This window comes from Vibrio sp. Vb0598 (assembly GCF_033338935.1).
Taxonomy (GTDB): domain Bacteria; phylum Pseudomonadota; class Gammaproteobacteria; order Enterobacterales; family Vibrionaceae; genus Vibrio; species Vibrio alginolyticus.
The window spans coordinates 57,319-172,661 of the sequence record NZ_JAWOTP010000004.1 but is presented as its reverse complement, the minus strand read 5'-3'; the positions used below and the strand labels follow the sequence as shown (position 1 = coordinate 172,661).

The following is a 115,343-nucleotide window of genomic DNA, read 5'->3' as shown; positions in this document are numbered from 1 at the left end:
ATGCTCGAAGTGTATTGGATGTCTGTTGTGGTTCCGGCATTGTCACGATTCCAGTCTCTGAGCAACTCAACGACGCCATTGGCATTGATATTTCTGAAGGGATGCTCAAACACGCAAAGGACAAAGCCAAAAGCAGGAGTAACTTGCGTTTTCTTCATCTCGACGCAACCCAGTTTTCGTTAGGTAAGAAGTTTGACCTAGCCATAATGACAGGGAATGCATTCCAAGCCTTTTTAAGTGATGAGATGCTAGCAGGTGCACTGAGCTCAATATCAAGACACCTCGAAAAAGGTAAGCGATTTGTTTTCGATACGCGGTTACCAACGCCAGAAAATCTAGAATTGGATAATGAGATGGCACTGTGGCAAACCTATGTTTCTCCAACTTATGGTGAAGTGAATTATTTCGGTATGAAGGTCGAGTATGACTTGCAAACATCCATCATGTATTTGAAGAAAGAGCGCCATTTTGAAGGTGGAATGATTGAGCATTCCAGCATTGATTTAAAATATCGTCCGCTGGAAGACATAGACGTTTTCCTTGAACAAGCGGGATTCAGAATCATAGAGAAGTACCAGTCTTGGTCAGCGCAAGCATTTGAGGCGAATGCCAACTCGCTTGTCTGTGTGGCTGAGAAAATATAAATCAATGTTGGGGGATACAATGCAAGGGTTTCGAATTACCACGTCGTTAGATGACATGGATTTAGACGTTATCTACCAGTTCATTTCAAACAGTTATTGGGGAAAGGGCATTCCAAGAGAACGCCTGGAGAAATCATTGCGCCATTCGTTCTGTTTTGCGGTTTTGGATGACGAAAATCAACTCGTTGCTTTTGCTCGGTTAATTACCGATCGTACCACGTTTGCGTACCTAGCCGATGTGTTTGTTGTGGAGGTACACCGTGGTAAAGGCATCAGTAAGTGGTTGATCTCAGAAATTATTGCTCATCCAGAACTACAAGGCTTACGCCGTATGATGCTTGCAACCCGCGATGCTCATGGGTTGTACGAACAGTTTGGGTTCACTCCTATTGCTCCAGTAGAAAACTTCATGCAAATCTGGAAACCGAATGTTTATCAGAGCTAAATCATGATGAGAGTTGAATCTCAACAAGTGGCAATCAGACACCTCAAAACAACAGACGCTGCTCCCCTGTTTGAAAACTATTTAGGCGATGAGCAAGCATGCCGCTTCCTCAATCGCCAAGTCCACCAAAATGTTAATCAAACCCTTGAAGCTATCGAAAGATGGCGTGCTCAATATGATCAAAAGTCTCCCAATCTCTTAGTCTTCGCTATTGAAGAACTCACTTCTCAAACTCCTATTGGTTGTCTGGTGCTGATACCTGAGCAAGACAGCAGTGAAATCCATTTTGGTATTTCTGCTCGCTATCGGGGAAAAGGCTATGCAACCCAAGCCTGCAAACTTGGCGTTGTCTGCCTGCAAAGCTTGGGTATAACGCGCATTCGCACTGCCCCGCATATTGGCAACCACACGAGTATCCGTGTGTTGGAGAAATGCGGCTTTATCAGCCAAGGCATTTTAAAAGCGCATGCAGTTTTTCCTGCTCTAGGACGTGAGGCGCAAGACTGTATGGATATGCAATTGGAGGATATCGAACTGCGCCATTTTGCACATTGTTCAGAATGAAATTGATAGCGGTTGAAACGAGCGGTTACAGAGCATGTTAGTCGCCATCGTAGACAGCGTCTTTGCTGAATGATTCCTCGAGATTTTTTTAGTCTTTGATTGTCAGAGGTGACTGACAAAACCATACCAACTGTGACAACCAAACCTCTATTAAAGCAGGATATTATTCCTTCAACTTTGTGTTTTAGGAGTAGTCATTAGACTACCCAATAATTGTTGGAATAAATAATGACGAAACGTTGGCTTGTCTCCGCTGTGAGCATTGCGCTGCTCGGCGGTGGTACGTATTTCTATCTCCAATCTGCTGCTCAACCAGAATTACTGCCTACATTGATTGTGGAAAAAGGCACAATTGAAAAACAAGCGGTGGCTGTTGGTAAAATTGTCCCTGCACACTCTGTGTCTATCAAGTCACAAATTGACGGTATCGTCGGTGAAATTTACGCGAAAGTTGGTGAAAAGGTGAAGCAAGGCCAGCCGCTGATCAAAGTGCGTCCAAACCCAACACCCCAAGCATTAACGGATGCATCGGCAGAACTCATGCGTAGCGAAGCCGATCTGGAATCCGCCAAACAAAAACTGTCCAACTTAGAAAGCTTGGTCAAGCAGGACATTATTCCAAGTAACTACGACGAATACGTAAGTGCGCGCTCGGCAGTCAAATCTGCGCAAGCGGACGTATTGCAAAAGCGCCAGAATCTCGAACTCATCCGCAGTGGTGAGGCGTCTATCGGTGATGCGCGTTTAACGTCGACGATCTACGCGCCAATTGATGGCACGGTACTCAACCAGAAAGTAGAGGTCGGAGAGCCGATCATCTCGACTCAATCAAGCCAAGCCGCGACTGAAATGATTTCATTGGCCGACATGAACAGTCTGATTTTTAAAGGTAGCGTCAGTGAGCATGATGCTGCGCAGTTGTCTCCGGGAATGCCCGTTATGTTGACGGTTGCGCCTTATCCTGATGTGGCGATTTCTGGTGTGCTAACCAAAGTGGCGATTCAATCTGAGAACCTTAACTCACCAGAGGGCAATGCTTCGGCAAAAAGTTTTGATAACGGTTTTGAGGTTGAAGTGGGAGAACTCAAGATCCCACAAGATGTGTTGCTTCGTTCTGGTTTTTCATCGACGGCTCAAATCATTCTGAAGAAGTCTGAAAACGTGCTCACTCTACCGGAGCGCGCTCTGCAATTTGATGGTGACGCACCGAATGTTCTGATCCCCGATAGCTCAGAACAAGGGTTTCATAAACAACCTGTGAAACTCGGTCTGTCAGATGGCATCAATGTCGAAGTGCTTGACGGCGTGGAGCTTGATGAAGAGGTTATCGACAACAGTATGATGGGAGCGGCGCATGGTTAAGCTGCAACGACCAACAATCGCCTTTGTATTGTTGGCTACCACGCTCAGTTTGCCTACCTATGCAATTTCTATTGAACAAGCTTGGCAACAAGCAAAGCAGAACGATCCAAATTACGAAAAAGCGAAAATCGGCGTCCAGCTTGGCGAGGTTGGCGTACAGAGCAGCCGCAGTGCGTTATTGCCGGGTTTAAGTGCCAGTGCGTCAGCGGATTGGAATGAGTCCTCAAGCCATTCGAACAGTTACGGCGCTACCTTAACTCAAACTATTTGGGATAGTAGTTTGTGGTCGGAACTGGATCAAGCGAATGCCAATTATCTCAAAGTACAGTTAGAGTTATCTCAAGCGCATAACGAGCTTGCGCAAAAGTTGCTCACCGCTTACCTAGATGTGGCAAGCGCACAGGGCGACCTCAAATTGGCGCAGTCCAAGCTGGAGGAGGGGAAAGAACTTCTCAACATCATTGAGAAACGCTATCGAGCAGGCAAAGTGAAGTCGGTTGATGTCGAAGAGATGAGAGCGAATCAAGTCTCTGAGCAAGCAAGTATCCTCAATGCAAAAGCCGATCTCGAAGTGAAAAAAGCAGAGCTTGCGGCGTTAATCAATCAAATGCCGGAGAGTGTCGACCAAATTCGAACGGATTCTTTGATTCAGCCGCCGATGCTGGTGGACTCTCAGGAGCAATGGCTAAAGCTGGCTAAAGACAGCAGTCCAGAGCTGTTGGTGGCGGCGCAGATGGTGAAAGCGAGCGAGTTCGCGAAAGATTCAGCTAAAGGTGGATACTACCCAACCGTCAAAGGCAGTGTGGGCTACAGCGATGGTGACAATCGTTCAAACGGCGAGTTTAACGCTGGGATTAGTTTGAGTTTGCCGATTGACCTCAATGGTGCAGTGCGAGCGAAAGTGGACGAAGCATCGTTGAACATTTTAAGCGCCAAGCAAGATATGCGTAGAGTGGAAATTGATATTCAGAAACGAGTTATTCAGCAGTTTACGCAGGTCGATATCAACTGGAATCAAGTTTTGATAGCGAACGAGCTAGTTGAGTCGCGCGCCAGAGTGTTGCAAAGCAAAGAGAAACTTTACGACGCTGGTCTGCTTGAAGTGTCGGAAGTTATCAGCGCACACAACAGCTTGTTTGAGGCGAAAAACAGTCTGCAAACCAACTTGTACAGCTACTGGCGTAAGAGAATCGGCTTACTGCAAACCGCAGGGAAACTCGATGACGATACCATGGCGTTGATCTCTCGGGCTTTTCATTCATGAGCAGCCTGTTGCAGCAAACTTGGCAAACGTTGATGGCGCATCGCATGAAGAGCGTGCTAGCCATTATCGCGATTGCTTGGGGCGTGATCTCTGTGGTGGTGTTAATCGCACTTGGCGAAGGCTTTTATCGCCATCAGACTCAGTCGTTTTCATTTATGATCAACAATGTGCAAGTGGTGTTTCCGTCGAGTACCAGTAAACCGTGGCAAGGGTTACCTTCAAGACGCCAAATTGATATACCACAAGAAAAAGTCGACATGATCAAACAGTCGGGCTTCGTGCAACAGGCGTCAAGCGTTTACGCCAAATGGGATGCGAATATCACCAATCTCAAAGGACAGAATTTATCGAGTACGGTCAGCGGTATTGATACGTCTTACTTTCCTTTAATGCAACGCAAGCTGCAATCCGGTTCGAGAAACCTGTCACCAAGTGATATGGACAACCACACTCGCGTGGCGGTGTTAGGCGATCAAATTGCGCAAATGGGCGGAATCCAAATCGGGGATAGGCTCAAAGTCAACGGCATTCCGTTTTTGGTGATTGGGATAACCGTTGGTGAGGACACTGGCATTTCATTCGGCGATAGCCGCACGGTTTTCATTCCTCAAACAACGTACCGCGATTTGTGGGATGCGAAACCTTGGATGGTATTGATGAAGCCGAGGGAAGGGATGGATGCACCGTCGTTTCGACAAAATATCGTGAACTTTTTCGCCAAGCAGCTTCATTTTGACCCAAGTGATAAAGATGCGGTCGAATTACCCGATTTTAGTGAAGGTGCGGCGGTCATCAGTGGAATTTTGCGTGGCATTCAGATTTTTCTTGGAGCGAGCGGCGCGATGACCATGGCGGTCGGTGCGCTTGGCGTTGCCAACATCATGTTTTTATCTGTCACGGAGCGCACGCGTGAAATCGGTGTGCGTTTGGCGATCGGGGCGACTCAAAAATCCATACTCAGTCAGTTTATTCTTGAAGGGCTTATTTTGGTAGCCGTGGGCACGGCATTAGGTCTGATGTTTTCGTATGCCGTGGTATCTGTCTTAAGCAGCATGGCATTACCGGAATGGATTGGTTTGCCTGTGATCACGCCAGATTCCATTGCTTGGTCTTTACTTGTGACGCTTATCTTGGCATTGATGGCATCGTATTTCCCAGCAAGGCGAGCATCGCGTCTCACGCCAGTCATTGCTTTGAGTGCGAGGGCCTAGTCATGTTGTTACCGATGAGACAAATTTTCCAAGAAATGGCTGCAGAAAAGCTGAGATTGGGTTTGACCATTCTGGCTGTAGCGTGGGCGACCCTCTGTATCGCTGCTATGTTGGCGGTAGGTGAGGGTATTCGTCAGGGCGTATTGAAAACCGCACAAAATGGTAACGGCAACTTGATTTATTTGACCGGAGGGATGGCCACCGTCGACCACGGTGCTTTTCACCAAGGTAAATTTCTGACATTAAAAATGGACGATTCAGAGGTCGTTCGAGCGTTACCCGATGTAAAAAGTGTTGCGCCAACTGCGAAGTGGAAAGAGCGCATCACCGTTGGTGATAGAAACTCGTGGCAAGAGCCGTTAGCGGTCACGAGCGAGTTTCAATCCATGACCAATTTGGTGCCGATGGCGGGGGGGCGATGGTTAAATCCACTCGATCAAAAAGAGACGCGCAAAGTCGTTGTACTGGGTTATGAACTGGCAGCCGACTTATTCAACCCGAATGAGGACTTTAGTTGGTTTGCGACAGTCACATTGCAAGTCAACCCTGTGGGGAAAAAGGTAAAAATCGGCAATGAGCAGTTCACCGTTGTGGGCGTATTGGAGAAAAACAGCGCCCAAATAGAACTGGGGGATCTTATCAACTATTCCAGCTTTGTGCCGTTAGCGACGTGGAAGCGATTTCATGTCAACGGTGAAATTGGTGGCATCAATGTGCAACCACAAGCCGATGTAGACCGAGAAGCCTTAGCAAAGACGATCAGGCAAGTGATTGCCCGTAAGCACGGGGCAAGTGTCAGTGATGAACAGGTCGTCCAAGTCGATGATATGTTCCTTAAACAAAAGAGTATGCAGCAGTTTCTGATAGGTTTGCAGAGTTTTCTTGGCATTATCGGCTTCGTGACGTTAGCTGTTGCTGGCGTTGGCATCGCCAATGTGATGTATGCCACTGTAAAGCGATCTACGCGTGATATTGGCGTGCGCATGGCAGTCGGTGCAACCCCAACGGCCATTCGCATGCACTATTTAGTGCAGTCTTTATTGACAATGATGATGGGGGGCGCGCTTGGCTTAGGCGTGACGTACGCGCTGGTGTCTGCCATCAGTTCCATTCCTTTAGAGGGCAATGCCTTTTATGAACAACTGGGTAAACCTGTCCCTGAGTTGTCGTGGGTCGTTGTCGCGATTGTCATCCTCACCTTAGTGATAATTGGTGTGGCATCTGCATGGTTACCTGCAAACCGAGCCGCAAAAGTCAGCCCATTGGAGGCGCTACAAAGTGAATAACAACAATAACTCTGGAGAGAACATGTCGAACAAGCCGCTTGTTGAGCTGACCAACATCTGTAAATACTACTCAAGCGGGGAGGCGGAAGTTCGCGCGCTAGACGGCGTTGACTTAACCATTAATCAAGGCGAGTTTCTTTCGATTCTTGGCCCGTCCGGTTCAGGCAAATCAACGTTGATGAACATGCTCGGTTGTTTAGATAAGCCCACCGATGGCAAGTACCAACTTGGCGGCCAAAACGTCGCAAGTTTAAGTGCGAATGAGCTGGCTGGCATTCGTAACCAAAAGATCGGATTTGTCTTCCAAAGCTTTAACTTATTGGAATACGCGACGGCGCTTGATAACGTGGCACTGCCGTTGGTTTACTCTGGTATCAAAGCCAAAGAACGTCGCCAGCGCGCAGCTAAATTGCTAGAGCAAGTCGGGCTAGGGGATCGTTTAGACCATAAACCAAACCAGCTTTCTGGTGGTCAAAAACAGAGGGTCGCGATTGCAAGAGCCTTGGTCAACGATCCGCAAATCATCTTAGCAGATGAACCAACGGGTGCATTGGATTCAAAATCCGGCGCAGAGATTGAAGCCTTGTTCAACCAACTCCACGCCGAAGGTAGAACGCTGATCATCGTGACGCACGATAACGCTCTGGCAGAGCGCACTAAACGCATCATCACCATCAAAGACGGCAAGGTGATTTCGGATAGGGTGCCGGTAAGGTAAGTAGGGAGAAATGAGCTTTTCTTAATTGAGAACTGAGTTTTAAGGGAAATAGCGATACAGAGGCTATCTCCCTTTACTTTTATTCGCGATGTTCGTTTTGTCTCTCTTTTATCAAGTCATGCTTTTGTTCTTTAAGTAGAGTGATTGCGAGCTTAGTGTCCTCAATCAATTTACTGTTATCGTTGAGATCTTTGCTCTTCAAAGGCAAAACTAGATAATGAATGCTGCCATCTGCATTCTGTACTCCGGTAGCGATGATGACATCACCTTCAGACGCCGTACCAAAATACTCTGATACGACTTTGGTTTCGCTGACACCGTAGCTATCCAAATAGGATGACTCCGTATTGTCAAACAAGATAGGAACCCCTTGCTTAGCTAATGTTCGCAATTGTTTTTGCTTTTTCTCGTCGAATGGATAGTCGTTCGTACTGATGTAACTTACCTGTTCAGCTTCAATAAAATCGTACAGTTCATTGCTCAGTTCATTTAATGGGGCAGATATCCAAGGTGTAGCTGGAATGACGTCGGAAGTATCATCATTGCGACTTAGTGGTGTTGGAGCGGTAACAACCTCTTGAGCAGCATCGCTCTCAGGAGGCGTTACACTTATTGTCGCAGCGTCTTCTGTCTTGATTTGCTCATCAAGGCTTGCAACAGGTTCGGTCTTGGCATTCTTGTTATTTGAATTAATTAGAAATATGGCGAGTACTGCACCAAGTGCTAGCGCCGATCCAGTCAAGAGTTTTTTGTTACTTGTCATGTGTCATGTCTTACCGTTTATTTCATTAGTAAATATAGCGGCCACTTATTTATTCCGTGGCCGCAGGCTAATAAGTTAGTGGTAGAGATCGTCATTCCAAGAGATAGTTACGGCTCGGCTAGTCTCTGTCCATTGACTGCTATCACGATTTTTCTTCCAGGTATTTTCTGGAGTGGTATACCAGCTACACCAGTCGCGACCAAAGTAGTAATTGGTTTTTCGCCAACCAGCAACCAGCTTGACCTCTGATGTATCTAGGCCATCTTGAATGTCATTTTTTCTATATACGACGCCGACTTGTGGTTTAAAGTCTGAACGCATAACGACAGGTAACTCATTGTAATCAATCAAATTACCCATGTCACAACTGGTCCAACGATACAATAACCAGTCTTTAGCTGGCGTATTATGGCGGATAGTCTTGTTTTCAATTAACCAATTAATGCTTTCGTTAGCTTGGTTAAAATCGGCAACCGTTTGAAACTCCGGCTGGTCGTACGTTACACGGTTGCTCCAGGAGATTCCCCCACTAATATTTGGAGAAGTAGAAGCACTGAATCCAAGGTTAAAATCTAGCGACTCACTGACAGATGCCGTTGCAATGGTGTTTTCTGGAGCATGGCTCATGTGGCGTAAAGGGGCGCCATTTAAATAGCTCAGTGCCAGCTTAAAAGCCGTTGGAACGGTGTAACGGTAATCTCCCCCAGTAGCAAAACCATAGATTTGTTCTTTGTTTGGAACATTAGTCATGTCGAAGCCAGAACCGCCATTTAGGATCAACTTGGCTTCTTTAGCGCCATTTGGTAGCAAAGATTGGTTCCAGACATTTTCTAAAGAATAAATTAAGCGGATTTTTTTCGAGCGAGCATCACCATCATCAAGCTGAAGCAACGTCGAAGTGTAAGATTTCAATGTATCTTCAGCATGTGCTGGTGCTAAAGAACCAAGTAAAGCGAGTGCGATAATACTCGCAGAAAGATGCTGTTTTTCCATTATTTTTTCCTATTAGTCAGCCCATAAAGACTTTTGTTTTAAACCATCTTGATGGGCACTTTATAATTATGGACAGGTTATAAATTCAAGCTCAATAAATGAGCGGTGAAATAGTGCATCTTGTTTTTTATTAAAAAAAGAAAAAGGATAGATTCGTGGGATTAATGTCTCATAGTTTTTAAATTCACCACTCAACTATAATAAATAAGAATTTGGTTATTAAGTATTGTCTTTTTAAGTTATTGCTTAATTTTAATTTTCTAATGTTGTGTTGAGGTTTTCTATTGATAAAAGTGAATTTTATAAATGTTAGCCATGTTATTTTTAGGGTTTTTGTTATACCAAATTAAGTAAAGTATCGTTATGTGGTTATCTCGGGTTTATGGATTTAATTCAAATTAAAACAGTGGTTTATGTTTTTTGTTATTATTTTTTTAGAGCTTAATGTAATAGTTGAGTGATAAAGTCCGTCAATGAAGTTGCCATGTTCGTGTATGAAGTTATATGTGCTTTTACAGCAGGAAATTAAACTTTACGTTTAAGATGGTAAAGATAGAAAAAGAAATAAATAAGATTATTAAATAATCATGTTTCGAGAATATAAAATGTAACGTACTTCTAATTAAACGAATGCTTGAATAAACGATGGAGTGTGAAAAGTGCTATTTAAGTTACGCTGTCCTATATTCCAGTTGGCGTATTGTTTATACAATGCGTTTTCTCGGCTTAAAACTGGTTTACGTACTGCTAATCTCTTATCCGTTTCTTAATTACACATATTGGCAATATGCTCGCCAAGTTACGTGTATTGGTGTCAATGAAAAACAGTATCTACGATAGCTCTCTCAGGGTTGGAACTCCCACTATGAATTTCCTTCATGTTCAATGTGAAACAATACCAATATTACTCAACTCGTGAAGCAAGTATAAAAAAGGACTGCTCTGGTGTTAGGCACTGCGACGGTCATTTTTGTACGAACCGTTCGTCGTAAGTGCTGTGCAACCTAACGATTGGGAAAACCAAAAAACAAAAAATGTCCCCATGCACAGAGTTAGGAAAAGTCTGCTTTATCTAAGGAAATAGGATACCAACTCACGATGAATAACGATTTCACATTTGCTATCAAAAGCATTCGCTTTGATGAGAATTACCAACCATCAGACAACACGCGAATCACTACCAACTTTGCTAATCTGGCTCGCGGAAACTACCGCCGAGAGAATCTGCGCAATGCGCTCCGAATGATCGACAATCGTTTTAATGCGTTGGCATATTGGGATAACGCGCAAGGTGACCGCTACTCCGTTGAACTTGAAATCATCTCCGTTGATATGGATATCCAAGGTAGTGGAGAAGCCTTCCCATCGATTGAAGTGCTCAAAACCAACATTGTTGACCACAACACTAACGAGCGCATTGAAGGCATAGTGGGCAACAACTTCTCTTCATACGTGCGTGATTACGACTTTAGCGTTTTGCTGTTGGACCACAACAAAAACCAGCCACAGTTCAGCATCCCAGCGAACTTCGGTGATTTGCATGGCAAACTGTTCAAAGCTTTCGTTAATTCTGAGTCTTACAAACAGCATTTCAAAAAGCTGCCGGTGATTTGTCTGAGTGTATCGGACAACAAGGTATACCGACGCACCGAAAACCAACATCCTGTTTTGGGCTTTGAATATCAGCCGAACGAATCTTCGTTGACGGAGCAGTACTTCAAGAAGATGGGCTTACAGGTGCGCTACTTTATGCCGCCAAACAGCGTTGCACCGTTGGCATTCTACTTCTTCGGTGACTTGTTGAACGATTATTCAAACCTAGAGCTTATCAGCACGATTAGCACGATGGAGACATTCCAGAAGATTTACCGACCTGAGATTTACAATGCCAACGCGGTTGCCGGTAATTGCTACCAGCCAAACCTAAAAAACCTAGACCACTCGCTAACTCAAATCGTTTACGACCGAGAAGAGCGCAGCCAACTGGCGATTGAACAAGGAAAATTTGCCGAGGAGCATTTCATCAAACCTTATCAATCTGTGCTTGAACAATGGTCTGCAAACTACGCGTAATCGACAACGAGAATCTAGAAAGGAATGACGATGAAAACACTATTACCGACTTCAACGGCTGGCAGTTTACCGAAACCTTCTTGGCTGGCCGAACCAGAAAAACTTTGGTCACCGTGGAAACTGCAAGGTGAAGAACTGATTGATGGCAAACGTGATGCGCTACGCGTCGCTTTGCAAGAGCAAGAATTGGCAGGCGTTGATATCGTCAGTGATGGAGAGCAAACTCGGCAACATTTTGTGACGACCTTTATTGAGCATTTAAGCGGCGTAGATTTTGAAAACCGTAAAACGGTGACCATTCGCAACCGTTATGAAGCAAGTGTTCCGACGGTGGTTGGCCCAGTAAGCCGCACAAAGCCCGTGTTTGTTGAAGATGCCAAGTTCTTGCGTCAGCAAACTAAGCAACCTATCAAGTGGGCGCTGCCAGGCCCTATGACGATGATCGACACACTTTATGATGATCATTACGGTAGCCGTGAAAAGCTGGCTTGGGAATTTGCAAAGATCCTCAACCAAGAAGCGAAAGAGCTTGAAGCGGCGGGTGTCGACATTATTCAATTCGATGAACCTGCGTTCAATGTGTTTTTCGATGATGTGAACGAATGGGGCATTGCGTGTTTAGAGCGTGCGATTGAAGGGCTGAAATGTGAAACTGCAGTGCACATCTGCTATGGCTACGGCATCAAAGCGAACACGGATTGGAAGCAAACGCTAGGCACTGAATGGCGACAATACGAAGAAGTATTCCCTAAATTGCAGCAGTCAAATATCGATATTATCTCGCTTGAGTGTCATAACTCACGAGTGCCTATTGAGTTACTTGAGTTGATTCGCGGTAAGAAGGTGATGGTTGGTGCGATTGACGTCGCTACCAACGAAATTGAAACGCCAGAAGAAGTGGCGAACACACTGCGAGAGGCGTTGAAGTACGTTGATGCCGACAAGCTTTACCCATGTACCAACTGCGGTATGGCGCCTTTGTCTCGTGAAGTATCGACCGCTAAGCTCAATGCGTTAAGTGCGGGTGCGGAGATCATTCGTAAAGAGTTGGTGGGTTGATATTAATACTTAGGCTCCGCACCATGAACTAAAGTTAGAGTCATTCTAGCGAGTTTAAATGAGACTAGGAATCGGTTTACTGCTCGCTAGGAAATAGCGATAACTTCCGCACTTCAAAGCTCTCGGTGGGGAGCTCCTGAATCACGCTCGTCCCTCGCTGTTCAGGATGACGGATGTTGGAAGATATATTGCTCGCCACAACCCTAGGTATTGGAGCAGCTTCAAGATAGGGTCTTTCCGGCGAGTTAAAACGAGACTAGGAATCGGGTTACAGCTCGCTAGGAAATGACGATAACTTTCGCACTTCAAAGCACTCGGTGGGTAGATCCTGAATCACGCTCGTCCCTCGTTGTTCAGGATGACGGATGTTGGAAGATACATTGCTCGCCACAACCCTAGGTATTGGAGCAGTTCCAAGATAGGGTCATTCCAGCGAGTCTAGACGAGAATAGGAATCGGATTATAGCTCGCTAGGAAATAGCGATAACTTTCGCACTTCAAAGCTCTCGGTGGGTAGATCCTGAATCACGCTCGTCCCTCGCTGTTCAGGATGACGGATGTTGGAAGATACATTGCTCGCCATCCCTCAGGTATTAGAGCAGCTCTAAGGTAGGGTCATTCCAGCGAGTCTAGACGAGACTAGGAATCTGATTACAGCACGCTAGGAAATAGCGATAACTTTCGCACTTCAAAGCACTCGGTGGGTAGATCCTGAATCACGTTCGTCCTTCGCTGTTCAGGATGACGGATGTTAAGAGATACGTTACTCACCTACCCAACTATTTGGCTTGTATTCAAATTTGGGTCATTCCAGCGAGTCTAGACGAGACTAGGAATCTACTAACAACTCACTGGAAAATGGCGATAACCTCAGAACCTCACAGCACTCGGTGAGTCGATCCTGAACCACGCTCGTTCCTCGATGTTCAGGGTGACCGTTTTAAATAAAAATGCCGCTCACAGTAAAGTGAGCGGCATACATTTCCCGTTTCCAGCCTCGGCCAGATTTAATTCAACTCTACGTTCTTAATCTCAGGATGCTTTAGCAACATCACACGAATCCAGTGATGCACCACCCACATCACCATCGCGGTGAGCAGAACCGCAACGAAAATCGAGCTGAAACGGTACAAGATCGAAAAGAACGCGTCTTTTTGTTCTGGCACCAACGAGGTCGTCAGCGGAACCGATAGGGCAGACATGGCAGAAAACGCGATAGCCGCTTTAATTTGCCCCTTGGTGAGCCACAAGCAGAATGGCCCCATTGCAATGGTAAAGGCGAGCCAAAAGAGTAGCCCATGCCCATACCAACTGCCCAATATCAGCTGAACAGCCATCCCTGCGATGCAGCCTAGTGCGGTGCCGATGATGCGAATTTTTGCCATGGCGAGCGAGCCCGCTAAAGTCATTGGGGTTAGGATGATCAAAATGGAAGCTTGTGCGGATAACGAGTCATATAAGTCCGCTACTTGGAATACGATAAACGCCGCCATCGCCACTACCCAACCCATGGCAACTTGGCTGATGTAGTCAATATCGCTTTTCACTGGGGTCGACATCTCAATGTGCTCGGTGGGGGACTTTGGCTCAGGGAACAACCAATACGCGAATGCGCAAACAAAAATATTGCTGAACGCCATCACCCACATGTTGACATTGAACTCTTCAATATCCATGAAGTTATAGCTGGCAAAATTCAACACAATTGAACCCACTAACAGCCCCATGTAACCAAACAAATAGGTTTTCTGGTTCATCATTGCAATGCACTTGAACAGCATCATGATTCCGACGGCTACGATCATTAATGTTGGATGAAACTGCAAGTATTCCAGCAAAAATGTGGCTTGTATGGTTGTCCACACCGCAGAGAAAAACACGATCAATAAAGCCGAAAGATTAAAGTTGTCCATTCTGCCCAATATAAACAGCGGCATCATGATGGCAAAAAATCCGTAAGACCAACCGAAGATCATGCTTAGCGCGAGCCCTAAAGAGCAGCCGAACCAAATTCGTAAGGTTTTCATTGTCGCCGCCTAGTAAATGAAGTGGAACCAGCTTGCGAGGTGAATCTGTGCTTGCGCCATCCACTGCCAGAAAATGCTGTTGTCTGGGTATAAAACAATGGTAGCGCGAGAGCCGACAAACAGTGCTGGTGGTAACTCTTCACTGCTGGTTAGGTTCACTCGTGTACGCTGTGCATCACGTACCCAGCGGTTGTTCACTTCTACTTTGGTTAGTGCGCCATTAGGCGTTTGTTGTGCGGCTGCTACACCGTAATCGCGGCTAGCTAAATCAAAGTCGTACACTGAACCTGGGTTGGCATCAAATGTGACCAAGGCGTGGAAAGTCTTGTCTACGTTCGCGACGGATTTTTCACGAAAATCAGCGGCTACCCAAAGTGATCCTGTTGGTACAAATGTCAGCAATGGCATGTTGGTGTTTGCCATCGTGCCAACTTCTAGTTGCAGGTTGGTCACGACACCATCACTGGGAGCGAGTACCGCGGTATTTGCCAAATCAAGTTGCGCCTTTTCGATGCCATTTTTGGCAATTCGAACGGCGGTGCTTTGACCTTTTTGATCGCCTAATTGCGCCTCAATGACTTTTAAGTTTTGTCGTTCCGCTTTAAGCGCTGCACGTGATACCTGATTTTGGGCAAAGGCATTATCGAGTGTCGATTGAGAGATGACTTTCTGCTTCGATAGTGTCAGTAAGCGGTTGTACTCGCGGTGTGCATTATCAAATGTCGCTCGTGCGCGGGCAATATTGGCAAGAGCGGCTTCGCGTTGAGAATACAGTGTTGCTTCTTTTTCATAAGCGGATTGCAGAGACAGCTCCGCCTGTTCAAGTGCTATCTTGTATTTACGATCATCAATCGTAAACAACACATCGCCTTTTTGAACGGACTGGTTATTCTCGATGAGAACGTCGGTCACTTTACCAGATACCTCGGGTGCGACTTGGACAACGTATCCTTGTACTCGTCCTTCGGTCGTTAAGGGGGCGTGGCGGTCAGCAATGATAATGTACAAAAATAGTACGATGAACAGGACAATCAAAGTTCGCATCCAGTGTTTGAATTTTTGTTCAGCCGTCATTACAAGTTCCGTTAAACATATTGGATAGCGGATTATAGAGAAGTCACCCACAATTCAGTAGAATGATAATACGAACATGAATGACCTAAAAATAGGACAATGAACGTTAGTTTTGATGATATTTACCTATTCACTCAGACGGTGGTTCACCGCGGTATAAGTGCAGCGGCAGAGGCGAATCAACTACAACGCTCAAAAGTGAGTCGTCGCCTGCAAGAATTAGAGAAATCGCTCGGGGTACAGCTTTTGATCCGCACAACTCGCAGCATTGAGTTGACGGAGCACGGGAAACGCTTGTTTGAGTTGGTGGGGCAGCCTATTGACCATATTCAGCAAGGTTTAAATGCCATGCATGAATATCAACAAGAGCTGACGGGCAAGGTGCGTTTAGCCATTCCTTCCGCATTGATGAGCTCTGCCGCGTTTAACGCGATCATCACCGAGTACACAACGCGGTATCCGGATATTTCGGTCGAGATTGAAAACCATCAAGAGAGTGTCGATCTCAAGCGTCAAGCGTTTGATTTGCAGCTTCTTCCGAGCGTGGTCAAAGTCACCGATGACAGCTATGTGCAGTTCAGTCTTTTGCCTTATCGTAGTCACTTTGTTGCGTCAAAAGCCTATCTAGAATCGCATCCGCCAGTAAAAACGGTGGAAGATCTTAAGCAGCATCGCCTTTTAACTAATCGTTACAATGCCGATTTGCTCGATTCAGATTTGCATGTGGCGTTGCGTTCGGATGACCTCAACTTGCTGCGCTCGATGGCGATAGCAGGAAACGGCATCGCGTTTATTCCTCAAATTCATTCCAAGCCTGCACTGAGAGACGGTTTGTTGGTCGAGGTGCTGCCTCAATTCGCGCATCCGAAGCAGCATCTTACTCTGATTTATCCCTCGGCCTTATTTCTGCCCAATAAAGTCAAAGCCTTGATTGAGCTAATTCGAGAGAAATTTAAATAGTCAGTTCAAACCACCCTTACCTAAGGGAAAATGTGTGAGCGAAGGTCATCTTTCTAGGTTTTATTGCTCTAACATGAAAGGGTTCTGATACATTAACTGTTGCTCAACTTGTTGAGTATGGTTTGTGGTCGCACAAGATAGGAGATGGAAATGTTATCGAAAGGAAACACGGGCCTGATTGTGGTGGATGTTCAGGGCAAACTCGCTACATTAATGCATGAAAGCGACGCTCTGATTGAAAATATCACGAAACTGGTAAAGGGCGCCAAAGCACTAGATTTGCCTATTCTGTGGCTAGAACAGAATCCAGAAAAATTGGGTCCAACCGCGGAGCCGATTCGTGAAGTGCTTGAAAGCACGCATTTACCTATTACCAAGTACACGTTTGATGGTTGCAAAGAGGCGACGTTTAAGGTCGCGGTGGAGAACGCGAAAGTTGATACCTGGTTGGTTTGCGGTATTGAATCCCACATTTGCGTCTATCAAACCGCGGTTTCTCTGCGCCAGTCCGGTTATCGCGTTGAATTAGTCACGGATTGTGTATCTTCCCGAACCGCTGCCAATAAAGCGCTCGCTCTTGCGAAGTTAACCGCTAACGGTGTGGTACTCACTGGGCTAGAAATGTGTTTGTATGAAATGGTCGAAGATTGCCGAGCACCTGAATTCAAAGAAATTCTGGCGCTCATCAAATAGTGTAATCACTGGAATCAACAACAACTTTATCTGAACACGCTATTCAAATTCTCGTTGATATCTTGGCAACATCGACTCGTTGCCAAGTAACCCGCCTTGGTGAATGTAAATCACCGTTTTATCTGTGTTCTCTTCCAACCAAGGGGTGAGGCATTGCCACATATACGGGTCGTATAACAGGTCAAATTCGAGGTCGGTTTGCTCAAAGAGTGCTTTCCATGTGATGTAATCTTCTTCGTACAAGCGACCAAAATGGTGTTTGTTGCGTATGGTTAAAATGGTTGGGTGGCTGTTTTCACCGAGCTGGTTGAATTGCTCAGTTAAGTAATCTGCATCGCCTACGCAAGGGCAAGTTAGCACTTCAATGCCGTGTGGGCTTAAATGTTTATGAAGATATAAAGCCGTCGTGCCAGTACCTGATGGCAGGGCGACCGTAAACTGCTCTTTACCTCTCAATCGCGTCCAATCAAGAATTTCTCGTGCTAACTGTTTGATGCCAGCTTCAGCGAGGTGGGAACGTCCACCCTCTGGAATAAGCAATGTCGACTCATCTACTCTTCGTACCTGGTGGATGTATTCACTAGGGTGGAGTTCGCTACCGATGTCTTGCATGGCGGTGATTTTCATACCCAAATCGAGAGCGCCGCGATAGTTTCCGATGGGGGAGCTTTTTAGCCAAGATGGAATGTGATGAACATAAAACTCAAATGCCCAACCTTTAATCTGGGCGAGAGCCGCTAGCGAGTACATGGCATTAGATTGAGCGGAGCCAAAGCTTATTAACGTGGTGATGTCGGGATTTTGCTCTTCCATTAACGTCATAAACTTACGTGCTTTGTTCCCAGAAAAGTGGGAGTGGAGCATGTCGTCACGTTTAAGGAAAAATTTGCGCCCATTAAAGCTATGTTGGGTGATAGGACTTTCTGAGAGTTTCATGTCGATGCTGACGGAATAAACCGTGTCACCTTTGCCATTTAAAAAGGGCGCGTAGTGTAACGCCATTAAACCCAGATAAAAAGTCTGTGTTTCAGTACAACCATTTCGGTTATTCCTGATGCTCTGACGCAAGATTAATTACTGCCTCACAACCACCTTCTGGATGTGTACCAATCTTAAATTGCCAGCCATAGCGTTGGCACAAATCGTCCACAATCATCAAACCTAATCCGTGCCCATCAGAATGTGGAATGGTCGAAAAGCCTTCACCTTCATCGCGCACCGAGATGGTGTTTTCATCCATATTGATATGAATTGATCCCGAAGGTGTCGCAGCGATGCCGTTGCGAATCAGGTTGCCAAGAATAATGGTCAACACGGCATTGGTCGCGCGCGTTCTAGGGTTGCCGTCGATCTGTACATCAAAGCTGAGTGCTTTCTCATCCGCCTGAGCTTGGCTTTGGAAGATGATTTGGTTGAGTTCTTCTTCGGTGATGCTGCGCACTGGTGAATCATCTGCATTACGCTCGTAACGCACTAAGCCGAGTAGGGCATCTACCATGGTCGACATCTGCTGCGTTGCATCTTGAATTCGGTTCACTTGGCGGGTTTGGAAATCCGTGTTCGCACTTCTCGTCAGTAAGCTGCTTGAGCCTTTCATCACGGTTAATGGTGTACGCAGTTCATGGCTTGCGTATCGTGCAAAGGCCTGCTCGCGCTTGATGACTTGGTTGATTTTGTGGCGGTACTCATTCAACTCATCCGCAAGGGTTTGGAACTCTTTGGCCGAGCCCTCAGGCACACTAAAAGTTTGCGTGGCATCTCCTTGGTGATGGTCGAGTTGAGTTTTGAGCGCATTGACGGGTTCAATCAAGCGTTGTGATAAGCGCAGTAGCAGGCTACCAAACAGGAACACCAGCACGGCGACAATGGACAGCACCATAGCGACGACGAGAATGAATTCCTCTGAGGTGATCTCGATTTCATCAATCAAGGAAACCAGAATCACGGGATGCTCAACGCCTTTATAGGTGTAAGTGCTCATGTAAACCATGCGCGAGTATTCACCGTCTTCTACTTCATCAAGAAAGTGCTTTTGACCAATCAAGTATTTTTGGTAGCGCTCGGCAACCAATGAGATGTCGTTGTATGCGGTGGTGAGCAGGTCAAGCTGAATACTGCCTTGCTCTGGGTGGGACTGGAAATGTTCAATCGCTTCTTTTTTGTCGACCATAATACGACGCTCGCCCACGCGGTCTTCAGACCAAAGCAGGGAGCCGGTAATCAACAAAAAGCAGAAGATGCCAATCACGACCGACACAAAAGAGAAAAACAGAGCGAGTCGCCCTGTCATACTTTGTGTGCTTTGCGTGCTGGCAAGTAAGCGATTTATCATGCACCTGTCTCCAAGCGGAAGCCAACTTTCGGTACGGTGATCAGCACATGTTGTTCAAATGGCTTATCAAGTTGGTTGCGAAGTTGGTAAATGTGGCTGCGCAGAACGTCGTTGTTCGGCTCGTTCTCTTGCCAAAGTTGGAAGGCGATTTCTTCGCGTGTCACTACGTCTGGCGCGCTTTTCACAAGAATTTCCAGAATGGTGTAAGTGGTTGGGTTTAGCGCTAGCAGTTTATCTTGGCGGTAAGCTTTACGTGTTTTTTGGTCGATAGAAACTTCACCGTATTCCAACTTACTCGATGCGACAGTGCCACGGTAACGGCGGATCAGTGCCATCATACGCGCTTCTAGAATATCCAGATCGAAGGGTTTGGTCAGATAGTCATCGGCACCGTGTTGGAAGCCTTTGAGCATATCGTCACGGCTATCGAGCGCCGTCAGCATAAGTACCGGTGTGTTGTTGCCCGCGTCGCGAAGTTTATTACACATGGTCAGGCCATCCATGCGTGGCAGCATGAGGTCGAGCAAGATGATGTCGAAGGTGTTTTCCATCGCCAGCTTCAGGCCGAGCTCGCCGTTGTCTGCATAATCGAGTTCCATACCTGCACACTCAAAATAATCGAACAGCATGCCTGCGATTTCTCGATTATCTTCGACTAAAAGTACGCGTTTCATGTATTTCTCTCCAAGTGGGCGGGTTTTCGAAAATAAGACTTCGTCTTAACCGAACATTATTCACTAAGAACGTGAAAAAGATGTCAACAACATCTCTTTCACATTGATGTTTGTAGACTGGATTCATTCATCGGATTTAGTGGAAGAGTAGCATGTCAACCTTCAACATTCACGCTGCAACCTTTTCAAAGGTGAGCCAACACACTGAGCCTAAAACAGTTTTGTCTGTTGTGGTGCCATTCTTTAACGAGCAAGAAGTCTTGCCTGAATTTCATCGTCGTTTAGCCACCGTTTTGGATGAAATGCCAGAGCGTTGCGAAATCGTTTATGTGGACGACGGTAGCAAAGACGACAGCCTAATGATCGCGCAAAACTTTTCTCAATCTTCTAGCGACGTTCGTTGTATTGCACTAAGCCGTAACTTCGGCAAAGAGTCCGCCATGAGTGCGGGGCTGGAACACTGCCAAGGTGAAGCGGTGATCGTGATTGATGCTGACTTGCAAGACCCGCCGGAGTTAATCCCGCAAATGGTATCAAAATGGCGTGAAGGGTATGACGTGGTGAACATGCAGCGCAGTGAACGCCACGGCGAAACTTGGTTCAAACGCTTCTCGGCCGCTTGCTTTTACAAAGTGCTTAATAGCATGGCGAAATTGGATGTGCCGGAGAATGTGGGCGATTTCCGTCTACTGAGCGCAAAAGTGGTCAAACACATCAATGCGCTGCCAGAGCGTAACCGATACATGAAAGGCATTTTCTCTTGGCCGGGTTTCAAGCAAGTGACGGTTCAGTTTGAGCGTGACGCTCGTTTCTGTGGTGAAACCAAATGGAACTACCTCAAGCTGATTGGCCTTGCAATGGATGGCATTACCTCGTTTTCCATTCGTCCTTTGCGCTTAGCGACACTTGCTGGTGCGCTAGTGGCGTTCAGTGCCTTTATCTATGGCGCATTCATTGTGATGAAAACCGTTGTGTTTGGTGAGCCTGTCACTGGGTACCCATCCATGATGGTCGTCCAACTTGCATTGGGCGGTGTGCAACTGCTGTCGATTGGCCTTTTGGGCGAATACATTGGCCGCATTTTTGTCGAGACCAAGCAACGTCCTCTTTATCTTGTTCAGTCTGTTTACGAGCAGCCTGCAAAACATCAATCCATCCAAACCATGAAGTTTAAACTGGGAGAAACCGCGTAATCATGAGTATTAATAAAACCCATCTGTGGTTGTTGTTGGCGTTTGCTCTTTTACTCCGTCTTATTTCACTTGCCGCTTACCCTTTGATGGACACCACAGAAGCCCGCTACGGCGAAATGGCGCGCTTAATGGTGGAAACCGGCAATTGGCTTACCCCACAGTTTGATTACGGCGTGCCTTTTTGGGGGAAACCACCCCTGTTCACTTGGATGAGTGCTTATGGCATTGAGCTGTTTGGATTGAATGAATTTGCAGTGCGCGCACCTCATTGGTTGGCGGGGGTTGCGACAATTGTTTTTGTTGCTTTCATGGCGCATCGCGCAGGCTTTAATGCTGTCATCGCAGCGTTGGTATTGGCGACGTGTGGCATCTTTTCAATCGCGGCGGGCGCGGTGATGACAGACATGGCACTGACGTTGGCAATGACCATGGCGATGGTCGGTTTTTACTATTGCTGGCTTGGTAAAGACAAACACGACCGATTGTGGGGTTACCTCGGTTTCTTTGGCTTGGCTTGTGGGCTGTTAGCAAAAGGTCCAGTGGCGATCGTGATCATGGGCATCGCAGTATTTCCTTGGCTCGTGATTCAGCATGGTTTCTTTGGTGCCTTCAAAGCCTTGTGGCAGCGTTTTCCAATTGTGTCGGGGTTGGCGCTCATGCTGGCGATTGCTCTACCGTGGTACATCATGGCTGAAATGGCGACGCCTGGATTTATTGATTACTTCATTGTTGGCGAGCACTTTAAGCGTTTTGTTGTCAGCGGTTGGGAAGGGGACCTGTATGGCTCTGCTCATGATCAACCACGTGGGATGATCTGGGTATTCTGGCTGCAATCGGCTGCGCCTTGGTCAATTGTATTGCCTATCTTGGCGTGGAAACGTCGTAAGGTGCTCAAAGCCATTGAAACGGATCATCAAGGTTTATTTAGCTTCCTGATGTGTTGGCTGATTTCCCCAATGATCTTGTTCACCATGGCTGGGAATATTTTGCCTGCTTACGTGCTACCGGGTGTGCCTGCATTGGGTATCTTGATTGCGATGCTGGTGGATAAACACGATTTCAAATGGCTGACCGGAACGGCAGCGGTGTTGCCAGCGCTGCTTATGATTGCGATGTTGGTTTTGAATATGGGCAAAGCAGATAGCCGCAGCGACCGCATCATCTTCGCGCAAATTAATGACAACGCTCCAGTCTTCTACATTGGTAAGCGCCCGTTCTCAGGCCAGTTCTATAGTCATGGTCAGGCGAAAAAGCTTAAACATAAGAATGACTTAAACAATCTGAAGAAATTCCACCTGATTGGTAAATCGCAGCAAGTGGATAGCATGATTCATGAAAATGCGTTGAGCTGTACCAACGAGTTCACAGCAAAATCGAAACGCTCACTCTACACCTGTGTGGTTGGATAACGGAATGTGCAAATTAATACAACTTGCTTCGTTAGAAAGGTTTGCTTCGTTAACAAGGTTTGCTCTGGTAGGAGGTGTCGGCTTTATGGTCGACACCCTTATCTTTTCTGTGTTGTTCCATTGGTTTGGTCTGGAGCTGATGCTGGCTCATGGGATAGCATTTTTGTTTGCGGCAACCACGACGTGGCTTGGCAATCGCTGGCTGACTTTCTATCAAGCAGAAAAAACCAACCCTTTCGCTCAATGGCAAAAATTTATGGCGAGTGTCTTTATCAGTGCTTTGCCGAACTTTATTGTGTTCAAAGGCGTAACGCTCGCGCTAGGAACGCAAGGGGTGATGGTCTATTTGGCTTTGATCTTAGGCATATTGGCAGGCATGGTGAGTAATTATTTGCTCAGTGCAAAATGGGTGTTTAGTTGAGGATAGAAAGGTTCGGGCTTACTATCCTATCCTCGAGTTAAAAATTCGTTATTTGAACCAATTTTTCTTTTTGTACATCAGAGTAAACCTAAAGCTTTTCATGGGGTATGTAAAAAGGTAAATAAGCCAAGGTTTATACCTTGGCTGCCGTTAGTTCAGATTTTGATTGTTCGATTTCAAACTCGGTTTGCCACTTGCCGTTGTAAAGATACTTACACTCTGGGAGTGGCGCTTTCGCATCCCTTAAATCAAACACTTCATTGGTAGGGTATTCTCGATAATAAGCGGGAGTCGTAAAAAGTCTAGGTTCAGGCTTCGCTTCAAACAGCTTTTTATGATCATTGACCTCTTTACAATCCAGTTTGTAGACCTCTGACAGTTGCGTGACCATGGATTCTAATTCCGCTTCATTTTTAAAGAAAATGTAACAATAAAATCGTCCCTGTGAGCGAAAAGTAATCTCCTGAGCAGTATCTTGGTATTCGCACCTGTCATACTTAAAAAAGAACTTAATTACTTTCCTTTTCTTATTGTAATCAGCAAAGAGCCAGTCTTCACGTTCTCCGACCCTCACTTCTGTTGGTTCATCAGGCTGACGTTTAAGCATTTTAAAGGATACTAATATAAAAGCACCAGCGCCTGCTAACGCCATCGGGCCAACCACCGCAACCATCACCACACACACCACAGCACCTATCCAGCCAACGGCTTGCGTGGCGGTATTCACCCAGTTAGGCATGTTGCGACGTTTCTTCATCACAAAGCCTTTGTCAGAAAAAATATAGTCATAGCGATAGTCGAGGCCAATCGTAAGGTAAAAGGCTCCAGACACCATCACCGACAAAATAAAAGAAAAAATAGTTACGTCAACCGTGTCACTCGTGTGTATAAACAAAGTTAATAGGAATGGAGCGATCACAAATGGAAGCGCAAAAAGTTTAAAGTAATAGCGAAATGGTTCCTCTACATCATACTTGTGCCATGTTCTGACATTATCGCCTGCGAGTATTTCTTGCTCTTGCGCCTCTTGATAAACTGCCAATTCTTTTGGGGTGATATAAAATGGTGAATATGCCAAGAACTAATCCTTATTTATAAGTGGATAAAGATTATCCGAGTCTTCTAGTTGCTGTAATGTTTTTGGTGTGATGCAAAGAGATTCTTCTCTAGCAAACTTAGTTGCGAAGAATGGTAGGTAGCCTTCGGGGGAACGAGAGCACTCTTTCAGTCCAGCATTGTCATATCGTGTTTGATAAATCCAAGGGGTAATTAGAGTCAATACGATAGAAACAGCAAGAGAACCTAAGATCAAATATTGTAAGCCGTTTCCATATACTTGATCCCAGCGTTTCTTTTTAAATGCAAAAAACAAAGCACTGATTAACCCTCCAAGTAATACGAAGCCAAATGGAATCATCGCTAAGTCAAACCTTGAGTAAACCGCAACGTCTCCAATTTGGGAAGTTAGCGCTGAGATTTTTTGATATCCAAAGTAAAAACAGAAGCTCGTTAAGCCAGCAAGGAGCAATAAACCACTTAAATACATAAATTGACTAACCAGAAGTTTAGGCTTGGTTTGTGTACCTTATGTTTTTGCATTCTCAAAAACATAAGGTACGGGGGCAGGTTGATACCTGGAGCCCTTTTTTTAGTGCTTGTTGTGAACTATAAAACGGAAGTAGCTTGCTGTTCACCTGCCGCTTTTAAGCGTTCGATTTCAGATTCCGTTTGCCACTTGCCGTTGTAAATACGTCGCCATTCAGGAAGTGGGGCGTTTTTAGCTCTCAGGTCAAAGGTATCGGCTACCGGAAATTCAAGGCTGCGAGAAGGGATATCTTCAATTCGAGGTTCAGGTCTTCCTTCAAAAAACGCTTTATGGTCTGGAAAATCAATACATTCAATGTCGTATTTGTTTGAAAGGGTCTCTAGCATTGCATCTAGGTCTTGAACAGTCCTAAAGAATATGTAGCTATAACCACGAGTTTGAGCTCTGAAGATGGTATGCTTCTCTAGGCTCCATTTAGAACACTCGTCATACTTGTGGTAGAAGCGAATCACTTTACGCTTTTTGTTGTAGTAGGCGAACAGCCAATCTTCTGTCTCTGCTACTCGAACTTCCGTAGGTTCGTCAGGCTGACGATTTAGCATACGAAATGAAACCAGTATAAACCCTCCAGCACCGACAAGAACCATGGGCCCAGCAATACCTACCATTACTACACAAACTATAGCACCAACCCAGCCCATGACCTGCGTTGCTGAGTTTACCCAATTAGGTAAATCACGTCGCTTTTTTATCACTAAGCCGTTGTCGGACAAGGTGTAGTCATAGCGATTGTCTAAACCAAAAGTCAAATAGGACACTCCAGACATGATTATCGTCAGACCCGATAAAATGTAAGTTAAGATCATTTCACTACTATCATGTAGGAAATAGGTAAGGAAAAATAATGGGCTAACTGCGGCTATAGCAATCGATAAATATAAGTATCGAAAAGGTTCCTCAATATCGTGCTTGTGCCAGGTTGCAAGATCTTTCCCCTTTAGAATTTGTTGCTCTTGTTCTTCTTGGTAGGCCGAAAGTTCGTCTGGCGTGATGTAAAAAGGTAAATAAGCCAAGGGTTACTCCTGTAAGCTAAGTTCACTAGCATCAGAAGTTAATGAACTTCTGATCGTTGCTTGTTTAGTATTGTCTGAAATCGCCGTATAAGTTGCACGCTGTTTTGCATTATTTTGGAACCAGTACTTACGGCTTAATTCGTTTTTATCATCAAGGATGTATTCAATCTCAAATGCTAGATAGTTAGCTGAGTCTTTCATTGGTAAAGTTAATTTATAGACGCTTTGAGAATCTGAGGAATCCGTTGAACTATTCAACGTTTCTAGATTTACTCCAGTGTACCAAGCTCCCGACATCAGTCCCTCCTCTGTTACAGAAGTATTTGTCCGAAGTTTTATGCCATCTCTTGCATTATTGGTGGGAACTTGGATATGTAGCTCAATACCAAACAATTCTTGTTTTGCTGCTGGGTACTGTGTTGATGAATTCGGAACGGTACGCATCATTGGTGTTTGGCAGATTAAAGGTTTATCCATTATGGTTTTTAACTCAAAAAGGGCCTCTTGTACTAAAGAAGAATTATGCTTTTCTCTCTTTACCAAGCTTGAGGATTGACTCCAACGTGCTTTATCTGGGTGATAGCCCCAAGGAAGTTTATCTAACCATTTTTGATAATCGTCTTGTTTAAGTTTACTCATGATATGATTACTAAGAAGGTAAACCGCAGTGAGTCCCATAATGACAAACATTACTGGTCCTCCAAAGAGAACGTTTGCCGACCATATACCTGTTATTCCACCAATGGCCTGAAAGGCACCAACGACCGTTAATCCGACCAACGACGAAAAGTTAAAATACCCAGCGATTCTTGCATCTCTTTCTAGGTCATCGATGCTATTTAAAACACGATAAGCCTCTATTCCTGACGCTAGTGCACCTATGATCCCAGTAACTGCAAGCCATTTATTGAAGGTTTTTATGTCGTCTATTATTAGGTGCTCGAAACCATCGGCTTGATCTGCAATTAGCTTTTTAAGCCTTATCCGTGAGTGTGCTCTGAGTTGGGCTTCACCTTTCACGCTATCCCATAGCTTACCGGTGCGAATTCCCGTCCAAGCGTTTACTGTATAAAAAAGCTTTTGCTGAATATCCAAAAATTCATCTGAGGACATTAACCCCGTGTCTTGGATACTACTCATGGCATCACCAAGCGCGATGCAGTTGAATATTAGTGCTAAAAAGCCTAGGCCACCTGCATTCTCGAACAGTTTATTCAAATCATCGAGCTTATTCATAGCGATCCGAGTTCTAAGCTCGACGGTTCTTTGCGGTAGATCATCGGGTAATTCAATATATTGTGGGTACTCCAATGTAGTTACAGCGAGTGCCTTCTTAATTCTCTTTTTATTTTTTAAAGCTGTTGTGTATTTAGAGTCGGCTTTGCGGTTGTTCTTCTGGAAGTCAGCAATGACCGCATCGTTTTTCTTGAGCTCACTTAGGTAATCATTTACGCGTGTTTTCCATTTTTTAAAATCGCGAGCGTAGCTTTCATTTACAGTCACCGGCATATTGTGTGCCATATGCTCTGCAATAACGGCTAACAAATAATAGCTCTGACGGTTCAGAGGTTTAGCGAAAACAGGCATCAGTAAAATCGATGCTTGTGAAGTCATGCTAACGCCAAACTCTAAAACTCCTTTTGCAAGTGCACCTATTGCAGATTTAAAGATAATGTCCAGCTCTTGGAAACCTTTGGCGATATCCTTGAGAAAGTCCGTTTCCGCAGTGTTTGGGTTGGAAACAAAGTCCATGATCTTAGAGTACATATTCACGCGGTTGCTTGTATCAGATATCTGGTCCATCAACTGATTATCAGGTTCAGGATTGTCTGAGACGATCGACTGTTCATCAAGCGCCTCTGTAATATTCTTCTCCATCACTTTAAATAAACTACGACTAAACCCTGAGGCATAGAGAGCAAGTAAACTGGTTGGTTTTTCCCATTGGCTTTCAGCCCACTGTCGGTCTTCTTCTTGCATCACCAGAGTAAATGACTCAACGGCTTGCTTGTGCAGTTGATACAAGCTGTACTGCGTGTCTTCGCTGTATAGGTCGAAGGTTCTCTCAAGATGATGAGGTGTCAAAGATTCCATTACAGCAATAAAGTCGCGTTTGACCGAAACCACTTGGGCTAGCATGGTTTCTTTTTGTTCTGACAGCTCTTGCATCTCGCTCAGCATTTGCTTCCAGTTGAGCTGCTGACGCCAGCGTTCAGTCGCTATCCATTGTTCGTATTTACCAAAACGGCTCGCAGAAATTCGATATTTGTCCTGTATCGCTTTAGCAATGTCACTTTGGGTATGTTGGTGTGATTCAATCGCTCCAGCGGAAAATTTAGCAGGATAGCCGGACTGAACTGAGCTTTTGTTCTGCTCTGCCAAATCAAGTTGGTGAGAGGAGTCATAATAGTCAGCCATGTCGGTATAAAACGACAGCTCTTCGCCGTTACGCTTAACGCTAGCTGGCATGTCTATCTCGTCACTTGCACCAAACATACACAGTTGCATGGCGGTCTGCATCAAGTTCCACTGGTTTGAAAACTGGTCAGTGAAAAGGCGGTAAGGGCTTGCGGCACCAACAAAATGCAGTGACATATCTTGAATGTCTGCGGCGTAATCTTTTATCGCGACGAAGTAGCCTGATTCTTCTTCTGGAATCGCAGAGGTTAAATCGCTTTCGACTGCGACAGGTTTAAAGACAGAACCATCTTCATCTGCTTTGGTGGCGATGCCAGAATCCGCAAAGCGACCATCATCGACGGCAGAAGATTCAATATCAGCGACTTGGGTTAACTTATCTATTGGTGCAATGTTGTGCTGATTCTCGTTTGAGGACAGAACAATGGTTTGCATGCGATCGATATGATTACTCGGATTGTTAAGTACGCGCATGAACGTGTGCCATGTCCACCGGTGCTCAGAGAAGCAAATCGATAGTACGCTTCCGTTGACGTAAGTAAGGAAGGGCTTTGCATCTTGTGGTGTCCCACGCTGCTCTGATTTTGGGCTTTCTGATTCTCCCAACTTATAGAGCGTGAATTGCGTTCCTTTGATTTCGTATTCGTCTAAGCTTTTGTTGATTGCATCATAGACATACAGCCAACCGTCGCGCAGTTGACGCAGGGTGTAACCAACGGTATTGAGTTTGGCTGGGCCTTGGCCTTTCCATTCTTCAGGCAAACCAAAAGGTTGTGTCTCTTCTGTTTCTAGCTGATCGATGGCATAGCGGACTGGGATAAAGTGCGCAGGTGATGCTTCCGTTGCTTCCTTCTCAGTTTTTAAATTGAGAGGCTCTGGTTCAGACGGCGGTGGCGGATCGATTTTTTTTGTTTCTCCCTCCCAAAACATACTGCGCTCTGGGGGTGAGCCAGCAAGATCATCGGATTCCGTGGTTGGAACGATATTCAGCGATTTCAGTGTACCATCGCTTTCAAATGCCTGAACGGCCTCCTCATAGGTATAGCTGTTGTCATACCAGAACATAGAAGTTTTTGGGGGAAGTGGATTATTCATCGTTAGCCCATGTTTAAGAGTTTTACTCTGTTACGCAAATATCGCACCAAAATAAAGCTATTAAAAATCAATGAGTTAGTTTTTTATGGTTTTGCGTCAATCAAATAATTGTTTGTTTTTCCAATAAGTTGGTTGGTGTTTACCATTTTTTGTATTGATTGAATCAAAGTTTGAGTTGTGAGTGATGCCTCAATGAGCCGACAAAACAAAAGGGCTCCAGAGTTACCTCTGGAGCCCTTTCTAGTATTTAAGTGCTAAAGAGTTAGCGACGCTTTGGTTTACGTTGACCAGCTGGTTTGCCTTGTCCTTGTGGGCGACCTTGGCCTTGCGGCTTGCTACCTGCCGGGCGGTTTGCACCGTTGCCGCTAGGACGTTGGCCGTTGCTTGCAGGGCGTTGACCACCTGTAGCTTTACCCGAACCGTTACGGTTGCCAGATGGTTTACCATCTTTTGAACCGCCTTCAGAACGTTTGTTCAAATGACCACCGAAGCCTGGTTGGTTTTTGGTATGTTTGGTTGCAAAGCGGTTTGCCCCGTGACGACCAGATTTACGACGTTGCGCAGGTGTTTGTGCTTCAATGTCTTCTGCAGGAACGAGACAGCCTTGTTTGTCACCAATCAAATGTTTTTTACCCATACTGATTAGGGCTTCACGGATCATTGGCCAGTTTGCTGGATCGTGATAACGCAACAGCGCTTTATGCAGGCGACGTTGACGTTCACCTTTTGCTACAGGTACATCTTCACGTTTTTTGTACTTCACGCGTTTCAGAGGGTTTGTCTCTGAGTAGTACATCGACGTTGCGTTACACATTGGCGAAGGGTAGAAGTTTTGTACTTGATCACATTCGAAGTTGTTCTTTTTCAGCCACAGAGCAAGGTTCAGCATGTCTTCGTCTTCTGTGCCTGGGTGCGCAGAGATAAAATAAGGGATTAAGTACTGCTTCTTGCCTGCTTCTGCACTGTATTTCTCGAACATCTCTTTAAAGCGATCGTACGTACCCATGCCTGGCTTCATCATCAGATCAAGAGGACCTTTCTCTGTATGTTCCGGTGCAATCTTCAAGTAACCGCCTACGTGGTGAGTCACGAGCTCTTTCACGTATTCTGGTGATTCAATCGCAAGGTCGTAACGTACGCCAGATGCAACCATCACTTTCTTCACGCCTTCAACTTTACGCGCTTCGCGGTATAAATCGATCGTGTGTTTGTGGTCTGTGTTTAGCTTGTTACAGATGCCCGGGAATACACAAGAAGGACGACGACAGTTCGCTTCCGCTTTTGGATCTTTACAGCCCAGGCGGTACATGTTTGCAGTCGGGCCACCAAGATCGGAAATTGTGCCGGTAAAGCCTGGAACTTTGTCGCGAATTTCTTCAATCTCGTTGATGATAGACTCTTTCGAACGGTTTTGAATGATTCGACCTTCATGCTCGGTAATCGAACAGAAAGAACAGCCACCAAAGCAACCACGCATGATGTTCACAGACGTCTTGATCATGTCGTACGCAGGAATTTTTGCTTTGCCGTACATAGGATGAGGAACACGCGCGTAAGGCAGGCCAAACACAAAGTCCATCTCTTCGGTCGTCAATGGAATTGGAGCTTGGTTTACCCAAAGTTCACGATCACCATGGCTTTGAAGTAACGCTCGACCAGAGTACGGGTTCGTTTCTAAATGCAGTACACGGCTTGCATGCGCATAAAGAATGCGATCGTTTCTTAGCTTTTCAAACGAAGGTAAACGGACCGCAGTCGTCGCAGCATCGTGGCGTGATGGGCGAATTGTGATTGGTTGTGCAACTGGCTCGTCTTTTTTAGTTTCACACTGAGTTTCTACTTCGTATGGGTTCTTTGGTACGAACGCTTCTTTACGAGGTTTTTCAATGCGAGAAGAATCAATAACCGTGTAGCCTTCTGGTGCAGCTGGCAAGTTCACGGCAGTACCACGAATATTGGTCATGGTGCTGATGTCTTCGCCGTTTGCGATGCGATGTGCTACTTCGACAAGTGCGCGCTCTGCGTTACCAAAAAGTAGGATGTCTGCTTTTGCATCAAACAGTACAGAACGGCGAACTTTATCTGACCAGTAATCGTAGTGTGCAACACGGCGTAGGCTAGCTTCGATACCACCTAAAACAATAGGTACTTCTTTGTATGCCTCACGACAACGTTGAGAGTAAACCAACGTTGCTCGGTCTGGGCGTTTACCACCTTCGTTATTCGGTGTGTACGCGTCATCGTGACGAAGCTTTTTATCCGCGGTGTAACGGTTGATCATGGAGTCCATGTTACCCGCAGTGATCCCGAAGAACAGATTTGGCTTACCAAGTTGCATGAACGCATCTTTATTTTGCCATTCTGGTTGAGCAATGATACCGACACGGAAACCTTGTGCTTCTAGCAGGCGGCCAATGATAGCCATACCAAAGCTTGGGTGATCCACATAAGCGTCACCGGTTACAATGATAATGTCACAGCTATCCCATCCTAGGGCATCCATTTCTTTGCGACTGGTCGGCAAGAAAGGTGCCGTACCAAAACACTCTGCCCAGTATTTTTTGTACTCATGAATAGGAGTGATGTTATTGGTCATATTTTGCTCTCTGTTCCAGGGAGCGCGAATTATAGCGATTTGATTATCAGGTATCTATAACAAACTCATCTATTCAAGCTTAGTTCATCGAGTTTTATTTGGTTTGTAAAAATATCAATGCTCTATCGGCGATTTTCTGTCTAATTTCACCTTGAAAGCCTCATGGTTATAGATCGGTTCATGAAAAATGTCGCAATCTTAATACAAAGCATAAGCAATGGTGTGCTTATATGGGGTAAAGCCTATAATCAAATTGGTGCATATTAAATACAAAAGGCTGAGCTGCTCTGGAAATAGTTCTAAGTCGATAGGCTTATCGTTGACACAATCCATCTATAAAGAGGATCGGCAGGTCCCAACTGGAATGTCGCGAATTGACTGTGAATTTTGAGCCTTGGGCTAATTACAAAAAAAGGGGCTAGGGTATGAGTGAATCTACGACAACAGTGCATCCAAAAATGCAAACGACTTCCAGTCTAACTCCTGTTATAGAGTGGTCTTACGATATTGATACTCGCGAGTTCGAATGTGATCAGCAAGGAATGGCAAAGGCATTTGGGATAAGTACGCCAGTAACCAGCCTAAATAACTTGTTTGATCATATGCTGATGGGGCAACAAGAAACGCTAAAACAACGAATTCTAGAAGTGGAACTCTTTGGCGGACGGGGGCGGTTTTCTTGTTGCATGATGCTAAAAAACGTTAACTTAGTGCACGTTACTATTAGTTTTGAAAGGCTCAATAAGCGCATTATCCAAGGCACTATCATTCCACAATTAACAATCACTGGTTGCGAGGAGTTAGCGAAAATTCTCGAAACGATTTTTGATTTGCCAAATGTAGGCGTTTTAGTTGCCGATGAAGATACGCGCATTTTAGGTTGTAACCGCGCCTTTGAGTTACAAATGGGCTATCAAAACCGAGATCTGGTTGGGCTTAAAACTCATATATTCAGTACCTCTCACCATAGCCAAGCGTTTTATGATCAGCTGTGGCAGCAAATTAATGATGAAGGATGTTGGTGTGGTAACTTGCTGAGCAAAACAGCAAACGGTAGCAACCAAGCTCATCATCTTTGTATTTACCGACTTACGTTTCACTCTGGACGAATTCTTTATCTCGGATTTTCTACGGATATTTCTGCTTCGTTGTTGTGGATGAAAAATCGTTGTGAACAACAGCATGATTGGGCTGCCTTTTTACCGACGAGGAAAGAATTTGAACTCCAATTAGCTACCTTAGCGAATGAAAGCAGAAATAAAGAACTCAACATTGTTATGACACTAAGACCCAAGTTTTCGGAGAGATACTTGCTTGAACAGCAATTAGGTTTTGCAGATTTTATTATGCGAAGTCGCTACACCAGTATTGCGGGGCAGTTATCTCGGGATGTGTTTGTCGTATGCTTGCAGACCCCTCATTGTCAATGGTTGAGCCCGGTTCGTTTGATCCAAATTGCCATGAAAGGGTTCTTTAATGAGCTTAGAAATGAAATGGGCACAAAAATGCATGCCACTATCGTTAAAGGCCAAACTGGTGTGTCAATCCTTGGCTATGATACGAACCGACCAAGACAAGCGCTAGCACATGCAGCGCAAGCAATGTTGTCCTCTATTTCCGGTGAAGGCAGCTATTTCAACTTTTACGACAGTGAACTTCACTCTGAATTAGTGAAGCGCCAACATCTCGAGGCGTTTTTGGAGGCGCAAATAGAGAGTGGGCTAGTGGACGTTTACTTTCAACCGATTATCGACGTTCAAACCGGAAGCGTGGTTAAGTTCGAGGCTCTCGCACGCTTCTATGATGAAAATGATGCGTATTGTACGCAAAAGATGATCGCTATTATTGAAGATCTAGAACTCATAGCGGCACTTGATGATGTGGTCTGCCAAGCTGCGTTGAAGCACTTTCCGCGCTTACAAGAAATTTATGGCGAGGAAGTGGGCGTGACCATCAATCGCTCCCTCAATACGAAATTGGATTCTCTTCAGATCCTTCAGCGGTCGCATGATTTGATTAAAGCCAGTGGTGTAGACCCTAAGCGAGTAACTATCGAGCTAACAGAAACCGCGTATTTTGAACAAGATGAGGAGCATACTCGAGCTCTAGAGGAAGTGCGGAAAGAGGGCATTGAGATCGCGATTGATGACTTCGGTACTGGGTATTCTTCTTTTTCTTATCTAGAAAAAGGGCAGTTTGATTTACTGAAAATAGACCGAAAATTCGTTAAGAACATTCATAAAGGGAGCACCAGCTATAACATTGTGAAAATGGTCACCGAGCTTGCACAGCAAATGAATGTAAAAGTGGTTGCTGAAGGCGTGGAATCTAAGCAAGAACTTCAAGTATTGGCAGAAATCGGTGTCGATTACATGCAGGGCTTTCTATTTTCTGCTGCCGTGCCTGTCGATTTGATGGATAAAGCGGACAGTTATGAGCATCTGTTCTCTGACATCGCGATTGAGTCTAAGCAAAGTGATGTGTTGCAATCTGTGAGCCATGAACAAGTCAGGTCTATGGACCCTGGAGAACCGCTCTCCTTGGCAGTGGAGTACATGAATTTGAATCCAAGCTTGCCTTTAGTTGTTCTCAATGAAAATCGTTGTGTTGGGTTAATTACGAAAGAGACGGTGAATTTACACCTAACGCCCTCGATGGGCACAGAGCGAGAAACTGAACGAGAAAGCCGAATTTGGAAACGTCCTGTTAATCAGATAATGAGCACCGAATTTGTGTTGGTTGATGAGGATTTACCTGTCTCTGTTATTCGAGAGTTGGTTAAAACCGGGATTCGTTTCCCTTGGGTACTGTGTAATACCAAAGAAGAGTACCGTGGAGTTTTAACGCAGGAAGACGCGTTGAAGTATCTTGCTTCTCTGTGAATAAAATTGTCTTACCGTTTTAGCTCATTTGGGGGCCGACTTTCGGTGGTTTGGCGATAGTTGATTTGATATTATCGCCCCCCAAAATGACTTTTGAGCGTGCATTCAACATGATTCAACAATTGCTGGTTACTTTCCCTCCGATGCTATTTGGCGCACAAGCGCTACTGACTTTGCTTCTAATCAAGGGCGATATTTGTCCTGGTCAGCGAGGACGTCTTCATAAAATGTTGCCAGCAGTAGCTGTATTGTGGCTCGCTGTTGCGTCACTTCGCATTGAAGCATTTATGATCGTGTTTGCTATTTTCTACTTCTATTCTCAGGTTCAAACCAAGAAAACGCGTGAAAAAGGGCCACTATGGGCGATGCATTTAGCGAATGGTTTGGCCTTTGCGTATGTAAGTATTCAGGTATTTGAGCAATCAAGCTGGCCAGCATCGATAGCGATGGCGCTAATGATATTTTTCCTTGGGGCGTCATTTTCTCAATTGCTACTTACGATAGCTCGCAGCAGATTACAGGCATTTCACCGCATTTTACCAGTTACTGGCATTGTGTCTGGAATGCTATTAGTCATCGCAACGTTGTTTGCTTCTTACCAGTTAAATGAAGCTGCACTGAACGCTGCAACACAGCCAATCTTGCTGTCTTTAGCTATGCTAATTTCTTCAATTATCGTGTGGTGTTGGCATATTTTTACGCATAAGAAACCAGAAAAGGTGCAACTGAGCGTAGCTTTGTTGCTAGCACTCGCGTCGATGACGAGCCTGCAAGGTTTATTCTCTCTCGCGGCTTGACCTCTACTCTAAAGACAAAGTTAGACGGCTTATATCCAAGTGCTTTCTTGGTGCTTGGGTATAAGGTGATCACGTTTTAGATCTCACTCACTTTAAATTCGCGTGATTACTACTACGCTTGTTTATATACCTTGTCGAAGAGGAGAGTCGCGATGGATTTAAGCAATGTAGGTAATCTGGACAGCACTATTTTGCTAGGTATCGTCAACGAAAAGCTACGTTTAGAGTGCGACAGTTTTGACGAGTTAGTATCAGTGTATGAGATGGATGTAGAGTCTGTAGTCGGCAAGCTTGATATGCTCGGTTATCAGTACGATCCATTGACTAACCAATTTAAAGCATATCAACGCTAAGCCTTTCATAACCCAAATCTTTTAAGCCACCTTGATTCCGTCAAGGTGGCTTTTACATTGTAGCCTCGCGGTTGCGAAAAAAGCTTGTAAGTAACGCTTTTCTTTCTCTGAGTGACGCGTTGCAGCAAACAAGCGACGCCATAAGCCTTGGCCGAAAGGTTTACTGGTAATAAGACCTTGGCGAGAAAATTCAGAAATCGCCCAATTGGGTAGTGCCGCCACCCCTAATCCAGCAGAGACCATCTGAACTAACATGAGAGTGTTGTCGGCTTGCTTCCATTTCGCAGGTTCTATTCCTGCTGGCTGAAGAAAGTGTTTTACGACGTCTAGCCTTTGTTTTTGAACCGGATAAGAGAGCATGGTTTGATCTGCGAGATCTTGCGGATCAATAATGTCTTTTTCCGCCAATGGGTGGTTGGTTGCGGTAATTAAACGCATTTCAAAGTCGAATAGAGGCTCGTAGTGGACTTCAGATCGAGGTTGGATATCGGAAGTAATAACGAGATCGAGTTCGCCTGCCAATAGAGCTGGGAGTGGTTCAAAGCCAAAACCAGAGGAAAAGTCCAATGTTACGCTAGGCCAAGCAAGTTGGTACTCCCTAAGTGCAGGCATTAGCCATTGGAAGCAAGAGTGACATTCAATGGCCATATGTAATCGGCCATTGACGTCCTCTTTCAAGCTCGCTAAATCATTTTCTGCTCTTGCGAGTTTCGGAAGGATATCTTCTGCAAGACGCAATAGGATTTCTCCCTCTGAAGTGAACTTCACCGGACGAGTCTTTCTCAGGAACAGTTGCCCTCCAATTCGCGCCTCCAAATCTTTGATCTGATGAGACAGTGCCGACTGAGTGAGATGCAAAGCGGTCGCTGTCGCCGTTAGAGAGCCAGTGTCTCGAAGCGAAGTGAGTGTCCGCAAATGTTTTAGCTCTATCATGAATTCCTTTCATCCTTTGTTGCTCGCTATGAACAGAATAGCAATCGTGTAAATAACTTAACGACAAAAAATGGATATGTAAACGTCTAGACGTCTATTTGTTGTTTTTATTTGCGAATCATGTCGCTTCATGATGAATTTTTTTAATAAACAAGTTGAATAAATGGACGTTGTTCTAATATCAGATGAGAGCGATAGTTTAGCCATCCAGACATCTTATTCTTTACCGAAAGATGCTCTGATCCAAACAAATTGAACAAAATTGAGAAAGGAATAGGGACATGGCGACAACGACTCACATATTAGGTTATCCACGCATCGGTGAAAAACGAGAATTAAAATTCGCTCAGGAAAAATACTGGCGCGGAGAAATTGATCAAGCAGAGCTTAAAAAGGTTGGAGCAGATCTGCGCGCTAAAAACTGGCAAACGCAAACAGATGCTGGCTTGAGTTTTGCCACCGCTGGCGACTTCGCTTGGTACGATCATGTACTGACGACCACGTTGCTATTGGGTCATGTGCCAAAGCGTCACGCTGATGGTTTCCCTAACCTGGATACGTTGTTCAAAGTGGGTCGCGGTCAATCTCAGGCGGGTTGCAGCTGTGCGGGCGCTGCGGCATCGGATATGACCAAATGGTTCAACACAAACTACCATTACATTGTCCCTGAATTCAGCAAGGACGATACGTTTGAAGTGAGCTGGCCGCAACTGTTTGAAGAAGTCAACGAAGCGCTTCAAGCTGGCCACCAAGTGAAGCCTGTTTTGCTTGGCCCAGTCAGTTACCTTTACTTGGGCAAAGAGGTCGAAGAAGGGTTTGACCGCTTAACCCTGCTACCACGCTTACTTACTGCTTACCAAGCTATTTTGGCAAAGCTAGCAAGTCAAGGTGTTGAGTGGGTTCAGATTGATGAGCCAATTTTGTCACTGGAGCTAGAAAGCAAATGGGCTGATTCGTTTAAGCTGGCCTACCAAGTGATTCGAAGCGATGTAAAAGTGCTGCTAACGACGTACTTTGACTCCGTAAGCGATACGCTAGACAAAATTGTAGAGCTACCGGTGGATGGTTTGCATATCGATTTATCTGCCGTCCCTCAGCAGCTTGACGATGTGGTTGCCAAGTTACCGGAGGGGTGGGTGCTTTCTGCTGGCGTTGTGAATGGTCGTAACGTGTGGCGTTCGGATTTAAGTGCCCAACTCGAGCGTCTACAGCCAGTCAAAGAGAAACTGGGCGACAAACTTTGGGTTGCCAGTTCATGTTCTCTTCTACATAGCCCTGTTGATTTAGCACTGGAAACAGAACTGAGCGAAGAAGTAAAAAGTTGGTTTGCCTTTGCAAAACAAAAAGTGGCAGAAGTCGCCTTGCTTGGCCGAGCGCTCGATGGTGATCAAAATGCGATTCTCGCTTGTGATACCTATAGCCAGACAATCAAAGCGCGCAAGACAGCAACACATGTGAATAAACCTCAAGTACAAGCGCGTTTAAACAACATTACCGCGTCACTTGCCGAGCGCAGCGCACCTTATGCAGAGCGTGCTGCGCATCAAGCTGAAGTATTGGGCTTGCCTTTGTTGCCAACAACGACAATCGGCTCTTTTCCTCAAACGGGTGAAATCCGGGTGCAGCGCAGCGCTTATCGTACAGGTCAATTATCTGAGTCTGAATATATCCAAGCACTTAAAGGACATATTGCTGACGCAGTAAAACGTCAAGAGGCGCTCGACCTAGATGTGCTAGTTCATGGTGAAGCAGAGCGTAACGACATGGTGGAATACTTCGCTGAGAACTTGGCGGGTTTTCAAACGACCAAATTTGGTTGGGTACAGAGTTATGGTTCTCGCTGTGTGAAACCTGCCATTGTAGTTGCTGACATTGAACGTGAAAAACCGATCACAGTTGAATGGTCGACGTACGCCCAGTCGCTAACCAGCAAACAGATGAAAGGCATGTTGACTGGACCAGTAACGATTTTATGTTGGACGTTCCCACGTGAAGACATCACACGTCAAGAAATTGCGCAGCAACTTGCTTTGGCACTACGTGATGAGGTGTCTGACCTGCAAGATGCAGGCATCAATATCATTCAAATTGATGAGCCAGCCATTCGAGAAGGTTTACCACTCAAAAAACGCGATCACAAAGCGTACTTAGAATGGGCCGTAAATGCGTTTAAGGTCTCTGCGGCAAGTGCAAAACCAGAAACTCAGATTCACACTCATATGTGTTACAGCGAGTTCAATGAAATCATTGATTCGGTTGCGGCACTCGATGCGGACGTCATTACCATTGAAACATCTCGCTCAAATATGGAGCTGCTGAAAGCATTTGAAGAGTTCAATTACCCGAACGAAATTGGCCCTGGTGTTTATGACATTCACTCACCAAACATTCCTACGGAAGAATGGATTGAAGGTTTAATCAAGAAAGCGGCAGAAAAAATTCCGGCTCAACGTTTGTGGGTAAACCCAGATTGTGGTCTGAAAACACGAAACTGGAAGGAGACAGAAGCCGCATTGGCAAATCTGGTTTCAGCGGCGAAGAAGCTCCGTGCTGAGCTGGCGTAACACATCGTTACAGCAAATAAAAACGGAGACTGTGGTCTCCGTTTTTCTATTCTTAATTGTTAACTTTCGTTTTCAGATTATTCAATAATAGCGAATCATCGTCTCGTGCCGAAAGCAACAAAAATTACTGTAGCTACTTCACCTGAGTACAAGTCTGTGCGGAAACCAACTCATCTGCCATCAACTGACCGCGAGAATTACGTACCTTAATACGATACATCAAGCCCATATCAATTTGCTTGCGAACTTCTGGGTTGCTGCAGTAGGTATAGATACTGGTATTCAGTACTTGATTTAACGGCTTTGCACCGAGTGCGCCATCGTTATAAATCATCATCATCTCTACAACATTTTTGTTGGATGAGACACGCATTATTTGCAGTGGACCGTACTCTAAAGGGAGACCCGCAGACAAAACTCCTGCTCGGTTTGATGCCATAAGCTCAAGTTGGCGCTGCTTATCATCGGTTGATGAACAGCCAGCCAGAGCACCAAATACCAAGAAAAGACACAGTAATTTTTTCATAAATTAAAACACTTTTTTGAACGGTTTCACGATTACATGATCGTAAACACCAGCCGCTACATAAGGATCGGCTTCTGCCCACGCTTTAGCATCCTCTAGAGAGGCGAATTCAGCGATGACAGTTGAGCCCGTAAATCCAGCTTCACCAGGATTGTCAGAATCTATCGCAGGCATCGGACCAGCTGTAAGAAGGCGGCCTTCGTCTTGTAGCTTTTGTAAGCGATCCAAGTGTTGTGGGCGAACGCTCATGCGTTTTTCCAACGAGTTCTCAACGTCCTGTGAAAAGATGACATACCACATAGCATAGTTCCTTAATTGGTAGGGTAAAGTGTTAATTTAACGCCTTTTTTGTGTCTCTCACAAGTGAACAACAGAAAATGTGAGATCCTTTCTAACTGTTAGCGTCGTAGGTTGACTAATTCTGAACCGGACGTGGTTTACCTTCACTGTCAATGGCTACGTAGTTGAAGGTCGCATCACAAACCATGAAGCGTTCGCCAACACCGTGAGCTTTGACGGGTTTGACCCATACTTCCAAATCGACACTCATGGATGTGCGGCCGATCTTAGTGCATTCGCCGTAGCAGCATACGACATCGCCCACACCAACAGGTTTTTTGAACGTAATGCTTGATACCGAAACGGTGACAACGCGACCACAAGAGATCTCTTTTGCCAGAATCGCGCCCGCTAAGTCGAGCTGAGACATTATCCAACCGCCAAAAATATCGCCATTGGCGTTTGTATCTGCAGGCATTGCAAGGGTACGAAGCAGCATTTGACCTTTCGGAGAGCTAATTTCTTGACTCATTGTGACATCCTAAATCTTAAAGGCGCTCAAACTAAGCGCCAACATAGTAAATACCTAGAACCAAAGGTCCTTAAAAAACCGCAGATACCGGAACAGAGAAAGTTGATTTACAGCAGCAAGAATGGTCTGAAAACGGTACGTTGTTTGAGCGGTTTACTGATACATGGAGCAAAACAGCGACCCTAAGGTCGCTGTGAAGTCGCGGATTATAGCAAAACTGAGTTTTTAATCATCAGTGGACACATCGGATGAGTTATTTTTTTGTTCTTTTGGCATGTGTTTATAAATGTAAAAGCCAGTCGCAATCATGTAGGCAAATGTCGCGATCAACATTCCAAATACTTTGAAGTTAACCCAAACATCCAACGGCAATTCGTAAGCAATATAAATGTTTAGGCCAGCGAAGAATGAGAAGAAGCCAACCCAAGCCCAGTTAATCTTTGCCCAAACAGCGTCAGGTAACGTAATTTCCTTGCCTAGCATACCTTTGATGGCTGATTTTCCCAATGCGTGGCTCACTGCTAAGCCAATCGCCAGAATCGCGTAAATGATGGTGACTTTCCACTTTATAAAATTGTCGTCGTGGAAGAAAAGGGTCATGCCGCCGAAGATAGTGACGATAACAAATGTTATTAGCTGTATCTTTTCGACTTTCTTATATAGCGCATAGGTGACGACAAGCTGAATGGCTGTTGCTACGATCAGTGCACCTGTCGCCACGTAGATGTCGTACAGCTTGTATAAAGCGAAGAAAACGATGAGTGGTATAAAGTCTAGGATCTGCTTCATGATGGCAAAATCTACCTAATTATTGAATTGAAGACAGTCTAACGGAATCTGACAAGATGTGAATACTGAGGAAGTTAAGGTAAGAATAGTAACGCTTAGTATATCGTACAGCCCGCAAGCTTCTTCCACGTCGAAACAGCAAATGGAAGGAATAAAAATTGCCGCGTGAAGCGGCAATAGAGTTGAGAGTTTTAAACCTTAAGCAACACGTTGATATTGGGAAATAAGCGTTTTTACATCTTCTAAATAGCCTTCCCGTAGTAAGTTATCGACCGTTGCTTCTAGCTCTTCGAGAGACATCGTGAAGCAAGTGGATTTACCAGTCATCAGGCTCAGATATTGATGATACTCTTCTTCTGTATAGTGGCCTAAGCGATCAAGTAACAGTGTTTTGATTCCATGATGAATCAAGCCGTAGTATGTATGTCGATGAAGTAACATGGCGATCTCCTTATCAAGCTCATACGCTACTCTTTTGCAGCCTGCTTGACCTTCTGGATAATTCGATTTACTCCAATAATGCACACCTAGTGCCAATTCTATATTTGCAGATTAAAAAGTGTTGGAAGGCGCAGAATTCTCGTTCTGTAACCATCTTTGGATGACGACTTGAAGTGCATTTAACGTGGTGGGCTTTTCGAGTCTGTCATCCATGAGTTTCGAAATTAGCTCCAACTCTCTAGCTCCAGACTCACCAGATAAGGCAATGATTGGAACGGAGGATGTGATTTGCTTAATCCGTTGGCTTGCGTCAAATCCATTCATTACCGGCATTTGGACATCCATAAGAACGAGATCAATCTTGTGAGAGTGGAATAGTTCTACCGCAGAGGCTCCATTATTTGCTTGTAAGCTGTTGACTCCCAGCCTTTTTAAATACATCTGTACCAAGGTGCGTTGCACCTCTTTGTCATCAACAATGAGCACTGTTGGTGCATCTTTAGATACTTGTACGTGTTGAGCTGAATGATTTTCAAAATGTGATGCAGTTGCTTTCCAGCTATCAAAGTCCGGTGCTCTTAATGTCTCTGGTTTTGGTGCGTTTGGTACGACTGGGAAATACAAGTAGAATTCTGTGAACTCGTTCAATTCAGACTGGCACTCTATTCGTCCTCCGAAGGAGCGCATAACACGTTGGCAATAGCCCAAACCTAAGCCACTGCCTCCGCTTTTTTGATACGAGAAAAAGTCATCAAATATCTTGTGTAAGATACTGCTATCTATACCTGGCCCACTATCTCGGAAGATCAGAATGTTTTCGTAAGCCCCCGTCTGGGTACGAATCTCAATTTGACTGTCGGGATAAGAATCAAAATAGTAGATAGCGTTACGAATCAAATTGAAAATGACAAAGTTAAACAGGGTCTCATTTAACTTCGCGACAAAATCGTGTGCCTGTGGTAGGTTAATTCTCTCTATTATTTGATCGTTTTCAAAACCATAACGGCTTACTGCTTGGTCGATGGCTTTATGTATGGAAGTGAGAGCTAAAGGCTCATGCTCTGGTGAACTGTCGCTAACTTCTCGTAAAATAATATCGATAAGTTGTCTACCGCGTTGTATGGCGGCTTCACCTTTATCAATTTCTCTTTTTAGCGTATCCAGTGAGGCGTTTGACTCTATATGCTGTTTTAAAGCTTCAAATTGTAATTGTACTTGAGCGAGAGGGTTACGCATTTCATGTGCAATGGAGTTAGCCAGCGCACGGCTTTGGCGTACCTTTCTATCGGCTTCAATGGTGCTCTGGATGCGAACTAATAACGTTTGCAGAGCTGAGATTTCTTCATTAGAAAACAGCTTATTATCTATTTTATGTGAAGAAATTAGTAAGTGAGTAACAGACTTTCCACGACCGAAGAGAGGCATAACGAGCGCAGTATTGCTTGAGCGCATGCGCTCGTAGAGCTTTCTCATCGACCCTTTAGAAGAGGAGGCATAATCAATTTCTTCAGACAACTCATCTAGCACGAGAACTGACTTGCTTGACGGCAGGTACTCTTCGTAAAACGTTTCTGTGTAATTGCTAGTGACTAGCTGTAGCTTGTTGTTTGGTATGTTAAGTAACGATGCCAACTGACGCATAGCATCATCTATTGAGCGTTTAAACTCTTCCTCTAACCCAAGGATTTGCTGAACGGGAGTGTGTCGTTTCCCATAAATAAAATACGAAGCGAAACGACTGACTCGCTTAAAAAGCAAGTGCCAAGTGATACCGATAAGCGCGCATAAAGGTACCGCAACAAGCCATTGGTTATCTTCAGAGATAGGAATAAATATCGCCCCTAGCGGCAGAACAAAAATGGCGCAGACTAAGAGCGCGCTTACCGTTAAGTACGTGAGATATTTAGCGCTGTAGAAGCGAGAGGTAAGTAGGGCATAGCCCACAAACAACATTTCGCTGATTGAAAGTGCTGGTGGTAACCAAGTTAGGGAGAAGTCGCCAAGGAAATACGTCATTCCAAGGTGTATCACTGCCGTAGATAACATGAATACCAAAATGCCAGCGATCATATAGTTGCTTTTTGCTAGCGTGAGCTTGCTGCTGTTAGCGCGCATGGCAATCAAGTTAAGCAGCGTTAGTACCACGAAAGCTAGCAAACTAATGAAAAAATATGAGGTATGTGGGCCAAATTCAATGACGAACTGGCTTGGACCACTAATGGTGACATTTTCGACAGTAAGATTCGGCACTAAGTTGATGTACAGTGAATACGTTGCTAGTGCGACAAAGACGACTTTTTGCCAGACTTTGACCGCTGTTTTTTTAACATCTGCGGTTAACTGGCAAGAAAAATAGAATGCAAACGCAAAGGCGAAAAAAGACGCTAAGTTCGCTAACTTAGCCATAAAAATGCCACCAACAGAGCCTAATTCTGGCAATAAATCGGTATGGAAATAGGCGTTGCTGCTTATCCAAACAATGATACAGCTGGAATAAGCGATGTAAGGCGCGTGATGCGAGCCTAAGATTGATTCACTCTTCTGTTTTAGGCGATAGCAGTAATACAGTAGCCAAGCGAATACTATTAGTACAGTCGCGTACAATGCCATTGCTTTTGGGTAAAAGAGACCGTGCAAATGAACATCAAGCATGCTCATTCACCTTTTTATCCATTCTTTTTGTTCGTACGCAATGTTTGTAGTCGCGAAATTGTATGTCTTGAAATGCTTCAACCATCATACCTAAATTCCAGAAACCGCGGTATGTCTTGGTACCGTCACCGTTAATGTCGCGGTATCCTGAGTGAAAGTAGGCACTTAAATCAATAGATTGATAGAAATTTAACATAAATACTTGCTCAATAATGGTAAAGCCGAGCTTATAGCCTGCTTTATAGAGCTCGCTCATCATAGTTTTTTGCGCCAGATACAAAAAATACAGCTTTTGTTGAATGTTGCCTCCCACCGTAAGACGCAGTACTTCGCAAACCGCTTCACTGTTCTTTACACGAGATTGAAACTGAGCATCAAACTCAATAAGAGTGTGCTCATGAGTTAGAGCACGACACTCCAAAATACCCAGTTGATTGAGAACACTGTACCCATGATTAGGAAAGCAAAACTGCCATTGTTCGTTACTAAACTGTGGTGAGTAACTGAGCCAGTTATTTCGTTGATGCCAGCTTTGCACTAAAGCGGAGGAGACCATGATTGGTGAAGATGACGATTTGAGCAAGAGGGCAAAGTGCTGCCCTTTTTGCGAGAGTGATAAAAGAGGCAAGATTTCAAACCATTGTTCAGTTTGGACGAAAAGCTCAAGATTACTCAGTGTGATCGCTTCGGAAATCGGCATTAACGCTGCATGATTTGGCAGCATTACCTCAAGATCGCAATCTGCGATATCTTCAATTAACACGCTAGTATAGCTGTGGTCGTCAAACGGAAGCGGAGTAGGAATCGCAGCTTCGTTTGAAGGATATTTTTGCTTGATTGCTTCGATCTCGCATTGACACCAGAAAACCATCCAATGCGGGTAACAATCTGCGGCAAGTTGTTCAAGTAAACGAATCTCTTTGGAGAAACCTGTCGGATACTGTTGCACTAAATCTCGATAATCCATTAACTCAAATAGTGCAGAAAGACTTTTTGATGCGTGTTTAGGAAAGAGAGATTTAAGCAGTTTTATTCGATACAGAGCAACCTGTTGAAAAAGAGCATCTCGTTTTTGTTTCGTTAGGGTAAGAATAACTGAGTCAACCAGGGCCTGCTGCTTTGATTCGATCGGCAAATTTATTTTGGTGAGATATTCCAAAGATTGCTCAAGACTCATGATATAACCTAGCTCTAACGTTTTGTTATATTTTGTAATGGTTTATATCATTTTGAAAAATTTATGCCATCGGTTTCTATTTGTATAGTTACGTAATGCAAGAAAAGACAAAAAAACCGCTCATTATGAGCGGTTTTTGGTCTATTCAAGAAAGGGTTAGGCTTCTTGCTTTTTTAGCTCAGCTTCTGCCGTTTCTTCTTCAATTAGCGCATCAACGATAACTGCACATGCAGCATCACCTGTGATGTTCAGTGCTGTACGAATCATATCGAAAATACGGTCAAGAGCGAATAGCAGCGGTAGACCTTCAATTGGAATGCCAGCGGCAAGAAGCACGGCAACCACTAGGAAAGAAGGGCCAGGAACACCCGCTTGACCAACCGCACCCAATGTAGACGTTACGATAATTGCAATGTAAGCGCCCATGCCTAGATCGATATTGAACAGTTGAGCAAAGAAGATAGCAACCAAGCCATAGTAAATCGCATTACCTGACATGTTGATCGTTGCGCCTAGAGGCAGAACAAATGATGCAGTTGAATTTTTTACGCCCAGCTCTTTTTCACAGGTGTCCATTGTAACAGGCAGTGTTGCCATAGAAGACGCTGTTGAAAGCGCAACTGCTTGCGGTTTCTTCATTGAAGACAGGAATTTCTTCGCAGATGTCTTCGTGAAAACATGCACCATTGCTGGGTAAACAACGAAACCGAAGATTAGGATGGCGGCAACGTAAACAACGAACAGTTTAAACACCACCATTAGCGCACCAAAACCGAACGTACCGACGGCTTCTGCCATCAGACCAAATACACCGATAGGTGCAATGATCATTACTTTGTTGATCATCCAAACCATTGCGTCAACGATGCAGTTAACACCATTGATGATTGGTTCACGACGCTCTTTTGCTTGCTTAGAAATCGCAATACCAAAGAACATACAGAAAACGAGGATCTGTAGGATGTTTGCTTCATTTAGTGATTGGAAAACGTTGGTTGGGATCATACCAGTGATGGTTGCCCAGAAAGTAGGTAGTTCACCTTTTGAAGCGTATTCTGCTGAGAACATGCCTTCAACGCCAGAGACGTCGATACCCATGCCTGGTTGGAATACTTCACCCATAAATAGTGCAAGCGCAACGGCTAGGGCGGATGTTAAACCAAAATAACCTAGAGTGACGATGCCAACTTTACCTGCTGACTGGCTGTTCCCAAGACCAGCGGCGCCAGAAATCAAGGCTACAGCGACCAAAGGAATAACCAACATTTTGATTAAGTTGATAAAGATAGCACCTAAAGGAGCGAACACTGTCGCATCATGACCCATCATGGCACCAACGGCTGTGCCCACGATCATGGCGATTACGACTTGTACGCCAATGTTGTTTAGCAAACTCTTTTCTTTTAACACTTCCATAACCTCTGTGCTAATAAAATGTAAAATCCTAAAATTACCCACTAACCATAAATGGATTTACGGATAATTATCTCGCCTTGCTTTTTACACTTATCGTTTACAATTGGCAATATGCAGCAAGGTATTATTGATGGATTAATCGATATTTTATTGACGAACGATAAAGTTTTGTTCAATGGCAAACGTTTGCTATTGATTTTTCTTATAAGGGTCGCGCTTAGGATTGTTCAAGTTTATTTTTCTTTATTTGTTTTCTTTTTGTTAATTTTAACCGCTTTTGTATTTGCTATTGCAGTCAGAGTTTTTAGTGACTTGGGTTGATATTTATAACAATTCATCTCTTTCAAGCTCACACTTTTATTAATTTGCCTTCTGAAATGTTAATTGCTTTACATTCTTAGTCCTGATTGCGTTGTAAACATAATGTTAAATGCTAATGACTGGTGAGACTCAAATGCTGACGATCCAGTGTTAGAGATAACTTGCTTAGTTAATGCTCCTGAGCTGATTAGACGAGAAAGACAAGTAAGAGGTGAAGAGACTATGATGAATCTTGCTGCTGCGTTACAAAGAAATGCTGCGAGTAAACCAGATAAAACGGCGTTGATATGTGGCGCTGAAAAGATAAATTATGCGCAGTTTGATGCGATCGCCGGCAAGATCGCAGCGTCTTTAATCAATAAAGGCGTAAAGCCAGGTGACCGCGTTGCGATTTCATGCCCAAACATTCCTTTTTTCGCGTTTGTTTATTATGCAATACAAAAAGCTGGCGCGGTTGCAGTCCCATTAAATGTGCTTTTAAAAGCGCGAGAAATTAAGTATCACTTAGAAGATTCAAAAGCGAAGTTTTATTTCTGCTTTGAAGGGACGAAAGAACTGCCAATGGCAAAAGAGGGTGTCAAAGCCTTTGAACAAGTCGATACATGCGAAGGCATAGTCGTATTGACTCAATCTCAAGATCAAAGCTATTGGAATGGTGTAATAACTCTCAATGCGTTTATAGCCGATGTCCAACCGTTGCCGGATTATATACCGCGTAATGCGGATGATACTTGTGTGATTTTGTATACATCAGGCACGACAGGCTTACCAAAAGGCGCTGAGCTGACTCAGCAGAACATCATAATGAACGCTCTGGTGGCACAAAACATTATGGGCAGCCAGGCCGATGATATTCACTTAGTAACTTTGCCTTTATTTCATACATTTGGTCAAACCGTCCACTTAAATGCTAGTGTTTTGGGCGGGGCAACATTGGTGTTAGTGCCTAGGTTTGAGCCTAAACATGTTCTTGAGCTGGTGGAAAAACATAGGGTGACGATATTTGCTGGTGTGCCAACGATGTACATCGGTCTGCTTCATGTGCAGCATCAATTTGATACCTCGTCATTGCGTGTTGCAGTAAGCGGTGGTGCGCCATTGCCAACCGAAATCTTTCGAACCTTTGAAGAAACATTTAATGTGCCGATCTTAGAAGGATACGGGTTATCGGAGACAAGTCCTATTGCATGTTTTAATCATTTGGATCAGGAGCGCATACCAGGCTCGGTAGGTCAACCGGTTCAAGGTGTCGAAGTAAAAGTTATCGATATTGAAGGTAATGCACTACCGATAGGCGAAGAAGGTGAGATTGTTGTGCGTGGTCATAATGTTATGAAGGGATATCTTGACCGCCCAGAAGTTACTGAATCTGCGCTACAAAATGGTTGGTTCCATACTGGTGATGTGGGCCGCTTTGACAGTTCAGGTAATTTATTTATTGTCGATAGAATGAAAGATCTGATCATTCGAGGTGGATTTAATGTTTATCCCAGAGAAATTGAAGAAGTTTTCATGACTCATCCTGCCGTTTCAATGGTCGCGGTGATAGGGATTCCAAATGAAGAGTATGGCGAAGAGATAAAAGCCTACGTTGTACTTAAACCAAAAGAATACATTGACGCCGATTCATTACAAAAGTGGGGTAAAGAGCAATTAGCCTCGTTTAAATATCCTCGTTATGTCGAAATTCGTGAACACCTCCCGATGAGTGCGACAGGAAAGATTTTGAAACGTGAGTTGAAATCTGAATTGAATATAGCTTAGTCAATTCAATGGTTTTTGTGTCACAGCGCCACTTGCCTAAGCGCAAATGGTGTTGTGCTCTTAACTAATTAGATGCATAAGCTTTTTAGCTGTCGTTAGACAATACTTACCGTTTGTTGAATGGATCTATTGCTCGAGTTCTTTAAAGTATTCTTCTAAGCGTTTCGGATTGGTAATGGTTACTGAGCCATAGTTTAGCTCTAGCATCCCGATACTTTCTAATCGTTTTAGTATCTTGTGTACGCTCTGACGAGTTAGCCCCATCATGTTAGCGATATGTTCTCTTGTTACCCTGACAACGCATGGTCGAGTATCGATCGCTTGATTAAGTTGGTATTCTGCAAGCAGCAGTAACCTTTTGGCGACTCGTTCTTCAATTCCTCTAATCGCGTCATCTTCGATAACAGAAATAGCAGACCACAAGCGGCGGCTAAGTAAGTCGAGTATAGTGGGGTAACTTTGAGGGTATTTGGCGAGTAATTGGCGAAATTTATCTCCAGGAAGCTCCATTACAGTCACGTCAGAATGCGCGGTCGCACCAAAAATACGAGGCATACCGGGAGAAAAAACATTGTCTCCAAACCAGCCACCAGCTTCGAAAATCATCAGTGTGACTTCTTTGCCTTTTGAACTAATTGAGTTCACTCTCACTGCACCTTGAGCTATGACCATAAGAGAAGATTGAAGCGCACCTTTATTGCAAATCAGTGCTTTTTCGTCGAAGCAGCGAACCTTAGTCATTTGCGCTGCTTCACTAAGCCCTTTATCTGGCAGCCCTGATAGTACAGGACATTTGGCTAGCAGTGTTTTGACTTCTTCCATGTAGCAACCTTACTGCACATTGCTTTATTGAGTGAGTTAAGTTACCCAAGCTTAACACTCTTTGCGTGCTCTGCTTGAGATAGATTTGGAAAGTGCGGACGTTGAACAAAAAATGACGTGGTATAAACGCGATAGTAAGAAAACGCCCACTAAACATAATGTTAAGCGGGCGTTGTTGTGTCATATCAAACTGAAATTATTTTTTGAGTGGCAGCTTTCATTGCAGAAACGAATTCACCTAGCTTGTCGAGCATAATTTGTGGCTGCTCAACGTTCGCTTCAATGATCTTCACGACAGCCGAACCGGAAATAGCCCCTGCCGCACCAGATTCTAGTGCTTGTTTCACCTGTGCTGGCTCTGAGATGCCAAAACCAAGTAGTGCTGGTGGCGCATCAAATTGGTTCAGTCTATCCAGCATATGACCTACAGGCATGTTTGCTTTGGTTTCTGCGCCAGTAACGCCTGCACGAGATAGTAGGTAAGTGTAGCCGCCACCTAACTCTGATACTTGCTTCAGTGTTTCGTCACTTGCCGTTGGTGGTGCGATGAAGATCGGGTGAATACCAAACTTCTCTGCAGCCGCAACGAACTCGGCACTTTCATTAGTTGGTACGTCTGCAATCAAAACAGAATCGATGCCTGCTTTTGCACAACGCTCATAGAAGTTTTCGATACCACGAGAGTAAACAAGGTTCGCGTACATCAGAAGGCCAATAGGTAGCTCTGGGTACTTAGCTCGGATCTTACCGATTTGTTCGAAGCAGATATCCGGTGTTGCGCCTGAATCTAGCGCACGAATGTTAGCGCCTTGGATGGTCGGGCCATCGGCTAGCGGATCTGAGAATGGAATACCAAGTTCAAGTGCATCTGCGCCAGACTCGACCAGTGTTTCCATGATTTTGTAAGACTGCTCGGCGTTTGGATCGCAAACCGTTACGAACGGTACAAATGCGCCTTGGTTCTTTTCGTTTAGGCGCGTAAACATCTTCTCATAACGGCTCATTAGATTGCTCCTTTTTCTTCTAAGATGGCGTGTACGGTGAAGATGTCTTTGTCACCACGACCTGACAGGTTAACGACCAATAATTGCTCTTTTTCTGGATTCTCACGAGCCATACGCAGTGCGTGTGCCACGGCGTGAGAAGATTCAAGTGCAGGGATGATGCCTTCATGGCGTGCAATCTCTTGGAATGCTTCTAGCGCTTCATCGTCTGTCACGTTGTCGTATTCAGCACGGCCAATTGCGTTTAGGTGTGCGTGCTGTGGACCAACTGAAGGGAAATCAAGGCCAGCAGACACCGAGTAAGACTCTTCTACTTGGCCGTTTGGATCTTGCATCAATGGTGCTTTCATACCGAAGAAGATGCCTGTTTTACCATGCTTAAGTGGTGCACCGTGCTGGTCAGTATCGATACCTTTACCTGCTGGCTCAACACCAATTAGGCGAACGCTTTCTTCTTCGATGAAGTCAGCAAACATACCAATCGCGTTTGAACCACCGCCCACACATGCGATAACCGCATCAGGAAGACGACCTTCACGTGCCAAAATCTGATTCTTCGTTTCTTCACCAATCATGCGTTGGAAGTCACGCACGATCGTTGGGAATGGGTGAGGGCCTGCCGCTGTACCTAGTAGGTAATGCGCATCTTCATAAGTTGCAGACCAGTCGCGTAGCGCTTCGTTACATGCGTCTTTAAGCGTTGCTGAACCCGAGTGGACAGGAATAACTTCTGCGCCCATTAGCTTCATACGGAATACGTTCGGGCTTTGACGCTCAACGTCTTTTGCACCCATGTAAACGCGACACTTAAGGCCAAGTAGTGCACACGCTAGTGCAGTTGCTACACCGTGTTGGCCTGCCCCCGTTTCTGCGATGATTTCGTTTTTACCCATGCGTTTTGCAAGCAGAGCTTGACCTAACACTTGGTTGGTCTTGTGCGCGCCACCGTGAAGTAGGTCTTCACGTTTTAGGTACAGTTTGGTTTTCGTACCTTTGGTTAGGTTACGAGTTAGAGTCAAAGCCGTTGGACGACCCGCATACTCTTGAAGAAGCGTCATGAATTCGCTGCGGAATTCTGGATCTTCTTGCGCGTCGATAAACGCTTGCTCTAGTTGCTCCAGCGCTGGAACTAGAATTTGCGGAACGTACTGACCGCCGTATTCGCCAAAGTAGGCATTCAGTTTTGCCATCGTTATATTCCTTCTCGTATTTTTCGCTACGAATAGCTTTAAATTTTTTAGCTGATGTCCAGCTTTAGTAGTTGCGAATGGCGGTGAAGGCCGCAAGCAACTTCTGTGAATCTTTTTTGCCTGGTGCGCTTTCTACACCAGAGTTTAAATCTAATCCCAAGCAACCTAGTGTCGCTGCTTGTTGAGCATTTTCTGGCGACAGTCCGCCCGCTAGCATAATTTGACTTGGGTCACCGATCAGTGACCAGTCGAACACTTGTCCGGTTCCACCTGTTTGAGTGCCAACTTGTGCATCTAATAGGTGACGGTCAATGTTGTCCGAAAGCAGTTCTGGCTTCGCATCTGTCACACCGTAAGCTTTCCAGATTTCAACACATGCTGGTAGCTCTGCTTTTAGCTGATTAACGTAAGCTTGGTCTTCTTGACCGTGCAGTTGCACCGCTTTTAAACCCAAAGAGGTGACGACAGAAGCAACAAAATCGATATCGTGATTTTGGAAAACGCCTACATAGTTCAGTGGAGCACCGCTCATGGTTAAGCGCGCACCTTCAAGGTCGACCGCACGCTTCGAATTCTCGACAAAAATCAGACCACCAAATACCGCACCAGCTTGGTACGCTTTCGCTGCGTCATCTGGGTGCGTTAAGCCACAGACTTTGTTTTCGCCTAACGTCACTTTACGTACTGCAAGTTCAAGGTTGTCTTCCGCCATCAGTGAACTACCAATCAAGAAGCCGTCTGTGTATTCCGCTAAATCACGAACTTGTTGATGTGTATAAATGCCAGATTCTGAGATTACTGTTGCGTTAGGAGCCAGTTCACGAATGGTCGGTGCCAGTTCTTTAGTACGATTCAAATCGGTACTTAGGTCGCGAAGGTTACGGTTATTAATGCCGATAACGCGTGCGCCTAGCTTAACTGCACGATGAAGCTCTTCTTCGTTGCTGACTTCGGTCAAGATACCCATGTTCAGGCTGTGTGCTGCTTCCTCTAGCGCTTTATACTCTTCGTCATTCAGGACAGAAAGCATCAGTAGCACGGCATCAGCACTGTAATGACGTGCTAGGTAAACTTGGTAGGTATCTACCATGAAGTCTTTGCACAGAACGGGTTGTTTGACTTGACCACGTACTTGAGGAAGAAAATCAAAGTTACCTTGGAAGTACTTCTCGTCTGTTAGGACTGAAATTGCATCTGCGTGGTTGTTGTAAACCGATGCAATGTAATCCAAGTCGAAGTGATCACGAATCAAACCTTTAGAAGGAGATGCCTTCTTACATTCGGTGATGAAGGCCGTCTTTTCGCCACTCAGAGCATCGTAGAAGCTGCGGTCCGATGGCTGCAAATCAGACTGAAATGTGCTTAGCGGTTGAGACACCTTACGGTCTGCTACCCACTGATATTTGTCGCGGACAATTTTCGCCAGTACTTCTGCCATTTCTGCTTCTTTCTTAGAAACGTGTTCAGACAGGTTGTCAGCTTGCTGAGTGTTGAAGTCAGTCATCTTCTTCAATTCCTTAAGCGTGTGCGGCAAGTTGTTGTACCAAATGGTACGCCTTGCCTGAATTCATTGCCTCAATCGCTTGTTGCGTGTTGGCTTTTAAATCTTCGTGGCCGAATAGACGCATTAGCAGAGCAACGTTCACTGCCACTGCGCCCAATTGTGCGTCTGTACCTTTACCCGTCAGAATGTTGGTAATGATCGCTTTGTTTTCTTCAGGGTCGCCACCTTTGATTGCTTCTAGTGGGTGCGCTTCTAGACCGAAGTCTGCAGGCGTTAATTTGTATTCTGTGATCTTACCGTCTTTGATTTCGGCAACGGTTGTTTCACCGTGAATTGCTACTTCGTCCAAACCACTGCCGTGTACTACAGCGGCGCGCTTCATACCCATTTGTAGCATGGTTTCTGCGATAGGACGAACCAGTTCTTCACTGTAAACGCCCATCAATTCGATGTTAGGACGAGCAGGGTTAATCAGTGGGCCAAGAATGTTAAAGATGGTGCGTGTTTTCATGGTTTGACGCACTGGCATCGCATGGCGCACACCACCGTGGTATTGAGGTGCAAATAGGAAAGCAACACCGATATCGTCTACCGCTTTGCGCGTATCTTCTGCGCTCATAGCTAGGTTGATACCAAATGAATCAAGAAGGTCAGAAGAACCCGATTTGCTTGAAACGCTGCGGTTACCGTGTTTCGCTACTTTTAGACCACATGCTGCAGCAACAAACGCCGCAGTGGTTGAAATGTTGATGGTGTTGTGACCGTCGCCGCCAGTACCTACGATATCCGCGAAATCATAATCTGGACGAGGGAATGGGTTTGCGTTTGCCAGCAGTGCTTTTGCCGCGCCTGCAATTTCGTCTGGCGTTTCGCCTTTGATTTTTAGTGCAGTCAGCGCTGACGCCATCAAAATTGGATTTAGTTCACCACGGATAATGATGTCGAATAGCTGTTGGCTCTCTTCCTGAGTAAGCGATTCTTGCTCGTACAGTTTGGTAATAATAGGGTTGATGATTGCTTCCATATTTCCTCTCCTAAATTTCTTATGTGCCAAGTGCTTTTTAAGCAGTGAGTGGGGTCGCTGAAGTTTGTTCTTCAAGTGCCCATTCAATGGCATTGGCCAACAGTGTTGCTCCGTAGGTCGTCATAATAGATTCCGGGTGGAACTGGAACCCGCAAACTTTATCTTCTTCATGTACAACAGACATTACCAAGTCATCCACTTCTGCTGTGATGGTTAGGCTCTCAGGAACCTTGGTCGCAACTAGCGAGTGGTAACGTGCAATTGCAAGTGGTGATGGTAGGTTTTGGTAAATCGCATGGTTTTGGTGCTCCATCATAGAGACCTTACCGTGAATGATTTCGCCCGCGCCATCAACGGTGCCGCCGTATGCCTCAACAATTGCTTGGTGACCAAGACAAATGCCGATCATCGGCACTTTGCCTTTCATGCGTTGGATAAGCTCAGGCATTGAGCCAGCCTCTGACGGTGCACCAGGGCCTGGTGATAGCAGGACCACTGGGTTTTCAAGCGCGTTTACCGCTTGTTCAATGGTTTCTGCTGGGATGTTGTTTCGGTAAATCTTGACTGAGTGACCTAGCGAGCGGAATTGATCCACAAGGTTGTAGGTGAACGAGTCAAAGTTGTCGATAAAAATGATATTAGCCATCTCTGAACCCTATTCCTTATTGTGACTTATGCGCTGCTTGGATAGCAGAGATTACCGCTTGTGCTTTGCCGCGCGTTTCGTCTGCTTCCGCTTGTGGATCAGAGTCGAACACCACGCCTGCACCAGCTTGAACTTGAGCAATGCCGTTTTCTACGTAAGCTGAGCGAATGACGATACACGTGTCGAGTGTGCCTTCACCAGTTAGGTAACCAACCGCACCGCCGTAGCTACCGCGACGTGCGCCTTCCACATCGCGAATCAACTGCATTGCGCGAATCTTTGGTGCACCAGTGAGCGTGCCCATGTTCATACACGCTTGGTATGCGTGCAGTGCGTCTAGGTCTTCACGCAGTTGACCAACCACGCGTGATACCAAGTGCATTACGTGGCTGTAACGGTCGACTTTTAGTAGGTCAGCTACGTGGCGAGTGCCTGCTTGTGCGATACGGGCAACGTCGTTACGTGCTAAGTCAACCAACATCATGTGTTCTGCGTTTTCTTTCATGTCTGTGCGCAGTTCAAGTTCGATGCGGCTGTCTAGGTCGAAATCGATCTCTCCATTCGGGCGTTTACCACGGCGACGTGTGCCTGCAATTGGGTAGATTTCAATTTGGTTGGTATCGGTTTCATACTTAAGCGCGCTTTCTGGTGATGCGCCAAACAGAGTGAACAGCTCATCTTGCATGTAGAACATGTAAGGGCTTGGGTTACTTTGTTTCAGTTCTTTATAAGCCGCCAGTGGAGAAGGACAAGGTAGAGTGAATCTACGAGACGGTACAACTTGGAATACATCGCCTTTCACTACGAACTCTTTTAAGTCGCGAACGGTTTGGCAGAAGTCTGCATCAGACACGTTAGGTTCTACCGTTACATCTGTTATTTGCTCTGCACTCGGCAACAGTTTTGGCGCTGCACACTGAGCGCTGATTTCTGCAATACGAGTCTCTAACGCTGTTTTCTCTGAACCATCAACAAACAACGTCGCTTGAAGCTGGCAAGATTCCGTTTGATGGTCGACAACAAGTAGTGTTTCCGCGACGTAGAACACGTAATCTGGACACTGATTTGTTACTTCGGCATTACCAAGCGGCTCAAAGTTTGCGACTAAGTCGTAGGCAAACAGACCACCAAGGAAAATTGCGTGTTTGTCTTGCTGTGAAATATCAAAACTATGCTGAACCAAACGTAGCGCATCGAAAGAAGAGGCTTCACGTAGGCGAGAGTCTTCATCTAACGTGTCGCATGGCTGGTTAAACTGCAAAGTTAGCGTTTCGCCATCGAACTTGCTCTCAACGTCACCACGGATGTTCTGGTTTAGGTGAGACAGTAGGTTTTTACCGTTATTGGTCAAGGCGTGCATGCTAACGGTATGGCCGAAGCAAACAATGCGAACCGCTGAATCTACGATCAGCAGGGATTTTAAATTTTGCTTTGAATCGATCTCAGCAGATTCCAGCAATAGGCTGTCAGTTTTGTTCTCACATAGTGTGTGGAACAAGCGAGTCGGGTCTTGAGTATAAGGGACGGAAGCCGTTAGCACTTCAAGCTGTCCAAGTTTCTTAATTTCAATGGCCTTGTTCACAAGACCTCCTTGTAGCTGTTTAAATCTTCCTGCCGTACATAGTCGCATAAAGCAAACGTTCTCCCAATCTAGAGTTGGCTATATTCGATTAATGTTTAGGCAGTTGAATGTGAAATGAGCAACAAAACAAAAAAGCCCGCTTAAGTAGCGGGCTTTACAACGTTTGGTTCTATAAACTAGAAGTATACGTTTGCCCACCAAGAACTAGTCCAAGTGCGCCACCAAGCAAGATCTGATGAGTTTGCCTTATTAAGACAAACCGCAACTTTCGCTTTTTGGTTTTGGTTAAATTCTTGTAACATGGTGAACCTTAAATTACGTACTTTGTATTTGTGTACTAGTTAACTAGTGCGAGAGTAAAAAGTCAACCCCAAAACGGCATTAAAACGATAAAAATATGAGAATTGATTTACATAGTCACACCACTGCATCGGACGGTCGGTTAGAACCTAAAGATTTAGTGGAAAGGGCGCTGAGTTTTGATATCGAGGTTTTGGCGATCACTGATCACGATACGGTTGACGGTTTGGCGTTAGCTAAGCAATACGTTCAAGATAATAATTTGCCAATAAAAATCATCAATGGCATTGAGATATCGACCGTCTGGCAAAACAAAGACATTCATATTGTCGGCCTGAATATCGATCCGGAAAATGAACAATTATCTGCCCTTATAGAACAGCAGAAGCAGCATCGCATAACACGATCTGAGTTAATTGCAGAGCGACTACAAAAAGCAACTCGAGTAGGTGTGCTTGAAGAGGTAAGGCAAATCGCCGGTGATGCTCCAGTGACAAGAGCGCATTTCGCGAAATGGTTGGTAGATAATGGTTACGCAAAAACCATGCAAATGGTGTTTAAAAAATACCTAACGCGTAATAACCCAGGTTATGTACCACCGAATTGGTGTTCGATGAAGGATGCGGTTGATGCTATCCATGCGGCTGGTGGAATGGCGGTATTAGCGCATCCTGGTAGATATAAGTTGACAGCGAAGTGGATTAAGCGTCTTCTAGCAGCGTTTGTCGAAGCGGGTGGTGATGCGATGGAAGTTGCACAGCCACAGCAAGCGCAACAAGAAAGGCGCAACTTGGCTGATTATGCTATACAATACAAACTATTAGCCTCTCAAGGCAGTGATTTTCACTACCCATCACCGTGGATGGAGCTAGGAAGGAACCTATGGTTGCCTGCTGGCGTCGAACCAGTTTGGAAAGATTGGGGAATAGATCCTTCGTTGAATAATACTCAGTAATACGAAGTCGAGAACCCATAAAAATATAGAGCCGAGAGGCTCGATAATGAGGAATTACAATGAGCCAGTTTTTTTACGTTCACCCAGAAAACCCACAGGCTCGCTTGATTAATCAAGCAGTAGCAATCATTCGTAACGGCGGCGTTGTGGTTTACCCTACTGATTCAGGGTACGCACTTGGCTGTCAGTTGGAGAACAAACAAGCACTGGAACGAATCTGTCAGATTCGTCGTCTGGATGATAAGCATAACTTTACTTTACTGTGTCGTGATTTGTCGGAGCTTTCTCTCTATGCGCGAGTGGATAACTCTGCATTCCGACTGCTGAAAAATAACACACCAGGTCCTTACACCTTCATCTTCAAAGGCACAAAAGAAGTGCCGCGTCGTTTGATGAATGCAAAACGTAAGACCATCGGTATCCGTGTCCCAGACAATCAAATTGCCTTGGACTTGTTGGAAGCATTAGGTGAACCGATGATGTCTACGTCGTTGATTCTACCTGGCAGTGACGTAACAGAATCTGATCCAGAGGATATTCGCGATAAACTAGAACATGCGGTTGATGTGATTCTTAATGGCGGTTACCTAGGTGAACAACCTACGACTGTAATTGACTTTAGCGAAGGTGAACCTGTTGTAGTTCGTTTGGGATCAGGTGACCCTGCACCATTCGAATAGTAGACGCACCACCGCCAAACAAAATAGGAGGCATCGCGCCTCCTATTTTAGTTGTCATATCGAATATCTCATTGAACTTAACTGATTGAGGTTAAGCAAAATCGAAAATGTCGATACCATTTTGTTCTGCATAGTTGATGTATGCAGAGCTCACACCGTTTAGTGTCACTTCAACATTGTATTCATCACTTGAGAATATTGCCCAGCCACATTCATTGTAAGATAAAGTCAGATCATCCGCTGAATCCAAGAACGTATCTCGAATGCCATCGTTATCAGTGTCTCGGCCCATATCAAAGACAAGTTTGTCATGGAAAATATTAAAATCGACAATGTCGGCTTTGACATCAATATCGTTGGAAGATACAGGCTGATCAGGTACACCAATAGCAAGGCGGTTTGTAAGCACGAAGGTGTCGTCTCCACAGCCACCGCTCAGTACTGATTCACCATCACCAACAACGAGCGTGTCGTTACCCCAGCCACCACTCAAGTAGTTGTTGCCTGAATAATCAAAAATTGTGTCGTCGCCACAGCCACCAAAGAGTTTGTCGTTTCCTAATCCGCCGGATAGGAAGTCGTTTCCAAAGCCGCCAGAAACAAAGTCGTTACCTCGGCCACCAAGCAAGGTATCATCTCCCCAGCCACCGAAGACAATATCATTACCTCCGTATCCTACAAACTTATCATCACCACAGAAGCCGAAGAAAATATCGGTTGTTTCAGAGCCTTTTGTGCCTGTCATATCGTCATCTTGAGATGTCCCAAAAATCCAATTTAGGTCGAGATTTAGCATAGACATTGTTCTATTCCTTTTTGTCTGATTTATGCCAATCGCCGAGAGTGCAGAGCGAACCGAGTGAGTCAGAGTACACGATAGCATTAGTGTTATTTTTGATGTGAACTAATGACTTAAAGACAATTTTTGTCTTGTTACCCACGACCTTGCTTTGCTATGAGCGCTCATTGTCTGCGGTGATTGGTATTACTTAGCAGCAAACAGGGACGGCTTATTTTTCGTTGCTTTCTAGCAATACGAACAGTAAACACACCCCAAGTGGTTATTGTTGTAACCCTGACAATTTTATCAGGTACCGCGTGGTTAAAGTGGTTCAGGAAGACCGATATTAGTGGGATTCTCGTTGAGCAATGCCTGCATTAAGTAGTAAAAAAGTTGCAGAATAGGACAAATATTTCGGTCATTTTTGATGTGAATTTTGGTGTGGAGAATGGCGCCGATTTAGCTTACATTAACTAAGAAAGTTACGTATAATGTCCGACCGAAAAATCCCACTGAAATGGGTAAATAGCAAAATGCAGACCAATCCTGGTCTAGACGTCTGTGAAGACGACACATAGGTAGATAAATGAGCGAAAAGTTACAAAAAGTATTAGCACGTGCTGGTCACGGTTCTCGTCGTGAGATTGAATCGTTAATTAAATCTGGTCGCGTTAGCGTGAACGGTGTAGTCGCTAAGCTTGGTGAAAGACTTGAAGACGAGAGCAGCGTAGTTCGTATCGATGGTCACATTGTCTCTGCAAAGATTCAAGAAGAAGTGATTTGTCGTGTACTTGCGTACTACAAACCAGAGGGTGAACTGTGTACTCGTCACGATCCAGAAGGTCGTCGTACTGTTTTTGATCGTCTGCCAAAAATTCGTGGCTCTCGTTGGATTTCAGTTGGTCGTCTGGATGCGAACACTTCTGGTCTTCTACTTTTCACAACGGATGGTGAACTGGCGAACCGCTTAATGCACCCAAGCCGCCAAGTTGAACGTGAATACCTAGTACGTGTGTTCGGTGAAGTAACTGAACAGAAAGTTCGTAATCTAGTCAAAGGTGTTGAACTGGAAGACGGTTTAGCTCGCTTTGAAGATGTTGTTTACGCGGGTGGTGAAGGCATGAACCACACGTTTTACGTTGTTATCAACGAAGGTCGTAACCGCGAAGTTCGTCGACTATGGGAATCGCAAGAGTGTACCGTTAGCCGTCTGAAACGTGTTCGTTACGGCGACATCTTCTTAGACAAGAAACTGCCTCGTGGCGGTTGGATGGAGCTTGACCTGAAAGAAGTAAACTACTTGCGTGAGCTTGTAGAGCTTCGTCCAGAGAAAGAAACCATGCTTGATCTGAACAAAGACAACACGTCACGCAAACGTGAGCGTGCACGCAGCCAAAAAATTCGTCGCGCAGTTAAGCGCCATGAAGAGCGTGTTAACACGCCAAAAGGCCGCAGCAACAACCCTTCTCGTCGTAAGCCGAAGAAGGCTGCTGGTGACCAAGGCGCACGTAACAAGCATCGTTAATCGATAGCAAAACATCAGAAAGGCTTGCCAATTCGGCAAGCCTTTTTCTTATCTGTTACATAACAAAAGGATCTAAAGCCGATATAGAGCAGGGTGCTTTGGATAAACAAATATCTCAGCTAAACAAAAACAACAGATAAAAAAATACCAGCACTAGGCTGGTATTTTTGTTCATGATGAAGAAACGTTAATCGCGTTTCCAAAGCATATGGCAGAACTTATGTTCAGGGTCTCGGCTGATTAGCATACGAGCAAATACGTCATCAAGAACGTCATTTTCCTCATTTACTAGGCCGATACGAACCTCTGCATATACTTCTTTGTCGATCTCGAAGCCAACATGTTCAACCCAGTCATCACCGGTTTCAACAAGTTCTGCGGCACCACGATCTTCAAATTGCGCAGTAAACAGAATCACGTCAGCAGGCTCTAGGTTATCCGGAGCCATCTCAAGGAAAATGTCGTACGCTGCGTCGATGACGTCGTCGTAAGAAATCAAATCAGACATGCTTATGCTCGGCTCATGTATTTACGTTCAGCTGTGTTAATGATAACACGGTCACCAGTTGCAATGTACTCAGGAACCTGGATGACAAGACCTGAAGCGAAGCGTGCTGGCTTAGTGCGAGCAGATGCAGAAGCACCTTTGATTGAAGGGTCAGTTTCTTCAATCACTAGCTCAACAGAAGATGGTAGTTCAATACCCACTGCAGCACCGTTAACAAGGATAATGTGGATACCTTGTGTATCTTCGTTGATGAACAGCATGTCGTCTTCAACTTCATTGTGCTTGAATGTGTATTGTGAGTAGTCTTCGTTATCCATGAAGATGTGCTCATCGCCGTCAGCGTATGAGTACACAACTGCACGTTTGTTCATTTCTACCGTTTCAACAACGTCATCAGACTTGTAACGTTCATCTACACGTGCGCCCGTGTTTAGATCTGTACAACGCATTTTGTAGATTTTAGCGCCGCCACGACCGCCAGGAGTCGTTACTTCGATGTCTTTAACGAGAAGAGTTTTACCATTAGACTCGATTGCGAAGCCTTTTTTGATTTCACTTGCCTTTGGCATTGTATATTCCTATTCATACTTATTAAGCAAAACTCGGTGATTATAGCGCTAAGTTAGCCGCCTAGCATTAAAATTCATTGCAGAAATTTGTTGTTACTCCCATGACTAAACACATGAATGGACTTGATTCAGTGAGTCGGCTAAGAGAACATATAGCCCAACTTCTTGAACCATCTGAGAACACGTTTTAAGTCATGTCTCTGCCTGTTATCGATCCTAAACAACCATTTCAACCAGAGTTTGCGCCTTTAATTAGGGAAGTCACCGCTTGTCTCAAAGGTGGACTGGGGCAAAACTTACACAGCGTTTATGTATACGGTAGTGTTGCTCGTAAAACAGCGATCGCAGGGAAGTCGAACTTAGACCTGGTTGTCGTTACTCAATCATCCTTTGAGCACAATCGCGCGACTTTGCTCAACACAATTAAGTGGCGTGCGCAGCAGAGTTACCCTCACGTTAATGGTGTATCGGTCCGTACAGCCTTAGTGAGCGAAGTAGCTAATTTAGATAGTATTTTCACTTGGGGCTTTATGCTTAAGCATTGCTGTGTCTGTGTTTATGGTGATGATCTAGCAGACTGTTTTGGTGATTACGTCCCAAGTTGGGAAATTGCTAAGCACTGGAATATGGATGTGGAAGATTGGATTACGGCTTATCGCAAAAAAATCGTACAAGCGAAGACGATAGAAGAGCAGGTGGCCGCCCAGCGCGTGATTGCTAAAAAGTTACTAAGAGCGTCATACTCTTTGGTGATGTATCGAGATAAACGTTGGTTTGATGACCCCGTAGAGTGTGGCAAGGTATTCTTAACTTATCATCCTGAAAAGCAGCTTGAGATCGAGCGGCTAGAAATTTTACTTTCTGGCCGGGGGATTCCCAAGCGTTCTGTTATCGGGCTAATTGATGCGTTTGGTGATTGGTTAGTCAAACAGTACCAGAAAACAGAGTTTCGTATCGGCTAAAACAACCCCATTTGTGGCGCTGAAAGCCTGTCAAAGTCCGTCCCAATGAAAGGGAGAATCGCATCTGCAACGGGTTTGAGTTGTTTATCAATGTAATGTTGATAATCAATCGGACTATTGAGGTACTCATAAGGTTCAGGACCGTTCACGGTAATAATGTATTCAATTCGTCCTTTGTTTTGATACTGTAATGGGCGGCCAAGCTTGGCATTTATCTCATCGGCTAAACGAGCTGCACGCACTTGTGGCGGGACGTTCTTCTGATACTCATGCAGTTTTCTGCGCAGTCGCTTTTGATACACTAACTGTTCATCAAATTCACCGTTGTTAGTTTTCTCAACCATCTCTCGGACATAGTCGCTTGGATCTTCACCATGGAAAATCATGCTATAGAGTGTATTTTGAAATTTCTGTGCTAACGAGGTCCAGTCAGTACGGGCACTTTCTAACCCTTTAAATACAATCCGTTCTTGCTCTCCTTCACCGATTAAACCCGCATAGCGCTTTTTCGATCCAGTTTCTGCGCCACGAATCGTTGGCATAAGGAATCTGCGATAATGGGTTTCATACTCGATTTCCAACATAGATGTTAGGTTGTACTCAGAACGCAGGTGTTCTTGCCACCAAGAGTTGATGTAATCAACTAATTGATTTCCAACAGTGTCAGCTTCTACTTGACTGTATGGTCGATTCAAAGACACGAATGTGGAATCCGTATCGCCGTAAATCACTTGATATCCTTGCTCCTCAATCAGCACCTTAGTTTGCTTCATGATTTCATGTCCGCGCATGGTAATACTAGAAGCTAACCGAGTATCAAAGAAACGACATCCCGATGAGCCCAGTACGCCATAAAAGGAGTTCATGATGATTTTGATTGCCTGAGAAAAAGCTTTTTCATTGTTCTTCTTTGCAACATCACGTGCTGCCCAAAGCTTTTCAATCATTTCTGGTAAAAAGTGTTTCGTACGATGGAACTGCCCACCGCGAAAGCCAGGTACAGCCTGATTTTCTTCTTTTCCAATATCGAGCAATAACCCCTCAACTAAACCCATAGGATCAATCAAGAAAGAGCGAATAATCGATGGATATAGACTCTTAAAATCCAATACTAAAACAGAATCATATAGGTTAGGGATGGAGTCCATCACGTAACCGCCGGGGCTCGCAATCCAATTTTCAGGGTGTAGGTTTGGGGCAACGTAGCCTGCTCGGTGTATCTGAGGCATGTATAGGTTTGTGAATGCTGCAACCGAACCGCCGACACGATCCAGTTCGACACCAGTGAGACGAGAGCGCTCTATTGCAAAGTCAAGCAGGTGAGTGTGATTGAAAATCTTGTTCACCAACACGCAGTCTTGTAAGTTATATTTAGCCAGCGATGGTTTGTCGGAGCGGTACATACGATTGATTTCATCCATACGGTCATGAACGTTGTGGATTTCTTTCCCTTCCCCCAAGAGTTCTTGAGATACAGACTCTAATGACCAAGACCGAAAGTGATAAGTCGCCGTTTTTAACGTATCGATACCGTCCATTACAACTCGCCCGGGAATGGAAATAAACCCTTGTTGGCTTTGAGATGAACTTCTGAAAAAGCTGGCTTGGTCTGCTCTGCCAAGCATTAGCTTCATGTTGTGCCATTCTGCTCGTTTGTGTAGCAGGCGAAAGTCAAAATCAATGACGTTCCAACCGACAATGACATCGGGGTCGAATTGTTTAAACCAATCGATGAGTGCTTCTAGAAGCGCCTTTTCATCCTGGACCCATTGTATCGGTGTATCCGAAGGTTCTGGTTCTCCGATCATGATAACGCGGGAATCCATGACGCTGTCTAATCCGATGGAGTAAAGAATGCCTTTCTCAGAGCATTCTAGATCTAACGAGACAACGTTTAACTTCGGCTCATATTGCCCCGTACGGCATTTTGCGTTCTGGACGCGTTGGTAGCCATTGGTGCGAGTCACATTGCCTGTAAACTCGATACTGCCTTTGATAAAACGCTCCATTAGGTAGCGATCGGCGAGGCGAATATCACTTTCATACGTAGTGATATCTTTTTGAGCGAATGTGTCTTTGAGTGCGAGAGCGTCTCTGGTTACATTGGTATAGCAGGCAGCAAGAGGCGTATGTTCAAACGTTTTGAGATCCAAAAGGCGGATGTCGACGAATATGTTTTTTTCTCGTGCGAGTGTCTTTGCTTGTTCTGAGTGTTTCTGAGCGATGAAAAATACTGGCTTCTCACCATTAATAAGTAACTGAGTAGGACCTGCTTCTGTCGAAAGCCACAGCTCGATTTGAGTTTGACCTTTGATGTCTCGTGCCTGTCGAGTTAGCAGGAAGCCTTGTTGAATATTCAAATGTGAGAAACCTTAGAAAACTTGAAGAACGTTAGTTTAACACTAAGAACTGTAAAAATAACCAGTAAAGAAAGCGTCTCAAATTTTTGCTGGAATTAGTGATTACAAGTTAGTCTTTGGTGCAAGAGGGACAGTGTCATTTTAAGTTATAGCGTGTTTCTCTGGGCAATATGAAACCTAGTTACTTGATTTATTGTACTTAATGTTGTTAATTGTCTTTTCTTAGATTTCGGTTCTGCTCATCACGCTCTAAAATAATAGAGTGGTTTATGAATAAGTTCTTGCTAAAGTTTGCGTTTCAGCACATATTCATAGAAAGCAATTTTTTGTCGATTACGTTAGTATATAGGCAGTCATACTGATATCCACATTTAACAAATAATGGTTATGTGGGTGCAGAACCAATACAAAGTGTGGAGATACAAGTTTGATAAATGTTTTCCTTGTAGATGATCACGAGCTGGTTCGCACAGGGATACGACGTATTATTGAAGACGTCCGTGGAATGAACGTAGCAGGAGAAGCTGACAGCGGTGAAGATGCAGTAAAATGGTGTCGCAGTAATCATGCTGACGTCGTTTTAATGGACATGAACATGCCAGGAATTGGTGGCTTGGAAGCCACTAAAAAAATTCTTCGCGTGAATCCTGATGTGAAAATCATCGTACTTACCGTTCATACAGAAAACCCGTTTCCAACCAAGGTGATGCAGGCAGGTGCGTCTGGTTATTTAACCAAAGGTGCTGGCCCTGACGAAATGGTGAATGCGATTCGTGTAGTTAATAGTGGTCAGCGTTACATCTCACCAGAGATTGCGCAGCAGATGGCATTGAGTCAATTTTCTCCAGCCTCTGAGAACCCTTTTAAAGACTTATCCGAACGTGAATTGCAGATCATGCTTATGATCACCAAAGGCCAAAAGGTAACGGATATTTCTGAGCAACTTAATTTAAGTCCAAAGACAGTCAACAGCTATCGCTACCGACTCTTTAGTAAATTGGACATTAATGGTGACGTTGAGTTAACTCACTTAGCGATTCGCCACGGAATGCTGGACACCGAGACCCTTTAGCGTGAATCCTCCTTTCGATTCGGCTTCCTTTCTCAAGACAGTAACTCATCAGCCCGGCGTTTACAGAATGTACAACGCCGAAGCTGTTGTAATCTACGTAGGTAAAGCCAAAGACCTTAAAAAGCGCCTTTCAAGCTACTTTCGAAAAAAAGTAGACAGTGAGAAAACTCGCGCGCTTGTCAGTAATATCGCCAAAATAGACGTCACGGTGACTCACACTGAGACAGAAGCGTTGATCTTAGAGCATAACTACATCAAGCAGTATTTGCCGAAATACAATGTGTTGCTGCGAGATGATAAGTCTTACCCTTATATCTTTATTAGCGGTCATAAGCACCCACGGCTTTCTATCCACCGTGGCGCCAAGAAGCGCAAAGGTGAATATTTTGGCCCCTACCCAGATTCTGGTGCAGTAAGAGAAACATTGCATTTGCTGCAAAAGATACTTCCTGTGCGCCAGTGTGAAGACACTGTCTATTCCAACCGAACGCGCCCATGTTTGATGTACCAAATTGGTCGCTGTGCAGGACCATGCGTTAATACCATCATTTCTGATGAAGAATATGCAGAGTTGGTTGGCTTTGTGCGCATGTTTTTGCAAGGCAAAGATCAGCAAGTACTCAAACAGTTGATTGAGAAAATGGAAGTTGCCAGTCAGCAATTGCGCTTTGAAGATGCCGCTAAATTTCGCGATCAAATCCAAGCGATTAGGCGTGTTCAAGAGCAGCAGTACGTCTCAGAAGACAGCATGGATGATATGGATGTACTCGGGTTTGCTCAGGAGAATGGTATCGCGTGTATCCATATCCTGATGATACGCCAAGGCAAAGTGCTTGGTAGCCGTAGCCATTTTCCGAAAATCCCACAAAATACAAGCCAGCAGGAAGTGTTCGATAGTTTTCTGACTCAATACTATTTGAGCCATAACGAAGCACGTACAATTCCTTCTCGTATTATTTTGAATCAAGAGTTGGCAGAAGATATTGCGCCAATACAGAAAGCGTTAAGTGAAGTGGCAGGCCGTAAGGTTCATTTTCATACGTCGCCAACTGGCTCTCGAGCAAGGTATCTCAAGCTTTCGAACACGAATGCACTAACGGCGATTACCACCAAAATCAATCACAAGATGACGATTAATCAGCGTTTTCATGCGCTTCGCGAAACATTGAAGTTGGAGTCTATAGCTCGAATGGAATGTTTTGATATCTCCCATACGATGGGGGAAAGCACGATTGCGTCATGTGTGGTGTTCAACAACGAAGGCCCCGTAAAGCAAGAGTATCGTCGCTACAACATTACTGGGATTACCGGTGGTGATGATTACGCAGCAATGGGACAAGCGTTGGAGCGCCGTTATTCGAAGCAATTGGACGTAGAGAAAATTCCCGACATCATCTTTATCGATGGCGGTAAAGGTCAGTTAAATCGTGCGCATGACATCATTTCGCAGTACTGGGGGGATTGGCCAAAGCGTCCTATCATGATTGGTATTGCAAAAGGCGTTACTCGCAAACCAGGTTTAGAAACGCTGATTACAGTCGATGGGGACGAGTTTCATTTACCAAGCGATGCTCCTGCGCTGCATCTTATCCAACATATTCGTGATGAAAGCCATAACCATGCTATAGCGGGGCACCGTGCTAAGCGAGGTAAAACCAGACGTACGAGTGCACTCGAAGGGATTGAGGGAATCGGCCCTAAACGACGTCAGGCGTTACTCAAGTACATGGGTGGGTTACAAGAACTTAAACGTGCAAGTGTCGAAGAAATCGCCAAAGTACCGGGAATAAGTCACTCTTTAGCAGAAATTATTTTCCAAGCATTGAAACAATAAGGAAAATCGCGCAACATTAAGCCGCAATGTGTAAGAGAATAATAAAATGCGTTTGAATATCCCGAACATTCTGTCTCTTCTTAGACTGTTCCTAATCCCTGTTTTTGTGGTTGTCTTTTATCTACCTTATTCATGGGCACCGTTTGCAGCAGCAATGGTGTTTTGGGTAGCGGGTTTTACTGACTGGCTTGACGGCATGTTGGCCCGTAAACTTGGCCAAACTTCTCGTTTTGGCGCGTTTATTGATCCTGTCGCTGATAAAGTGCTAGTGGCAACGGCATTGATTCTAATCACGGAACATTATCATTCAATTTGGGTGACCATTCCTGCGGTAACGATGATTGCGCGAGAAATCATTATCTCAGCATTGCGAGAATGGATGGCTGAAATCGGTAAGCGAGCGAGTGTTGCGGTATCTTGGGTTGGCAAAGTAAAAACTGTTTCGCAAATGTTCGCCTTATGGGTGTTGATATGGCGTTACGATGAATGGATGGTTTGGCTAGGCTTTGCGGCCTTGTATGTGGCAACTTTCTTGACATATTGGTCAATGATTCAATATTTGGCTGCTGCGAAAGACGATCTGTTGAATGAAGAGCACCATTAAATTCTGATGTTAGAAAGCAGGCTTAATAGCCTGCTTTTTTGTATCTAAGACAATCTACAGCATTTTTTGGCTTCTCTCGCTTTTCAATGCTTGCTAATGGCCATGTTTGCAATTTGTATCTGGGGCTTTTGCTTCGATAGAGTTCTATTTGTGATCTAAGTCTTGTTTTTGTCCTTGGAGAGTCTTAGAGAGGCGAGTCTTCTGATTATTAATACTTCAATGCACGCAACGCACGGCCAACAGTGTAAGGCGTAGCCAAAGTTTTATGATAAACAAGTGTATTTAAGCGATTTTTAGTATTAAAACTAAGCAATCCATCGTCTTTCGCACAAATTCTAGTCAAACGATTTAAAAAAATAAAAATAGTGTTGACTCGATCGCTCGAATCCGTAGAATGCATCCCGTACCCAAGAGAGCACGGCTCGAAAGGGTGGTGAAAAAGCTTAGCTTTATTCACAAATGAGGCGCCTTGGCAGAGTGGCTATGCAGCGGATTGCAAATCCGTGGACCTCGGTTCGACTCCGGGAGGCGCCTCCATTATTCTTTTGAGAGCGAATGGCTTTCGAGAAAAATGCGACACTAGCTCAGTTGGTAGAGCGCAACCTTGCCAAGGTTGAGGTCACGAGTTCGAACCTCGTGTGTCGCTCCAAATTTTATTGATATGGCATTGGCGATATCAGATGGTGTTTTACTTTTCTGTAAAGGCATCACAAAGAATATTTGTGTGCCCTGGTGGTGGAATTGGTAGACACAAGGGATTTAAAATCCCTCGACGTTCGCGTTGTGCCGGTTCAAGTCCGGCCCGGGGCACCATCTCATATTAAATGCGACACTAGCTCAGTTGGTAGAGCGCAACCTTGCCAAGGTTGAGGTCACGAGTTCGAACCTCGTGTGTCGCTCCAGATTTAAGGCCTAACATGAAAATGTTAGGCCTTTTTCGTATTTTTTTGAAAATCTCAAACTTCTTTTCTGTCACAGACTTCGTTAAGTAGCGAACCCTTTGTCTCATTGACTCAAGTGATTGTTAATTCTGCCATTGCAAAACATCTTAGCTATTCCTACTAGTCTATGTTTAAACCATCACTTGTGGTGAATAACCACTCTTACTCCAGGCAAAGCTGTGACGAGAATGCTATCTTTTTAAATGTTCCGGATATAGAAAGGAATGTTTTACGATTAAGCAGCACAACCTTAAACCTCTGTTTAGATGAGGTGATGATATCTCAAGAATATTTGTTTAAATAACAGCTATTTGAGAGAAGCAGAAAAGCATAGCTCATGAATATGAACATGTGAGTTGCAATGGGGTATGTTTTGTTGTGATTTACATCACTGTTACTAATATGAAAAATCGTTGCCAGAAGATTTTATTTTGTGATAAATTCGCGCGCAATCTCGGAGCGTAATTAACAACGTTTGATCTCTGGGGGATACGCGTAGTGACCATTCAAGCTGATTGTGACACTGCGTAGGGTAGGTATCGGCAAAGCCTTTTGTCGATAGACGGGATACTAATGCTGTAAACGCGGCATATTAATGGGAAACCCAACATTGAAACCTTTGAATAAACACACACTAATCAGCTTCATACTGCCGAAATGTCCTGTTTTACAAAACGGGTGCATTACAGAACCTTGATTAATCCCTTTTACATGTAAAGTCGCGAGTATCGTGGCGGATGATCTGTATTTGTCATTTATGCACTGACAAATGCGGAGGGGTATTCACACCTCCTGTAATTTCATTCTAATGATTATTAATACAGGATACAGAATTATTATAATTCAAGGGATTATGTAGTATGAGCACTGCCTTTGAAGTCGATAGCAATATCGCAAACATTTTTTCGTCTCAGGTTCCTATCGTTGAGGGAACGTATGACTTAACGCCAGATCAAGTATTGATTGATCAGGCTGAGCATGAATCTGAAGTACGTTCTTATCCACGTCGTTTGCCGATCGCAATTAAACAAGCCTTTGGGTGCTTGGTTGAAGATACGCGTGGACAGATCTTTCTAGACTGCCTTGCGGGGGCAGGCACTCTAGCTTTGGGGTATAACCATCCTGAAATAAACCAAGCGCTGAAAGAACAATTAGATTCAGGACTGCCATATCAGACGCTAGATATTGCAACATCAGCAAAAACGACGTTTATTCAATCCGTTAAGTCTTTTCTTCCTCAAGAGTTAAGCGAGAACAGCGTTATCCAATTTTGTGGCCCGTCTGGAGCTGATGCGGTTGAAGCTGCTATCAAGCTCGCGAAACAGACTACCGGTCGCAACACTATGTTTGCCTTCCGTGGCGCATACCATGGTATGACTAATGGTACGATGGGGATGATGGGTAACTTAGGCACGAAAGCTCGTCGAACTGGTTTGATGTCGGATGTGCACTTTATGCCTTTCCCATACAACCTGCGTTGTCCTTTTGGGCTTGGCGGTGATGAAGGTGCGAAAGCAAGTATTCGCTATATCGATCGTCTTTTAAACGATGATGAGTCAGGCATTATGAAGCCTGCCGCGATTATCGTGGAGCCAGTGCAAGGTGAGGGTGGTGTTGTTCCTGCGCCAGCATTCTGGCTACGAGAGTTACGTCGTATTTGTGATGAACACGGTATCTTACTGATCTTCGATGAGATCCAGTGTGGTGTTGGTAAAACTGGCTACAATTTCGCGTTCGAAGAGTCGGGCATTGTTCCAGATATTCTGTGTTTATCAAAAGCAATTGGTGGTGGCTTACCAATGTCGCTATTGGTTATCAACAAGCAACATGATACATGGAAGCCGGGCGAGCACACAGGTACATTTCGTGGTAACCAGCTAGCTATGGTCTCTGGTGCGAAAGCATTAGAAATTATCCAGCGTGATAATCTTGTTGAGCATGCCAATATTGCGGGTCAGTACTTGCGCTACGGCCTTGAAAGTATTCAAAAGCGTGTGAACTGTATCGCAGAGGTTCGTGGCAAAGGTTTGATGCTAGGCGTGGAGATTAAAAATCCAGACGGTGAGCTCAATAAATTTGGTGAACCTCAAGCGGATAGTGAACTCACACTTTCTATTCAACGTGCAGCACTTGAGCGTGGCTTGATCGTTGAGAAAGGTGGACGCGAAGGCGCAGTAATTCGTTTCCTTCCTCCTCTTATCATCTCGTTTGAACAAATCGACTTTGCTTTACGTGTATTTGAAGACGCGATTTTAGCCGCAGGCGGTAGTCACATCGAAACTCAGCCACAAGATGAATGGAAGAAGCATTTCATCCACACTGGAGAGATGGGCAGCAATGAATTTGCTTCGGTGATGAATCACACTACTACGGTAATGAAGTCAGTGTTTGAACAAGTGACTGCACCGTATTCAGGTATGGATCCAAAAGCATTGGAAGCAGCGATTCACGACGTTGATCTTGATAATGGAAATGCGCCTCTTAAAACCGTTATCGACGATGCTGCTGAGCTGGTCGCGAAAAACGCAATTTTTACTCAACATCCAGATTGTATTGCTCACCTACATACTCCACCGTTGATGCCAGCGATTGCGGCAGAGGCAATGATTGCGGCTTTGAACCAGTCGATGGACTCATGGGATCAAGCTTCATCAGCGACTTATGTTGAACAGAAAGTTGTGAACTGGCTATGCGATAAATATGAGTTAGGTGAAAAAGCGGACGGTATCTTCACGAGCGGCGGTACGCAAAGTAACCAAATGGGTTTGATGCTTGCGCGAGATTGGATTGCTGACAAACTCAGTGCGCACTCAATTCAAAAGCTTGGCCTTCCTGAATACGCAGACAAGCTACGTATTGTATGTTCGAAAAAATCCCACTTCACGGTTCAAAAATCAGCCTCTTGGATGGGATTGGGTGAAAAAGCGGTCATGACCGTCGATGCTAATGCCGATGGAACGATGGATGTCACTAAATTAGACGAAGTTCTCAATCAGGCCAAAGCAGAAGGTTTGATCCCATTTGCCATTGTTGGTACAGCGGGTACAACGGACCACGGTGCTATTGATGACTTAGACTTTATCGCCGATATCGCAGCGAAACATGACATGTGGATGCACGTTGACGGTGCATACGGTGGAGCTCTGATTCTAAGTAGCCAAAAAACACGTCTGAAAGGTTGTGAGCGTGCACATTCCATCAGCGTAGACTTCCATAAGCTGTTTTACCAAACCATCAGTTGTGGTGCGCTATTGGTAAATGACAAGTCTAACTTTAAATTCCTGCTTCACCATGCAGACTACTTGAACCGCGAACACGACGAACTACCGAACTTGGTGGATAAGTCTATTGCGACAACTAAGCGTTTTGATGCGCTCAAAGTGTTTATGACGATGCAAAGCGTAGGGCCAAAAGCCCTAGGCGATATGTATGATCATTTGCTTGAACAGACGCTTGAAGTGGCGGACATGATTCGAGATAACAAACACTTTGAGTTGTTGGCTGAACCATCACTATCTACGGTTCTGTTCCGCGCGACACATGAATCAGCGGATCTTGATGAACTGAACAAAACGTTGCGCTTAGAAGCGTTAACACGCGGTATCGCGGTATTGGGTGAAACCATTGTCGACGATAAAACTGCATTGAAATTTACGATTTTGAACCCGTGTCTGACGACGGCGGACTTTGAATCTTTGCTCTCAAAAATCAATACGCTAGCGGCAGAGCTAGTTTAACAAAGGTAACGGAAAACTATGGCAATTCTACAGATTGGTGCAGGCGGCGTTGGCTGGGTAGTTGCACATAAAGCAGCACAAAACAACGACGTTCTGGGTGATATCACAATCGCATCACGTACCGTAGGTAAGTGTGAGAAAATCATCGAATCGATTCAGAAGAAAAACAATCTGAAAGATTCAACTAAGAAATTAGAAGCGCGAGCGGTAAACGCGGACGACGTAGATTCTTTAGTTGCTTTAATTAAAGAAGTACAACCTGACTTAGTGATCAACGCAGGTCCTCCTTGGGTGAACATGTCTATTATGGAAGCATGTTACCAAGCTAAAGTGTCATACCTTGATACATCTGTTGCGGTTGATTTGTGCTCTGAAGGCCAACAAGTACCTCAAGCTTACGATTGGCAGTGGGGTTACCGTGAGAAGTTTGAAGAAGCGGGCATTACAGGTATTCTTGGTGCTGGTTTCGATCCGGGCGTAGTATCGGTGTTTGCCGCATACGCAGTGAAGCATCTGTTCGATGAAATCGATACTATCGACGTAATGGATGTAAACGCAGGCGACCACGGTAAGAAGTTCGCAACTAACTTTGATCCAGAAACGAACATGCTTGAGATTCAAGGCGATTCGTTCTACTGGGAAAGCGGCGAGTGGAAACAAGTACCTTGTCACTCACGTATGCTTGAGTTTGAATTCCCGAATTGTGGTTCTCACAAAGTGTACTCAATGGCGCATGACGAAGTTCGATCTATGCAAGAGTTCATCCCGGCGAAACGCATCGAATTCTGGATGGGCTTTGGTGACCGTTACCTAAACTACTTCAATGTGATGCGCGACATCGGTCTACTCAGCCCAGATCCACTAACGCTTCATGACGGTACGGTTGTTCAACCTTTGCACGTGCTAAAAGCACTACTACCAGATCCAACATCACTCGCGCCAGGCTACACTGGCCTAACGTGTATCGGTACTTGGGTTCAAGGTAAGAAAGATGGTAAAGAGCGCAGTGTATTTATTTACAACAACGCTGATCACGAAGTCGCATACGAAGATGTTGAACACCAAGCTATCTCATACACCACTGGCGTACCAGCGATCACTGCGGCTTTGCAGTTCTTCCGTGGCAAATGGGCAGACAAAGGCGTGTTCAACATGGAGCAGCTAGATCCAGACCCATTCCTAGAAACCATGCCATCTATTGGTCTAGATTGGCATGTTCAAGAACTGGAGCCAGGACAACCTGTTATCCATAAATTGAAGTAAGAATTTAGCGACTCTTATTTGTACGTTTAAGCCGATGCACTTGCGTCGGCTTTGTTCGATTTTATAGTGTCTTTGCTAAGGCGAAGAGACGTAAGGTATCAAAATGCAACAAAACGAACTAAAAACGCCATACTTCATGATCAATGAAGACAAGCTGATTGAGAACCTAGAGAAAGCAAAACAGCTAAAAGACATCTCTGGTGTGAAGCTTGTATTAGCACTGAAGTGCTTCTCAACATGGGGTGTATTCGACATCATCAAGCCTTACCTAGACGGAACAACAAGTTCTGGCCCGTTTGAAGTGAAGCTTGGCTACGAAACGTTCGGTGGTGAGACACACGCATACAGTGTGGGTTACAGCGAAGATGACGTTCGCGATGTGGCGGACATCTGTGACAAGATGATCTTTAACTCTCAGTCACAGCTAGCGGCTTATCGTCATATTGTCGAAGGCAAAGCATCGATTGGCTTGCGCCTAAACCCAGGTGTGAGCTATGCAGGGCAAGACTTAGCAAACCCAGCGCGTCAATTCTCTCGTCTTGGTGTTCAGGCTGATCACATCAAACCGGAAATTTTTGATGGTATTGATGGCGTAATGTTCCACATGAACTGTGAGAACAAAGACGTGGATGCGTTTATCGGCTTACTCGATGCTATTTCAGCTCAGTTTGGCGAGTACCTAGATAAGCTGGACTGGGTAAGCATGGGCGGCGGCGTGTTCTTCACATGGCCGGGTTATGACATCGAAAAGCTTGGCCTAGCGCTGAAAGCGTTTGCTGAAAAACACGGCGTGCAAATGTACCTAGAACCGGGCGAAGCGATCATTACCAAGACGACTGACCTAGTGGTCACTGTGGTTGATATCGTTGAGAACGTAAAGAAGACGGCGATTGTCGATTCAGCCACAGAAGCTCACCGCTTAGATACGTTGATCTACAATGAGCCAGCGTCAATTCTTGAAGCATCTGAAAATGGTGAACACGAGTATGTGATCGGCTCGTGCTCTTGTTTGGCTGGAGACCAGTTCTGCGTGGCGAACTTCGAACAGCCTCTAGAGATAGGACAGCGTCTGCATATTCTAGATAGTGCCGGTTACACCATGGTGAAACTGAACTGGTTTAACGGTCTACGTATGCCGTCGGTCTACTGTGAACGCTCGAATGGTGACATTCAAAAACTGAATGAATTTGACTACTCTGATTTCAAACGTTCACTGTCTCAGTGGTCAGTGATATAAAACGTATTGAGTATTAGAACGACAAAGAGCAGCTGAATTGCTGCTCTTTTTATTGGGGAAGCGTTAAAGGTATGCAGTTAGCTTTCTACAATTACACGAGTGTCTTCACTCAGAGATTCTAACTCATTGGCTATGTCTTCAATTTCTAGCTCGCTAGGTAGTTTTATCGCCATTTTAGCGCTGAATAAGCTAGAGCTTACCCCTCCGCCTCCTGCAATGAATACACGCTGACAATCCATATCTAAAATTGAGATACCTTGATTATCGAGAACGTGAGTAATTTCATTCACAATACCCGCTCTATCGTTGGCATCTAAACGAAGTTGGAAGATAGTGTCTTCACGATATGAGTGAGGCTCAGAGTCGACGAACCTAACAACAAGAGTCTGACAAGAAGAGAACGCTTGTTTAACGATGTCGGCATTTTCTCTTGGAAGCTCTACTTTGATGACACCTGCAACTTGGTCTTCGATAAAGTTTACTTTGCTGATCAGCCATTTCCCGCCGTTTTCGTGTGTGATTGCAGCGAGCTCTTTAATCGTGGCGGGTGACGCTTGTCCGACAAAATTAACAATAAATACGGTGTTCATAATGTCCCCTCCTGGAATCAAGGTTTGGACGCAGTACGAATAAACGTGCTACTTAAGTTATTGGAATAAATCCTTTTATTTAGTGTAGGTGCTAAGGGCGGGTAATGTTTGATGAAAGTCAATTTTTAACACTAATTCGTGATGCAAATAATTAAAACAATGTTCAGAGCACAAAAAAGCAGCCATCGTAAGGCTGCTTTTTACCGAGTATCAACTTAGGATTAGAAGGTTACTTTTAACTCGACACCATAAAATTGACTGTCGTAGTTTGCGCCTGCGTCCATGGCGAATTTTGCAACATCTTGGTTTCCAAACCAAGGTGATGAATTGAATTGTAGTTCTGCACTACCGCCCCATGCATCAGTTACCCAATAATGAATATGTCCAACAGGGTTTAAGAAGAAGAGCGAAACATCACCTGCGGTTTCAGAACCCATAACTTCGCCGCCGTTTGCAATAATGTCTTGCTCAGCCGTTAACATCATTTCACCAACAACAGCACCAAAGAATGGTGTGATAAAAATATCCTGCCAAGATGGTACTTCTGCGAACGCCTCCACGCCATACTCCCAAAAGAACGTCGACATAGTTGCGGAGTACAAAAACGACTGAAATTCATTATAGCCAGCGTGACGTGCTGCCGTGTAGTAAACGCCGCCAAAATATGGGTGCATGATGTAGTTGAGGACATGTTCATCGCGATCCCAAACGGGGCCGTCAGAGACATTATCTTTCCACTTTTGCCCCAACTTACTCATGTCTCGGTCTTCTTCGTCCCATTTGGTGATACTTTCTGGAAGAAAAGTCATCATGCCTACGGTCGCGATACTGAGACCTAGAATGGTGTAGGTTTGACCCATCAGATAATCCCAGTCTTTATCTTGAGGGATGATGAGATGTTTAGGCTGAAGCCCTGCGTCAAGGTTTAGCGAATCATCATTATTCTGTTCATACATAACACCGCGATTTTGAGCCTCGAAGGTGTACAGAGTCGTCGTTTCGCAGTAACCTGACAAGCAATCAGGTGTGTAAGAAAACTCTGTATGACGGTTTAGGTCATAGCGACTTGCGTGCGCAAGCGCTGACGAAGCCAAGCAAAGGCCTGTTAGAGTCGTCTTGAACATGGATGATTTTGACACAAAGGTCTCCGAGTTAATGGTGTATGTTCGGGCTCGTAATTATCCCTCAAAACATCAATCATTTAAACACTTGACCCTTATTTAGTCCCAACAAACCTCGGCGAGATTTGTCCAAATAAAAAGAAAAATAAGCGCTATAACGAAAATAGGATTGTGCTTACGTTAAGGAGTCAGTTGTGAAAATAGCAATGCTTAGTACTGGTGAGGAAGTCCTCCACGGTGATATTGTTGATACTAATGCGGCATGGTTGTCTAGCCTGTTTTATCAACATGGATTTGGCTTAACAAAGCGCTCTACGGTTGGTGATAGCCTATCGAGTTTGGTTGAAGAGTTTTTAATGCTCAGCTTTAACAACGATGTGGTTATTGTTAATGGTGGTTTAGGCCCTACAACGGATGACATGAGTGCTGCCGCCGCCGCGAGAGCCGCCGATTGTAAACTGGTGCTATTCAAAGAGTGGTTGCAGCATCTAGAAAGTTTGTATGCTCGACGTGGCATCCCTATGCCGGACAGTAATTTAAAGCAAGCAATGCTGCCAGAAACGGCAGAGATATTGGACAACCCGATAGGCACTGCTTGCGGTTTCAAAATGCTGATTAATGATGCCATTTTTTATTTCACACCGGGTGTACCAAGTGAATTTAAGCTCATGGCAGAGACGCAAATTCTTCCCGATCTGAGAAGAGTGTTTCCCGATGTTCAAGGTTCATGTTGTAGTCGAATCTACACGTTTGGTCTATCTGAATCCGGTATTTCAGATAAGCTAGATCAGCTAAAACTTCCTCAAGACTATGAGCTAGGGTATCGCTCTTACTTGCCTTTTATTGAAGTGAAACTTTTTGGTCCTTCAGATCAGATTGAACAGCGTTTGAAACTAGTACAGATAATTAATAAACACCTTGAGAGTAATACCGTTAGTATTGATTTACCTATGGTTGAAAATGTCGGCCAGTTGTTGGTCGATAAAGGACTAACAGTGTCGACCTCCGAAAAAAGTAGCGGAGGATACTTAACGTACTGGCTAAACGGTGATGAAAACGCTGAAAAACAACTAGGGCATGGTTGGATACTACCGAGCCTGACTCAAGCGATGGCCAACAGCGGAGATCCATTAGCAGAAACGTTTGCTCTGGCTGGTGCTACGCGAGAGAAGTGTGGGACGGATTTATCACTCGTCACTGGCCATATTGAAGAGGGCGTTTTTTCCGTCGCTTTATCGACACCGTCAGGCGAGTGGGGAGCGTTATATAAACTCTCGAAAAAGTATCAGCGCAGTGATCAAGTTAAAGTGATCAGCACGGCAGCACTAGACTTGTTGCGTCGCTACCTAGAACGTAAACCGATGTTTGCGCATTATGCATTTTTAGAGAAAGTTAAAGAGATGCACCTCCCGAGCAGTGCTTTATAACCAAAGCTCTATACAGTAGTCTGAGAGACAATACACAGAGACAAAAAAGCCAAGGTGATTACCTTGGCTTTTGCATTTTATACCGTCGAGTCAACGTTATGCGCGCTGCTTTTCTTTCATCGCGTAGTTAACGCCGCTAAGTGACAAATCTGATTTTGCTTTACAGATACAAGGTAATATTTCATCACTTTGTGTGTAAGCCATGGCAAAACCAACATACTCCACTTCACCAGACTCCAATTTGCAGCGACAGGCGCCGCAGTGCCCATCACGGCAGTTGTATTCTGGTAATAGGCCAGCTTGCTCCATTGTTTCCAAAATCGTATTGGAAGGGTTGGATTCAATGCTGATCAGTTTGTTGATTTTGAGTGTTGCCATTACAGCTCGAATCCTTCGAAGTCATCTGCGCGAACTTCATTGTCAATTTGACCCACAAGGTAAGAAGAGATTTCTGCTTCTTGAGGCGCAACTTGAACGTTATCTGAAGACAACCAAGCGTTAATCCATGGAATTGGGTTGGTTGTTGCTTCTGGATACGCTGCTGGTAGACCTACCGCTTGCATACGAATATTTGTGATGTATTCAACGTATTGGCTTAGGATGTCTTTGTTTAGACCGATCATAGAGCCATCTTTGAATAGATACTCTGCCCACTCTTTTTCTTGCTCAGCCGCTTCTTTGAATAGGTCAAAACAGTCCTGTTTTGCCTCTTCTGCGATTTGCATGAAAGTGAAGTCATCTTGACCGTTACGTAGCAGGTTGATCATGTGCTGCGTGCCGTTTAAGTGAAGTGCTTCGTCACGAGCGATCAGCTTGATGATTTTCGCGTTACCTTCCATTAGTTCGCGTTCTGCGAAAGCGAAAGAACATGCGAAACTTACGTAAAAACGAATTGCTTCTAATGCGTTAACAGACATCAGACAGATGTACAGCTTCTTCTTAAGATCGTACAGACTAACCTTAACCGTTTCACCGTTAAGGACATGCTCACCTTCACCGTAGCGATGGTAATCATTCGTCGCTTGAATCAAATCGTCGTAGTAGTGCGCGATGTCTTTTGCACGCTTCAGAATGTGCTCGTTCTCAACGATATCATCAAACACTACAGCAGGGTCGTTCACGATGTTACGAATAATGTGTGTGTAAGAACGAGAGTGAATCGTTTCAGAGAAAGACCAAGTCTCAATCCAAGTCTCTAGTTCTGGCAGAGACACAAGCGGCAGCAGTGCCACGTTAGGGCTACGACCTTGAATAGAGTCAAGAAGCGTTTGGTACTTCAAGTTAGAGATGAAGATGTGCTTCTCGTGATCTGGCAGTTTGTTGTAATCGATACGGTCGCTAGATACGTCTACTTCTTCTGGACGCCAGAAGAAAGAAAGTTGTTTCTCGATAAGTTTTTCGAAAATCTCAAACTTTTGTTGGTCGTAACGTGCAACGTTTACTGATTGACCTAGGAACATTGGTTCCTTCAATTGGTCATTCTTTTTTTGGTTAAAAGTACTGTAAGCCATAATGCCTCAATTCCTTTTAAACCTCCCCGTAAGGGGGAGGTTATCGATAGTCTGTCTTTACGGGTTCGCTAGGTACGGGAAGACTAAATCTTACAACCGCCGCCAGCACAATCGTCATCTTGTGGTTGAACAGCGTCTTTCTGTTCATCTTTCGCGCCATCACGAGTGTTGTGGTAGTAAAGCGTTTTCACACCAAACTTATACGCTGTTAGCAGGTCTTGAAGTAGTTTCTTCATTGGAACCTTGCCAGTCTCGTAACGTGACGGGTCGTAGTTAGTATTAGCAGAGATAGCTTGGTCAACAAACTTCTGCATAATACCCACAAGGTGTAGATAACCGTCGTTCGAACCGATATTCCAAAGCAGTTCATAGCTGTCTTTAAGTTCTGTGAACTCTGGTACAACTTGCTTCAGGATACCGTCTTTCGAAGCTTTTACTGAAACGTAACCACGTGGTGGCTCAATACCGTTAGTTGCGTTTGAAATCTGAGAAGAAGTCTCAGAAGGCATTAGCGCAGTCAGTGTTGAGTTACGTAGGCCGTGCTCCATAATTTCTTTACGTAGGCTGTCCCAGTCGTAATGCAGCGCTTCGTCACAAATTAGGTCGATATCTTTCTTATACGTATCAATCGGCAGTAAGCCTTTCGCGTAGTTCGTCTCGTCGAATGAAGGACACTTACCTTGTTCTTTCGCCAGTGCTACAGATGCTTTCAATAGGTAGTACTGCATTGCTTCGAACGTACGGTGAGTTAGGCCGTTCGCGCTACCGTCAGAGTATTTCACGCCATTCTTCGCTAAGTAGTAAGCAAAGTTAATCACACCAACACCTAGCGTACGACGGTTCATAGTCGATTTGTATGCCGCTGGTAGAGGGTAATCTTGGTAATCAAGCAGTGCATCTAACGCACGAACAACAAGATCGGATAGCTCTTCGAAATCATCTAGAGACTTGATAGCACCTAAGTTGAATGCAGAAAGCGTACACAGTGCGATCTCGCCTGAGTCATCTTCAACGTTAGTTAATGGTTTCGTTGGCAGTGCGATTTCTAAACATAGGTTCGACTGACGAACTGGAGCGACTTCAGAATCAAATGGGCTGTGAGTATTACAGTGGTCCACGTTCTGGATGTAGATACGACCCGTTGATGCACGCTCTTGCATTAGCAGAGTGAACATTTCAATCGCTTTAACCGTTTCTTTCTTGATTGAAGGATCGTTCTCGTACTTCACGTATAGACGCTCAAACTCTTCTTGGTTTTCGAAGAATGCGTCGTACAGACCAGGTACATCAGATGGTGAGAATAGCGTAATATTGCCGCCTTCAACTAAACGTTGGTACATCAGTTTGTTTAACTGAACACCGTAGTCCATGTGACGAACACGGTTTTCTTCAACACCACGGTTGTTCTTAAGTACCATTAGTGAGCGTGCTTCACCGTGCCACATTGGGTAGAACACAGTAGCTGCGCCACCACGTACACCACCTTGTGAACAACATTTTACTGCTGTTTGGAAGTACTTGTAGAACGGAATACAACCAGTGTGGAATGCTTCACCACCGCGAATCTCTGAGCCTAATGCACGGATACGACCTGCGTTGATACCAATACCAGCGCGCTGAGATACATAACGAACAATTGAGCTTGCTGTTGCGTTAATAGAATCAAGACTGTCTCCACACTCGATCAGAACACATGAGCTGAACTGGCGAGTAGGGGTACGCACGCCAGACATAATTGGCGTAGGTAGAGAAATCTTAAATGTCGATGTCGCATCGTAGAAACGTTTGATGTAATCAAGACGTGTCGCTTTTGGATATTTCGCAAATAAGCACGCTGCTACAAGGATGTATAAGAACTGAGCACTTTCGTAAATTTGGCCCGTAACACGGTTCTGTACGAAGTACTTACCCTCTAGCTGCTTAACTGCCGCGTATGAGAAGTTTAGGTCGCGTTTATGGTCGAGGTACGCATCAAGTTCGTCGAGTTCTGCTTTTGTGTAGTCTTCTAGAATATGTTGATCGTACTTACCCATATCGACGAGGCGAGACACGTGATCATAAAGCGTTGGTGGCTCGTATTGGCCATACGCTTTTTTACGCAGATGGAATACCGCTAGGCGAGCAGCTAGGTATTGGTAATCCGGAGTCTCTTCAGAGATCAGGTCTGCCGCAGACTTGATGATTGTCTCGTGAATATCTGTCGTTGTGATGCCGTCGTAAAACTGGATGTGAGCGCGAAGTTCTACTTGAGAAACCGAAACATTATCTAGACCTTCTGCAGCCCAAGTGATAACGCGGTGGATTTTATCCAGATCGATACTTTCTTTACGGCCATCACGCTTGGTGACGGTAAGTTGTTGGTTCATTCTGCTTTATTTCCCTAAGAAAACTGATAAAAGCCGTATTTTTGTTTGTTTATGTGCAATATGAGTAAAGCTTGCGGCGGCTTTGTGATCAAAGTCTATCTATATATTGTCGCTTAAACACAACATATAGGGGTTCGTTTGTTTGCGGGTTACAAGATAGTGCTATTACACTGATTTATCAAGGTACAGATCGGGGATGACTTGTGGATAACTGACAAAATGAAAAAAATCAGTAAGTGAACACTAACCGATGAGAAAAGGGCAGACTTGAATGGTTAAAAGTACGGTTTCGAGATCGGTTTAGAAATAACCGCATGCAAAAATATTTTCCTTGATCTTTGGCCGTTTTTATCTACGAAAAATGGCTTGGTCAAAATGGAATCTAGAGCACGAATTTTAGCCATAAAAAGACAAAAAAAGCGGCAACTTTGTGCTACCGCTTCCGATTCATTTTCTTTAAAAAATGTCAATCACAAAACACATTTTTAACGCAACAGCGTTCAGTATTTTTTAGTATGAACGATGTAGTTTACATCTACATTACGACCGAGTTTGTAGCTGTCATTTAGAGGGTTGTAATGAAGCCCAGTAATGCCCATTTCCGTCAGGTCAGTTTGGTCTATCATCTTCATCATTTCGGCTGGCTTGATAAACTTATCGTGCTCATGAGTGCCTTCAGGAACAATCTTAAGAAGCTTCTCAGCACCGACAATAGCAAATAAGTACGACTTAATGTTTCGGTTCAAAGTTGAGAAAAACACGTGACCACCGGGTTTGACTAGCGCAGCACAAGAGCGGATAACGGAGAGAGGATCTGGAACGTGTTCAAGCATCTCCATACAAGTCACGACATCGTAAGTTCCTGCGTTTTCTATAGCGTGGTCTTCTATTGTGCTCTGAATGTAGGTCAGTTGAGTGCCTGTTTCTAATGCATGTAGTCGCGCGACTTCTAATGGTTCTTTACCCATATCAAGCCCCGTCACAATAGCGCCTTCTTTTGCCATGCTTTCAGCAAGAATGCCACCACCACAGCCGACATCAAGTGTTCGCTTGCCAAACAAGCCATTTGCTTTTTCAAGTACATAGTTCAAACGAAGTGGGTTAATTTGATGAAGCGGCTTAAACTCGCCTTCTAAATCCCACCATCGAGAAGCCATGTCCTCGAATTTCTTAATTTCACTTGGGTCGACGTTTTGTGCTTTAGTCATAATTGGTTTTATTGCATTCAATCTGAGTCCTTTAGAGGGCGCCAGTATACTCCAACGTTTTATACCCAAACAACCTCGATGTGCTTAGTTAAGGGACAATGACAGAGTTCACTGGCGCGACAATAGCGACAGGTTCCTGTATTTTTGAAAGCGCTAGCTATTGTTTTTGGTTCATCCTTGAACTAGTGCCAGTGACAATAACTCTAAAACCTGTATTTTCGCGTTGTGTGGTTAAAGGAATTTACCTCGCTTTTCCGCGTAAAGAGTCCGATTTTGCTCAATATTGACCGAAATATAACCACTAATCAGAAAGATATGGGATGAGTGTGCAAATTCTCGACATTTGATTCATAACCAAGCTCACAACCTGATAAAAGGAGAGGGAAAGTGATGCCGAAGTGATGAATTGTGTGTTATATTTTTGCACCTTACACGTATCGTAATTACGATCAGATAATAGAGGGATAATGGCTCTATGAGCGATTTAGCTAAAGAGATCACGCCCGTAAACATTGAAGATGAGCTTAGAGGTTCATACCTAGACTATGCGATGTCAGTCATCGTGGGTCGTGCTCTTCCAGATGTGCGTGATGGCCTAAAACCAGTACACCGCCGCGTTTTATTCGCGATGAACGTACTAGGCAACGATTGGAACAAACCATATAAAAAATCAGCCCGTGTTGTCGGCGACGTAATCGGTAAATATCACCCACACGGTGATAGTGCTGTGTACGACACAATCGTACGTATGGCTCAGCCGTTCTCGCTTCGTTACATGCTGGTCGATGGTCAAGGTAACTTTGGCTCGATCGATGGCGACTCTGCTGCGGCAATGCGTTACACCGAAGTTCGAATGGCAAAAATTGCCCATGAACTATTGGCTGACCTAGACAAAGAAACCGTAGACTACGTACCAAACTACGACGGTACTGAGCAGATCCCAGCGGTTCTTCCAACTAAAATTCCAAACCTATTGGTTAACGGTGCTTCTGGTATCGCAGTAGGTATGGCAACCAACATCCCGCCTCATAACCTTGGCGAAGTGATTGATGGCTGTCTTGCATACATCAATAATGAAGAAATCACTATTGATGAACTAATGGATTACATTCCTGGTCCTGATTTCCCAACGGCGGCGCTTATCAGCGGTCGTAAAGGCATTGTAGACGCGTACAAAACAGGTCGTGGCAAAATCTACATGCGTTCGAAAGCGGACATCGAAGTGGAGAAGAATGGTAAAGAGACCATTATCGTCACTGAAATTCCTTACCAGGTGAACAAAGCTCGCTTGATCGAAAAGATCGCTGAGCTAGTTAAAGATAAGAAAGTAGAAGGTATCAGTGCACTGCGCGACGAGTCAGATAAAGACGGTATGCGCATTGTTATTGAGTGTAAGCGCGATGCTGTGGGCGAAGTAGTTCTAAACAATCTTTACGCTCAGACTCAGCTGCAAACCACTTTCGGTATCAATATGGTGGCTCTAAACAATGGCCAGCCACAGCTATTCAACCTAAAAGATATGTTGAAGTGCTTCGTTGATCACCGTCGTGAAGTTGTGACACGTCGTACTATCTTCGAACTGCGTAAAGCTCGTGAACGTGCTCATATCCTTGAAGGTTTAGCTCTAGCGCTTGCTAACATTGATGAAATCATTGAGCTTATCCGTAAGGCACCTACACCGGCTGAAGCAAAAGCGGGTCTTATCGCTCGTGGTTGGGATTTAGGCAACGTTTCAGCAATGCTAGAGCGTGCTGGTACAGATGCTGCGCGCCCTGAATGGCTAGAGCCTGAATACGGTATTCGTGATGGTCAGTACTTCCTGACTGAGCAACAAGCACAAGCTATCCTAGATCTACGTTTACATAAACTAACAGGTCTAGAACACGAGAAGATTCTTGGCGAATACAAAACACTTCTAGAAGAAATCGCTGAACTCATGCATATCCTTGCGAGCACTGAGCGTTTGATGGAAGTTATCCGTGAGGAACTTGAAGCGGTTCGTGACGGCTTTGGTGACGCTCGTCGTACAGAAATCACAGCTGCGAGCCATGATATTGACATGGAAGAGCTGATCGCACGTGAAGACGTTGTAGTTACTCTATCTCACGGTGGTTACGTTAAGTACCAAGTACTGAGCGACTACGAGTCACAGCGCCGTGGTGGTAAAGGTAAGAGTGCGACTAAGATGAAAGATGAAGACCATATCGAGCGTCTTCTAGTGGCGAATACCCACGATAACATCTTGTGTTTCTCTACTCGTGGTAAGACATACCGCCTGAAAGTTTACCAATTGCCTCTAGCGAGCCGTACTGCGCGTGGTAAGCCAATTGTGAACATCCTTCCACTCGAAGAAGGTGAGCGCATTACCGCAATTCTGCGTGTTGATGAATTCTCTGAAGACAAATTCATCTTCATGGCAACAGGTGACGGTACGGTTAAGAAAACGCCGTTGAACCAGTTTGCAAACGTACGTTCAAACGGCCTAATCGCTGTGAACCTACGTGAAGACGATTCGTTAATCGGTGTGGATATCACTAACGGCGAAAACGAAATCATGCTGTTCTCTAAAGCGGGTAAAGTGGTTCGCTTTAAAGAAGCAGAAGAGATTCCAGTACTTGATGAAAATGGTAAACCAGTTCTTGATGAGAATGGTCAGCCAGAGATCAAGTTTAAAGGTGTTCGTCCTATGGGTCGTACCGCCTCTGGTGTTCGTGGTATGAAACTGGCTGAAAATGACCAAGTTGTATCACTTATTGTTCCTTCGCACGAAGGCGACATCCTAACGGTTACAGAAAACGGTTATGGTAAACGTACAGCACTTAGCGAGTACCCGACAAAAGGTCGTGGCACTCAAGGTGTAGTTTCTATCAAAGTTTCTGAGCGAAATGGCCCGGTAGTTGGTGCTATCCAGGTTGTTGAAGGTGATGAAATGATGATGATCACCGACGCTGGCACGTTAGTACGTACTCGTGTGGGTGAAGTTAGCCAGGTTGGTCGTAACACACAAGGTGTAACGCTTATCCGTACTGCGGAAGATGAATCAGTTGTTGGTTTGCAACGTATTGAAGAAGTTGATGATGAAGAGCTGCCTGCTGATGAAGATGCAGAAGCGTTAGAGTCAACAGACGAAAATACGCAGCAAGACGCTTCAGAAGCTCCAGCTGCTGATGATGCAGAGGAAGGTAACGAAGAGTAATCTTACATCGTTATCCTGATATGAAAAGCCGAGCCTTAGTTGCTCGGCTTTTTTGTATCTGTATCAACGCATTTAAAGTAAGAAATGCGTACACTGACGTTATCTTTGTTTACAGGACGTGTTATGTCTGTTTGGTTTTTCGCTGCCATCACTCTGATGGGGCTGTTTATCGTACTCTTATCACTGAGTGCATCAAAAGTTAAACCTGCTCAATGGTTTGGCTTTTGCCTGTTAGTACTTGTCGTGACGAGTGCCAGTTTCTTATTGCTGCATCAAACTCCGCCTAAACCAATACAAGCGGAAATGTCACGAATGATGACTGCTCGTGACATCATGAAAGAGATTCAAGACCAGTTGCGTGAAGATCCGAACAACGCTGAATTGTGGTTCCAACTCGGGCAGGGCTACCTGCTAGAGGGGGAATTTGATGGCGCGCTGATTTGTTTTGATTACGCGATCCAGCTGACTGAGCCAGTCAGTGCCACGCAACTTGCCGCAAAAGCGACGACCTTGTACTACATTCACCAGCAATCAATGACGCAAGAAGTTAGCTTGCTTTTGGAGCAAGCTTTGCAGATAGAACCGCACAATGAAGCCGCTTTGTCTTTGATCGCAAATGATCATTTTCTGTCATTCCGATTTCAGGAAGCGATTGATGCCTGGGTACTATTATTAGATTCTGATGATCCAAATTTAGATAGGGTGCAAATCATTAACTCTATTAACAAAGCAAAAGAGCTGTTGTAAGCGTACAATTTAACAAGCAATAGAGGGAAAGGTGGGCAACGAATGAAAAATAAAGCACTAAGCATATTGGTTTTGCTGTGCGGCTCTGTGCTGGCGGGTTGTAGCTCTTCCGATCATTCTGGCTCTTCCTCTACGGTTTATTATTCATCGGGTTACTACGACCCGTGGTGGTACGATCATGACGACTACTGGATTTATTACTATCCGGGCTGTTGCGATAACGACGATGAATACAAAGAGAAACTGGAAGAGTGGTGGAATGGTTTAGATGAAGACCAACAGCAATCCATCAAAGACAAAGTCGAAGATTGGAAAGACGATGATATGTCCGCCAATATCGATAACATGAAACGCCAACTCGACGATCATTGGCAATCACTGCCAGACGAGCAAAAGCAAGAGATTCAAACCAAGTGGGAGAATCGTCCGGAGCGTATTGAGCCAGCGGCTTTACAAGACAAAGCGGTAAAAGAAAAGGTTCAACAAAGAAAAGCATTACCGGAAACGAAGATCCAGCGTCCAGTTGCTCGTCCAAATGTGCAGATACCTAAAGCACGTCCAAATATTCAACCTAGACCTAGGCTTCCTCGTCGCTAGTACATTCGATTTTTGTCTCTCGATAGAATCAGGATGAAGAGATAAAGATAATAAAGAAAGAAAAGGGGCGTTCAGTACGCCCCTTGTTGTATCTATAAGTTAACCGTTGCCAGTTAGACTAATACGTGGCTTCGCGTTCAGCCGCTGCTTTATCCCATTCTGGTGCCACCGTTTCTAGGAAGTGTTTCTTATCTGCGTTCATCTTTTCCATATCCATGCCCAGTGCTTGTTGTGCTTTCGCTTTGGTCGAGATATCTGGAATTTGAACAGGATCAGTAATGCCTTTGGTTGCCAGTAAACGAACCAATTTGGTACGGGCGTCAGCAGCGCGATCAACTGCAGTACCTAGTACTTCAAGTGCTATCTCAGGAGCATGCATGTGGACACCGTGAGAAGCAATCGCGTAGTCCCAACGCCATTGTGCATGGCGAATATCTTGTAGGATAGATTCCATCTCTGCTTCTGTTGCACCTGCTTTCCACGCTGCGCCTGCTTCAAAGTGTGCCGCTACGATTTGCTTCTCGGCGGTTAGCTTCATGTTCAGTACTTGCGCTTTGCGAGTCGAGACGATGCCTTGTAGCTGCTCTTTAGTTTGGGTATGGCATTGCGCACAGGTGTCTTCAAAACGATCAAATGGGTTACCCACTTTGTGGTCTGTGTACACCGTACCGTCTTCTTTGGTCACTTTAGGCATGTGGCAGTCCACACACACCACTTTGTTTTTACCATGAATACCCGCTCTCCAAGTTTCGAAACCCGGGTGTTGTGCTTTTAGCATCGGCGCTTTAGATACGGGATGCGTCCAATCTTTGAAATTCAACGCGTCGTAGTATTTCTCCATGTCATTAACGGTGGTGCCCATATCCCATGGGAATTTAACCGCTTTAGTTGGGCCGGTGAAGTAGTATTCAACGTGACATTGAGCGCAGACCGATGCTTGCTTATCTAGGCGAGACTGTTCATCAAAGTTTTTACCAATAGTATCAAAAGCACGCTCGACGTATGGGCGAGTCAGTGCTAGCGCAGGTTCGCCTTTCTTGAAGGCTTCAGAGCCTGTGTTGTGGCAATCGGAACAACCGATAGGGTTGACGATTTCTGAGCCTAAGCGTGCCCATTTACCTTCGAAATAACCGTCTTCACCACGTTCATCAATCACGCGAGCAACGTCTGGGCTTTTACAGCTCCAGCACGCCATCGGCATAGGCCCGGACTTCTCGTCGGTTGGTGCGCCGGTACGTAAGGTTTGGCGAACATCATCAAGTGCGTAAAAGTGACCGCGCGCTTTGTTGTAGTCTTTCGCGAAGCCATAACCTGCCCACAGGATAACCATGTTTGGGTCTTCACTTAGAGCATCTTCAATGTGCTCACTTTCGGATGTTGCTTTCCAAGAATGGTATTGATCAGGGTGGTTCTGTTCAAAGACATCGTTACGAGGATCGATAAAATCCTTCTCTTCTGCCGCTAACGGAGCGTCAACCAAAAATAATTGGCTGGCGAATAAGGTCGCAACCGCAATAGGTGCGCTCATCCAGTGTTTTATGCTCACAGTGTTATCTCCATATTCGTTTTTATTAGCAGCGTTGTGAGGAGCTATTCCAAATAAGAACTGGAGATCTACGATTAATAATATTGCTTAATTGGATAGATGAAATAGTGAGTGAATCTTGTCTTGTTTTAGATCAATTTACACCAGTGATCTCAGTCATGTTTGAATTCATATACCCCTAAAGTGGTAGTTGTTAAGTCATTGTTCTGCAATGCTTTGGGTTTTTAACCTTTTTAAAAATAGGGTGATTTAGTTCGCTTTTTGAGCAGGCGTTTCTACCCCTTATGAATAATAGAGGTATTATAAATATAGGTTTAGCGTTGTGGCTTTCCGAAATAAGAATTGATGTCATTTGAAGATCTAAAAAATATCTTCAGAGGAAATTAATTGTCGCTCAAATAAATAATTGAGAATAGTTATCAATTATTATCGAGCTAAGGAAAGAACAATATGGGCAATATAAAATTGACCATAGAGACAATGCTGAAACTTCTCTTCGTCTTTGCCATCTATGGTTTCTCCATCGCCGCCCATGCGACTTCTTCAGAGCCGATTGAAGGTGCTCAAGCTGAGCGTCATCAAGTCGAGTTGATCCGTGACCGTGACTACAAGTGTCTGCAATGTCATAAGGATGCAAAAGAGACTCTGAACCTTTCGCATGACCCGCAAGCTCTACTCAGCCAAGGGAAGCAACTTAATTGCACCAATTGCCATAGCAACATTGGTCCCGACCATCGTGAGGGCGCGCCTGATGTAATTAAGTTTTCTGCCGCGCAATCGAAAGAGGTACACGACAAAGTGTTCCTTGATCCAAGTATGATTCTTAAAGCCAACAGCCAATGTGTGGATTGCCATGCACCGACACAACTGAGAGAAAGCCACTGGACGCACGATGTGCACGCCAAAAACCTCACTTGTTCAAATTGCCACGATGTACACGCAGCGAAAACCAAAGCGTTGTCGTACGACAGAAAACAACTGATCAAGCAGTGTGTGGATTGTCACTCTGAATTTGCCGTCGAACCTGAATTTGCCGTCGAACCTGAACTTGCCAAAGAAGAGGAGAGATAGCATGAAATGTTCGAGAAGAAACTTTTTAGCCGGCAGCGGCGCGTTGATTTTAACTACAGGCGTTGCAGGCACTTCCGTTGTTAGCTCCTCTCTTTATGCCAGCAACCGTGAACAAGCGAAACGCATGGGTATGGTTCATGATGAAAATGCCTGCATTGGCTGTACCGCTTGTACCGATGCTTGTCGCGAAGTAAATAAAGTCCCTGAAGGCGTAACGCGACTTAAAATTCATCGCAGTGAACCGATTGGCGAATTTCCAGATGTGGAATACCAGTTTACTCGCGAATCCTGTCAACACTGTGATAACCCTCCATGTGTATACGTTTGTCCAACAGGCGCTGCATACAAAGATGAAGCGACCGGCATCGTGGATGTACACAAAGAGAAATGTGTCGGATGTGGTTATTGCCTTGCTGCTTGCCCTTACCAAGTGCGCTTCTTTAATCCAGTCGATCACTCTGCGGATAAATGTAACTTCTGCCGTGATACCAACCTAGCGCAAGGTAAGCAGCCAGCTTGCGTGGAATCTTGCCCAACAAAAGCACTCATCTTTGGTGATTTGAATGACCCAACTAGCGAGGTGAGCAAAGCTATCGAAAGCCATGTTGTCTATCGCGATAAATCGCATTTAGGTACGCAACCTAAACTGTACAAAATTCCGCATAGCAAAGGGGAGGTGTCATCATGAACGGCTTCGAAAGTGTATTCCACTTTGACTCGTTAGTCTGGGATTGGATCATCGCGATTTACTTATTCCTTGCTGGGATGTCAGCGGGTGCGGTGATGATTTCAATCTATTTAAAACGCAAAGTGATTGAAGGTGATCCCGCAAAAAACGGCATCATGAAAGCGATGGCTTGGCTCGCACCATTTGGCATCATTGCTGGGTTGGTAATTTTGATTTTCCATTTAACCAAGCCTTTAGAGTTTTGGAAGATCATGATCTACTACAACCCAACGTCTGTGATGTCGATGGGCGTGATCTTGTTCCAAGTGTACATGATCGTGTTGTTTGCTTGGATTGGCGTTATCTTCCGCCATCAAATCATCAGCTTCTGTGAAGGGAAGTTACCAAGCAAACTGCTGGATTTTGCCGATGGCATTTTGATTAAGGCGGGGAAAGCCAACAACGCCATTGAATTGTTCTTGGGCTTCTTAGCCATCGTGCTTGCAGCGTACACTGGCTTTCTATTGTCTGCGTTGAAGACTTACCCAATGCTAAACAATCCAGTACTGCCAATCTTGTTCCTGTTCTCTAGTTTGTCCTCGGGCGCAGCAGCATGCTTGATGTTCGGCATCTTGGTGTTTAAAGAGTCGACTAGCAGCCCAAGTGTGTCTTGGGTACACGGATTTGAACGCCCAGTAGTATTGTTTGAGCTGTTTGTCTTAGTGACTTTCTTTACTGGACTGATCTTCAGCGGTGGTCAGAACGAAGTCGCGGCTTGGAATGCTATTTCGAGTGGATTCTGGGCTCAATGGTTCTGGGGTGGGGTAGTGTTCATCGGCATGATAACGCCTTTGACTCTCAATTGGTTGACGCCTTCTGAAGTGCGCCACAAAGGCAGTTACGTTTTTGTGGTCACGACGTTGAGCTTGGTTGGCGTACTTATGCTGCGTACTTTCATTCTCTATGCCGGTCAAATGACCGTAGTGTAAGGGGGATAAATGGAAGCTGAGCTAGGGTTCTTCTTACTGATATTGGTGGCTGTAACATCGACTTGTGCATCGTTGCTGCATTGGCTACGTCTTGCTTTGGGTAAGAAGGCGACATTGCCGCATCAAGTCGCGATGTCCCACATGATTAGCTTAGCTTCCATCATTTGTTTAGCACTTCTGATCGTCTGCTTCGTGCAAGACAACTTCGCGTTGGAATATGTTGTTACGCATTCCAACAGTCAACTTCCCGTGGCGTTCAAAATTGCTGCCGCTTGGGGTGGGCACCAAGGCTCCATGTTGTTTTGGGTCGTCACCCTGAGTTTATGGGCGTCGTTTATTGCATTTAAGTCACCGCTCAACGCCCAATATACTTGTGACTGTTTAGGAATCATGAACGTTCTTATTGCAACATTTGCTTGGTTCACGTTAATGACCTCTAACCCGTTCGAATATGCCCAAGTATTGGCGTCGGAAGGGCGAGATCTAAATCCAATGCTGCAAGATGTTGGGCTTATCATTCATCCACCATTGCTTTATCTCGGTTATGTCGGTTACGCAGCAATATTAGCTTTTGCATTAGCGGCGCTATTGGGTAAACAACCGATGAGCGATTGGTATGTGGTCGCTCGTAGCGCAGCGTTTTTTGCATGGGGAACGCTTACATTAGGTATCTTGGTGGGATCATGGTGGGCGTACAATGAGCTAGGGTGGGGCGGCTGGTGGTTTTGGGACCCTGTGGAGAACGCTTCTTTACTGCCTTGGCTTACGGGTACTGCTTTGTTGCACAGCGGTGTTGTCGCAACACGTATCAGAGGCGCAATTTGGAGCTCCTATGCACTGGCGTTTACCACGTTCTGCCTAAGCATTTTAGGGACATTCGTGGTGCGCTCTGGCGTGCTGACTTCAGTGCACGCTTTTGCGGTGGACCCAACTAAAGGTTTGGTGCTGCTTGGTGTATTGAGCTTGCTTGTCATCATCACTTTTGGCGTACTGATTTTGCGAGGAGAACAACTCCCTCGCTTCAAACTTCAATCTCTAGCGAGCCGAGCTTACACTGCTTACATCGCCAAAGGGCTGCTGGTTATTGCGACTGCTATCGTTTTTCTTGGCACTTTTTATCCGATGGTTTATCAACTGCTCGGTTTAGGAAACATTTCAGTTGGCGCACCTTATTTTAATAGTCTGATCTTCCCATTAAGCATACTGGCTCTGATTTCCTTAGCTTTCATGCCGCTGCTGAAATGGACAAAAGGCACAGTGCCGAGTGTAAGCGCTGATATTGCGATCAGTATTGCGTTATCTCTTGTCTCTGGGATCGGGTTTATCTTCTTAGTGCACGCACTGCATTTCGAAGTATTGCTAACCATAACGTTGGCTACTTGGGTGATTGCGGCGCATCTCGTTATGCTGTTTCGTTGTTCCAATAAGCGCAAACTCATGCCAATCGTGATGGCACATATCGGTTTTGCGCTGGCGGTGAGTGGAGCTGTATTCAACAGTCACTACTCATATGAACACAATTTACGTGTCGAACCCGGCAGTTCTCAACAAAGGGCGGGGATCACTATCGATTATCATGGTATCGAATGGCTGGTGGGGCCAAACTACACCGCTGAACAAGGACAGATCACCTTGCACTTGGAAGATGGCCGCATGCTCAATTTCAACCCGCAAAAGCGTCATTACCCTGTGCGAGTGATGAATATGACCGAGCCTGCGATTCGTTCACTATGGCATGGCGATTATTACGTGACATTGGGTGACAAAGTCGATACTCATGCTTATGCGATTAAAGTTCAGTACCGCGCAGGTATTTGGTGGATATGGTCTGGCGGGCTACTAGCTGTGTTTGGCGCGCTATTAACCGGCCTAAAGAAAAGGAGAGAGGCTATCAATGCGATCGAGAAATACGCTTAAACTCGCAGGTCTGTTTGTGGCTGTTGCCGTGTTTGCTGTAGTAACTGCGGTGGCTTTGTCTGAGCGACCACATGTTGAATTGTCCCCACAACGAAATTTAGAGACACCTAATTTTCGCTCTACTTCTCTGATCTCTGATGACATGGTTTCTGAGCAGTTGTTCAAAAGCGACGGATATAAATTATTGAATGTTTGGGCATCTTGGTGCGGAGTATGCAAACGAGAGCATGAAGAATTATTGCAGTTAGCAGAACTCGGTGTGCCTATTATTGGGCTGAATTATAGAGATCAAAAACAAGCCGCTCGTGAATATTTGAGCTCTAAACGAAATCCATATATTGAAGTAATTAGTGACCCTAATGGAAAGCTCGCTGTGGAGCTAGGTGTTATCGGAACGCCGGAAACTTACTTGATTGATCCAAATGGTCGTATATTGATCAAATATCGTGGAGAGCTAACGGCAGATAAATGGAACGATATATTTTCAGGATACTTGAATGTTTCGATTTAATAATCTTCTCCTCACTTTAATCCTATTTATACTATTTTCTCCTTTCACGAGAAGTGCGGATATAGAACAGAATGTTGATCTGTTTGAATTTCATTCTGTTGAAGTGCAACAGCGTGCAACCTCGTTAGCCAAGACATTGCGCTGCCCGCAGTGTCAAAACCAAAACCTTGTCGAGTCTAATGCACAAGCGGCTAAAGACCTGAGGTTGAAAGTGTATACGATGGCCAATGAAGGCAGCTCAGATCAAGAAATAAAGGACTATCTAGTTGCTCGTTATGGGAATATTGTTCTGTATCAACCACCATTAAATTATTCCACGGCGCTGTTGTGGATCTTTCCTGTGCTATTTTTGATCTTTTTTGTCTTATATTCGATCCGAATGGTGAAGCGTAATTAATGTGACCGTTATTCCACTATTAAAAATAAATTGTGCACTTAACAAGCAGAATGTTATCATTTTTCCGAATTTATGAAGTTTCCAGTATAAAGAAAATAAAAATTTTGAGCTGGATAAGTAATAAAAGAACGAATAGGTGCACGCAGTGGATTCAGTTATATTACAACTTAAAAAAGACTTCTATTCGCAGATTCGTGCATTGCAATCACCGAACCTGCCTCAAGTTACTTCAACGCTCGCCGTGTTGACCGACGAGGAAATCCAAGAACTCGAAGCAGTTTGGATTGAACTCGCCGTTTGGAAGCGCAGTCAGACCCATTAAAAGATAGACCAAACGACCTTCTTGAAACCCCAGACAAAATTTGTCTGGGGTTTTTTATTGTAGTTTTTTTAAATTGTTATAATATAACAATTGTTCAGTTGGAGAGTGTTTCTCTTTTGCTGTCTTGAGTGGATAACTGCCCTCAATTGTGATCTCTATATTGCAAAATGCGGTATCAGTCCCCATAGTTGAAGAGCAACGAGTAAATCCCATGAATGCAATAACGAAAACGCATCAAGCGCATCAAGCAATAAATCGAGTGAGTATAGATATGGCGGAAGTACGTGCCAGAGTAGATTTTAAAGTCGGGGCAAAAAGTAACATTGATGCCGAAATTCTGTCTTTCCATGGTCTGAAGACAGACAAAGAGCATGTTGCTATTATCTTTAAACAAGCGGACCAAACTCAGGACATGCCTTTAGTTCGTATGCACTCTGAGTGTTTGACAGGCGATGTGTTCCACTCTTCACGCTGTGACTGTGGTGAGCAACTAGAAGAGACGATCAATCGCATGGGCGAGTCCGGTGGTATCATCTTGTATCTCCGTCAGGAAGGTCGTGGTATTGGTTTGTACAATAAGATCGATGCATACCGCTTACAAAGCCAGGGCATGAACACGTACGAAGCTAACAACCATTTGGGCTTTGATGATGACCTGCGTGATTTCACAGAAGCAGCACAAATGCTAGAAGCTTTAGGCGTGAATAAGATCCGCCTCGTGACGAACAACCCTAAGAAAATTCGTGAGTTATCTGAGTACGGAATTGAAATTGGCGAGGTTGTCAATACCTCTGCACATATCAAAGATGGCAACGAAAATTATCTGAAGGCAAAAGTCTCTCACGGAAAACATGACCTAAAGGTTTAATCCTAAAGATAAAACTGACAATAAAGTCTGTGAAAAACCTCATTTTTATGAGGTTTTTTTGTATCTGGAGTTGCAAATAAATTGTAAATTTGTATTATCTCGAGACTAAAGTGCAAATAAGAATAATTAGCACTACCAATACGATAATTGAAAAGCTCAACAAGGATGCTTCAGATGAATGCAAAAAAAGTTTTAGTCCAATCTATTGCTGCATCACTCCTCATTGCCAGTGGTTCTACCGTTGCTGCCACAGTAACTAAACAACAAGTAGTCGAACATTACGCGGACGTTGCCCATGCTGTGTTTGCTGATTCAGTAACAACAGCGAAAGCGCTGGATGTAAAAATCGACGAATTCCTAAAATCACCATCAGCGAAAAAGCTTGAAGAAGTAAAACAAGCTTGGCTAGATTCTCGCGTGCCTTACCAACAGTCTGAAGTTTTCCGTTTTGGTAACGCGATTGTTGACGATTGGGAGGGTCAGTTAAACGCGTGGCCACTTGATGAAGGTCTGATCGACTACGTAGCGGCTGATTACCAATACGAATTGGGTAACGAGGGCGCTGCTGCCAACATCATCGCGAACACTAGCCTACAGATCGGTGCTTCTAAACTGGACGTTTCAAAAATCACTCCAGAATTGCTAGCGGATCTAAACGAAGTAGGCGGTTCTGAGGCAAACGTTGCATCAGGTTACCACGCGATTGAATTCTTGCTTTGGGGTCAAGACCTAAACGGCACTAACGCGGGTGCAGGTCAACGTGCTTACACTGATTTCGTTGTGGGTTCTGAGTGTACGAATGGCCATTGTGAGCGTCGTGGAGAGTACCTAAAAGCAGCCGCTGATCTACTGGTTCAAGACCTTGAGTGGATGGAAAAGCAGTGGTCTGCTGAAGTAAAAGGTAACTACCGTGAAGAGCTACTGAACGACTCAGCGGACAATGGTCTACGTAAGATGCTATTCGGCATGGGTTCTCTTTCTCTAGGTGAGCTAGCGGGTGAGCGCATGAAAGTGGCACTAGAAGCGAACTCAACTGAAGACGAGCACGATTGTTTCTCAGACAACACGCATAATTCTCACTACTACAATGAGCAAGGCATCTACAACGTTTACACAGGTACATACAAAGGTGTAAACGGCAAAGAGCTATCTGGTCCAAGTATTGCTGATCTTGTTGCTCAAAAAGATAAGAAAGCGGCGACCGAAATTCAAAAACAGTTTGATACAACACGTAGCCAAGTTGGTGAGCTAGTGACTTCTGCAGAGAAGAACAACCAGCACTTTGACCAACTTATTGCGGCGGGTAACGCACAAGGCAACGCGCTAGTAAACGACACCATCATGTCGTTGGTAGCGCAAACTGGCGCGATTGAGCGAGCGGCAAACATTGTCGGCATCGACAGCCTAAGCCCTGATACTGCTGACCACGAGTTTTAATAAGAAAACCATAATAAATAAGGGCTCTTTGTGAGCCCTTTTGACGTTTGAGCTCGTTGTTATCACCCTTGTTGTCTATGTAGAGCAATGATATGAAGCCATACCTGATTTCTGCGCTAGCCGCGATCCTTTCTTCTTCTGCCATGGCTTACGATGTTAAGTCCGGTGGCAAAACCAGTGTTAAAAAAGACGGCGCGAATGCCTATTCTCTTCCTGCTGCTAACTTGCCAATGAGCAAACGCCTCGATTTTAGCGTCGGTAACAGCTTTTTCCGCAACCCTTGGGTACAAGCGCCAGCGTCAACAGACGCTCGTGACGGCCTAGGCCCGCTTTTTAATACCAATGGTTGTCAGAACTGCCACATCAAAGACGGTCGTGGTCATCCGCCAGAGAAAGATGATTTACATGCCGTGTCTATGTTAGTGCGCTTAAGCATTCCTGCGATGACGCCAGAACAAAAGAAAGCTTACATCAAAGATGGCGGCATACCTGAGCCGACTTATGGTGGCCAGCTTCAAGATTTCGCCCTGCAAGATCAAACGCCAGAAGGCAAAATCGAAATCACTTACACCGATGTCCCAGTGAAATTTAAAGACGGTACGACGGTGACGCTAAGAAAACCTCATTTGAACATTACCGATCTGGGTTACGGCGATATGCACCCTGATACCGAGTTCTCAGCACGCGTGGCACCGCCAATGATCGGCCTTGGTTTGTTAGAGAGTATTCCCGACGAAACGCTACTTGCTTGGGCTGATGAACAAGATGCCGACAAAGACGGTATCTCAGGCAAAGTCAATAAGGTGTGGGATATTGAGAAGGACAATTTCTCGATTGGTCGTTTTGGCTGGAAAGCAGGACAACCGACGTTAATGCAGCAAAATGCAGCAGCATTCAATGGTGATGTCGGTCTGACGAGCCATTTATTCCCAAATGAAAACTGTACCTCGAAACAAAGCATTTGTGACGACATGCCAAATGGCGGCAAACCAGAAGTGAGTGAAAATATTCTCGACTTCGTAGAGTTTTACAGCCAGCACTTAGCTGTACCTATTCGCCGTAATGTCAATGGCCCTAACGTGAAACTTGGTCAGCAAATCTTTGCTGCGTCTGGCTGTGAAAGCTGCCACAAGACCAGTGTTAAAACGGCGAAACGACCAGAGTTACCAGCGCTTTCTGAGCAGCTTATCCACCCATACACCGACATGCTTTTGCATGACATGGGTGAAGGCTTAGCCGATAACCGTCCGGAATACTTAGCAAACGGCCGTGAATGGCGAACGGCACCGTTGTGGGGTATTGGTTATACCGAAGAAGTAAACGGACACACGTACTTTCTACATGATGGCCGCGCTCGTAACCTGATGGAAGCGGTGTTGTGGCACGGCGGCGAAGCTGAAACGGCGAAACAAAACGTCTTAGCACTGAACAAAAAAGAACGTGACGCATTGATTGCGTTTCTGAATTCTCTATAAGGAAGCAACCATGAAAAAAACACTATTAGTGAGTGCGATTGCCGCAACGTTAAGTTTGGTTGGTTGCCAATCGACCATCGGTTCGAGCTCTGCCAAGCCTGAGAGTACAAGTCATATTTCTCAAAGCGTGTACGAGGTCGAGTTTCAATCAGCTCAGACGTTTTTAGCGCAAACCACAGAACTTGAACAGCGCTTCGCGGATTACTGCGCATCAGAGTCGAAAGATGATGCACAAGTAAAACAGCAGTGGCATCAAACTATGCTTGCGTGGATGGCATTACAAGGTCAAGAACGTGGCCCTGCTACGGCATTGGAGCAAAGCTGGAATGTTCAGTTTTGGCCAGATAAAAAGAACACTACTGGTCGTAAAATGTCTATATTGACGAAATCTGACCAAGCTTGGAGTGCAGAAGATATCTCCACCCAAAGTGTCACCGTGCAAGGTTTAGGGGCTCTGGAATGGCTGCTTTACGATAAAGCGTCGACCTTATCTAGCAACAGCAATACTTGTGTGACAGGCGTAGCGATTGCAGAAAACCTCGATAACAAAGCGCAGATCATCGCGGATTCTTGGGCAGAGAACCCTTGGAAATCGCTAGAGATGACAGAATGGGAGTCTGAGTACATTTCACTGCTCTCGAATCAGCTTGAATACAGCATGAAGAAGTTGAGCCGACCGCTAGCGAAGATTGGTAAGCCTCGCCCGTATTTCTCAGAGTCATGGCGTTCAGAAACTTCGCTTTCAAACCTAAAAGCCAACCTTCAAGGGATGGAAGCGTTGTACTTTGCTAACGGAAATGGTTTAGATGCGTTATTAAGAGAGCAAGGCCATGCAGATCTCGCAGACCGTGTTGTTCATCAGTTTGAAATGGCGTTAGAAACTTGGCCAGAAGATAAGAGCTTGTTTGCTGCACTACAAACAAAAGAAGGCTATCGCATGGTGCTCTCTCAATACAATAAGCTAGAGCAATTGAAGTACCTGATTCACGAAGAAGTGGCGATCGAGCTTGGCGTAGTTATAGGATTTAATGCAACCGATGGTGACTGATCAAACCCGCCGAACTTTGCTGAAAGCCGCTCTATTCGGGGCGGCTATACCTATGATGCCATTTGGTTGTGCTTCAACAAGCTCACGTGAGCCTGCGTTGATCGGCTGCTCTATCATTGGCCGAGATAAATATGCAGCGGTGGTGGCGGATGAGCATGGTATGCCGCTATCTTCATTGCCGATTCCTGAGCGTGGTCACGGTGTGGCAACCAACCAACAAGGCCACGCCGTAGTTTTTGGTCGTCGACCTGGTACTTTCTTCATGGTGTTTGATTATCGCTCAGAGCAGATGATCAAACTGCAACTAGCAACGCCAAATCGTCATTTTTATGGACATGGTGTTTACTCCCATGATGGCACGTTGCTATTTGCCACAGAAGGGGAGAGGGGGACAAGCCGCGGGATCATTGGTGTTTATGATGTGCAGAAGCAATATCAAAAGATTGATGAGTTAACGGGTTTTGGCCTTGGCCCTCATGAAGTGATCATGATGCCTGATGGCGCATTAGCGATTGGCGTCGGTGGCGTACACACCAACGGCCGTGAACCTCTCAATCTTGATAGCATGAGACCCAGCCTGAGTTACCTTTCACAAGAAGGTGAGCTGTTGGATCAAGTGTCTTTACCGGATCATAAGTTGAGTATTCGCCACTTAGCCCATGATGGTGCGGAAACCGTGCTTTGTGGTCAGCAATATCGTGGTGAGCCGGACGAGTATCCAGCCTTGCTCGCCATGCACACGCGTGGTGGTGAAATGCAAGATCTTCAAGCTGAGCCTGAAGAGTGGGCGCGTTTCAATCACTACGTTGCGAGTATTGCAGCAACCGATGAATGGATCTTAGCCACTTCGCCTCCGGGCAGTTGTTATGGTATATGGTCTAAATCTACGGGCAAATTGGTCGAGTTAAGTGCGTTACCAGACGCCTCTGGTGTTGTGATCTACGGTGATGAATTCCGAGTCAGTTCTGGAGCGGGAAAAGTGGTAGAGCAAAGGCCTGAAGAGTCAAAAAATACCTTCGCAAGCGGTGTGCAATGGGATAACCATTGGTCGAGAATTATCTAGAAAGATCATTGAGTAATTACTTATAGAGAGTTTTGTTGTCGTTTTCGGCATCAGATTCTTAATTTTAAACCTGCAAGCTGTGAGATATTTGCCATACTTTTTATTATGGCAAGTAGCGCAAGGATCATTTCAGTGTTTGCTAGGGTTTTAATCATGACGGCACTTCTGGTGCCGTTTTGCAGCTTTTCCACCGTCGTTTCTCTCGAAGCTTCAGCGCAAGTCGAGCAAGAGGGAGCGGTACAAAAGCTGTCTGTAGAAAAAATGATCCATTATCCAGAGGTGATTGATCAACTGTATCAAAGCACCAATTACCGTTTGAACTGGGAAAATGAAAGTGATATTGAGCAGTTTCTTTTTCAAGTAAACCTGGTTGCACTTGCGGATGTCACCGACGAATTCGAAAATCAACTTCACCGGATAAACCAAGTAAGGTGGCAGGGAGATAATCTCGACTTCGATTTAGTGATGACAGATTCACTCTTGATGTACCTTAGTTATCTTGAGCAACTCCCCGAAGAAGGGGTTAATTGGCTATTTACAGACAAAGCCCATGTTACGTTACCCGCTCCTAGCATCGATACTTTATCGGTTCTGAGTAATGAGATTACGGTTGGCAAACTTGGTCAGTTTTTGGCAAGTCTCCGGTCTCCACTACAAACAGATGATGCTTTCTACTCCGCCTATTCTTCGCTATCGGAACATTCTCAGTACCAATATCCGGCCTATCAACAAACTGGGCTAGCACGTGTTGGCGATACATTAGAAAACAGACCCCTGTTGATTGAGCGAATGGAGATCGTAGGCGTAGATGTTTCTTACTTGGATTTAGTCACTGAAGAATATGACGAACAATTAGAGCTTGCGATAAAAGAGTTCCAGCGTATTCATGGTTTGAAAGAAGATGGCGTTATCGGCCCGAATACCATTCGATGGATCAACTTTTCTCCTCAAGAGCGATTGCATCTGTTGGCGTTGAATTCTGAGCGTTCAAGAATTTGGTCGAAAGAAAGGGATAATGTTGTCTTTGTTAACGTGCCTGGATACGAAGTCACGTATTGGCATGACGGTCAACCCTTGTTTGAGTCTAAAGTCGTGGTAGGGAGAGCATCAAGAAAAACGCCCATCATGTCGGTAGCACTGGATTCAGTTATTCTCAACCCAACTTGGAACGTGCCTTGGACTATCATGGTTAAAGACATTATTCCTAAAGTAAAACGTAATCCGATGTATTTGATTAACCATAACATTCAAATCATTCGGTCTTGGACTTCGAACGAAATTATTGACCCTACAACCATCAATTGGGCAACAGTGAATCCGAGAACATTTCCTTATCGTATGCGACAGGCGTCGGGCTTACAAAATGCACTGGGATTGTACAAGTTCAATATGCCTAACCCACAAGCTATTTATTTGCATGACACGCCAAGTAAGAACTTGTTTGAACAGGACAGACGCGCATTCAGCTCAGGATGTGTTCGTGTAGAACATGCAGACCAGTTAGCAGAACTTCTGTTCAAAACTCAGGGGTTGGAAGAACGTTTAGCGAAAAAGCGAGAAAGTTCTCGTCGGTCTAACACGTCAGTTCCTTTGGGAGAGCGCATTCAAGTACACATCATTTATCAAACAGCATGGTTGGAAGAGGGAACGCTTTACTACCGTGATGATATCTATAAGTACGATCACCGCAGTTGAAATCTTTAAGGAAAATTTACAAAACGAAGAATTCTCTTTTCGTTCAATAATTAAGCAATAATTACTGCATCTGAAAATCAAGATGGAGCGTTTTATGCATTTGACGTGACAAATGTGTTTGGTTAATGTCCACGACTTGTCTAGTTGTTGAGCACTGTATTTTGAAATGGTAAGTCGTAACTTTTCCCGCCGAGATTTCCTTAAAGTGACCGCTGGTGGTGTGGTGTTGGCGTCTGCCCTGCCATCATTTTCTTGGGCTTCACTCCCTGACGAGCCACGTGCACTGACGATGAACAATCTTAATACTGGAGAGATCCTCGAAACATGCTATTTCGATGGAAAACGATACATTAATGATGAACTTCAAAGGCTGAATGAGTTTTGTCGAGACCATCGACGAAATGAGGTTCATCCCATGGATAGACGCTTGTTCGATCAAATAAGTCAAATTCAAAAGTTAATTGGTACAGAAGCAGAGGTGATCGTCATTTCAGGTTACCGTTCTCCTGCCACTAACGCCTCGCTGCGCAACGGGTCTTCTCGTGTAGCGAAAAAGAGCATGCACATGGAAGGAAAGGCCATTGATTTTCGTTTAGACGGCGTGAAGCTTTCAACGGTTCGTGATGCTGCATTAAGCCTAAAAGCCGGTGGCGTGGGTTATTATCCAGGTAGTAACTTTGTTCATATCGATACGGGAGCTGTTCGTTCCTGGTAGTGCTAGTTGAGACAAGGTTTCTAGTCTCAGAACGTCGTCGATTACCCACAGTTCAAAGCTTGAAGTCGCTAGGCCTTAGTGTCATAGTTGCGGCAGTTTTCACGCAAATTTATTCGGTATAGGTTATCTATGGCTCTGAAATACCAAGTTGTTCCAGTAACATCTTTCTCTCAAAACTGTTCTATTGTCTGGTGTGACGAAACCATGAAAGGTATTGTGGTTGACCCAGGCGGCGATGAAAAGCAGCTCGTTATGCTTATCAAAGAGCTGGGTGTTGACGTGGTAAACCTAGTGCTAACACACGGTCACTTGGACCACGTAGGTGGCACGGAGCCGCTGTCTGCACTGCTTGGCGGTACAGAGATTGTTGGCCCTCACAAGGCAGATAACTTCTGGTTGCAAGGTTTGGAAGGTCAGAGCCAAATGTTTGGTTTCCCGCTGACAGAAGCGTTTGAACCGCACCAATGGCTAAATGAGGGTGACACTGTCACTTTTGGTAATCAAGTGCTGAATGTATTCCACACACCTGGTCATACACCTGGTCACGTTGTGCTTTACAGTGAAGAAGCGCGTTTAGCGTTTGTGGGTGACGTTTTGTTTAACGGTAGCATTGGTCGAACTGACTTTCCACAAGGTGATTTCAATACGTTGATTAGTTCTATCAAAGAGAAATTGTGGCCTTTAGGCAATGATGTCACGTTTGTCCCTGGTCACGGCCCTCAATCGACTTTCGGTCACGAGCGTAAAACTAACCCGTTCGTTGCTGACGAGATGCCGCTTTACTAAAAGTGCGTGTACTAAGCATTATTCTGGCTCGGCGGCAGCTAAGTATCGCCGAGTCAGTCCCACAAAATCCTCAGCCTCACGATCTAGATCACTTGCTGATATAAATAGATCGTAGCCATAAAAGCCTCTCTGATACTTCATCCGGTTGGCGAGCATCGCTAACAAACCTTTGTACTCAATCCCATCTCTGTTTATATACGGTTTAGGGTCAAGCACCATATCCTCAAACTTATCTTCACACTGATTTTGTTTCGCGCCTAAGTAAAGCAGTGCTCGCTGGCTGAGGAGAATTTCTGTCGCTATACGAGGGCAGATTGAATTTAAGTAGGGTGAGTAGTGTTTTAGACGAATACCGATCCAAGGTAGCGGTTGGTGCCACCCTTCCTGTTGGTAGCTACAAATACCGATTGACTCAATATTTCGCCATCGGACGACCCAACCTCCTTTAAAAAGGTGTTGCTGAAAGTGAGAAGCTGTCAGCGTAAAAGTGACTTGGCTTTTCTTAATCATCAAGATGGCGAAACCAACGATTGCAGACATCAAAATGACCGACAGCATGGCTTGCTTCCATCCCGGAGAAATGGCAACCAAAAACAAAGTGATGAGTGCAACGAGCAACAAAAGTATTCTGTTGATAGGGGAGTCGGGTTTGAAATGTGAATTTGTTAGGTGCAGCGTTTCCATGCTTATAACCTCATCGAATACTTGTTCAAAAATGAGTGGGCAGCTTTATATGCATTGACTTGCATTTAAAATAAAACAAACCTCTGTTTTTATACCCAGTATTCAATAAATCCGTTCATAAAATATCTGATTAAATAGTAGACGTTCTATGCTTTGAGCGCATTTTTCATCGCGTTTCGCCGCTAAAACCTACAAATTGCTTGTGAATTTTGGTATAAAACGCGCTTCAAATTTTCATCCCTGCTGAGATGCAGTGAACTGGAGAAATATTCAATGAGACTTGCTCATAAGCGTAAAGTGCAGATGAAACTGCAAAAACGCATTAAAGCGACAGTAGCAAACTTAGCTGCAGCACCTAAAGCAGTGAAGCCTGTTGCGGAAAAAGCAGTAGCACCTTCTGTTGCTGAAAAAGCTGTTGCGGAGAAAGTAGTAGCTGATAAAAAAGTAGCTGCAGTGAAAACAGTTGATGTTGCCCTTACTCCTAAGCAACAACAAGTATTAGACATCGTTATGGCGAATGCTGAAGGTATTAACCCTAAAGGCATCGGTCTAGCTGCAGGTCAAGAAGATACTAAAGCGGCATCATGGGCTACTGGCGCACTAAAGAAGCTTCTTGAAGAAAACCTAGTTCAAAAAGAGCAGTTAGCAGGTAACAAAGTTATCTACAAAGCAGTTTAATTACCGCTACCGTTCTGGATTGAATACCTCGGCCGATGCCGAGGTATTTTTTTATCTTGGTATTGGAAATAATGCATTAAGTACTGACTTTAACACTACCAATAAGTGGTTTGTCACATTTTCTTAAATACTATGTAAATTTTTTGGCAGAAAAATACGTAAGTATTGTCTTTTATTTTTATTCATAGATAAAAATATAATTTATTGATTTTGCTATTATTAGTCTTTTGTCATGACGGTTTTCCTACGTACTTGTACGTAATACCTTAGGCTAATGCCTTATTGATGAATCACTCGCTTCCGTGTTCATGCCCATTTCGCATTAGACAACATTGTTACATCTTTTATACCGAATACAGCCAATCCTAATGAAATGGATGACAACAATAACCTTGGTGATAAAGGACGTGAACGATGAGTCTAATCCAAAAATCTTTAAAACGAGTGCTCAAAACAACCGCTGTCGCTGCCGCGATGGCACTCGCAGCGACTTCTGTAAACGCTGCTGAAAAAGTCTATCGTTTAAAGCTTGCTGAAACTTGGGGGCCTAATTTCCCAATTTTTGGTGATACCACAAAAAACATGGCCAAAATGGCGGAAGAGATGTCCAACGGACGTTTGCAAATCCGCATTGATTCCGCAAACAAGCATAAAGCGCCTTTTGGGGTGTTTGATATGGTTAAGTCGGGTCAGTATGACATGGGCCACTCAGCGTCTTATTACTGGAAGGGTAAGGTTCCAAACACACTTTACTTCACTTCTATGCCCTTCGGTATGTTGCCAACTGAGCAGTATGCATGGTTTTACTACGGCGGTGGTATGGAGCTGATGGAAAAAGTGTACTCTCCACATAACTTGATGTCTTTCCCTGGCGGTAATACCGATACTCAGATGGGCGGGTGGTTCCAAAAAGAGATCAAGTCCGTCGAGGACTTACAGGGTTTGAAAATGCGTATCCCAGGGTTTGCTGGTGAGATTTTGGCTGAGTTAGGTGCCAAGCCAACGAATATCGCCCCTGGTGAGCTATATACTTCTCTAGAGCGTCGCACAATTGATGCCTTGGAATGGGTTGGTCCATCGCTGGATCTACGTATGGGCTTCCACAAAATCGCGCCTTACTACTACACAGGTTGGCATGAGCCAGCGACTGAGCTTCAGTTCCTCGTTAACAAGCGCACCTGGAACCGTCTACCTGATGATCTAAAAGCGATTTTGCAAGTAGCCATGAAAACGGCCGCTTACGATATGTACACGCAATCGAAACACGAAAGCGGCAAAAACTGGGCATCTATTAAGTCTGAATACCCAAATGTTGAAGTAAAAGATTTCCCACCTGAAGTAGTAGCTGCGTTGAGAGAAGCAAACGATCGTTTGTTGAAAGAACATGCAGAAAAAGATGCTTTGGCGAAAGAGATTCAAGAGTCGCAAGCGAACTATATGAATCAAGTTCGACCATGGTCAGATATTTCGCACCGAGCGTACTTAAACAGTCAAGCTCAACAATAACGTTATGAAGCAGGCGATGCCGAGAGGTTTAGCCTGCTATCGAAGCCCAAGAAAACTTCATAATGAATGCTCCGCACCATAGCGGAGCGCATCTAAACGTTCCACGGAGTTCGGAATGAGAAGTCTTATTTATATTGAGCGATTATTTAACCGCTTTAGCGATTTTCTCGGATGGTTATCCAGCATCCTGTTTATTTTGTTGTTAGCAAACGTTGTGTACGACGTTGTCATGCGTTACGTGTTTAATGATGTGTCTATCGCATTCCAAGAAATGGAATGGCATCTATTCTCTGCCGTGTTCTTGCTTGGTGTGCCTTACGCAATTAAGTCCGGTGGCCATGTCCGCGTCGACATTTTTTATGAACGCTTATCTTACAAAGCACAATCCATCATCGACATCATAGGCACACTATTTTTCTTATTCCCTTTTTGCCTACTGGTAGCTTGGTTTGGTATTGATTTCGCCAAGGAGAGTTACGCGTTAGGCGAGACGTCTGGTGACCCAGGTGGCTTACCATATCGTTGGATTATCAAAGCGATGATTCCGCTGTCATTTTTCTTTATGGCGGTGAGTGGTATTGGATTGTTACTTCATTCAATCAACAAAATTGTCAACCCTCATCTCATCTATGCCGGTAATAACGGTAAGTCGTAAAAGGAAGTCATTATGATCGGTATAGTGATGTTTTTTGTTGCGCTCTTTGCGCTTCTATTGGGATTTCCCGTTGCCTTTACTTTTGGTGGTATCGCGCTGATTTTTGGTGTTTGGGCTGAAGGCATCGAGATGTTTGCTTTTATGCCATATCGAATTCAGTCCATTATGGAAAATACGGTGCTAATGGCCGTACCGCTGTTCGTTTTTATGGGGCTAGTGCTACAGAAAACGAAGCTTGCTGAACAGCTACTAGAATCAATGGGGCGTTTGTTCGGTGGCGTTCGCGGTGGTATCGCTATTTCTACCGTGTTAGTTGGCGCATTGCTTGCAGCTTCAACGGGTGTGGTAGGCGCATCAGTTGTTGCGATGGGCTTAATATCTCTTCCTGTGATGCTCAAGTACAATTACGACAAAGGTTTAGCGTGTGGGACTATTTGTGCGTCTGGCACGTTGGGCCAAATTATCCCACCTTCTATCGTGTTGATCTTGTTGGGTGATGTACTTGGCGTACCGGTAGGGGACCTATTTCAAGCTGCGATCTGGCCCGGTATTACACTTGTTGGCGCCTATGTGATCTACATTCTCATCTACGCGAAGTTGAACCCTCAAGCCGCACAGGCGATAGAGCGTGATGAGTCGATCAGTCGTAAACAAGAAGTGCTCACCGCACTGAAAGCTGTATTGCCACCTTTAGCATTGATCATCGTGGTATTGGGCTCCATCTTTGCAGGGATTGCAACACCAACAGAGTCAGCGGCACTGGGCGGTGCAGGTGCGATTATTTTATCGCTATTGTATAAACAGTTTAGTTGGTCGATGATTTATGATGCATCAAAAGAGACAGTTAAGGTAACCGCAATGGTCTTTGCGATCTTACTTGGTGCGACCGCCTTCTCAATGGCATTTACCTACACCGGTGGTGATTATTTAGTTGAAGAGTGGATGTTAGAACTGCCGGGTGAAAAGTGGGGATTCCTTATTATTACCATGGTGGTGATTCTGATTTTAGGTTTCTTTATCGACTTCGTTGAAATCTGTTTTATCATCGTGCCAATTATTGCGCCAGTCGCTGAATTGATGGGCATTAATATGACGTGGTTTGCGATTCTTATTGCGATGAACTTGCAGACGTCGTTCCTCACACCGCCATTTGGCTTTAGTTTGTTCTATCTAAAAGGTGTCGCTCCAGCAGGGGTTACTACGCGAGATATCTACAAAGGTGTGATGCCATTCATCGCGATTCAGATTGTTGTGTTGGCGTCTTTGCTGTTTTTCCCAGGTTTTTACGGTATGAGTTAATCACTCGATAATAAAGAGATTTTGTGAACTGAGAGTTTTTACCTTTTGAGACAAGTTGTTAAGCTGTTAATTATGTCTATGCAGACACAATCGATTCGTTTGTACTGCTAAGATAGTAAGCTGTAAAGGCAGCGTTTCATGGAGGGAAGGGATGCCTCTCAAAGCAAAGTTAATTCTGCTGACACTGATACCCGTGGTATTGGTGTCAGCGAGTATCAGCTGGATCTCTATCTATCAAACTAAGACCCTTGGCAAAAGGGAGGTGGAGATCTTTCATCAAAACCTGATCCAATCAAAAGAAGCGGCGCTGAAAGATACGGTCGACGTCGCTTTTGACTCCATTTCTTACATCTACAACGATCCGACTTTAGAAGAGAGTGTTGCCAAAACGCGTGTGAAAGCGATTTTAAATCGTTTGAGTTATGGGTCGGACGGCTATTTTTTTGCTTATGATAAATATGGTACCAACCTTGTACACCCAGTTCTTCCGGAGCTTGTCGGGGAAAACTTACTCTATCTTGAAGACGAAAATGGCGATCGCTTAATCGAAGCTTTATTGTATCAAGCGCAATCAGGTGGAGGATTTCATCAGTACCTATGGCAAAAGCCATCTACGGGTGAAGTCGTCCCTAAGCTTAGTTACGCTGCATGGCTCGATAAGTGGGAATGGATGATAGGTACTGGGCTGTATATTGAGGATGTAAGCCGAGAAGTCGCCAATATGCGCGCGGCAGTGAACAAAAATATCGAAACGACATTTTTCTCAGTCGTCGTGATCTTAGCGGTGACCGTTGCTGTAATCATTGTTCTCACTTTGGCGATCAATCTGCACGAGCATCGCCTCGCTGATAAGAACCTGAAAGAATTGGCACATAAAACCGTGATGTTCCAAGAAGATGAGAAAAAGCATTTAGCGCGAGAACTGCATGATGGAATCAATCAGTTGTTAGTCTCCAGTAAATGTCATTTAGACTTAATGAGTCATAGACTGGAAGACGAAAAACTCAAATCCCACTTAGATAAATCACAACGATCGCTCGTCACCGCGATAAATGAGGTGCGGCATATTTCTCATCAGCTCCGTCCAAGCGCCCTCGATGATATCGGTTTAGAAGCAGCACTGACGACCTTGCTACAGGATTTTCATTCCCATTCCGGGATTGATATCGAGAGCAATTTCGATACTCAGCAGCACAAACTGACTTCGGAAGTCGCAACGACGCTATATCGCGTCGCTCAGGAGTCTTTGAATAACATTGAAAAACATGCGCGAGCGAAAAAAGTAACGGTTACTTTGCAAAAAATGGGCAATATGCTGCAATTACTCATACGTGACGATGGGGTTGGATTTGTGGTTAACCATGCAGTGCACCAACAAGGGATTGGGTTAAGGAACATGCAAGAGCGTGTAGAGTTCATCGGTGGTGAATTTGAGCTAATGAGTGAGCTTGGCTTGGGAACAGAGATTACTGTGCTGCTTAATTTGGATGAAATAGTTTATGGATAAACCGATTAGTGTAGTGATTGTCGATGATCATCAAGTGGTATTGGATGGCTTCATGGCTCGTTTGGAGTTAGAGTCTGACATCGAAGTGGTGGGTACAGCAAGTAATGGCTTGGAAGCGATAGAGGTCGCAAAACACTTGCAACCGGACGTCATATTGATGGATATCAGCATGCCAATAATGAACGGTATTGAAGCGACTGGTGTAATTAAAGAAGCTCGCCCAGAGAGCAAAATACTTATGTTGACCATGCACGATAATCGCGAGTACATCATGAAGGTCATGCAAGCTGGTGCCGTAGGATATATGCTCAAGGAAATCTCGGCCGAGAAAATGGTGCAAGCAATAAAAACGGTGAACCAAGGCTCGACGTATTTCTGTGAATCCGTCACACAAACACTCTTTACCCAAGAAGTGGTGCCTGCCACGCAAAAAACGAATCCTCTCAGCCGCAGGGAAGAAGCGGTACTTAAATTAGTTGCTCAAGGAAACAGCAGCAAAAAAATCGCCACTTTACTCAATATTAGTTATCGAACGGTAGAGACGCATCGCCATAACATTAAGCACAAGTTGGACTTACATTCGACGGCAGAGTTAGCAAAATATGCGTTTGAAACTGGCTTGACTGAGTAGGAGAGTAGTGCCCGCAAAAAGCGAGCACGTGGGAGCGAAACTAATCGGCTTTGGTAATGCTACCAAGCTCTAGCATTGGAGCAACATCGATGTCCTCTGCATTCATCATCGTCGAGATGCGTTGAACGGAAGATAGTAGAAGGGATTGCTCCCATTCTTCCAATTTTTGGAATCGATTAATGAAGTGCTCTTGCAGCGGCGTTGGTGCTTGTTTTAAGGCTTCTTGGCCCTTGCTCGTAAGTACAGCATGCACTTTACGCTTGTCTTGAACACTGCGCTGACGCTCAACAAACTGGCCTCGTTCTAGTCTATCTAGAATGGTCGTTGCGGTCGCTTGGCTCATGTTAGTGTGGCTAGACAACTGTTTAATCGTCACGTTATCTAAGTCATTGATAGCGCGCATCAAAATCAACTGTGGAGCAGTCAATCCAGACTCTTTGCTCAGCTTTTTAGAATGTAAATCAATAGCGCGGATGATCTGACGAATCGAGACCAATACTTCTTCGTACTTTTCCAATTTATTCATCCAGTCTGTAGGGAACATTTATCGAGGCGACACTAACTTAAATGCGCCCTTATTTAAAGGGGGGAAATCAAAAATTACCCCTACAATTTTACGCCGTGTCCTCAATACCATTTTGTCGCGCCTTTTCGACAAAATAAGAAGAGCTAAAATTATTATAGCAATAAATGTTTGTGGTCTAACTATTGTGGTAGTGATTTGTTCTATCAAAGGCCGTAACCACACAGTGAAAAGTAAGTTATTGGATTTTTTAATAGCAAAAAGATAGACAAAAACGTGTCAAATGATAGGATCTTGCGCCTTCACGGAATGCAAAACGTATCGTGTTCGAAAGATTTTTTTGTTTGGTACGTAAAAACACTACAAAAATAGAGAGGAACGATGACAAAGGGTATAGATAAGTACAGTATCGATAGTACCGACTATACGGTAGGTCAGGACAACGTTCAAAAATGGGGTTTTGATGTTCATAACCCAGTTTTTGGTATTAGTGCAGGTTTAATTGCGCTGTTTCTTGTCGCTGCATTAGTTCTAGATGCACATACCGCAAAGACGGCACTTGATGGGCTGAAGTGGAAAATTATTGGTTCATTCGATTGGTTGTTCATTATTGCAGGTAACATTTTCGTTATTTTCTGTTTGGCGCTTATCGTCTCACCAATGGGTAAGATTCGACTAGGTGGTAAAGACGCTGTTGCCGATTACTCGTTTATGTCATGGCTTGCAATGCTATTTGCAGCTGGTATGGGTATCGGTTTAATGTTCTGGAGTGTTGCAGAACCTGTCGCTTACTTCACCGGTTGGTATGAAACGCCACTTGGTGTTGAGGCAAATACACCAGAAGCCGCGAGATTGGCACTGGGTGCAACGATGTTCCACTGGGGCCTTCACCCATGGGCAATTTACGGTGTTGTAGCACTTTCTTTAGCATTCTTTGCCTACAACAAAGGTTTACCGCTATCTATGCGTTCGATCTTCTACCCACTTCTGGGTGATCGTGCATGGGGTTGGGCTGGCCACATTGTGGACATTCTGGCTGTGCTTGCGACTTTATTTGGTCTTGCTACATCCCTAGGTCTAGGTGCGCAGCAAGCAGCAAGTGGTATTCATCACGTATTTGGTGTTGAGCCAGGCCTAGGTCTGCAAATCGTCGTTATTACCGTGGTGACTTTACTTGCTGTTGTTTCAGTCGTACGCGGCATCGATGGTGGTGTTAAAGTCATTAGTAACATCAACATGGTTGTGGCGTTCTTGCTACTTCTCCTTGTTGGTCTTATCGGTTGGGCGGCGAGCCTAGGTTCGATTCCAACCACACTTATGGCATATGTAGAGAATATCATCCCACTAAGTAACCCGTTTGGTCGTACGGACGAAGCTTGGTTCCAAGGCTGGACAGTGTTCTACTGGGCTTGGTGGATTTCATGGTCGCCATTCGTAGGCATGTTCATCGCGCGTGTTTCTCGTGGTCGTACCGTTCGCGAGTTCATCACAGCAGTTCTACTGGTTCCAACTGCGGTTACCGTTGTTTGGATGTCTGTATTTGGTGGCCTGGCGATCGAGCAAGTTGTTGATAAAGTAGGTGAGCTGGGCACAAATGGCTTGACTGACGTATCACTTGCTATGTTCCAAATGTTTGATGTTCTTCCATTTGGTAGCATGCTTTCTATCATCGCTGTTGTGCTGGTACTTGTGTTCTTCATTACGTCTTCTGACTCTGGTTCACTTGTTATCGACAGTATCACGGCAGGTGGTAAAGTCGATGCACCTGTGCTTCAACGTGTCTTCTGGGCATTCATGGAAGGTGCAATTGCGGTTGCTCTGCTATGGATTGGTGGCTCCGAGGCGGTTCAAGCTCTTCAGGCCGGTGCCATTTCTACAGCACTGCCATTTACCTTCATTCTGCTTGCAATGTGTGTGAGCTTATTGATGGGTATGCGAACCGAGCGTCAGTAATTCGGCATTTTATAAAACCGTCTGACTAACAATTAATCAAAAGGCCAGCAATTTGCTGGCTTTTTTTGTGCGGTTTTTATGACGCTCGAGACAAAAAAATGACACATGAAAGTTCATACTTTACAAAGAGTTAATGTGCTATTTTGTTTTTTAAAAATTAGTGAATAGTCGTAAAAAAGTGTGTAATATTCATGCACCTTAACTGTTCTCCCAACTCA

General features: G+C 44.8%; 98 protein-coding genes, 4 tRNA genes and 1 other annotated feature (1 of these 103 running past the window's edge). Of the genes, 60 read left to right on the top strand and 42 right to left on the bottom strand.

All coding sequences use genetic code 11. The features are described 5' to 3' along the window. The 8 genes from R7Q38_RS06400 to R7Q38_RS06365 all read left to right on the top strand — a co-directional run. On the top strand, positions 1 to 644 hold the 3' portion of the coding sequence (locus tag R7Q38_RS06400) for a class I SAM-dependent methyltransferase (protein WP_213970706.1). 112 nt of this gene lie to the left of the window's left edge; 644 of the gene's 756 nt are visible here — the last part of the coding sequence; its start codon lies off the left edge, out of view; the stop codon is at positions 642 to 644. A gap of 19 nt (positions 645 to 663) precedes the next feature. After that, positions 664 to 1,089: a GNAT family N-acetyltransferase gene (locus tag R7Q38_RS06395; RefSeq protein WP_042523060.1), complete on the top strand. Its 426-nt coding sequence runs from the start codon at positions 664 to 666 to the stop codon at positions 1,087 to 1,089. 3 nt (positions 1,090 to 1,092) lie between these two features. Further along, positions 1,093 to 1,653 carry a GNAT family N-acetyltransferase gene (locus R7Q38_RS06390; RefSeq protein ID WP_080773719.1) on the top strand — a complete coding sequence of 187 codons (561 nt, stop codon included), beginning with the start codon at positions 1,093 to 1,095 and terminating at the stop codon, positions 1,651 to 1,653. A 228-nt stretch (positions 1,654 to 1,881) separates the two neighbouring features. After that, entirely contained in the window at positions 1,882 to 3,015 is a 1,134-nt protein-coding gene (locus R7Q38_RS06385) for an efflux RND transporter periplasmic adaptor subunit (protein WP_186584819.1), read from the top strand. Further along, complete coding sequence (locus R7Q38_RS06380; RefSeq protein ID WP_104979532.1) at positions 3,008 to 4,279, top strand: TolC family protein; 1,272 nt, start codon at positions 3,008 to 3,010, stop codon at positions 4,277 to 4,279. The genes R7Q38_RS06385 and R7Q38_RS06380 overlap by 8 nt, the downstream gene beginning before the upstream one ends. Continuing rightward, positions 4,276 to 5,490, top strand: coding sequence for an ABC transporter permease (locus R7Q38_RS06375; protein ID WP_140328067.1), 1,215 nt, complete (start codon positions 4,276 to 4,278; stop codon positions 5,488 to 5,490). Before R7Q38_RS06380 ends, R7Q38_RS06375 begins: the two co-directional genes overlap by 4 nt. Positions 5,491 to 5,492: 2 nt before the next feature. Beyond that, positions 5,493 to 6,776, top strand: a complete 1,284-nt coding sequence (locus tag R7Q38_RS06370) for an ABC transporter permease (RefSeq protein ID WP_213886622.1) — start codon at positions 5,493 to 5,495, stop codon at positions 6,774 to 6,776. A 22-nt stretch (positions 6,777 to 6,798) separates the two neighbouring features. Then, positions 6,799 to 7,494, top strand: a complete 696-nt coding sequence (locus R7Q38_RS06365; protein ID WP_213886661.1) for an ABC transporter ATP-binding protein — start codon at positions 6,799 to 6,801, stop codon at positions 7,492 to 7,494. 79 nt (positions 7,495 to 7,573) lie between these two features. On the opposite strand, the gene R7Q38_RS06360 is transcribed toward R7Q38_RS06365, so the two are convergent. Together R7Q38_RS06360 and R7Q38_RS06355 are read right to left on the bottom strand one after the other, a co-directional pair. Further along, a complete protein-coding gene (locus R7Q38_RS06360; RefSeq protein ID WP_239938999.1) occupies positions 7,574 to 8,257 on the bottom strand; it encodes a topoisomerase I in 684 nt (227 codons plus the stop codon). A gap of 75 nt (positions 8,258 to 8,332) precedes the next feature. Further along, positions 8,333 to 9,250 carry a leukocidin family pore-forming toxin gene (locus R7Q38_RS06355; RefSeq protein WP_005376731.1) on the bottom strand — a complete coding sequence of 306 codons (918 nt, stop codon included), beginning with the start codon at positions 9,248 to 9,250 and terminating at the stop codon, positions 8,333 to 8,335. A gap of 1,098 nt (positions 9,251 to 10,348) precedes the next feature. Between R7Q38_RS06355 and R7Q38_RS06350 the strand changes: the two genes are divergently transcribed. Both R7Q38_RS06350 and R7Q38_RS06345 read left to right on the top strand, forming a co-directional pair. Beyond that, the gene (locus R7Q38_RS06350) at positions 10,349 to 11,323 is read left to right on the top strand and encodes a DUF1852 domain-containing protein (RefSeq protein ID WP_017636059.1); all 975 of its coding nucleotides are present in this window, start codon (positions 10,349 to 10,351) and stop codon (positions 11,321 to 11,323) included. 30 nt (positions 11,324 to 11,353) lie between these two features. Beyond that, positions 11,354 to 12,382, top strand: coding sequence for a methionine synthase (locus tag R7Q38_RS06345; protein ID WP_031780992.1), 1,029 nt, complete (start codon positions 11,354 to 11,356; stop codon positions 12,380 to 12,382). Between the two features lie 1,007 nt (positions 12,383 to 13,389). Here the strand turns inward: R7Q38_RS06345 and R7Q38_RS06340 are convergent. Together R7Q38_RS06340 and R7Q38_RS06335 are read right to left on the bottom strand one after the other, a co-directional pair. Then, the gene (locus tag R7Q38_RS06340; RefSeq protein ID WP_170890405.1) at positions 13,390 to 14,409 is read right to left on the bottom strand and encodes a DUF2955 domain-containing protein; all 1,020 of its coding nucleotides are present in this window, start codon (positions 14,407 to 14,409) and stop codon (positions 13,390 to 13,392) included. Between the two features lie 9 nt (positions 14,410 to 14,418). Then, positions 14,419 to 15,483, bottom strand: coding sequence for an HlyD family secretion protein (locus tag R7Q38_RS06335; protein ID WP_318114166.1), 1,065 nt, complete (start codon positions 15,481 to 15,483; stop codon positions 14,419 to 14,421). Between the two features lie 99 nt (positions 15,484 to 15,582). On the opposite strand from R7Q38_RS06335, the gene R7Q38_RS06330 reads away from it, so the two are divergent. Then, positions 15,583 to 16,443 (top strand): LysR family transcriptional regulator, encoded by an 861-nt coding sequence (locus R7Q38_RS06330; protein ID WP_318114165.1) that lies wholly within the window; start codon positions 15,583 to 15,585, stop codon positions 16,441 to 16,443. Between the two features lie 150 nt (positions 16,444 to 16,593). Next, on the top strand, positions 16,594 to 17,136 hold the full coding sequence (locus R7Q38_RS06325) for a hydrolase (protein WP_054701260.1): 543 nt from the start codon (positions 16,594 to 16,596) through the stop codon (positions 17,134 to 17,136). 39 nt (positions 17,137 to 17,175) lie between these two features. On the opposite strand, the gene R7Q38_RS06320 is transcribed toward R7Q38_RS06325, so the two are convergent. The 3 genes from R7Q38_RS06320 to R7Q38_RS06310 all read right to left on the bottom strand — a co-directional run bounded on the left by R7Q38_RS06320 (position 17,176) and on the right by R7Q38_RS06310 (position 20,142). Beyond that, the gene (locus R7Q38_RS06320; RefSeq protein WP_180772904.1) at positions 17,176 to 18,072 is read right to left on the bottom strand and encodes a 1-aminocyclopropane-1-carboxylate deaminase/D-cysteine desulfhydrase; all 897 of its coding nucleotides are present in this window, start codon (positions 18,070 to 18,072) and stop codon (positions 17,176 to 17,178) included. Positions 18,073 to 18,181: 109 nt separating this feature from the next. Beyond that, positions 18,182 to 19,468 (bottom strand): HAMP domain-containing sensor histidine kinase, encoded by a 1,287-nt coding sequence (locus tag R7Q38_RS06315; protein WP_318114164.1) that lies wholly within the window; start codon positions 19,466 to 19,468, stop codon positions 18,182 to 18,184. Beyond that, complete coding sequence (locus R7Q38_RS06310; RefSeq protein WP_318114163.1) at positions 19,465 to 20,142, bottom strand: response regulator transcription factor; 678 nt, start codon at positions 20,140 to 20,142, stop codon at positions 19,465 to 19,467. Before R7Q38_RS06310 ends, R7Q38_RS06315 begins: the two co-directional genes overlap by 4 nt. A gap of 152 nt (positions 20,143 to 20,294) precedes the next feature. On the opposite strand from R7Q38_RS06310, the gene R7Q38_RS06305 reads away from it, so the two are divergent. Genes R7Q38_RS06305 through R7Q38_RS06295 form a run of 3 tightly spaced genes read left to right on the top strand, consistent with a single transcriptional unit; the run spans position 20,295 to position 23,165 of the window. Then, entirely contained in the window at positions 20,295 to 21,335 is a 1,041-nt protein-coding gene (locus R7Q38_RS06305) for a glycosyltransferase family 2 protein (RefSeq protein WP_258497528.1), read from the top strand. 2 nt (positions 21,336 to 21,337) lie between these two features. After that, a complete protein-coding gene (locus R7Q38_RS06300; RefSeq protein ID WP_182016750.1) occupies positions 21,338 to 22,744 on the top strand; it encodes an ArnT family glycosyltransferase in 1,407 nt (468 codons plus the stop codon). 4 nt (positions 22,745 to 22,748) lie between these two features. Next, a complete protein-coding gene (locus R7Q38_RS06295; protein WP_239938493.1) occupies positions 22,749 to 23,165 on the top strand; it encodes a GtrA family protein in 417 nt (138 codons plus the stop codon). Positions 23,166 to 23,298: 133 nt separating this feature from the next. On the opposite strand, the gene R7Q38_RS06290 is transcribed toward R7Q38_RS06295, so the two are convergent. The 5 genes from R7Q38_RS06290 to R7Q38_RS06270 all read right to left on the bottom strand — a co-directional run bounded on the left by R7Q38_RS06290 (position 23,299) and on the right by R7Q38_RS06270 (position 31,893). After that, entirely contained in the window at positions 23,299 to 24,243 is a 945-nt protein-coding gene (locus R7Q38_RS06290; protein WP_239938492.1) for a hypothetical protein, read from the bottom strand. A 3-nt stretch (positions 24,244 to 24,246) separates the two neighbouring features. After that, the gene (locus R7Q38_RS06285) at positions 24,247 to 24,711 is read right to left on the bottom strand and encodes a DUF2079 domain-containing protein (protein WP_182016748.1); all 465 of its coding nucleotides are present in this window, start codon (positions 24,709 to 24,711) and stop codon (positions 24,247 to 24,249) included. Between the two features lie 119 nt (positions 24,712 to 24,830). Then, complete coding sequence (locus tag R7Q38_RS06280) at positions 24,831 to 25,784, bottom strand: hypothetical protein (protein WP_182016746.1); 954 nt, start codon at positions 25,782 to 25,784, stop codon at positions 24,831 to 24,833. 3 nt (positions 25,785 to 25,787) lie between these two features. Continuing rightward, complete coding sequence (locus R7Q38_RS06275; RefSeq protein WP_239938491.1) at positions 25,788 to 29,297, bottom strand: T6SS effector BTH_I2691 family protein; 3,510 nt, start codon at positions 29,295 to 29,297, stop codon at positions 25,788 to 25,790. Between the two features lie 262 nt (positions 29,298 to 29,559). Next, complete coding sequence (locus R7Q38_RS06270; protein WP_205461175.1) at positions 29,560 to 31,893, bottom strand: YgiQ family radical SAM protein; 2,334 nt, start codon at positions 31,891 to 31,893, stop codon at positions 29,560 to 29,562. Between the two features lie 425 nt (positions 31,894 to 32,318). On the opposite strand from R7Q38_RS06270, the gene R7Q38_RS06265 reads away from it, so the two are divergent. The 3 genes from R7Q38_RS06265 to R7Q38_RS06255 all read left to right on the top strand — a co-directional run bounded on the left by R7Q38_RS06265 (position 32,319) and on the right by R7Q38_RS06255 (position 35,925). Continuing rightward, entirely contained in the window at positions 32,319 to 34,775 is a 2,457-nt protein-coding gene (locus tag R7Q38_RS06265; RefSeq protein WP_213970698.1) for an EAL domain-containing protein, read from the top strand. Between the two features lie 86 nt (positions 34,776 to 34,861). Then, complete coding sequence (locus R7Q38_RS06260; RefSeq protein WP_064354144.1) at positions 34,862 to 35,572, top strand: hypothetical protein; 711 nt, start codon at positions 34,862 to 34,864, stop codon at positions 35,570 to 35,572. A gap of 152 nt (positions 35,573 to 35,724) precedes the next feature. Then, complete coding sequence (locus tag R7Q38_RS06255) at positions 35,725 to 35,925, top strand: DUF4250 domain-containing protein (RefSeq protein WP_005376762.1); 201 nt, start codon at positions 35,725 to 35,727, stop codon at positions 35,923 to 35,925. Between the two features lie 21 nt (positions 35,926 to 35,946). On the opposite strand, the gene metR is transcribed toward R7Q38_RS06255, so the two are convergent. Next, positions 35,947 to 36,858 carry an HTH-type transcriptional regulator MetR gene (metR, locus tag R7Q38_RS06250; protein WP_065274681.1) on the bottom strand — a complete coding sequence of 304 codons (912 nt, stop codon included), beginning with the start codon at positions 36,856 to 36,858 and terminating at the stop codon, positions 35,947 to 35,949. Positions 36,859 to 37,139: 281 nt separating this feature from the next. Here metR and metE point away from each other — a divergent pair, with 281 nt between their 5' ends. Then, complete coding sequence (metE, locus tag R7Q38_RS06245; protein ID WP_213871708.1) at positions 37,140 to 39,422, top strand: 5-methyltetrahydropteroyltriglutamate--homocysteine S-methyltransferase; 2,283 nt, start codon at positions 37,140 to 37,142, stop codon at positions 39,420 to 39,422. Positions 39,423 to 39,555: 133 nt separating this feature from the next. Here metE and R7Q38_RS06240 read toward each other — a convergent pair whose 3' ends face one another. The 8 genes from R7Q38_RS06240 to R7Q38_RS06205 form a co-directional block, all read right to left on the bottom strand. Further along, entirely contained in the window at positions 39,556 to 39,948 is a 393-nt protein-coding gene (locus R7Q38_RS06240) for a GspS/AspS pilotin family protein (protein WP_005376765.1), read from the bottom strand. 3 nt (positions 39,949 to 39,951) lie between these two features. Further along, positions 39,952 to 40,248 (bottom strand): YciI family protein, encoded by a 297-nt coding sequence (locus R7Q38_RS06235; RefSeq protein WP_005386727.1) that lies wholly within the window; start codon positions 40,246 to 40,248, stop codon positions 39,952 to 39,954. Between the two features lie 115 nt (positions 40,249 to 40,363). Further along, a complete protein-coding gene (gene yciA / locus R7Q38_RS06230) occupies positions 40,364 to 40,759 on the bottom strand; it encodes an acyl-CoA thioester hydrolase YciA (RefSeq protein ID WP_005376768.1) in 396 nt (131 codons plus the stop codon). A 225-nt stretch (positions 40,760 to 40,984) separates the two neighbouring features. Continuing rightward, positions 40,985 to 41,548 carry a septation protein A gene (locus R7Q38_RS06225; protein WP_005386728.1) on the bottom strand — a complete coding sequence of 188 codons (564 nt, stop codon included), beginning with the start codon at positions 41,546 to 41,548 and terminating at the stop codon, positions 40,985 to 40,987. A 198-nt stretch (positions 41,549 to 41,746) separates the two neighbouring features. Continuing rightward, positions 41,747 to 41,989 carry a hypothetical protein gene (locus R7Q38_RS06220; protein WP_005376770.1) on the bottom strand — a complete coding sequence of 81 codons (243 nt, stop codon included), beginning with the start codon at positions 41,987 to 41,989 and terminating at the stop codon, positions 41,747 to 41,749. Positions 41,990 to 42,100: 111 nt separating this feature from the next. Continuing rightward, a complete protein-coding gene (locus R7Q38_RS06215) occupies positions 42,101 to 44,641 on the bottom strand; it encodes a hybrid sensor histidine kinase/response regulator (RefSeq protein ID WP_213970696.1) in 2,541 nt (846 codons plus the stop codon). Beyond that, complete coding sequence (locus tag R7Q38_RS06210; protein WP_054730548.1) at positions 44,634 to 45,818, bottom strand: acyl-homoserine-lactone synthase; 1,185 nt, start codon at positions 45,816 to 45,818, stop codon at positions 44,634 to 44,636. The genes R7Q38_RS06215 and R7Q38_RS06210 overlap by 8 nt, the downstream gene beginning before the upstream one ends. 156 nt (positions 45,819 to 45,974) lie before the next feature. Then, entirely contained in the window at positions 45,975 to 47,234 is a 1,260-nt protein-coding gene (locus R7Q38_RS06205; protein WP_005376774.1) for a dicarboxylate/amino acid:cation symporter, read from the bottom strand. 543 nt (positions 47,235 to 47,777) lie between these two features. Between R7Q38_RS06205 and R7Q38_RS06200 the strand changes: the two genes are divergently transcribed. Then, on the top strand, positions 47,778 to 49,319 hold the full coding sequence (locus R7Q38_RS06200; RefSeq protein ID WP_031781063.1) for a long-chain-fatty-acid--CoA ligase: 1,542 nt from the start codon (positions 47,778 to 47,780) through the stop codon (positions 49,317 to 49,319). 126 nt (positions 49,320 to 49,445) lie between these two features. Here the strand turns inward: R7Q38_RS06200 and R7Q38_RS06195 are convergent, their stop codons facing one another. The 8 genes from R7Q38_RS06195 to R7Q38_RS06160 all read right to left on the bottom strand — a co-directional run bounded on the left by R7Q38_RS06195 (position 49,446) and on the right by R7Q38_RS06160 (position 57,393). Next, entirely contained in the window at positions 49,446 to 50,141 is a 696-nt protein-coding gene (locus tag R7Q38_RS06195; protein ID WP_005376777.1) for a Crp/Fnr family transcriptional regulator, read from the bottom strand. Positions 50,142 to 50,326: 185 nt separating this feature from the next. Next, the gene (trpA, locus tag R7Q38_RS06190; protein WP_318114162.1) at positions 50,327 to 51,145 is read right to left on the bottom strand and encodes a tryptophan synthase subunit alpha; all 819 of its coding nucleotides are present in this window, start codon (positions 51,143 to 51,145) and stop codon (positions 50,327 to 50,329) included. Beyond that, positions 51,145 to 52,335 carry a tryptophan synthase subunit beta gene (gene trpB / locus R7Q38_RS06185; protein WP_005376781.1) on the bottom strand — a complete coding sequence of 397 codons (1,191 nt, stop codon included), beginning with the start codon at positions 52,333 to 52,335 and terminating at the stop codon, positions 51,145 to 51,147. Before trpB ends, trpA begins: the two co-directional genes overlap by 1 nt. A gap of 64 nt (positions 52,336 to 52,399) precedes the next feature. After that, entirely contained in the window at positions 52,400 to 53,839 is a 1,440-nt protein-coding gene (trpCF, locus tag R7Q38_RS06180) for a bifunctional indole-3-glycerol-phosphate synthase TrpC/phosphoribosylanthranilate isomerase TrpF (protein WP_213896209.1), read from the bottom strand. A 13-nt stretch (positions 53,840 to 53,852) separates the two neighbouring features. Beyond that, positions 53,853 to 54,863: an anthranilate phosphoribosyltransferase gene (trpD, locus tag R7Q38_RS06175; protein ID WP_213960494.1), complete on the bottom strand. Its 1,011-nt coding sequence runs from the start codon at positions 54,861 to 54,863 to the stop codon at positions 53,853 to 53,855. Between the two features lie 37 nt (positions 54,864 to 54,900). Beyond that, positions 54,901 to 55,509, bottom strand: coding sequence for an aminodeoxychorismate/anthranilate synthase component II (locus R7Q38_RS06170; RefSeq protein WP_213960495.1), 609 nt, complete (start codon positions 55,507 to 55,509; stop codon positions 54,901 to 54,903). Between the two features lie 16 nt (positions 55,510 to 55,525). Beyond that, positions 55,526 to 57,091, bottom strand: a complete 1,566-nt coding sequence (locus R7Q38_RS06165) for an anthranilate synthase component 1 (RefSeq protein ID WP_318114161.1) — start codon at positions 57,089 to 57,091, stop codon at positions 55,526 to 55,528. 126 nt (positions 57,092 to 57,217) lie between these two features. Continuing rightward, positions 57,218 to 57,321, bottom strand: a sequence feature (Trp leader region). After that, entirely contained in the window at positions 57,268 to 57,393 is a 126-nt protein-coding gene (locus R7Q38_RS06160) for a trp operon leader peptide (protein WP_005376787.1), read from the bottom strand. It overlaps the preceding feature by 54 nt. Positions 57,394 to 57,488: 95 nt before the next feature. Between R7Q38_RS06160 and rnm the strand changes: the two genes are divergently transcribed. After that, positions 57,489 to 58,346 carry an RNase RNM gene (gene rnm, locus R7Q38_RS06155; RefSeq protein ID WP_005386777.1) on the top strand — a complete coding sequence of 286 codons (858 nt, stop codon included), beginning with the start codon at positions 57,489 to 57,491 and terminating at the stop codon, positions 58,344 to 58,346. A gap of 59 nt (positions 58,347 to 58,405) precedes the next feature. Continuing rightward, complete coding sequence (locus tag R7Q38_RS06150) at positions 58,406 to 59,026, top strand: L-threonylcarbamoyladenylate synthase (RefSeq protein WP_005376791.1); 621 nt, start codon at positions 58,406 to 58,408, stop codon at positions 59,024 to 59,026. Positions 59,027 to 59,117: 91 nt separating this feature from the next. Here R7Q38_RS06150 and R7Q38_RS06145 read toward each other — a convergent pair whose 3' ends face one another. Next, the gene (locus R7Q38_RS06145; RefSeq protein ID WP_031781065.1) at positions 59,118 to 59,828 is read right to left on the bottom strand and encodes a calcium-binding protein; all 711 of its coding nucleotides are present in this window, start codon (positions 59,826 to 59,828) and stop codon (positions 59,118 to 59,120) included. Positions 59,829 to 60,393: 565 nt separating this feature from the next. On the opposite strand from R7Q38_RS06145, the gene rluB reads away from it, so the two are divergent. Next, a complete protein-coding gene (gene rluB, locus R7Q38_RS06140) occupies positions 60,394 to 61,332 on the top strand; it encodes a 23S rRNA pseudouridine(2605) synthase RluB (protein WP_054701249.1) in 939 nt (312 codons plus the stop codon). 187 nt (positions 61,333 to 61,519) lie between these two features. Here the strand turns inward: rluB and R7Q38_RS06135 are convergent, their stop codons facing one another. Together R7Q38_RS06135 and yeiP are read right to left on the bottom strand one after the other, a co-directional pair. Then, positions 61,520 to 61,840 (bottom strand): HI1450 family dsDNA-mimic protein, encoded by a 321-nt coding sequence (locus tag R7Q38_RS06135; RefSeq protein ID WP_005376800.1) that lies wholly within the window; start codon positions 61,838 to 61,840, stop codon positions 61,520 to 61,522. A gap of 2 nt (positions 61,841 to 61,842) precedes the next feature. Continuing rightward, positions 61,843 to 62,409, bottom strand: coding sequence for an elongation factor P-like protein YeiP (gene yeiP, locus R7Q38_RS06130; RefSeq protein ID WP_005376801.1), 567 nt, complete (start codon positions 62,407 to 62,409; stop codon positions 61,843 to 61,845). Between the two features lie 194 nt (positions 62,410 to 62,603). Here yeiP and R7Q38_RS06125 point away from each other — a divergent pair, with 194 nt between their 5' ends. After that, a complete protein-coding gene (locus R7Q38_RS06125) occupies positions 62,604 to 63,371 on the top strand; it encodes a hypothetical protein (RefSeq protein WP_005386779.1) in 768 nt (255 codons plus the stop codon). Here the strand turns inward: R7Q38_RS06125 and R7Q38_RS06120 are convergent. Further along, on the bottom strand, positions 63,368 to 65,731 hold the full coding sequence (locus R7Q38_RS06120; protein ID WP_115386159.1) for a DNA polymerase II: 2,364 nt from the start codon (positions 65,729 to 65,731) through the stop codon (positions 63,368 to 63,370). The two genes, R7Q38_RS06125 and R7Q38_RS06120, sit on opposite strands and share 4 nt — an antisense overlap. A gap of 427 nt (positions 65,732 to 66,158) precedes the next feature. Between R7Q38_RS06120 and uvrY the strand changes: the two genes are divergently transcribed. The 10 genes from uvrY (at position 66,159) to nspC (ending at position 76,419) form a co-directional block, all read left to right on the top strand. Beyond that, positions 66,159 to 66,803: a UvrY/SirA/GacA family response regulator transcription factor gene (gene uvrY, locus R7Q38_RS06115; RefSeq protein ID WP_005386783.1), complete on the top strand. Its 645-nt coding sequence runs from the start codon at positions 66,159 to 66,161 to the stop codon at positions 66,801 to 66,803. 1 nt (position 66,804) lies between these two features. After that, positions 66,805 to 68,637 carry an excinuclease ABC subunit UvrC gene (gene uvrC / locus R7Q38_RS06110; protein WP_239938488.1) on the top strand — a complete coding sequence of 611 codons (1,833 nt, stop codon included), beginning with the start codon at positions 66,805 to 66,807 and terminating at the stop codon, positions 68,635 to 68,637. 46 nt (positions 68,638 to 68,683) lie between these two features. Then, positions 68,684 to 69,241 (top strand): CDP-diacylglycerol--glycerol-3-phosphate 3-phosphatidyltransferase, encoded by a 558-nt coding sequence (gene pgsA / locus R7Q38_RS06105; protein ID WP_005394805.1) that lies wholly within the window; start codon positions 68,684 to 68,686, stop codon positions 69,239 to 69,241. A 463-nt stretch (positions 69,242 to 69,704) separates the two neighbouring features. Then, positions 69,705 to 69,778: transfer RNA gene (locus R7Q38_RS06100), tRNA-Cys, on the top strand. Positions 69,779 to 69,814: 36 nt separating this feature from the next. Further along, positions 69,815 to 69,890, top strand: a tRNA-Gly gene (locus tag R7Q38_RS06095). 77 nt (positions 69,891 to 69,967) lie between these two features. Continuing rightward, a tRNA-Leu gene (locus tag R7Q38_RS06090) sits at positions 69,968 to 70,054 on the top strand. Positions 70,055 to 70,067: 13 nt separating this feature from the next. Then, positions 70,068 to 70,143, top strand: a tRNA-Gly gene (locus R7Q38_RS06085). A gap of 899 nt (positions 70,144 to 71,042) precedes the next feature. Beyond that, positions 71,043 to 73,919, top strand: coding sequence for a pyridoxal phosphate-dependent class III aminotransferase (locus R7Q38_RS06080; protein ID WP_170897285.1), 2,877 nt, complete (start codon positions 71,043 to 71,045; stop codon positions 73,917 to 73,919). Between the two features lie 18 nt (positions 73,920 to 73,937). Beyond that, positions 73,938 to 75,182, top strand: coding sequence for a carboxynorspermidine synthase (locus R7Q38_RS06075; protein ID WP_132936799.1), 1,245 nt, complete (start codon positions 73,938 to 73,940; stop codon positions 75,180 to 75,182). Between the two features lie 103 nt (positions 75,183 to 75,285). Next, positions 75,286 to 76,419, top strand: a complete 1,134-nt coding sequence (gene nspC, locus R7Q38_RS06070) for a carboxynorspermidine decarboxylase (protein ID WP_017820473.1) — start codon at positions 75,286 to 75,288, stop codon at positions 76,417 to 76,419. Between the two features lie 77 nt (positions 76,420 to 76,496). Here the strand turns inward: nspC and R7Q38_RS06065 are convergent, their stop codons facing one another. Continuing rightward, positions 76,497 to 77,009 (bottom strand): glycine cleavage system protein R, encoded by a 513-nt coding sequence (locus R7Q38_RS06065; protein WP_005376814.1) that lies wholly within the window; start codon positions 77,007 to 77,009, stop codon positions 76,497 to 76,499. 221 nt (positions 77,010 to 77,230) lie between these two features. Then, positions 77,231 to 78,133 carry a DUF3943 domain-containing protein gene (locus R7Q38_RS06060; protein ID WP_213866519.1) on the bottom strand — a complete coding sequence of 301 codons (903 nt, stop codon included), beginning with the start codon at positions 78,131 to 78,133 and terminating at the stop codon, positions 77,231 to 77,233. Positions 78,134 to 78,324: 191 nt separating this feature from the next. Between R7Q38_RS06060 and R7Q38_RS06055 the strand changes: the two genes are divergently transcribed. After that, on the top strand, positions 78,325 to 79,557 hold the full coding sequence (locus R7Q38_RS06055) for a CinA family nicotinamide mononucleotide deamidase-related protein (protein ID WP_017820471.1): 1,233 nt from the start codon (positions 78,325 to 78,327) through the stop codon (positions 79,555 to 79,557). Positions 79,558 to 79,653: 96 nt separating this feature from the next. Here R7Q38_RS06055 and yfaE read toward each other — a convergent pair whose 3' ends face one another. The 4 genes from yfaE to ubiG form a co-directional block, all read right to left on the bottom strand. Then, a complete protein-coding gene (yfaE, locus tag R7Q38_RS06050) occupies positions 79,654 to 79,935 on the bottom strand; it encodes a class I ribonucleotide reductase maintenance protein YfaE (RefSeq protein WP_005376817.1) in 282 nt (93 codons plus the stop codon). Further along, positions 79,935 to 81,068: a class Ia ribonucleoside-diphosphate reductase subunit beta gene (nrdB, locus tag R7Q38_RS06045; RefSeq protein ID WP_005376818.1), complete on the bottom strand. Its 1,134-nt coding sequence runs from the start codon at positions 81,066 to 81,068 to the stop codon at positions 79,935 to 79,937. Before nrdB ends, yfaE begins: the two co-directional genes overlap by 1 nt. Before the next feature lie 83 nt (positions 81,069 to 81,151). Beyond that, on the bottom strand, positions 81,152 to 83,434 hold the full coding sequence (nrdA, locus tag R7Q38_RS06040) for a class 1a ribonucleoside-diphosphate reductase subunit alpha (protein ID WP_005376819.1): 2,283 nt from the start codon (positions 83,432 to 83,434) through the stop codon (positions 81,152 to 81,154). Positions 83,435 to 83,934: 500 nt separating this feature from the next. Next, entirely contained in the window at positions 83,935 to 84,642 is a 708-nt protein-coding gene (gene ubiG, locus R7Q38_RS06035; RefSeq protein WP_017636129.1) for a bifunctional 2-polyprenyl-6-hydroxyphenol methylase/3-demethylubiquinol 3-O-methyltransferase UbiG, read from the bottom strand. 475 nt (positions 84,643 to 85,117) lie between these two features. On the opposite strand from ubiG, the gene gyrA reads away from it, so the two are divergent. The 3 genes from gyrA to R7Q38_RS06020 all read left to right on the top strand — a co-directional run bounded on the left by gyrA (position 85,118) and on the right by R7Q38_RS06020 (position 89,182). Then, the gene (gene gyrA / locus R7Q38_RS06030; protein WP_213868126.1) at positions 85,118 to 87,838 is read left to right on the top strand and encodes a DNA topoisomerase (ATP-hydrolyzing) subunit A; all 2,721 of its coding nucleotides are present in this window, start codon (positions 85,118 to 85,120) and stop codon (positions 87,836 to 87,838) included. 123 nt (positions 87,839 to 87,961) lie between these two features. Then, complete coding sequence (locus R7Q38_RS06025) at positions 87,962 to 88,585, top strand: tetratricopeptide repeat protein (RefSeq protein WP_165401636.1); 624 nt, start codon at positions 87,962 to 87,964, stop codon at positions 88,583 to 88,585. Between the two features lie 42 nt (positions 88,586 to 88,627). Continuing rightward, positions 88,628 to 89,182, top strand: a complete 555-nt coding sequence (locus R7Q38_RS06020) for a hypothetical protein (protein WP_213971098.1) — start codon at positions 88,628 to 88,630, stop codon at positions 89,180 to 89,182. A 118-nt stretch (positions 89,183 to 89,300) separates the two neighbouring features. Here R7Q38_RS06020 and nrfA read toward each other — a convergent pair whose 3' ends face one another. Beyond that, positions 89,301 to 90,728 (bottom strand): ammonia-forming nitrite reductase cytochrome c552 subunit, encoded by a 1,428-nt coding sequence (nrfA, locus tag R7Q38_RS06015; protein ID WP_213971099.1) that lies wholly within the window; start codon positions 90,726 to 90,728, stop codon positions 89,301 to 89,303. Positions 90,729 to 91,178: 450 nt separating this feature from the next. Here nrfA and nrfB point away from each other — a divergent pair, with 450 nt between their 5' ends. The 15 genes from nrfB (at position 91,179) to R7Q38_RS05940 (ending at position 105,689) form a co-directional block, all read left to right on the top strand. Next, positions 91,179 to 91,799, top strand: coding sequence for a cytochrome c nitrite reductase pentaheme subunit (gene nrfB, locus R7Q38_RS06010; RefSeq protein WP_318114160.1), 621 nt, complete (start codon positions 91,179 to 91,181; stop codon positions 91,797 to 91,799). A 1-nt stretch (position 91,800) separates the two neighbouring features. Beyond that, entirely contained in the window at positions 91,801 to 92,487 is a 687-nt protein-coding gene (gene nrfC / locus R7Q38_RS06005) for a cytochrome c nitrite reductase Fe-S protein (RefSeq protein ID WP_086046905.1), read from the top strand. Next, a complete protein-coding gene (gene nrfD / locus R7Q38_RS06000) occupies positions 92,484 to 93,455 on the top strand; it encodes a cytochrome c nitrite reductase subunit NrfD (RefSeq protein WP_213960502.1) in 972 nt (323 codons plus the stop codon). The genes nrfC and nrfD overlap by 4 nt, the downstream gene beginning before the upstream one ends. A gap of 9 nt (positions 93,456 to 93,464) precedes the next feature. Beyond that, positions 93,465 to 95,372, top strand: coding sequence for a heme lyase CcmF/NrfE family subunit (locus tag R7Q38_RS05995; protein WP_239939300.1), 1,908 nt, complete (start codon positions 93,465 to 93,467; stop codon positions 95,370 to 95,372). Further along, positions 95,350 to 95,883 (top strand): DsbE family thiol:disulfide interchange protein, encoded by a 534-nt coding sequence (locus R7Q38_RS05990; RefSeq protein WP_025767281.1) that lies wholly within the window; start codon positions 95,350 to 95,352, stop codon positions 95,881 to 95,883. The genes R7Q38_RS05995 and R7Q38_RS05990 overlap by 23 nt, the downstream gene beginning before the upstream one ends. After that, complete coding sequence (gene nrfF, locus R7Q38_RS05985) at positions 95,870 to 96,280, top strand: heme lyase NrfEFG subunit NrfF (RefSeq protein ID WP_025767282.1); 411 nt, start codon at positions 95,870 to 95,872, stop codon at positions 96,278 to 96,280. Before R7Q38_RS05990 ends, nrfF begins: the two co-directional genes overlap by 14 nt. 145 nt (positions 96,281 to 96,425) lie before the next feature. Further along, positions 96,426 to 96,602, top strand: a complete 177-nt coding sequence (locus R7Q38_RS05980) for a hypothetical protein (protein ID WP_020480909.1) — start codon at positions 96,426 to 96,428, stop codon at positions 96,600 to 96,602. Between the two features lie 271 nt (positions 96,603 to 96,873). Further along, on the top strand, positions 96,874 to 97,470 hold the full coding sequence (locus R7Q38_RS05975; RefSeq protein ID WP_025767283.1) for a GTP cyclohydrolase II: 597 nt from the start codon (positions 96,874 to 96,876) through the stop codon (positions 97,468 to 97,470). A gap of 174 nt (positions 97,471 to 97,644) precedes the next feature. Then, positions 97,645 to 98,907: an imelysin family protein gene (locus R7Q38_RS05970; protein ID WP_165439054.1), complete on the top strand. Its 1,263-nt coding sequence runs from the start codon at positions 97,645 to 97,647 to the stop codon at positions 98,905 to 98,907. 92 nt (positions 98,908 to 98,999) lie between these two features. Beyond that, a complete protein-coding gene (locus R7Q38_RS05965) occupies positions 99,000 to 100,382 on the top strand; it encodes a di-heme oxidoredictase family protein (protein WP_239938612.1) in 1,383 nt (460 codons plus the stop codon). A 10-nt stretch (positions 100,383 to 100,392) separates the two neighbouring features. Then, complete coding sequence (locus R7Q38_RS05960) at positions 100,393 to 101,430, top strand: imelysin family protein (RefSeq protein WP_064368585.1); 1,038 nt, start codon at positions 100,393 to 100,395, stop codon at positions 101,428 to 101,430. Next, a complete protein-coding gene (locus tag R7Q38_RS05955; protein ID WP_149191751.1) occupies positions 101,411 to 102,493 on the top strand; it encodes a DUF1513 domain-containing protein in 1,083 nt (360 codons plus the stop codon). Before R7Q38_RS05960 ends, R7Q38_RS05955 begins: the two co-directional genes overlap by 20 nt. Before the next feature lie 153 nt (positions 102,494 to 102,646). Then, entirely contained in the window at positions 102,647 to 104,188 is a 1,542-nt protein-coding gene (locus tag R7Q38_RS05950; RefSeq protein ID WP_201273792.1) for a murein L,D-transpeptidase, read from the top strand. 166 nt (positions 104,189 to 104,354) lie between these two features. Further along, positions 104,355 to 104,903 (top strand): DUF882 domain-containing protein, encoded by a 549-nt coding sequence (locus R7Q38_RS05945; protein WP_165439055.1) that lies wholly within the window; start codon positions 104,355 to 104,357, stop codon positions 104,901 to 104,903. A 129-nt stretch (positions 104,904 to 105,032) separates the two neighbouring features. Further along, positions 105,033 to 105,689 (top strand): MBL fold metallo-hydrolase, encoded by a 657-nt coding sequence (locus R7Q38_RS05940; protein ID WP_149191754.1) that lies wholly within the window; start codon positions 105,033 to 105,035, stop codon positions 105,687 to 105,689. An 18-nt stretch (positions 105,690 to 105,707) separates the two neighbouring features. Here the strand turns inward: R7Q38_RS05940 and R7Q38_RS05935 are convergent, their stop codons facing one another. Next, a complete protein-coding gene (locus R7Q38_RS05935; RefSeq protein ID WP_005376857.1) occupies positions 105,708 to 106,373 on the bottom strand; it encodes a DUF2982 domain-containing protein in 666 nt (221 codons plus the stop codon). 273 nt (positions 106,374 to 106,646) lie between these two features. Here R7Q38_RS05935 and R7Q38_RS05930 point away from each other — a divergent pair, with 273 nt between their 5' ends. The 6 genes from R7Q38_RS05930 to R7Q38_RS05905 all read left to right on the top strand — a co-directional run bounded on the left by R7Q38_RS05930 (position 106,647) and on the right by R7Q38_RS05905 (position 112,649). After that, the gene (locus R7Q38_RS05930) at positions 106,647 to 107,051 is read left to right on the top strand and encodes a hypothetical protein (protein WP_005376863.1); all 405 of its coding nucleotides are present in this window, start codon (positions 106,647 to 106,649) and stop codon (positions 107,049 to 107,051) included. Between the two features lie 414 nt (positions 107,052 to 107,465). Next, positions 107,466 to 108,557, top strand: a complete 1,092-nt coding sequence (locus R7Q38_RS05925; RefSeq protein ID WP_017636112.1) for a TRAP transporter substrate-binding protein — start codon at positions 107,466 to 107,468, stop codon at positions 108,555 to 108,557. Positions 108,558 to 108,672: 115 nt separating this feature from the next. Continuing rightward, positions 108,673 to 109,212 (top strand): TRAP transporter small permease subunit, encoded by a 540-nt coding sequence (locus R7Q38_RS05920; RefSeq protein ID WP_005376869.1) that lies wholly within the window; start codon positions 108,673 to 108,675, stop codon positions 109,210 to 109,212. A 12-nt stretch (positions 109,213 to 109,224) separates the two neighbouring features. Further along, entirely contained in the window at positions 109,225 to 110,511 is a 1,287-nt protein-coding gene (locus tag R7Q38_RS05915; protein WP_005376871.1) for a TRAP transporter large permease subunit, read from the top strand. A gap of 151 nt (positions 110,512 to 110,662) precedes the next feature. Then, entirely contained in the window at positions 110,663 to 112,018 is a 1,356-nt protein-coding gene (locus R7Q38_RS05910; protein WP_005376873.1) for a cache domain-containing protein, read from the top strand. Beyond that, positions 112,011 to 112,649: a response regulator gene (locus R7Q38_RS05905; RefSeq protein WP_017636110.1), complete on the top strand. Its 639-nt coding sequence runs from the start codon at positions 112,011 to 112,013 to the stop codon at positions 112,647 to 112,649. The genes R7Q38_RS05910 and R7Q38_RS05905 overlap by 8 nt, the downstream gene beginning before the upstream one ends. Positions 112,650 to 112,689: 40 nt before the next feature. On the opposite strand, the gene R7Q38_RS05900 is transcribed toward R7Q38_RS05905, so the two are convergent. Next, a complete protein-coding gene (locus R7Q38_RS05900) occupies positions 112,690 to 113,166 on the bottom strand; it encodes a MarR family winged helix-turn-helix transcriptional regulator (protein ID WP_005376877.1) in 477 nt (158 codons plus the stop codon). A gap of 387 nt (positions 113,167 to 113,553) precedes the next feature. Here R7Q38_RS05900 and R7Q38_RS05895 point away from each other — a divergent pair, with 387 nt between their 5' ends. Further along, positions 113,554 to 115,125 (top strand): BCCT family transporter, encoded by a 1,572-nt coding sequence (locus tag R7Q38_RS05895; protein ID WP_005376879.1) that lies wholly within the window; start codon positions 113,554 to 113,556, stop codon positions 115,123 to 115,125. Positions 115,126 to 115,343: the final 218 nt, after the last annotated feature.

What these genes read in the sequence shown, in the direction of transcription:
- R7Q38_RS06395 (WP_042523060.1), top strand. Translation starts at nt 664, where the DNA reads ATGCAAGGGTTTCGAATTACCACGTCGTTAGATGACATGGATTTAGAC.
- R7Q38_RS06390 (WP_080773719.1), top strand. Translation starts at nt 1,093, where the DNA reads ATGATGAGAGTTGAATCTCAACAAGTGGCAATCAGACACCTCAAAACA.
- R7Q38_RS06385 (WP_186584819.1), top strand. Translation starts at nt 1,882, where the DNA reads ATGACGAAACGTTGGCTTGTCTCCGCTGTGAGCATTGCGCTGCTCGGC.
- R7Q38_RS06380 (WP_104979532.1), top strand. Translation starts at nt 3,008, where the DNA reads ATGGTTAAGCTGCAACGACCAACAATCGCCTTTGTATTGTTGGCTACC.
- R7Q38_RS06375 (WP_140328067.1), top strand. Translation starts at nt 4,276, where the DNA reads ATGAGCAGCCTGTTGCAGCAAACTTGGCAAACGTTGATGGCGCATCGC.
- R7Q38_RS06370 (WP_213886622.1), top strand. Translation starts at nt 5,493, where the DNA reads ATGTTGTTACCGATGAGACAAATTTTCCAAGAAATGGCTGCAGAAAAG.
- R7Q38_RS06365 (WP_213886661.1), top strand. Translation starts at nt 6,799, where the DNA reads ATGTCGAACAAGCCGCTTGTTGAGCTGACCAACATCTGTAAATACTAC.
- R7Q38_RS06360 (WP_239938999.1), bottom strand. Translation starts at nt 8,257, where the DNA reads ATGACAAGTAACAAAAAACTCTTGACTGGATCGGCGCTAGCACTTGGT.
- R7Q38_RS06355 (WP_005376731.1), bottom strand. Translation starts at nt 9,250, where the DNA reads ATGGAAAAACAGCATCTTTCTGCGAGTATTATCGCACTCGCTTTACTT.
- R7Q38_RS06350 (WP_017636059.1), top strand. Translation starts at nt 10,349, where the DNA reads ATGAATAACGATTTCACATTTGCTATCAAAAGCATTCGCTTTGATGAG.
- R7Q38_RS06345 (WP_031780992.1), top strand. Translation starts at nt 11,354, where the DNA reads ATGAAAACACTATTACCGACTTCAACGGCTGGCAGTTTACCGAAACCT.
- R7Q38_RS06340 (WP_170890405.1), bottom strand. Translation starts at nt 14,409, where the DNA reads ATGAAAACCTTACGAATTTGGTTCGGCTGCTCTTTAGGGCTCGCGCTA.
- R7Q38_RS06335 (WP_318114166.1), bottom strand. Translation starts at nt 15,483, where the DNA reads ATGACGGCTGAACAAAAATTCAAACACTGGATGCGAACTTTGATTGTC.
- R7Q38_RS06330 (WP_318114165.1), top strand. Translation starts at nt 15,583, where the DNA reads ATGAACGTTAGTTTTGATGATATTTACCTATTCACTCAGACGGTGGTT.
- R7Q38_RS06325 (WP_054701260.1), top strand. Translation starts at nt 16,594, where the DNA reads ATGTTATCGAAAGGAAACACGGGCCTGATTGTGGTGGATGTTCAGGGC.
- R7Q38_RS06320 (WP_180772904.1), bottom strand. Translation starts at nt 18,072, where the DNA reads ATGAAACTCTCAGAAAGTCCTATCACCCAACATAGCTTTAATGGGCGC.
- R7Q38_RS06315 (WP_318114164.1), bottom strand. Translation starts at nt 19,468, where the DNA reads ATGATAAATCGCTTACTTGCCAGCACGCAAAGCACACAAAGTATGACA.
- R7Q38_RS06310 (WP_318114163.1), bottom strand. Translation starts at nt 20,142, where the DNA reads ATGAAACGCGTACTTTTAGTCGAAGATAATCGAGAAATCGCAGGCATG.
- R7Q38_RS06305 (WP_258497528.1), top strand. Translation starts at nt 20,295, where the DNA reads ATGTCAACCTTCAACATTCACGCTGCAACCTTTTCAAAGGTGAGCCAA.
- R7Q38_RS06300 (WP_182016750.1), top strand. Translation starts at nt 21,338, where the DNA reads ATGAGTATTAATAAAACCCATCTGTGGTTGTTGTTGGCGTTTGCTCTT.
- R7Q38_RS06295 (WP_239938493.1), top strand. Translation starts at nt 22,749, where the DNA reads ATGTGCAAATTAATACAACTTGCTTCGTTAGAAAGGTTTGCTTCGTTA.
- R7Q38_RS06285 (WP_182016748.1), bottom strand. Translation starts at nt 24,711, where the DNA reads ATGTATTTAAGTGGTTTATTGCTCCTTGCTGGCTTAACGAGCTTCTGT.
- R7Q38_RS06275 (WP_239938491.1), bottom strand. Translation starts at nt 29,297, where the DNA reads ATGAATAATCCACTTCCCCCAAAAACTTCTATGTTCTGGTATGACAAC.
- R7Q38_RS06270 (WP_205461175.1), bottom strand. Translation starts at nt 31,893, where the DNA reads ATGACCAATAACATCACTCCTATTCATGAGTACAAAAAATACTGGGCA.
- R7Q38_RS06265 (WP_213970698.1), top strand. Translation starts at nt 32,319, where the DNA reads ATGAGTGAATCTACGACAACAGTGCATCCAAAAATGCAAACGACTTCC.
- R7Q38_RS06260 (WP_064354144.1), top strand. Translation starts at nt 34,862, where the DNA reads ATGACTTTTGAGCGTGCATTCAACATGATTCAACAATTGCTGGTTACT.
- R7Q38_RS06255 (WP_005376762.1), top strand. Translation starts at nt 35,725, where the DNA reads ATGGATTTAAGCAATGTAGGTAATCTGGACAGCACTATTTTGCTAGGT.
- metR (WP_065274681.1), bottom strand. Translation starts at nt 36,858, where the DNA reads ATGATAGAGCTAAAACATTTGCGGACACTCACTTCGCTTCGAGACACT.
- metE (WP_213871708.1), top strand. Translation starts at nt 37,140, where the DNA reads ATGGCGACAACGACTCACATATTAGGTTATCCACGCATCGGTGAAAAA.
- R7Q38_RS06240 (WP_005376765.1), bottom strand. Translation starts at nt 39,948, where the DNA reads ATGAAAAAATTACTGTGTCTTTTCTTGGTATTTGGTGCTCTGGCTGGC.
- R7Q38_RS06235 (WP_005386727.1), bottom strand. Translation starts at nt 40,248, where the DNA reads ATGTGGTATGTCATCTTTTCACAGGACGTTGAGAACTCGTTGGAAAAA.
- yciA (WP_005376768.1), bottom strand. Translation starts at nt 40,759, where the DNA reads ATGAGTCAAGAAATTAGCTCTCCGAAAGGTCAAATGCTGCTTCGTACC.
- R7Q38_RS06225 (WP_005386728.1), bottom strand. Translation starts at nt 41,548, where the DNA reads ATGAAGCAGATCCTAGACTTTATACCACTCATCGTTTTCTTCGCTTTA.
- R7Q38_RS06220 (WP_005376770.1), bottom strand. Translation starts at nt 41,989, where the DNA reads ATGTTACTTCATCGACATACATACTACGGCTTGATTCATCATGGAATC.
- R7Q38_RS06215 (WP_213970696.1), bottom strand. Translation starts at nt 44,641, where the DNA reads ATGCTTGATGTTCATTTGCACGGTCTCTTTTACCCAAAAGCAATGGCA.
- R7Q38_RS06210 (WP_054730548.1), bottom strand. Translation starts at nt 45,818, where the DNA reads ATGAGTCTTGAGCAATCTTTGGAATATCTCACCAAAATAAATTTGCCG.
- R7Q38_RS06205 (WP_005376774.1), bottom strand. Translation starts at nt 47,234, where the DNA reads ATGGAAGTGTTAAAAGAAAAGAGTTTGCTAAACAACATTGGCGTACAA.
- R7Q38_RS06200 (WP_031781063.1), top strand. Translation starts at nt 47,778, where the DNA reads ATGATGAATCTTGCTGCTGCGTTACAAAGAAATGCTGCGAGTAAACCA.
- R7Q38_RS06195 (WP_005376777.1), bottom strand. Translation starts at nt 50,141, where the DNA reads ATGGAAGAAGTCAAAACACTGCTAGCCAAATGTCCTGTACTATCAGGG.
- trpA (WP_318114162.1), bottom strand. Translation starts at nt 51,145, where the DNA reads ATGAGCCGTTATGAGAAGATGTTTACGCGCCTAAACGAAAAGAACCAA.
- trpB (WP_005376781.1), bottom strand. Translation starts at nt 52,335, where the DNA reads ATGGCAAAACTGAATGCCTACTTTGGCGAATACGGCGGTCAGTACGTT.
- trpCF (WP_213896209.1), bottom strand. Translation starts at nt 53,839, where the DNA reads ATGACTGACTTCAACACTCAGCAAGCTGACAACCTGTCTGAACACGTT.
- trpD (WP_213960494.1), bottom strand. Translation starts at nt 54,863, where the DNA reads ATGGAAGCAATCATCAACCCTATTATTACCAAACTGTACGAGCAAGAA.
- R7Q38_RS06170 (WP_213960495.1), bottom strand. Translation starts at nt 55,509, where the DNA reads ATGGCTAATATCATTTTTATCGACAACTTTGACTCGTTCACCTACAAC.
- R7Q38_RS06160 (WP_005376787.1), bottom strand. Translation starts at nt 57,393, where the DNA reads ATGTTACAAGAATTTAACCAAAACCAAAAAGCGAAAGTTGCGGTTTGT.
- rnm (WP_005386777.1), top strand. Translation starts at nt 57,489, where the DNA reads ATGAGAATTGATTTACATAGTCACACCACTGCATCGGACGGTCGGTTA.
- R7Q38_RS06150 (WP_005376791.1), top strand. Translation starts at nt 58,406, where the DNA reads ATGAGCCAGTTTTTTTACGTTCACCCAGAAAACCCACAGGCTCGCTTG.
- R7Q38_RS06145 (WP_031781065.1), bottom strand. Translation starts at nt 59,828, where the DNA reads ATGTCTATGCTAAATCTCGACCTAAATTGGATTTTTGGGACATCTCAA.
- rluB (WP_054701249.1), top strand. Translation starts at nt 60,394, where the DNA reads ATGAGCGAAAAGTTACAAAAAGTATTAGCACGTGCTGGTCACGGTTCT.
- R7Q38_RS06135 (WP_005376800.1), bottom strand. Translation starts at nt 61,840, where the DNA reads ATGTCTGATTTGATTTCTTACGACGACGTCATCGACGCAGCGTACGAC.
- yeiP (WP_005376801.1), bottom strand. Translation starts at nt 62,409, where the DNA reads ATGCCAAAGGCAAGTGAAATCAAAAAAGGCTTCGCAATCGAGTCTAAT.
- R7Q38_RS06125 (WP_005386779.1), top strand. Translation starts at nt 62,604, where the DNA reads ATGTCTCTGCCTGTTATCGATCCTAAACAACCATTTCAACCAGAGTTT.
- pgsA (WP_005394805.1), top strand. Translation starts at nt 68,684, where the DNA reads ATGCGTTTGAATATCCCGAACATTCTGTCTCTTCTTAGACTGTTCCTA.
- R7Q38_RS06080 (WP_170897285.1), top strand. Translation starts at nt 71,043, where the DNA reads ATGAGCACTGCCTTTGAAGTCGATAGCAATATCGCAAACATTTTTTCG.
- R7Q38_RS06075 (WP_132936799.1), top strand. Translation starts at nt 73,938, where the DNA reads ATGGCAATTCTACAGATTGGTGCAGGCGGCGTTGGCTGGGTAGTTGCA.
- nspC (WP_017820473.1), top strand. Translation starts at nt 75,286, where the DNA reads ATGCAACAAAACGAACTAAAAACGCCATACTTCATGATCAATGAAGAC.
- R7Q38_RS06065 (WP_005376814.1), bottom strand. Translation starts at nt 77,009, where the DNA reads ATGAACACCGTATTTATTGTTAATTTTGTCGGACAAGCGTCACCCGCC.
- R7Q38_RS06060 (WP_213866519.1), bottom strand. Translation starts at nt 78,133, where the DNA reads ATGTTCAAGACGACTCTAACAGGCCTTTGCTTGGCTTCGTCAGCGCTT.
- yfaE (WP_005376817.1), bottom strand. Translation starts at nt 79,935, where the DNA reads ATGGCAACACTCAAAATCAACAAACTGATCAGCATTGAATCCAACCCT.
- nrdB (WP_005376818.1), bottom strand. Translation starts at nt 81,068, where the DNA reads ATGGCTTACAGTACTTTTAACCAAAAAAAGAATGACCAATTGAAGGAA.
- nrdA (WP_005376819.1), bottom strand. Translation starts at nt 83,434, where the DNA reads ATGAACCAACAACTTACCGTCACCAAGCGTGATGGCCGTAAAGAAAGT.
- ubiG (WP_017636129.1), bottom strand. Translation starts at nt 84,642, where the DNA reads ATGACTAAAGCACAAAACGTCGACCCAAGTGAAATTAAGAAATTCGAG.
- gyrA (WP_213868126.1), top strand. Translation starts at nt 85,118, where the DNA reads ATGAGCGATTTAGCTAAAGAGATCACGCCCGTAAACATTGAAGATGAG.
- R7Q38_RS06025 (WP_165401636.1), top strand. Translation starts at nt 87,962, where the DNA reads ATGTCTGTTTGGTTTTTCGCTGCCATCACTCTGATGGGGCTGTTTATC.
- R7Q38_RS06020 (WP_213971098.1), top strand. Translation starts at nt 88,628, where the DNA reads ATGAAAAATAAAGCACTAAGCATATTGGTTTTGCTGTGCGGCTCTGTG.
- nrfB (WP_318114160.1), top strand. Translation starts at nt 91,179, where the DNA reads ATGGGCAATATAAAATTGACCATAGAGACAATGCTGAAACTTCTCTTC.
- nrfC (WP_086046905.1), top strand. Translation starts at nt 91,801, where the DNA reads ATGAAATGTTCGAGAAGAAACTTTTTAGCCGGCAGCGGCGCGTTGATT.
- nrfD (WP_213960502.1), top strand. Translation starts at nt 92,484, where the DNA reads ATGAACGGCTTCGAAAGTGTATTCCACTTTGACTCGTTAGTCTGGGAT.
- R7Q38_RS05995 (WP_239939300.1), top strand. Translation starts at nt 93,465, where the DNA reads ATGGAAGCTGAGCTAGGGTTCTTCTTACTGATATTGGTGGCTGTAACA.
- R7Q38_RS05990 (WP_025767281.1), top strand. Translation starts at nt 95,350, where the DNA reads ATGCGATCGAGAAATACGCTTAAACTCGCAGGTCTGTTTGTGGCTGTT.
- nrfF (WP_025767282.1), top strand. Translation starts at nt 95,870, where the DNA reads ATGTTTCGATTTAATAATCTTCTCCTCACTTTAATCCTATTTATACTA.
- R7Q38_RS05975 (WP_025767283.1), top strand. Translation starts at nt 96,874, where the DNA reads ATGGCGGAAGTACGTGCCAGAGTAGATTTTAAAGTCGGGGCAAAAAGT.
- R7Q38_RS05970 (WP_165439054.1), top strand. Translation starts at nt 97,645, where the DNA reads ATGAATGCAAAAAAAGTTTTAGTCCAATCTATTGCTGCATCACTCCTC.
- R7Q38_RS05965 (WP_239938612.1), top strand. Translation starts at nt 99,000, where the DNA reads ATGAAGCCATACCTGATTTCTGCGCTAGCCGCGATCCTTTCTTCTTCT.
- R7Q38_RS05960 (WP_064368585.1), top strand. Translation starts at nt 100,393, where the DNA reads ATGAAAAAAACACTATTAGTGAGTGCGATTGCCGCAACGTTAAGTTTG.
- R7Q38_RS05955 (WP_149191751.1), top strand. Translation starts at nt 101,411, where the DNA reads ATGCAACCGATGGTGACTGATCAAACCCGCCGAACTTTGCTGAAAGCC.
- R7Q38_RS05950 (WP_201273792.1), top strand. Translation starts at nt 102,647, where the DNA reads ATGACGGCACTTCTGGTGCCGTTTTGCAGCTTTTCCACCGTCGTTTCT.
- R7Q38_RS05945 (WP_165439055.1), top strand. Translation starts at nt 104,355, where the DNA reads ATGGTAAGTCGTAACTTTTCCCGCCGAGATTTCCTTAAAGTGACCGCT.
- R7Q38_RS05940 (WP_149191754.1), top strand. Translation starts at nt 105,033, where the DNA reads ATGGCTCTGAAATACCAAGTTGTTCCAGTAACATCTTTCTCTCAAAAC.
- R7Q38_RS05935 (WP_005376857.1), bottom strand. Translation starts at nt 106,373, where the DNA reads ATGGAAACGCTGCACCTAACAAATTCACATTTCAAACCCGACTCCCCT.
- R7Q38_RS05930 (WP_005376863.1), top strand. Translation starts at nt 106,647, where the DNA reads ATGAGACTTGCTCATAAGCGTAAAGTGCAGATGAAACTGCAAAAACGC.
- R7Q38_RS05925 (WP_017636112.1), top strand. Translation starts at nt 107,466, where the DNA reads ATGAGTCTAATCCAAAAATCTTTAAAACGAGTGCTCAAAACAACCGCT.
- R7Q38_RS05920 (WP_005376869.1), top strand. Translation starts at nt 108,673, where the DNA reads ATGAGAAGTCTTATTTATATTGAGCGATTATTTAACCGCTTTAGCGAT.
- R7Q38_RS05915 (WP_005376871.1), top strand. Translation starts at nt 109,225, where the DNA reads ATGATCGGTATAGTGATGTTTTTTGTTGCGCTCTTTGCGCTTCTATTG.
- R7Q38_RS05910 (WP_005376873.1), top strand. Translation starts at nt 110,663, where the DNA reads ATGCCTCTCAAAGCAAAGTTAATTCTGCTGACACTGATACCCGTGGTA.
- R7Q38_RS05905 (WP_017636110.1), top strand. Translation starts at nt 112,011, where the DNA reads ATGGATAAACCGATTAGTGTAGTGATTGTCGATGATCATCAAGTGGTA.
- R7Q38_RS05895 (WP_005376879.1), top strand. Translation starts at nt 113,554, where the DNA reads ATGACAAAGGGTATAGATAAGTACAGTATCGATAGTACCGACTATACG.